The sequence below is a fragment of the Rhodococcoides corynebacterioides genome (assembly GCF_019834675.1).
Taxonomy (GTDB): Bacteria; Actinomycetota; Actinomycetes; order Mycobacteriales; family Mycobacteriaceae; genus Rhodococcoides; species Rhodococcoides corynebacterioides_A.
This window is the reverse complement of the sequence record NZ_JABUBU010000002.1, coordinates 230687-346029: the sequence shown is the minus strand read 5'-3', so window position 1 is coordinate 346029 and position 115343 is coordinate 230687. Positions and strand designations below refer to the sequence as shown.

The 115343-nt window shown below is 71.8% G+C and carries 107 protein-coding genes and 1 pseudogene (2 of these 108 running past the window's edge); 82 read left to right on the top strand and 26 right to left on the bottom strand.

Annotated features, from left to right (window positions below; translation table 11 throughout):
• From thrS to pdxS, 7 genes are all read left to right on the top strand, one after another.
• Positions 1-381, top strand: partial view of a threonine--tRNA ligase gene (gene thrS / locus HQ603_RS05925; RefSeq protein WP_222683610.1) — the final stretch only. 1689 nt of this gene lie to the left of the window's left edge; 381 of the gene's 2070 nt are visible here — the last part of the coding sequence; the start codon falls outside the window, past its left edge; the stop codon is at positions 379-381.
• Positions 378-926: an HIT family protein gene (locus tag HQ603_RS05920; RefSeq protein ID WP_222683609.1), complete on the top strand. Its 549-nt coding sequence runs from the start codon at positions 378-380 to the stop codon at positions 924-926. Before thrS ends, HQ603_RS05920 begins: the two co-directional genes overlap by 4 nt.
• A gap of 4 nt (positions 927-930) precedes the next feature.
• A complete protein-coding gene (pgsA, locus tag HQ603_RS05915) occupies positions 931-1611 on the top strand; it encodes a phosphatidylinositol phosphate synthase (protein ID WP_222683608.1) in 681 nt (226 codons plus the stop codon).
• On the top strand, positions 1608-2519 hold the full coding sequence (locus HQ603_RS05910) for a phosphatidylinositol mannoside acyltransferase (protein WP_222683607.1): 912 nt from the start codon (positions 1608-1610) through the stop codon (positions 2517-2519). Before pgsA ends, HQ603_RS05910 begins: the two co-directional genes overlap by 4 nt.
• Positions 2516-3640, top strand: a complete 1125-nt coding sequence (locus HQ603_RS05905) for a glycosyltransferase family 4 protein (protein ID WP_222683606.1) — start codon at positions 2516-2518, stop codon at positions 3638-3640. The genes HQ603_RS05910 and HQ603_RS05905 overlap by 4 nt, the downstream gene beginning before the upstream one ends.
• Positions 3637-4650 carry an NUDIX hydrolase gene (locus tag HQ603_RS05900; protein ID WP_222683605.1) on the top strand — a complete coding sequence of 338 codons (1014 nt, stop codon included), beginning with the start codon at positions 3637-3639 and terminating at the stop codon, positions 4648-4650. The genes HQ603_RS05905 and HQ603_RS05900 overlap by 4 nt, the downstream gene beginning before the upstream one ends.
• A gap of 115 nt (positions 4651-4765) precedes the next feature.
• Positions 4766-5701: a pyridoxal 5'-phosphate synthase lyase subunit PdxS gene (gene pdxS / locus HQ603_RS05895; RefSeq protein ID WP_222683604.1), complete on the top strand. Its 936-nt coding sequence runs from the start codon at positions 4766-4768 to the stop codon at positions 5699-5701.
• Between the two features lie 28 nt (positions 5702-5729).
• Here pdxS and HQ603_RS05890 read toward each other — a convergent pair whose 3' ends face one another.
• Positions 5730-6341: a hypothetical protein gene (locus tag HQ603_RS05890; protein ID WP_222683603.1), complete on the bottom strand. Its 612-nt coding sequence runs from the start codon at positions 6339-6341 to the stop codon at positions 5730-5732.
• Positions 6342-6435: 94 nt separating this feature from the next.
• Here HQ603_RS05890 and HQ603_RS05885 point away from each other — a divergent pair, with 94 nt between their 5' ends.
• From HQ603_RS05885 to HQ603_RS05830, 12 genes are all read left to right on the top strand, one after another.
• Positions 6436-7287, top strand: coding sequence for an acyl-CoA thioesterase (locus HQ603_RS05885; RefSeq protein WP_222683735.1), 852 nt, complete (start codon positions 6436-6438; stop codon positions 7285-7287).
• Positions 7284-7949 carry a pyridoxal 5'-phosphate synthase glutaminase subunit PdxT gene (pdxT, locus tag HQ603_RS05880; protein WP_222683602.1) on the top strand — a complete coding sequence of 222 codons (666 nt, stop codon included), beginning with the start codon at positions 7284-7286 and terminating at the stop codon, positions 7947-7949. The genes HQ603_RS05885 and pdxT overlap by 4 nt, the downstream gene beginning before the upstream one ends.
• A 41-nt stretch (positions 7950-7990) precedes the next feature.
• Positions 7991-8746, top strand: coding sequence for a YebC/PmpR family DNA-binding transcriptional regulator (locus HQ603_RS05875; RefSeq protein ID WP_222683601.1), 756 nt, complete (start codon positions 7991-7993; stop codon positions 8744-8746).
• Between the two features lie 142 nt (positions 8747-8888).
• Positions 8889-9485, top strand: coding sequence for a crossover junction endodeoxyribonuclease RuvC (gene ruvC / locus HQ603_RS05870; protein WP_222683600.1), 597 nt, complete (start codon positions 8889-8891; stop codon positions 9483-9485).
• The gene (ruvA, locus tag HQ603_RS05865; RefSeq protein ID WP_222683599.1) at positions 9486-10085 is read left to right on the top strand and encodes a Holliday junction branch migration protein RuvA; all 600 of its coding nucleotides are present in this window, start codon (positions 9486-9488) and stop codon (positions 10083-10085) included.
• Positions 10082-11167, top strand: coding sequence for a Holliday junction branch migration DNA helicase RuvB (gene ruvB / locus HQ603_RS05860; protein WP_222683598.1), 1086 nt, complete (start codon positions 10082-10084; stop codon positions 11165-11167). Before ruvA ends, ruvB begins: the two co-directional genes overlap by 4 nt.
• A gap of 107 nt (positions 11168-11274) precedes the next feature.
• Positions 11275-11673 (top strand): preprotein translocase subunit YajC, encoded by a 399-nt coding sequence (gene yajC / locus HQ603_RS05855; RefSeq protein ID WP_222683597.1) that lies wholly within the window; start codon positions 11275-11277, stop codon positions 11671-11673.
• Positions 11674-11844: 171 nt separating this feature from the next.
• Positions 11845-13626 carry a protein translocase subunit SecD gene (gene secD / locus HQ603_RS05850; protein WP_222683596.1) on the top strand — a complete coding sequence of 594 codons (1782 nt, stop codon included), beginning with the start codon at positions 11845-11847 and terminating at the stop codon, positions 13624-13626.
• A gap of 3 nt (positions 13627-13629) precedes the next feature.
• A complete protein-coding gene (secF, locus tag HQ603_RS05845; RefSeq protein WP_222683595.1) occupies positions 13630-14877 on the top strand; it encodes a protein translocase subunit SecF in 1248 nt (415 codons plus the stop codon).
• Position 14878: 1 nt separating this feature from the next.
• Positions 14879-16570 carry an ABC transporter substrate-binding protein gene (locus tag HQ603_RS05840; protein ID WP_222683594.1) on the top strand — a complete coding sequence of 564 codons (1692 nt, stop codon included), beginning with the start codon at positions 14879-14881 and terminating at the stop codon, positions 16568-16570.
• On the top strand, positions 16567-17103 hold the full coding sequence (locus tag HQ603_RS05835) for an adenine phosphoribosyltransferase (protein ID WP_261773396.1): 537 nt from the start codon (positions 16567-16569) through the stop codon (positions 17101-17103). Before HQ603_RS05840 ends, HQ603_RS05835 begins: the two co-directional genes overlap by 4 nt.
• Before the next feature lie 34 nt (positions 17104-17137).
• Positions 17138-19555 carry a RelA/SpoT family protein gene (locus HQ603_RS05830; RefSeq protein ID WP_261773395.1) on the top strand — a complete coding sequence of 806 codons (2418 nt, stop codon included), beginning with the start codon at positions 17138-17140 and terminating at the stop codon, positions 19553-19555.
• Positions 19556-19603: 48 nt separating this feature from the next.
• Here the strand turns inward: HQ603_RS05830 and HQ603_RS05825 are convergent, their stop codons facing one another.
• Positions 19604-19882 (bottom strand): helix-turn-helix domain-containing protein, encoded by a 279-nt coding sequence (locus HQ603_RS05825; RefSeq protein WP_222683592.1) that lies wholly within the window; start codon positions 19880-19882, stop codon positions 19604-19606.
• Positions 19883-19981: 99 nt separating this feature from the next.
• On the opposite strand from HQ603_RS05825, the gene map reads away from it, so the two are divergent.
• A complete protein-coding gene (map, locus tag HQ603_RS05820; RefSeq protein WP_222683591.1) occupies positions 19982-20770 on the top strand; it encodes a type I methionyl aminopeptidase in 789 nt (262 codons plus the stop codon).
• Positions 20771-20846: 76 nt separating this feature from the next.
• Here the strand turns inward: map and HQ603_RS05815 are convergent, their stop codons facing one another.
• A complete protein-coding gene (locus HQ603_RS05815) occupies positions 20847-21713 on the bottom strand; it encodes a peptidylprolyl isomerase (protein ID WP_222683590.1) in 867 nt (288 codons plus the stop codon).
• Between the two features lie 151 nt (positions 21714-21864).
• Between HQ603_RS05815 and HQ603_RS05810 the strand changes: the two genes are divergently transcribed.
• The 3 genes from HQ603_RS05810 to HQ603_RS05800 are packed head-to-tail and all read left to right on the top strand — an operon-like array spanning position 21865 to position 24504.
• Positions 21865-22536 (top strand): MBL fold metallo-hydrolase, encoded by a 672-nt coding sequence (locus tag HQ603_RS05810; RefSeq protein ID WP_222683589.1) that lies wholly within the window; start codon positions 21865-21867, stop codon positions 22534-22536.
• Positions 22537-22591: 55 nt separating this feature from the next.
• Positions 22592-23872, top strand: coding sequence for a histidine--tRNA ligase (gene hisS / locus HQ603_RS05805; RefSeq protein ID WP_222683588.1), 1281 nt, complete (start codon positions 22592-22594; stop codon positions 23870-23872).
• Between the two features lie 5 nt (positions 23873-23877).
• Complete coding sequence (locus HQ603_RS05800) at positions 23878-24504, top strand: hypothetical protein (RefSeq protein ID WP_308126379.1); 627 nt, start codon at positions 23878-23880, stop codon at positions 24502-24504.
• Between the two features lie 50 nt (positions 24505-24554).
• Here HQ603_RS05800 and HQ603_RS05795 read toward each other — a convergent pair whose 3' ends face one another.
• The gene (locus HQ603_RS05795) at positions 24555-25049 is read right to left on the bottom strand and encodes a DUF3237 family protein (protein WP_222683587.1); all 495 of its coding nucleotides are present in this window, start codon (positions 25047-25049) and stop codon (positions 24555-24557) included.
• Positions 25046-26305, bottom strand: a complete 1260-nt coding sequence (locus HQ603_RS05790; protein WP_222683586.1) for an FAD-binding domain-containing protein — start codon at positions 26303-26305, stop codon at positions 25046-25048. Before HQ603_RS05790 ends, HQ603_RS05795 begins: the two co-directional genes overlap by 4 nt.
• 111 nt (positions 26306-26416) lie before the next feature.
• Between HQ603_RS05790 and HQ603_RS05785 the strand changes: the two genes are divergently transcribed.
• On the top strand, positions 26417-27448 hold the full coding sequence (locus HQ603_RS05785; protein ID WP_222683585.1) for an Rv2578c family radical SAM protein: 1032 nt from the start codon (positions 26417-26419) through the stop codon (positions 27446-27448).
• Between the two features lie 33 nt (positions 27449-27481).
• On the opposite strand, the gene HQ603_RS05780 is transcribed toward HQ603_RS05785, so the two are convergent.
• Complete coding sequence (locus HQ603_RS05780) at positions 27482-28366, bottom strand: MBL fold metallo-hydrolase (protein ID WP_222683584.1); 885 nt, start codon at positions 28364-28366, stop codon at positions 27482-27484.
• The gene (gene ypfJ, locus HQ603_RS05775; protein WP_222683583.1) at positions 28315-29229 is read right to left on the bottom strand and encodes a KPN_02809 family neutral zinc metallopeptidase; all 915 of its coding nucleotides are present in this window, start codon (positions 29227-29229) and stop codon (positions 28315-28317) included. The genes HQ603_RS05780 and ypfJ overlap by 52 nt, the downstream gene beginning before the upstream one ends.
• Before the next feature lie 158 nt (positions 29230-29387).
• Between ypfJ and aspS the strand changes: the two genes are divergently transcribed.
• The 14 genes and pseudogenes from aspS to aroB all read left to right on the top strand — a co-directional run bounded on the left by aspS (position 29388) and on the right by aroB (position 47773).
• Positions 29388-31178, top strand: a complete 1791-nt coding sequence (gene aspS / locus HQ603_RS05770) for an aspartate--tRNA ligase (protein ID WP_222683582.1) — start codon at positions 29388-29390, stop codon at positions 31176-31178.
• 8 nt (positions 31179-31186) lie between these two features.
• A complete protein-coding gene (locus tag HQ603_RS05765) occupies positions 31187-32098 on the top strand; it encodes a DUF389 domain-containing protein (protein ID WP_222683581.1) in 912 nt (303 codons plus the stop codon).
• Positions 32099-32125: 27 nt separating this feature from the next.
• On the top strand, positions 32126-34657 hold the full coding sequence (locus tag HQ603_RS05760) for a circularly permuted type 2 ATP-grasp protein (RefSeq protein ID WP_222683580.1): 2532 nt from the start codon (positions 32126-32128) through the stop codon (positions 34655-34657).
• A complete protein-coding gene (locus HQ603_RS05755; protein ID WP_308126378.1) occupies positions 34654-35562 on the top strand; it encodes a transglutaminase family protein in 909 nt (302 codons plus the stop codon). The genes HQ603_RS05760 and HQ603_RS05755 overlap by 4 nt, the downstream gene beginning before the upstream one ends.
• A gap of 252 nt (positions 35563-35814) precedes the next feature.
• The gene (locus HQ603_RS05750; RefSeq protein WP_222683578.1) at positions 35815-36978 is read left to right on the top strand and encodes a phosphotransferase family protein; all 1164 of its coding nucleotides are present in this window, start codon (positions 35815-35817) and stop codon (positions 36976-36978) included.
• Complete coding sequence (locus HQ603_RS05745) at positions 36963-38387, top strand: replication-associated recombination protein A (protein ID WP_371830969.1); 1425 nt, start codon at positions 36963-36965, stop codon at positions 38385-38387. Before HQ603_RS05750 ends, HQ603_RS05745 begins: the two co-directional genes overlap by 16 nt.
• Before the next feature lie 10 nt (positions 38388-38397).
• Positions 38398-41064, top strand: a complete 2667-nt coding sequence (alaS, locus tag HQ603_RS05740; protein WP_222683577.1) for an alanine--tRNA ligase — start codon at positions 38398-38400, stop codon at positions 41062-41064.
• Between the two features lie 2 nt (positions 41065-41066).
• Positions 41067-41546: pseudogene (gene ruvX, locus HQ603_RS05735) on the top strand (Holliday junction resolvase RuvX); the annotation flags it as partial.
• Between the two features lie 155 nt (positions 41547-41701).
• Positions 41702-43075: an endolytic transglycosylase MltG gene (locus HQ603_RS05730; RefSeq protein WP_222683576.1), complete on the top strand. Its 1374-nt coding sequence runs from the start codon at positions 41702-41704 to the stop codon at positions 43073-43075.
• 43 nt (positions 43076-43118) lie between these two features.
• A complete protein-coding gene (locus HQ603_RS05725) occupies positions 43119-43949 on the top strand; it encodes a shikimate dehydrogenase (protein ID WP_222683575.1) in 831 nt (276 codons plus the stop codon).
• Positions 43950-44039: 90 nt separating this feature from the next.
• The gene (locus HQ603_RS05720) at positions 44040-44630 is read left to right on the top strand and encodes a prepilin peptidase (protein WP_222683574.1); all 591 of its coding nucleotides are present in this window, start codon (positions 44040-44042) and stop codon (positions 44628-44630) included.
• 4 nt (positions 44631-44634) lie between these two features.
• Positions 44635-45831 carry a chorismate synthase gene (gene aroC / locus HQ603_RS05715; protein ID WP_222683573.1) on the top strand — a complete coding sequence of 399 codons (1197 nt, stop codon included), beginning with the start codon at positions 44635-44637 and terminating at the stop codon, positions 45829-45831.
• Positions 45832-45941: 110 nt separating this feature from the next.
• Positions 45942-46613, top strand: a complete 672-nt coding sequence (locus tag HQ603_RS05710; protein WP_371830968.1) for a shikimate kinase — start codon at positions 45942-45944, stop codon at positions 46611-46613.
• Positions 46614-46627: 14 nt separating this feature from the next.
• Positions 46628-47773, top strand: coding sequence for a 3-dehydroquinate synthase (gene aroB / locus HQ603_RS05705; RefSeq protein WP_222683571.1), 1146 nt, complete (start codon positions 46628-46630; stop codon positions 47771-47773).
• Positions 47774-47783: 10 nt separating this feature from the next.
• Here the strand turns inward: aroB and HQ603_RS05700 are convergent, their stop codons facing one another.
• Positions 47784-48329, bottom strand: coding sequence for a B-4DMT family transporter (locus HQ603_RS05700; protein WP_222683570.1), 546 nt, complete (start codon positions 48327-48329; stop codon positions 47784-47786).
• 65 nt (positions 48330-48394) lie between these two features.
• Here HQ603_RS05700 and HQ603_RS05695 point away from each other — a divergent pair, with 65 nt between their 5' ends.
• The 25 genes from HQ603_RS05695 (at position 48395) to HQ603_RS05575 (ending at position 73596) form a co-directional block, all read left to right on the top strand.
• A complete protein-coding gene (locus tag HQ603_RS05695) occupies positions 48395-49489 on the top strand; it encodes a M24 family metallopeptidase (protein ID WP_222683730.1) in 1095 nt (364 codons plus the stop codon).
• A 113-nt stretch (positions 49490-49602) separates the two neighbouring features.
• Positions 49603-50166 (top strand): elongation factor P, encoded by a 564-nt coding sequence (gene efp / locus HQ603_RS05690; RefSeq protein ID WP_222683569.1) that lies wholly within the window; start codon positions 49603-49605, stop codon positions 50164-50166.
• Positions 50167-50697, top strand: coding sequence for a transcription antitermination factor NusB (nusB, locus tag HQ603_RS05685; RefSeq protein WP_222683568.1), 531 nt, complete (start codon positions 50167-50169; stop codon positions 50695-50697).
• Between the two features lie 98 nt (positions 50698-50795).
• Positions 50796-51377 carry a bifunctional pyr operon transcriptional regulator/uracil phosphoribosyltransferase PyrR gene (gene pyrR, locus HQ603_RS05680; RefSeq protein WP_222683567.1) on the top strand — a complete coding sequence of 194 codons (582 nt, stop codon included), beginning with the start codon at positions 50796-50798 and terminating at the stop codon, positions 51375-51377.
• Positions 51374-52318: an aspartate carbamoyltransferase catalytic subunit gene (locus tag HQ603_RS05675; protein ID WP_222683566.1), complete on the top strand. Its 945-nt coding sequence runs from the start codon at positions 51374-51376 to the stop codon at positions 52316-52318. The genes pyrR and HQ603_RS05675 overlap by 4 nt, the downstream gene beginning before the upstream one ends.
• Complete coding sequence (locus HQ603_RS05670) at positions 52315-53607, top strand: dihydroorotase (protein WP_222683565.1); 1293 nt, start codon at positions 52315-52317, stop codon at positions 53605-53607. The genes HQ603_RS05675 and HQ603_RS05670 overlap by 4 nt, the downstream gene beginning before the upstream one ends.
• The gene (locus HQ603_RS05665) at positions 53607-54137 is read left to right on the top strand and encodes a PH-like domain-containing protein (RefSeq protein ID WP_222683564.1); all 531 of its coding nucleotides are present in this window, start codon (positions 53607-53609) and stop codon (positions 54135-54137) included. Before HQ603_RS05670 ends, HQ603_RS05665 begins: the two co-directional genes overlap by 1 nt.
• Positions 54134-55291 carry a glutamine-hydrolyzing carbamoyl-phosphate synthase small subunit gene (gene carA, locus HQ603_RS05660; protein WP_222683563.1) on the top strand — a complete coding sequence of 386 codons (1158 nt, stop codon included), beginning with the start codon at positions 54134-54136 and terminating at the stop codon, positions 55289-55291. The genes HQ603_RS05665 and carA overlap by 4 nt, the downstream gene beginning before the upstream one ends.
• Positions 55291-58689, top strand: a complete 3399-nt coding sequence (carB, locus tag HQ603_RS05655; RefSeq protein ID WP_222683562.1) for a carbamoyl-phosphate synthase large subunit — start codon at positions 55291-55293, stop codon at positions 58687-58689. The genes carA and carB overlap by 1 nt, the downstream gene beginning before the upstream one ends.
• An 8-nt stretch (positions 58690-58697) precedes the next feature.
• The gene (pyrF, locus tag HQ603_RS05650; protein ID WP_222683729.1) at positions 58698-59525 is read left to right on the top strand and encodes an orotidine-5'-phosphate decarboxylase; all 828 of its coding nucleotides are present in this window, start codon (positions 58698-58700) and stop codon (positions 59523-59525) included.
• 218 nt (positions 59526-59743) lie between these two features.
• Entirely contained in the window at positions 59744-60064 is a 321-nt protein-coding gene (gene mihF, locus HQ603_RS05645) for an integration host factor, actinobacterial type (RefSeq protein WP_068101046.1), read from the top strand.
• A gap of 74 nt (positions 60065-60138) precedes the next feature.
• Positions 60139-60720: a guanylate kinase gene (gene gmk / locus HQ603_RS05640; protein WP_222683561.1), complete on the top strand. Its 582-nt coding sequence runs from the start codon at positions 60139-60141 to the stop codon at positions 60718-60720.
• Between the two features lie 51 nt (positions 60721-60771).
• Positions 60772-61065 (top strand): DNA-directed RNA polymerase subunit omega, encoded by a 294-nt coding sequence (rpoZ, locus tag HQ603_RS05635; protein ID WP_068101049.1) that lies wholly within the window; start codon positions 60772-60774, stop codon positions 61063-61065.
• Positions 61062-62363, top strand: a complete 1302-nt coding sequence (coaBC, locus tag HQ603_RS05630; protein ID WP_222683560.1) for a bifunctional phosphopantothenoylcysteine decarboxylase/phosphopantothenate--cysteine ligase CoaBC — start codon at positions 61062-61064, stop codon at positions 62361-62363. Before rpoZ ends, coaBC begins: the two co-directional genes overlap by 4 nt.
• A gap of 103 nt (positions 62364-62466) precedes the next feature.
• Positions 62467-63681 (top strand): methionine adenosyltransferase, encoded by a 1215-nt coding sequence (gene metK / locus HQ603_RS05625; protein WP_068101055.1) that lies wholly within the window; start codon positions 62467-62469, stop codon positions 63679-63681.
• On the top strand, positions 63678-65702 hold the full coding sequence (locus HQ603_RS05620; protein WP_222683728.1) for a primosomal protein N': 2025 nt from the start codon (positions 63678-63680) through the stop codon (positions 65700-65702). The genes metK and HQ603_RS05620 overlap by 4 nt, the downstream gene beginning before the upstream one ends.
• A 5-nt stretch (positions 65703-65707) precedes the next feature.
• On the top strand, positions 65708-66631 hold the full coding sequence (gene fmt, locus HQ603_RS05615; RefSeq protein ID WP_222683559.1) for a methionyl-tRNA formyltransferase: 924 nt from the start codon (positions 65708-65710) through the stop codon (positions 66629-66631).
• Entirely contained in the window at positions 66628-68118 is a 1491-nt protein-coding gene (locus HQ603_RS05610; protein WP_222683558.1) for an RsmB/NOP family class I SAM-dependent RNA methyltransferase, read from the top strand. The genes fmt and HQ603_RS05610 overlap by 4 nt, the downstream gene beginning before the upstream one ends.
• Positions 68115-68825, top strand: a complete 711-nt coding sequence (locus HQ603_RS05605; RefSeq protein ID WP_222683557.1) for an SGNH/GDSL hydrolase family protein — start codon at positions 68115-68117, stop codon at positions 68823-68825. The genes HQ603_RS05610 and HQ603_RS05605 overlap by 4 nt, the downstream gene beginning before the upstream one ends.
• Positions 68826-68890: 65 nt before the next feature.
• Positions 68891-69556: a ribulose-phosphate 3-epimerase gene (gene rpe, locus HQ603_RS05600; RefSeq protein ID WP_222683727.1), complete on the top strand. Its 666-nt coding sequence runs from the start codon at positions 68891-68893 to the stop codon at positions 69554-69556.
• Positions 69556-70653, top strand: a complete 1098-nt coding sequence (ribD, locus tag HQ603_RS05595) for a bifunctional diaminohydroxyphosphoribosylaminopyrimidine deaminase/5-amino-6-(5-phosphoribosylamino)uracil reductase RibD (RefSeq protein ID WP_222683556.1) — start codon at positions 69556-69558, stop codon at positions 70651-70653. Before rpe ends, ribD begins: the two co-directional genes overlap by 1 nt.
• The gene (locus tag HQ603_RS05590) at positions 70638-71240 is read left to right on the top strand and encodes a riboflavin synthase (RefSeq protein ID WP_222683555.1); all 603 of its coding nucleotides are present in this window, start codon (positions 70638-70640) and stop codon (positions 71238-71240) included. The genes ribD and HQ603_RS05590 overlap by 16 nt, the downstream gene beginning before the upstream one ends.
• A gap of 112 nt (positions 71241-71352) precedes the next feature.
• On the top strand, positions 71353-72624 hold the full coding sequence (locus HQ603_RS05585; RefSeq protein WP_222683554.1) for a bifunctional 3,4-dihydroxy-2-butanone-4-phosphate synthase/GTP cyclohydrolase II: 1272 nt from the start codon (positions 71353-71355) through the stop codon (positions 72622-72624).
• A 1-nt stretch (position 72625) separates the two neighbouring features.
• Entirely contained in the window at positions 72626-73108 is a 483-nt protein-coding gene (gene ribH / locus HQ603_RS05580) for a 6,7-dimethyl-8-ribityllumazine synthase (protein ID WP_222683553.1), read from the top strand.
• Positions 73105-73596, top strand: coding sequence for a PH domain-containing protein (locus HQ603_RS05575; RefSeq protein ID WP_222683552.1), 492 nt, complete (start codon positions 73105-73107; stop codon positions 73594-73596). The genes ribH and HQ603_RS05575 overlap by 4 nt, the downstream gene beginning before the upstream one ends.
• On the opposite strand, the gene ggt is transcribed toward HQ603_RS05575, so the two are convergent.
• A complete protein-coding gene (ggt, locus tag HQ603_RS05570) occupies positions 73593-75557 on the bottom strand; it encodes a gamma-glutamyltransferase (protein ID WP_222683551.1) in 1965 nt (654 codons plus the stop codon). The genes HQ603_RS05575 and ggt overlap by 4 nt on opposite strands.
• Before the next feature lie 119 nt (positions 75558-75676).
• Here ggt and uvrC point away from each other — a divergent pair, with 119 nt between their 5' ends.
• From uvrC to ppc, 9 genes are all read left to right on the top strand, one after another.
• A complete protein-coding gene (uvrC, locus tag HQ603_RS05565; protein ID WP_308126376.1) occupies positions 75677-77815 on the top strand; it encodes an excinuclease ABC subunit UvrC in 2139 nt (712 codons plus the stop codon).
• A 41-nt stretch (positions 77816-77856) separates the two neighbouring features.
• A complete protein-coding gene (gene rapZ, locus HQ603_RS05560; protein ID WP_371830975.1) occupies positions 77857-78747 on the top strand; it encodes an RNase adapter RapZ in 891 nt (296 codons plus the stop codon).
• Positions 78744-79727, top strand: a complete 984-nt coding sequence (locus HQ603_RS05555) for a gluconeogenesis factor YvcK family protein (RefSeq protein ID WP_222683549.1) — start codon at positions 78744-78746, stop codon at positions 79725-79727. Before rapZ ends, HQ603_RS05555 begins: the two co-directional genes overlap by 4 nt.
• Entirely contained in the window at positions 79724-80701 is a 978-nt protein-coding gene (gene whiA / locus HQ603_RS05550; RefSeq protein WP_201133044.1) for a DNA-binding protein WhiA, read from the top strand. Before HQ603_RS05555 ends, whiA begins: the two co-directional genes overlap by 4 nt.
• Positions 80702-80843: 142 nt before the next feature.
• Complete coding sequence (gap, locus tag HQ603_RS05545) at positions 80844-81863, top strand: type I glyceraldehyde-3-phosphate dehydrogenase (RefSeq protein WP_222683548.1); 1020 nt, start codon at positions 80844-80846, stop codon at positions 81861-81863.
• Positions 81864-81867: 4 nt separating this feature from the next.
• The gene (locus tag HQ603_RS05540) at positions 81868-83085 is read left to right on the top strand and encodes a phosphoglycerate kinase (protein WP_222683547.1); all 1218 of its coding nucleotides are present in this window, start codon (positions 81868-81870) and stop codon (positions 83083-83085) included.
• Positions 83082-83867, top strand: a complete 786-nt coding sequence (gene tpiA / locus HQ603_RS05535; RefSeq protein WP_222683546.1) for a triose-phosphate isomerase — start codon at positions 83082-83084, stop codon at positions 83865-83867. The genes HQ603_RS05540 and tpiA overlap by 4 nt, the downstream gene beginning before the upstream one ends.
• A gap of 96 nt (positions 83868-83963) precedes the next feature.
• Positions 83964-84197 carry a preprotein translocase subunit SecG gene (gene secG / locus HQ603_RS05530; RefSeq protein ID WP_068101111.1) on the top strand — a complete coding sequence of 78 codons (234 nt, stop codon included), beginning with the start codon at positions 83964-83966 and terminating at the stop codon, positions 84195-84197.
• 80 nt (positions 84198-84277) lie between these two features.
• A complete protein-coding gene (gene ppc, locus HQ603_RS05525) occupies positions 84278-87055 on the top strand; it encodes a phosphoenolpyruvate carboxylase (protein ID WP_222683545.1) in 2778 nt (925 codons plus the stop codon).
• Positions 87056-87337: 282 nt separating this feature from the next.
• On the opposite strand, the gene pgl is transcribed toward ppc, so the two are convergent.
• From pgl to tkt, 5 genes are read right to left on the bottom strand one after another with little or no spacing between them, the layout of a single operon-like run.
• Positions 87338-88066, bottom strand: coding sequence for a 6-phosphogluconolactonase (gene pgl, locus HQ603_RS05520; RefSeq protein ID WP_222683544.1), 729 nt, complete (start codon positions 88064-88066; stop codon positions 87338-87340).
• Positions 88059-88967 carry a glucose-6-phosphate dehydrogenase assembly protein OpcA gene (gene opcA / locus HQ603_RS05515; protein WP_222683726.1) on the bottom strand — a complete coding sequence of 303 codons (909 nt, stop codon included), beginning with the start codon at positions 88965-88967 and terminating at the stop codon, positions 88059-88061. The genes pgl and opcA overlap by 8 nt, the downstream gene beginning before the upstream one ends.
• Positions 88964-90484 carry a glucose-6-phosphate dehydrogenase gene (gene zwf, locus HQ603_RS05510; protein ID WP_222683543.1) on the bottom strand — a complete coding sequence of 507 codons (1521 nt, stop codon included), beginning with the start codon at positions 90482-90484 and terminating at the stop codon, positions 88964-88966. Before zwf ends, opcA begins: the two co-directional genes overlap by 4 nt.
• A 3-nt stretch (positions 90485-90487) precedes the next feature.
• Entirely contained in the window at positions 90488-91606 is a 1119-nt protein-coding gene (gene tal / locus HQ603_RS05505; RefSeq protein WP_222683542.1) for a transaldolase, read from the bottom strand.
• 6 nt (positions 91607-91612) lie between these two features.
• Positions 91613-93712, bottom strand: coding sequence for a transketolase (gene tkt / locus HQ603_RS05500; RefSeq protein WP_222683541.1), 2100 nt, complete (start codon positions 93710-93712; stop codon positions 91613-91615).
• Between the two features lie 213 nt (positions 93713-93925).
• Between tkt and HQ603_RS05495 the strand changes: the two genes are divergently transcribed.
• Positions 93926-94912 carry a heme o synthase gene (locus HQ603_RS05495; RefSeq protein ID WP_371830967.1) on the top strand — a complete coding sequence of 329 codons (987 nt, stop codon included), beginning with the start codon at positions 93926-93928 and terminating at the stop codon, positions 94910-94912.
• A 4-nt stretch (positions 94913-94916) separates the two neighbouring features.
• Here HQ603_RS05495 and HQ603_RS05490 read toward each other — a convergent pair whose 3' ends face one another.
• Entirely contained in the window at positions 94917-95885 is a 969-nt protein-coding gene (locus tag HQ603_RS05490) for a quinone oxidoreductase family protein (RefSeq protein ID WP_222683540.1), read from the bottom strand.
• A 107-nt stretch (positions 95886-95992) separates the two neighbouring features.
• On the opposite strand from HQ603_RS05490, the gene HQ603_RS05485 reads away from it, so the two are divergent.
• The gene (locus tag HQ603_RS05485; protein ID WP_222683539.1) at positions 95993-96373 is read left to right on the top strand and encodes a hypothetical protein; all 381 of its coding nucleotides are present in this window, start codon (positions 95993-95995) and stop codon (positions 96371-96373) included.
• Here HQ603_RS05485 and HQ603_RS05480 read toward each other — a convergent pair.
• The 4 genes from HQ603_RS05480 to mptB all read right to left on the bottom strand — a co-directional run bounded on the left by HQ603_RS05480 (position 96337) and on the right by mptB (position 100830).
• A complete protein-coding gene (locus HQ603_RS05480; protein WP_222683538.1) occupies positions 96337-97314 on the bottom strand; it encodes a COX15/CtaA family protein in 978 nt (325 codons plus the stop codon). The genes HQ603_RS05485 and HQ603_RS05480 overlap by 37 nt on opposite strands.
• A gap of 69 nt (positions 97315-97383) precedes the next feature.
• Positions 97384-98184 carry an ABC transporter permease gene (locus HQ603_RS05475; RefSeq protein ID WP_222683724.1) on the bottom strand — a complete coding sequence of 267 codons (801 nt, stop codon included), beginning with the start codon at positions 98182-98184 and terminating at the stop codon, positions 97384-97386.
• Between the two features lie 19 nt (positions 98185-98203).
• A complete protein-coding gene (locus HQ603_RS05470) occupies positions 98204-99151 on the bottom strand; it encodes an ABC transporter ATP-binding protein (protein ID WP_222683537.1) in 948 nt (315 codons plus the stop codon).
• Positions 99148-100830, bottom strand: a complete 1683-nt coding sequence (gene mptB, locus HQ603_RS05465) for a polyprenol phosphomannose-dependent alpha 1,6 mannosyltransferase MptB (RefSeq protein WP_261773443.1) — start codon at positions 100828-100830, stop codon at positions 99148-99150. The genes HQ603_RS05470 and mptB overlap by 4 nt, the downstream gene beginning before the upstream one ends.
• A 146-nt stretch (positions 100831-100976) precedes the next feature.
• Between mptB and HQ603_RS05460 the strand changes: the two genes are divergently transcribed.
• From HQ603_RS05460 to HQ603_RS05430, 7 genes are read left to right on the top strand one after another with little or no spacing between them, the layout of a single operon-like run.
• Positions 100977-101819, top strand: coding sequence for a helix-turn-helix transcriptional regulator (locus HQ603_RS05460; RefSeq protein WP_222683723.1), 843 nt, complete (start codon positions 100977-100979; stop codon positions 101817-101819).
• A complete protein-coding gene (gene sufB / locus HQ603_RS05455) occupies positions 101816-103264 on the top strand; it encodes a Fe-S cluster assembly protein SufB (RefSeq protein ID WP_222683535.1) in 1449 nt (482 codons plus the stop codon). The genes HQ603_RS05460 and sufB overlap by 4 nt, the downstream gene beginning before the upstream one ends.
• Positions 103261-104433, top strand: a complete 1173-nt coding sequence (gene sufD, locus HQ603_RS05450) for a Fe-S cluster assembly protein SufD (protein ID WP_222683534.1) — start codon at positions 103261-103263, stop codon at positions 104431-104433. Before sufB ends, sufD begins: the two co-directional genes overlap by 4 nt.
• A gap of 49 nt (positions 104434-104482) precedes the next feature.
• Complete coding sequence (sufC, locus tag HQ603_RS05445; protein WP_222683533.1) at positions 104483-105256, top strand: Fe-S cluster assembly ATPase SufC; 774 nt, start codon at positions 104483-104485, stop codon at positions 105254-105256.
• On the top strand, positions 105253-106506 hold the full coding sequence (locus tag HQ603_RS05440) for a cysteine desulfurase (RefSeq protein WP_222683532.1): 1254 nt from the start codon (positions 105253-105255) through the stop codon (positions 106504-106506). Before sufC ends, HQ603_RS05440 begins: the two co-directional genes overlap by 4 nt.
• Positions 106503-106988 (top strand): Fe-S cluster assembly sulfur transfer protein SufU, encoded by a 486-nt coding sequence (sufU, locus tag HQ603_RS05435; protein WP_222683531.1) that lies wholly within the window; start codon positions 106503-106505, stop codon positions 106986-106988. Before HQ603_RS05440 ends, sufU begins: the two co-directional genes overlap by 4 nt.
• Positions 106985-107365 carry a metal-sulfur cluster assembly factor gene (locus HQ603_RS05430; RefSeq protein WP_222683530.1) on the top strand — a complete coding sequence of 127 codons (381 nt, stop codon included), beginning with the start codon at positions 106985-106987 and terminating at the stop codon, positions 107363-107365. Before sufU ends, HQ603_RS05430 begins: the two co-directional genes overlap by 4 nt.
• Here HQ603_RS05430 and HQ603_RS05425 read toward each other — a convergent pair.
• From HQ603_RS05425 to HQ603_RS05395, 7 genes are all read right to left on the bottom strand, one after another.
• Positions 107355-108536: a GNAT family N-acetyltransferase gene (locus tag HQ603_RS05425; RefSeq protein WP_222683529.1), complete on the bottom strand. Its 1182-nt coding sequence runs from the start codon at positions 108534-108536 to the stop codon at positions 107355-107357. The genes HQ603_RS05430 and HQ603_RS05425 overlap by 11 nt on opposite strands.
• Positions 108533-109273, bottom strand: coding sequence for a phosphatidylserine decarboxylase (locus HQ603_RS05420; protein ID WP_222683528.1), 741 nt, complete (start codon positions 109271-109273; stop codon positions 108533-108535). Before HQ603_RS05420 ends, HQ603_RS05425 begins: the two co-directional genes overlap by 4 nt.
• A complete protein-coding gene (locus tag HQ603_RS05415; RefSeq protein ID WP_222683527.1) occupies positions 109270-109503 on the bottom strand; it encodes a hypothetical protein in 234 nt (77 codons plus the stop codon). Before HQ603_RS05415 ends, HQ603_RS05420 begins: the two co-directional genes overlap by 4 nt.
• Entirely contained in the window at positions 109500-110747 is a 1248-nt protein-coding gene (locus HQ603_RS05410) for an SDR family oxidoreductase (protein WP_261773392.1), read from the bottom strand. Before HQ603_RS05410 ends, HQ603_RS05415 begins: the two co-directional genes overlap by 4 nt.
• Positions 110748-110909: 162 nt before the next feature.
• On the bottom strand, positions 110910-111920 hold the full coding sequence (gene ku, locus HQ603_RS05405) for a non-homologous end joining protein Ku (protein WP_222683526.1): 1011 nt from the start codon (positions 111918-111920) through the stop codon (positions 110910-110912).
• A gap of 42 nt (positions 111921-111962) precedes the next feature.
• Positions 111963-113096 carry a lycopene cyclase family protein gene (locus HQ603_RS05400; RefSeq protein ID WP_308126374.1) on the bottom strand — a complete coding sequence of 378 codons (1134 nt, stop codon included), beginning with the start codon at positions 113094-113096 and terminating at the stop codon, positions 111963-111965.
• A 2-nt stretch (positions 113097-113098) separates the two neighbouring features.
• A complete protein-coding gene (locus HQ603_RS05395; RefSeq protein ID WP_222683524.1) occupies positions 113099-113869 on the bottom strand; it encodes an SDR family oxidoreductase in 771 nt (256 codons plus the stop codon).
• A 125-nt stretch (positions 113870-113994) separates the two neighbouring features.
• Between HQ603_RS05395 and HQ603_RS05390 the strand changes: the two genes are divergently transcribed.
• Positions 113995-115343, top strand: the 5' portion of a protein-coding gene (locus tag HQ603_RS05390; RefSeq protein WP_222683523.1) for an ABC-F family ATP-binding cassette domain-containing protein. It continues 283 nt past the right edge of the window; the window shows 1349 of its 1632 coding nt (coding positions 1-1349); the start codon lies at positions 113995-113997; the stop codon falls past the right edge of the window.

Genomic DNA, 115343 nt, shown 5'->3' with positions numbered 1-115343 from the left:
GCCGGCGCGTTCCCGGCGTGGCTGGCCCCCGTGCAGGTGGTCGGCATCCCCGTCGCCGAGGCGCACCAGGACCACCTGTTCGCCGTCGTCGGCGCCCTGAAGGCCGCGGGCGTGCGCGCCGAGGTCGACGCGGGCGACGACCGGATGCAGAAGAAGATCCGCACGCACACCACACAGAAGGTGCCGTTCATGCTCCTGGCCGGTGAGCGCGACGTCGAGGCCGGCGCCGTGTCCTTCCGTTTCCGCGACGGCACCCAGATCAACGGGGTCCCGGTGGACACGGCCGTCGCGGCCGTCGGCGCGTGGGTGGCGGAGCGGCGCAACGCCTCGCCCACAGCCGCGTTGCTCGGTGACCTCGTGCCCGCCCCGGAGTCGACGTGAGCGGCCCCGACGGCACGATCGTCGACCACGGAGTCGGCGACGAGGACCGCCTGCAACGGCTGTGGTCACCGCACCGGATGTCGTACATCGCGACGGCGCCGGGCACCGGCGACGACAAGGCCGTGACCGAACCGTTTACCCACATCCCGACGCTCGCCGACGAGGACGGGCTGGTGGTCGCGCGCGGCGAGCAGGTCTACGCGGTGCTGAACCTCTACCCGTACAACCCCGGCCATCTCATGGTGGTGCCGTACCGCAAGGTGGCGGCGCTCGAGGACCTGACCGACGTGGAGAGCATCGAGTTGATGCGCTTCACGCAGCAGGCGATTCGTACCATCAAGAAAGTCTCGCGGCCGCACGGGTTCAACGTCGGACTCAACCTCGGTGCGCCCGCGGGCGGGTCGCTGGCCGAGCATCTGCATCAGCACGTCGTCCCCCGGTGGGGAGGCGACGCCAACTTCATCACCGTGATCGGTGGCGCGAAGGTCATGCCGCAGTTGCTGCGGGACACCCGAGCGCTCCTCGCCGACGCGTGGAAGGACTGACCACGTGCTGAGCATCTTCGGGCGGGCGTCGGCCAGCAAGGTCACCGCGCCGCTCGGCCGGGCCCTGAACAGCACCGGCCTGACGCCCGACTCGGTGACGATCATCGGCACCGTCGTCAGCGTCGTCGCGGCGGTCACGCTGTTCCCGACGGACCACCTGTTCATCGGGACGCTGGTCATCTGGCTCTTCGTGATGTTCGACATGCTCGACGGGGCGATGGCGCGGGCGCGGGGCGGCGGCAGCAAGTACGGCGCGGTGCTGGACGCCACGTGCGACCGGGTGGCCGACGGCGCCATCTTCGCCGGGCTGTCCTGGTGGGCGATCTTCCATCAGAACGACCGGCCGCTGTTGGTCGCGATGCTGGTGTGCCTGGTGACCTCGCAGGTCATCTCCTACGCGAAGGCGCGGGCGGAGGCGAGCGGCCTGTCCGCCGACGGGGGTTGGATCGAACGCCCCGATCGTCTGGTCATCGTGCTGGTCGGCTCGGGCCTGACCGGTATCGGTCAACTGGCGTCGTGGGAGTGGCTGCAGTTCGCCCTCCCCGTGGCGACGTACTTCCTGGCCGCCGCCAGCATCGTCACCGTCTTCCAGCGCGTGCTCGCCGTGCGCAATTCCGCGGGGGCGCGCGACATCATCCCCATCCAGCCGGAACGGAACCGGATCGAACCGGGCCAGTCCTCGTGAGCCTCGGCGAGCAGCTCGGCGCCGCGGGCTACGTCGCCGGCTGGCGGGTGGTCCGGGCGTTGCCGGAAGGCCTGGCGCGTCGGCTGTTCGACGCCGGCGCGGACGTGGCCGCGCGTCGCGGCGGCGGCCCGGAGCAGCTGCGACGCAACCTCGCTCGCGTGCTCGGGACGACGCCGGCGGACGTTCCGGACGAGGTGGTCCGGGCGTCGGTGCGGTCCTACGCCCGGTACTGGCGCGAGGCGTTCCGGCTGCCGTCGATGGACCTCGCCGCGCAGGCCCGCAGCATCGACGCGTCGGTGACCGGCAAGGAGCATCTGGACGCGGCGCTCGCCGCGGGACGCGGCGCCGTCCTGGCCCTCCCGCACAGCGGGAACTGGGACATGGCCGGGGTGTGGCTGACGCAGACCCACGGGCAGTTCACCACCGTCGCCGAACGGCTCCGACCGGAATCGCTGTACCGACGGTTCGTCGCCTATCGGGAGTCGTTGGGGTTCGAGATCTTTCCGCTCAGCGGTGGTGAGCGGCCCCCGTTCGAGCAGTTGCGCGACCGGCTCGAGGCGGGCGGCGTCGTGTGCCTGCTGGGGGAGCGGGACCTCGCGCGGCACGGGGTGCCGGTCACGTTCTTCGGGGAGCCCACGCGCATGCCCGCGGGACCGGCGCGGTTGGCCGTCGACACCGGTGCGGCGCTGCTCCCGGTGCACTGCTGGTTCACCGAGTCCGGGTGGGGTTTCTCGGTCGAGCCGCCCCTCGACGTGTCTGGCGGGGTCGAGGACGCGACGCAGCAGCTGGCCGATCGCTTCGCGGCCAACATCGCGGCGCACCCCGAGGACTGGCACATGCTGCAGCCGCTGTGGTGGGACGACCTGTCCGACGCGCGTCGGGCGCGGATGACGGGGGACGATCGGTGAGGATCGGCATCGTCTGCCCCTACTCGTTCGACGTGCCCGGCGGCGTGCAGGCCCACGTGGCCGAACTGGCGGAGGTGCTGATCCAGCGGGGCCACAAGGTGAGCGTGCTCGCCCCGGCGAGCGACGACACCGTGCTTCCGGACTTCGTCGTCTCCACCGGCAAGGCGCTGAGCTTCCCCTACAACGGGTCCGTGGCGCGGCTCGCGTTCGGCCCGGTCACCTACAGCCGCATCAAGGCGTGGATCGACAAGGGCGAGTTCGACGTCCTCCACATCCACGAGCCCAACGCCCCGAGCCTGTCGATGCTGTCGCTGAAGATCGCGGACGGCCCCATCGTCGCCACGTTCCACGCGTCGACCACGAAGTCGTTGCTGCTCAGCACCTTTCAGGGCGTGCTGCGGCCGTACCACGAGAAGATCGCCGGTCGCGTCGCGGTCAGCGAGCTCGCACGTCGGTGGCAGGTCGAGGCGCTCGGGACCGACGCCGTGGAGATCCCCAACGGGGTGCACGTTCCGGCGTTCCGCGAGGCGCCGCGGTTGCCCGGCTACCCCCGCGCGGGGAAGACCGTGCTGTTCGTCGGCCGGTACGACGAGCCGCGCAAGGGCATGGCGACCCTGCTCGGCGCCCTCGGCCGCATCGTCGCCGCGCATCCCGACCTCGAGGTGCTCGTGGTCGGCCGCGGCGACGAGCAGAAGCTCCGCCAGGAGGCAGGCCCCCTGGCCCACCACTTCCGCTTCCTCGGCCAGACCACCGACGCCGAGAAGGCGTCGGCCCTGCGGTCCGCGGACGTCTACTGCGCGCCCAACACCGGCGGCGAGAGCTTCGGCATCGTGCTGGTCGAGGCGATGGCGGCCGGCGCTCCCGTCGTCGCGTCCGATCTGGACGCGTTCCGGCGGGTCCTGCGGGGCGGGACGGCCGGGGCCCTGTTCCCGGTGGGCGATGCCGACGCGCTCGCCGCGGAGGTCGTCTCGATGCTGGACGACGACGCCCGTCGGGACGCCCTGGTGGCGGAGGCGTCGCGGGTGGTCGTGAACTACGACTGGCCCGTGGTCGCCGAGCAGATCGTGCGGGTCTACGAGACCGTCGCGGTGCCCGGCCGGACCGTCGGGGTGGCGGAATGACCGCGGCGTTCGTGGCGCTCGGCGTCCTGCTCGCGGTGCTCCTGGTGCTCGCCGCGCTGTGGGCGTACTCCACGGCGCACCGACTGGACCGGCTGCACGTGCGGTACGACCGCGCGTGGCAGTCCCTCGAGGCGGCGCTCGCGCGGCGGTCCGTGGTCACGCGCGCCGTGGCGTCAACCCTGGACGGCCCCGACACCCCCGCGCGCACCCTGACGTCGTTGGCCGACCGCGCGGAACGCGCCGACCGGGCGGACCGCGAGAGCGCGGAGAACGCCGTGTCGGTGGCCATCGGCCGAATCGATCTCACCCGGCTGAATCCGCAGCTGGTCTCGGAGCTCGCCGACGCGGAGGCGCGCGTGCAGATCGCGCGGCGTTTCCACAACGACGCGGTGCGCGACACGCTCGCGCTCCGGTCCCGGCGCCCCGTGCGCTGGCTGCGGCTCGGCGGCACCGCGCCGATGCCGACCTACTTCGAGATCACCGAGCGGGACACCACGACCGCGCCCGTCGCCGCGGCCCGCACCCGGACCTCGGCCCGCGTGGTGCTGATGGACGAGCGCGGTCGCGTCCTGCTGCTGCGCGGCCACGACCCCCGCGTTCCCGACGTCCACTTCTGGTTCACCATCGGCGGCGAGGTCGAGGTGGGGGAGACGCTGCGGGACGCCGCCGTCCGCGAGCTCGCCGAGGAGACGGGTCTGCAGGCGTCGGCCGAGGATCTGCGCGGGCCGATGTGGCGACGTACGGCGACGTTCACGTTCGACGGTCGGGTGATCAAGTCCGAGGAGCTGTTCTTCGCGCTGCGTGCGGACGCGTTCGAGCCGGTGTCGACGGGGTTCACCGACCTCGAACGCCGCGTGGTCACCGATCACCGGTGGTGCACGGCGGACGACATCCGACGGTTCGCCGCCTCGGGGGATGCGGTGTATCCGCGCGCGATGGCCGAACTGCTCGACGAGGCCGACACGGTGCTCGCGATGCGCTCGGATCCGGACGTGCGCGCCATCGCATGACCGGCAGGCAGGCCAGCGATACGCGACTGGTTACTGCGAAGGGGTCCAGTCGGAATTACTGTCGACGTCGTTCTCGGCACGTTCGTGCCGCGTCGACGCGACAAGGAGTTCGTTCGTGACCACCGCAGCAGCCCCCCAGCGCAACGGATCCGCCCACCGGTCGGACACATCGGAGACCGGAACCGCCCGCGTCAAGCGCGGCATGGCGGAGATGCTCAAGGGCGGCGTCATCATGGACGTCGTGACCGCCGACCAGGCGAAGATCGCCGAGCAGGCCGGCGCCGTCGCCGTCATGGCCCTCGAGCGGGTCCCCGCCGACATCCGCGCCCAGGGCGGCGTCTCGCGCATGAGTGACCCGGACATGATCGACGGCATCAAGGCCGCCGTGTCGATTCCCGTCATGGCGAAGGCACGCATCGGCCACTTCGTCGAGGCACAGGTCCTGCAGAGCCTGGGCGTCGACTACGTCGACGAGTCCGAGGTGCTGACCCCCGCGGACTACGCCAACCACATCGACAAGTGGCGCTTCACCGTGCCGTTCGTGTGCGGCGCCACCAACCTCGGCGAGGCCCTGCGTCGCATCACCGAGGGCGCGGCGATGATCCGCTCCAAGGGTGAAGCCGGCACCGGCGACGTCTCCAACGCGACCACGCACATGCGCACGCTGCGCGATCAGATCCGGCACCTGACCTCGCTGCCCGAGGACGAGCTCTACGTCGCGGCGAAGGAACTGCAGGCGCCGTACGACCTGGTGGTCGAGGTGGCGCGGACCGGCAAGCTCCCGGTCACGCTCTTCACCGCCGGCGGTATCGCCACCCCCGCCGACGCCGCCATGATGATGCAGCTCGGCGCCGAGGGCGTGTTCGTCGGCTCCGGCATCTTCAAGTCCGGCAATCCCGAGCAGCGGGCGGCGGCGATCGTCAAGGCCACCACCTTCCACGACGATCCCGACGTCATTGCCGACGTCTCCCGCGGGCTGGGCGAGGCGATGGTCGGCATCAACGTCGACGAGATCCCGCAGCCGCACCGGTTGGCCGAACGCGGCTGGTGACCCGCGCGCTTTCGGGACACACGGGCCGTCAGAACACACGCAGCGCCGGACGGTCGGGGTGATCGACCTTCACCTCGACGTCCGGCGTCTCGTCGTGATCCGCGGTCCAGGCGGTGAGCGCGTCGACGGTCCACTGCTCGTCCGCCGGGGTGAGGCGGCGGAGGGCGGAGGACGACAGCGTGAGCGCCACGGTGAGGTCGGCCCCGAGTCCGCGGCCGAGCAGCATGGGGCCGGCGAGAACCAGGACCTGGTCCGCCGCGGCCGGGACCACGCGCAGGCGGGCGGACCGATCGGTGGCCGGATCCCAGATCGCGGGTAGCCAGCGGCCGTGGTCGCGGAGCGCCCCGATCACCTCGCGCGCCAGGCCGTCGTGGTCGAACCAGGCCGTGCGGTAGGACAACTCGTCGGTGCGGCCGTATTCCAGGCGCAGCGACGCCGGTCGGACCCACCCGTGGAGGTCGACGACGTCGGCGGCGCGACCCTCCGTGCGGAGTCGGTCGGTGATGCGGGCGGCCAGGTCGATCGGGCGCGCGGCGTCGGCGCCGTCGACGATCACCACGCGCCGACCGGTCGTCGCCCGCAGTCGGTCCACCACGGCGTCGGCGACGTCGTCGAGGGTGGTGGCGGAGTAGGACGGCATCGGCCTGATTGTTCCCCGGGGTGCGCACTCTGGAACACTCTCCCCGGCGCCGCGGGTCGGCGCGGGGGACGGTCCGATCGTGAGAGAGGCAGCCATGGCCGGCATCGAAGAGATTCTCGAACTGGAGCGCATCGAGAACGACATCTACCGGGGCAGCTCCATCCCCAGCGAGTTGCAGCGCACCTTCGGCGGCCAGGTGGCCGGTCAGGCCCTGGTGTCCGCGGTCAAGACCGTCGACGCGGCGTTCCGGGTGCACTCTCTGCACGGCTACTTCCTGCGTCCCGGCAATCCGAACGAGCCGACGGTCTTCACCGTCGACCGCATCCGTGACGGCCGCTCGTTCGCCACGCGTCGGGTGACCGGCATCCAGGACGGCAAGGCCATCTTCACCATGTCGGCGTCGTTCCACGTCGAGGACGAGGGCATCGAGCACCAGGACCGGATGCCCACCGTGGTGGGACCGGAGGAACTGCCCGATCTCGCGGACGACGAGTCGTCGGCCCGCAAGCTCTTCTTCCGCGAGTGGAGCCGGTGGGACGTCCGGCTCGTGCCGGCGGACAAACTGACCCGGAGCGCGAGTCTGGCTGCGCAGCAACAGGTCTGGATTCGCTACCGTGATCCGCTGCCGGACGATCAGGTCTTCCACGTCTGTGCCCTCGCCTACATGTCGGACATGACGCTGCTCGGCTCGGCGAAGGTTCCGCACGAGGACGTCGCCACGCAGACTGCGTCGCTCGACCACGCCCTGTGGTTCCTGCGTCCGTTCCGCGCCGACGAGTGGCTGCTCTACGACCAGACGTCGCCGTCGGCGGGGCTCGGCCGCGCGCTCACCCAGGGTCGGATCTACGACCGGGAGGGCCGCATGGTCGCCGCCGTCACCCAGGAGGGCCTCATGCGCTTCGACCGGACCGCGGCGCACACGCCGGGTCTGGACACCGGCCGGTGACCGACCCCGTCGTCGGGGTGCTCGCGCTGCAGGGGGACGTGCGCGAGCATCTCGCCGCACTCGAGGCCGCCGGGGTGCGGGCGGTGGGCGTTCGTCGTCCCGCCGAGCTCGCCGCCGTCGACGGTCTGGTGATCCCGGGTGGCGAGTCCACCACGATGGGGCTGCTGCTGCGCACCTTCGGCCTGCTCGATCCGCTGCGCGCGGCCGTCGCGGGCGGACTGCCCACCTACGGATCCTGCGCGGGCATGATCCTGCTGGCGTCGGAGATTCTCGACACCCGACCCGACGCCGTCCACCTCGACGGACTCGACGTGACGGTGCGACGCAACGCCTTCGGCCGCCAGGTCGACTCCTTCGAGGCCGATCTCGACGTCGTCGGGGTGTCCGGGCCGCCCGTCCACGCGGTGTTCATCCGCGCGCCCTGGGTCGAACGCGTGGGCCCCGACGTCGAAGTGCTCGCCACCGTTCCCGCGGGTCCGGCCGCGGGCCGCGTCGTCGCGGTACGCCAGAACTCGGTGCTCGCGACGTCGTTCCACCCCGAGGTCACGGGTGATCGGCGCATCCACGCGATGTTCGTCGACATGGTGCGGGCGGCCGCCGAGCGTGCGGAGCCGGCCGGCGGCACGGCGCGGGCGGACGGTCGGCCCTCGCTGTCCGCGTAAGCTGGATCCGTTCTCCGCCGGTACGAAAGGGGCATTTGCCGATGAGCGGCCACTCCAAATGGGCTACCACCAAGCACAAGAAGGCCGTCATCGACGCCCGTCGTGGCAAGTCCTTCGCCAAGTTGATCAAGAACATCGAGGTCGCAGCCCGCACCGGCGGCGGTGATCCGGCCGGCAACCCGACGCTCTACGACGCGATCCAGAAGGCGAAGAAGACCTCGGTCCCCAACGACAACATCGAGCGTGCGCGCAAGCGCGGCGCCGGTGAGGAGGCGGGCGGCGCCGACTGGCAGACCATCATGTACGAGGGCTACGGGCCCAACGGCGTGGCGGTGCTGATCGAGTGCCTGACCGACAACCGCAACCGCGCCGCCGGCGAGGTCCGCGTGGCCATGACCCGCAACGGCGGCAACATGGCGGACCCCGGATCCGTCGCCTACCTCTTCTCGCGCAAGGGCGTCGTGACGCTCGAGAAGAACGGCCAGAGCGAGGACGACGTCCTCATGGCGGTGCTCGACGCGGGCGCCGAGGAGGTCAAGGACAACGGTGACACCTTCGAGGTGGTCTCCGAGCCGACCGACCTGGTGGCCGTCCGGTCCGCGCTGCAGGAGGCGGGCATCGACTACGACTCCGCCGAGGCCAGCTTCCAACCGTCGGTCAGCGTGCCGGTCGACGCCGAGGGCGCGCGCAAGGTGTTCAAGCTCATCGACGCGCTCGAGGACAGCGACGACGTGCAGAACGTCTACTCCAACGTCGACATCAGCGACGAGGTCATGGCGGAGCTCGACGCCGACTGAGCTCGGGGCGCGCCGTGTCGATGGGCGCGCGGCCGTGCGCCGTGTCGCTCGCCGGTCACTCCCGCCCCGGGCGTTACAGTATCGAACAACAGTTCGTAGGCGCCCGGCTCGTGGTCGTCCCGGCAGAAGGAGTGCGGTCCGGTTGCGTGTGATGGGAGTCGATCCGGGCCTGACCCGGTGCGGCCTGAGCCTCGTCGAGGGCGGCGCCGGGCGTGCCGTGACCGCACTCGACGTCGATGTCGTGCGCACGCCGGCCGACCTCGACCTCGCCGAACGCCTCCTGCTCATCGCGGAGTCGGCCGAGTACTGGCTGGACACCCACCGACCGACCGTCGTCGCCGTCGAGCGGGTGTTCTCGCAGAACAACGTGCGGACGGCGATGGGCACCGCGCAGGCCGGCGGCGTGATCGCCCTCGCCGCCGCGCGTCGGGGAATCCCGGTCGCCTTCCACACCCCCAGCGAGGTCAAGGCCGCGGTGACGGGCAACGGCTCGGCGGACAAGGCCCAGGTGACCGCGATGGTGACCCGCATTCTCGGCATGCAGCGGGCACCGCGCCCAGCGGACGCCGCGGACGCGTTGGCCCTCGCCATCTGCCACTGCTGGCGGGCCCCGATGCTCGCGCGCATGGCCGCGGCCGAGAAGCAGGCCGCCGCGGCGAAGGCGGCGTACGAGAAGAAACTCACCCAGCAGCGCGCCGCTCACCGCGCGCGCACCATCACCCCGGGAGCGACGCGCTAGATGATCTCCTCCGTTCGCGGCACCGTGCTGGACATCGCCCTCGACCACGTCGTCGTGGAGGCGGCCGGTCTCGGCTACCGCGTGAACGTCACGCCGGCCACCCTCGCGTCGCTCACGCGCGGGTCCGAGGCCACGCTGGTGACGTCGATGATCGTCCGCGAGGACTCGATGACCCTGTACGGGTTCACCGACGGGACCTCGCGCGACCTGTTCGGGTTGCTGCAGACCGTGTCGGGGGTCGGCCCCCGGCTCGCCATGGCGGTGCTGGCGGTGCTCGAACCCGACGCGCTGCGCACCGCCCTCGCCGACGGCAACACCGCCGCACTGACGCGGGTACCGGGTATCGGCAAGCGCGGCGCCGAGCGCATGGTCGTCGAGCTCCGGGACAAGATCGACGGCGTGGTGGCGGCGCCGGCCACCGCCGCCGGCCCCGCCGGGGCGGGCGCGGTCCGAGATCAGGTCGTCGAGGCGCTGGTCGGCCTCGGCTTCCCGGTCAAGCAGGCCGAGACCGCCGTCGACGCGGTCCTCGTGGACTCGCCCGACGCGAGCACCTCCGTCGCCCTGCGGTCCGCCCTGTCGACGCTCGGACGTTCCCGATGACGGACGAGGATCGGCCGGAGGACCCCTCGCCCGTCACCGCCGAGGTCCGACCCGACGACGGCGATCTCGACGCGAGCCTGCGCCCGAAATCGCTCGACGACTTCATCGGCCAGCCGCGTGTCCGTGAGCAACTGCACCTGGTGCTGCAGGGCGCGACCCAGCGCGGCGGCACACCCGATCACATCCTGCTGTCCGGCCCGCCCGGTCTGGGCAAGACCTCGATGGCCATGATCATCGCCGCCGAACTCGGCAGCGCCCTGCGCCTGACGTCCGGCCCGGCGCTCGAGCGGGCCGGCGACCTCGCCGCCATGCTCAGCAACCTGGTCGAGGGCGACGTGCTGTTCATCGACGAGATCCACCGCATCGCGCGCCCGGCCGAGGAGATGCTGTACCTGGCCATGGAGGACTTCCGGGTGGACGTCGTGGTCGGGAAAGGACCGGGCGCGACGTCCATTCCCCTCGACGTCGCGCCGTTCACGCTGGTCGGAGCGACCACCCGATCCGGTGCGCTCACCGGCCCGTTGCGCGACCGTTTCGGGTTCACCGCGCACATGGACTTCTACGACCCGCAGGAGCTCGAGCGCATCCTCACGCGGTCGGCCGGGATTCTGGGGGTGCGGATCGAGGCCGACGCGGCCGCGGAGATCGCGGGCCGCTCCCGCGGGACCCCGCGTATCGCCAACCGACTGCTCCGCCGCGTGCGCGACTACGCGGAGGTGCGCGCCGACGGCCGGGTCACCCTGGCCGTGGCGCGCGCGGCGCTCGACGTCTACGACGTGGACGAACTCGGACTGGACCGGCTCGACCGCGCGGTCCTCGGCGCGCTGGTGCGCAGCTTCGGCGGCGGGCCGGTGGGGGTGTCGACGCTCGCCGTGGCGGTGGGGGAGGAACCCGCCACCGTCGAGGAGGTGTGCGAGCCGTACCTGGTGCGCGCGGGCATGATCGCGCGGACACCGCGGGGCCGCGTCGCGACGGCGGCGGCCTGGGAGCGACTGGGGCTGGTTCCCCCGCCCGACCTGGCCGTCGGCGGTATCGCCGTGCGGGTCAACGAGCCGCAGCGGACCCTGTTCGACGAGTCCTGATCGCCCGAAACGGGCATCGGCGTGGCACACTGGACACGCGGTGGGCAGCCGTTCCCCCGGTCGAGCCCGCCACCATTCACCCCCGATCACGAGGATTGACGTTTCCGATGGAACTGCTGTTTCCCCTTCTCATTCTTGCGCTCCTGGTGCCCATGTTCATGGGTATCCGCCGACAGAAGAAGGAGATGGCGAAGGTCTCCGAACTGCAGCAGTCGCTCAGCGTCGGTGACCGCGTGATCACCACCGCCGGACTGCACGGCCTGGTCGACGACCTCACCGACGACACCGTCGACCTCGAGATCGCGCCCGGCATCATCACCACCTGGTCGCGCGTCGTCGTCCGCGAGGTCGTCGCCGATCAGGACGAGGCCGACGAGTTCGAGCAGACCACCGCCACCGCCACCGACTACGACGAGACCGTCGACGCCGGCGCGCGTGTCGATGCGCTGGAGAACGGCCGCACCACGGACACGGACGCCGCGGCGCCCCGCCTGACCAAGGACTGATCGGCCGATCGGGCCCCGCGCCCCGGCCACCCACCGCCCCCGAGGACGTCCTCGGGGGCGGTGTCGTGTCCGCGAGAGGGTACGGTCGATCGGGCTTCGGACCGGAGCCGACTCGTCCCGGCCCGAGAATCCCGAACCCCGACCCCGAACATCCGAGGAGAAGCAGCAATCGTGGCATCGTCCAGCGGATCGTCGTATCCGGTGCGGTATCTCGCCCTGTTCGGGGCGTTGGTCGCACTGATCTACGGCTTGGTGTTCCTCACCGGTGACAAGTCGCCCACCCCCAAACTGGGCATCGACCTGCAGGGCGGTACCCGGGTCACGCTGACCGCGCGGACTCCCGACGGCAGTGCCCCGAGCCAGGACAGCCTGCGCCAGGCCCAGCAGATCATCGAGACGCGCGTCAACGGACTGGGCGTGTCCGGCTCCGAGGTGGTCATCGACGGCCAGAACCTGGTCATCACCGTGCCCGGCGACGACTCGTCGCAGGCGCGCACGCTGGGCCAGACGGCCCGCCTCTACATCCGGCCGGTGATCCAGGCCGCACAGCCCACCGCTCCGGGCACCCCGGCGCCGACCGATCCGGCTGCGCCAGTCGATCCCGCCGCGCCGGTCGATCCCGCCGCGCCGGTCGATCCCGCTGCGCCGGTCGATCCCGCCGTGCCGGCCCCGCAGAACCGGCCGTTCCCGGCGCAGGACCCCACGGAGCCTGCCGCGCCGACCGACACCGCGCCCACCGACACCGCGCCGACCGACACCGCGCCGACCGAGCAGGACGCCGGGTCGGAGCCGGGCGCCGCACCCGCCGAGTCCTCGCCCGACGAGACCGCGGACGCGATCGCCGAGGCCAAGGCGCGGCGCCAGAGCGAGGATCCGGCCGTGCAGCAGCAGGCCGCCGCGACCATCGTCTGCTCGGCACCGGACCCGCTGCAGGGCAACGACGATCCCGCCCTGCCGCTGGTGGCCTGCTCGACCGACGGCACCTCGGTGTACGTGCTCGGGCCGTCGATCATCGACGGTCAGCAGATCGCGGACGCGTCGTCCCAGTTCGACACCCAGCAGTCCCGCAACGTCGTCTCGCTCAGCTTCGACACCACCGGCGGCGACACCTGGGCGCAGTTCACCGCGGCCAACATCGGCCAGCAGGCGGCGTTCACCCTCGACTCCAAGGTGGTCAGCGCACCGGTGATCCAGGGCGCCACCCCGTCGGGCAGCGCCACGCAGATCACCGGCAACTTCACCGCCGACAGCGCGCGTGAACTCGCCAACACCCTGAAGTACGGCTCGCTCCCGCTGTCCTTCGCCGCGTCCGAGGCGGAGACGGTCTCCGCGACCCTCGGCCTGGCGTCCCTGGAGGCCGGTCTGATCGCGGGCGCCGTGGGCCTGGTCCTGGTCCTGCTGTACTGCCTGCTCTACTACCGGATGCTCGGCATCCTGACCGCCCTGTCGCTGGTGCTCTCCCTGGCCGCGATCTACGGCATCCTCGTGCTCCTGGGCCGGTGGATCGACTTCACCCTCGACCTCGCCGGCATCGCCGGTCTGATCATCGGTATCGGTATGACCGCCGACTCGTTCGTCGTGTTCTTCGAACGCATCAAGGACGAGATCCGCGAGGGCCGCAGCTTCCGGTCCGCCGTTCCGCGCGGGTGGGCACGCGCCCGGCGCACGATTCTGTCCGGCAACGCGGTCAGCTTCATCGCCGCCGCCGTGCTGTACGTGCTGGCCGTCGGTCAGGTGCGCGGCTTCGCGTTCACGCTCGGCCTGTCGACGCTGCTCGACATCGTGATCGTGGTGCTCGTGACGTGGCCGCTGGTCAACCTCGCCTCGCGGTCCGAGTTCTGGTCCCGCCCGTCCGTCAACGGTCTCGGCGCGGTGCAGGAGATCGCCCGTGCGCGCAAGCGTGCCGCCGCCGCCAAGACCGCCGCCGTCGCCGGCGCCGACAAGGAGGCCTGATCCATGGCCGGAACCACCACCGACACCCCGATCGCGGACACGGCACCGGAGACCGCCGACCACGGGCGGAGCCTGCTCTCGCGGCTCTACACCGGAACCGGTGCGTTCGACATCATCGGACGCCGCCGACTCTGGTACATCGTCACCGCGGTCATCGTCGCCGCATCGCTGCTGTCCATCCTGGTGCGCGGCTTCACACTGGGCATCGACTTCGAGGGCGGCACCCGCGTGCAGTTCCCCGCCGCCGGGGGCGTCGAGACCGCACAGGTCGAGCAGATCTACACCGACACGCTCGGCACCGAGCCGGTGGCCGTGCAGACGGTCGGCACCGGATCGGGCGCCACCATCCAGATCCGCTCGGAGACCCTCGACCCCGGCCAGGCGTCGTCGTTGCAGACCGCCCTGTTCGACGCGTTCGCGCCGCAGAACGCCGACGGTGAGGCCACCCCGGACGCCGTCACGTTCACCGACGTCAGCGAGACGTGGGGATCGCAGATCACCGACAAGGCGTTGATCGCGCTCGCCGTGTTCCTCGTGCTGGTGAGCATCTACATCGCCATTCGATACGAGCGGGACATGGCGGTCGCCGGTATCGCGGCCCTGTTCTTCGACATCCTCGTCACCGCGGGCTTCTACTCCCTGGTGGGCTTCGAGGTCACCCCGGCCACCGTCATCGGCCTGCTGACCATTCTCGGCTTCTCGCTCTACGACTCCGTCGTGGTGTTCGACAAGGTCGAGGAGAACACCCGCGGCGTCCTGCACCTCAACCGGCGCACCTACGCCGAGCAGGCCAACCTCGCCGTCAACCAGACCCTCATGCGGTCGATCAACACCACCGTCATCAGCGTGCTGCCGGTCATCGCCCTCATGGTCATCGCCGTCTGGCTGCTGGGCGTCGGCACGCTCAAGGATCTCGCGCTGGTGCAGCTGGTGGGCATCGTGGTCGGCGCCTACTCCTCGATCTTCTTCGCCACCCCGCTGCTGGTCACCCTCAAGGAACGGTGGGGGCCCGTGGCCGCCCACACCCGCAAGGTGCACGCCAAGCGGGCCGAGGCCGCTCAGCGGCGCAGCGGCGGCGCCGCACCCGCGACGGCCGGTGGCGCGAGCGACGCCTCCCCGTCGGCGGGTGCGACCGTCTCCGTCCAGAAGCCGCGTCGGAGCAGCACCGACGGGCCGCGCGCGGGCGCGCGGAGCAGCACCGACGGGCCGCGCTCGCGGCCGACCGGCAAGCGGGCCAAGCGGAGGCGCTGACATGAGCCGGGGCAGGACACGAACGGTCGCCTGTGCCGCGGCCGTGCTGGTCGCCGTGTCCGCGGCGGCGTGCAGCACCGAGGAGGACCGCGTCCCCTCGATCGGCTACGCGGTGAACGGGTCGATCACCACCTACAACGCGGGCACCACCGAGGGCGCGTACTCGGCTGCGCCGCAGGCGTTCGCGCGCGTCCTGCCCGGCTTCACCATGATCGGACCGGGCGGCACCTCGGTGGCGGACACCGACATCGGGACGGTCACGGCCGCGCCCGGACAACAGCAGGTGCTGACCTACACGTTCTCCCCGGCCGCCGTCTGGTCCGACGGCGTGCCCATGACCTGCGACGACCTCGTCCTGGCCTGGGTCGCCCGCCGCGGTGACACCGAGACGTCGGGAACGGCGTTCGATCCCGCGGCGACGGCCGGATACTCCGACATCGAGCGCATCGACTGCGTTCCCTCGCAGAAGGTGGCCACGGTCACCTTCCGAGCCGATCGGCCCCTCGTCGACCGACAGTCGCTCTTCGGTGCGGGCAGCATCCTCCCCGCGCACGTCGCGGCCCGCACGGCGGGCGTCCCCGACGTCACGTCGACGCTCGCGGGCGGCGACGCGGACGCTCTCGGCCGCCTCGCCGCGGCGTGGAACACCGGCTGGACGCTGCCGACCGGCACCGTCGACCCCGCGGTGTTCCCCGCGTCGGGTCCGTTCCGCGTCGAGTCGTTTTCCGCGGAGGACGGCCTGGTGCTCGTGCCCAACGAGGCCTGGTGGGGTGTGCCCGCCGCCACGGACCGCGTCGTGGTGTGGCCCGCCGGCGTCGACCTGAGCGAGAAGGCGGCGTCCGGCGACATCGAGGTCGCCGATCTGCCCGGCGGCGCGGCCGTTCCCGACGGGTTCGCCGCCACCGCGCAACCGGGCTTCGGCGTCGAGCAGTTGGTCTTCGCGACGTCGGGCGTGTTCGCCGACCCGGCGGCCCGCCGAGCCCTGGCGGCGTGCGTGCCGCGCACCGCCCTGTTCGACGCCCACGGCCACCCCGGGTACGACGCCGAGGCCGGCCGCGGGTCGGGCGTCGTCGATAGTCGCGTGACGCTGCCGGGCACCCTGCCCTATCGCAGCGTCGCCGCGACGGCCGCCGAGCGGTACCGCACCACCGACGTCGCCACCGTGACCGCCGGTCTCGCGCAGGCCGGTCTCACCGACCCCACCGTCCGCATCGGTTACCGCGGGCCCGACCAGCGTCGTGCCGCGATCGTCGCCGACATCGCCGCCGCGTGCGGGCCGCTCGGCATCGAGGTCGTCGACGCGTCGTCGGACACGTTCTCCCCGCTCGCCCTGCGCGCCGGCGAGGTCGACGTCGTGCTCGGCGGCACCGCCGGCGGCAGCGGGCCCACCGGCAGCGCGTCGGCCACCGCCGCGCGCACCGCTCTGCTCGGCGGGCAGAACGTCAACCTCGGGGGCTATGCGAACGGGCGGGTCGACGAGCTGCTGAACCGGCTCGCCGTCGACGGCTCGGACGCCACCGTGCTGTCGGCCGGAACGGACGTCGAGACCGTCCTCTGGGACGAGATGCCGACCCTGCCGCTGTGGAACGCCCCCGCCCTCACCGCGACCGCGTCGGGTATGCGCGGCGTCGAGGCAAACCCGACCGTCGCCGGAGCAGGATGGAACATGGACAAATGGGTCTTCGTCCGATGAGCGATCAGCTCTCACCCGCCGCGCTCGCCGTGGAGCGGCTCACCCGGTGGGCGGACGACTTCCCGACCCCCGGTGTGCGCTTCGCCGACCTGACGCCGGTGTTCGCCGACGCCGAGGGCCTACGCCTCGTCATCGACGCGTTGGCCGAGGCCGGGCGGGACGCGGACGTCGTGGCCGGGATCGACGCCCGCGGCTTCCTGCTCGGTGCCGGTGTGGCGCTCGCGCTGAACACCGGAGTGATCGCCGTTCGCAAGGCGGGCAAGCTGCCGCCGCCCGTCCACCGGCAGACCTACGACCTCGAATACGGCACCGCCGAACTCGAGATCGCCGCCGACGGCATCGCGCTCGCCGGCCGTCGCGTCCTGGTGGTCGACGACGTCCTGGCCACCGGCGGAACCCTCGAAGCGGCCGCGGACCTCCTGACGCGCTGCGGGTGCGAGGTGGTCGGTGCCGCCGTCGTCCTCGAGGTGGAAGCTCTCGGTGGCCGTGCGCGTTGGAACCATGGACCGCTCACCACTCTGGGTTCCGTCTAGGCTGAGCGGGCCAGGACTGCGGGAGGTGCCCTAGATGACGCGCTACATCGGACAGACGCCGACGGACGCCGAGCCCACCCCTGTCCCGGAGACGGACGCCGCACCGGAGCGGGTGGCCCCCGCGACCCCCGAGGGAACCGACGCCGCGGCCGAGACGCCGCCGAGCGCACCCACCCCGCAGGCACCGACCCCCCAGGCTCCGTCGTCGGCATCGCGGCGGGTGCGCGCCCGCCTCGCCCGGCGCATCACCGCCCAGCGGAGCACCGCCGTCAAGACGGTTCTCGAGCCGCTGGCCGGCACGCATCGGACCCTGTACCCGAAGGCCGACCTCGGCCTGCTGCAGCGCGCCTACGACGTGGCCGAGGAACGCCACGCGTCGCAGATGCGCAAGTCCGGGGACCCCTACATCACCCATCCGCTGGCCGTCGCGAACATTCTCGCCGAGCTCGGCATGGACACGACCACGCTGGTCGCCGCGTTGCTGCACGACACCGTCGAGGACACCGGCTACTCGCTCGACCAGCTGCGCGCCGACTTCGGTGACGAGGTCGCACACCTGGTGGACGGCGTCACCAAGCTGGACAAGGTGGCGCTCGGCACCGCCGCCGAGGGCGAAACCATCCGCAAGATGATCATCGCGATGGCCCGCGATCCGCGGGTGCTGGTCATCAAGGTCGCCGACCGTCTGCACAACATGCGCACCATGCGCTTCCTGCCGCCCGAGAAGCAGGCGCGCAAGGCGAAGGAGACGCTCGAGGTCATTGCCCCGCTCGCGCACCGCCTCGGGATGGCGACGGTGAAGTGGGAGCTCGAGGACCTCGCGTTCGCGATCCTGCACCCCAAGAAGTACGACGAGATCGTGCGGCTCGTCGCCGACCGCGCCCCGTCGCGCGACACCTACCTGGCCAAGGTGCGGGCCGAGATCAACAGCACGCTCGCGGCGTCGCGCATCGGCGCGGTGGTCGAGGGTCGCCCCAAGCACTACTGGTCGATCTACCAGAAGATGATCGTCAAGGGACGCGACTTCGACGACATCCACGACCTGGTCGGCGTCCGCATCCTCTGCGACGAGATCCGCGACTGTTACGCCGCCGTCGGCGTCGTGCACTCGCTGTGGCAGCCGATGGCCGGGCGCTTCAAGGACTACATCGCGCAGCCGCGGTTCGGGGTCTACCAGTCGCTGCACACCACCGTGGTCGGGCCGGAGGGCAAGCCCCTCGAGGTGCAGATCCGGACGCGGGACATGCACCGCACGGCGGAGTTCGGCATCGCCGCGCACTGGCGGTACAAGGAGACCAAGGGCAAGCACTCCGGTGACGCCGCCGAGGTCGACGACATGGCGTGGATGCGTCAGCTCCTCGACTGGCAGCGTGAGGCGGCCGATCCGGGGGAGTTCCTCGAATCGCTCCGGTACGACCTGGCGGTCAAGGAGATCTTCGTCTTCACCCCCAAGGGCGACGTGGTGACGCTGCCGGCCGGTTCGTGTCCGGTGGACTTCGCGTACGCCGTCCACACCGAGGTGGGGCACCGCTGCATCGGAGCGCGGGTCAACGGCCGACTGGTGGCGCTCGAGCGTCGGCTCGAGAACGGCGAGGTGGTGGAGGTCTTCACCTCCAAGGCGCCCACCGCGGGCCCGAGCCGGGACTGGCAGACCTTCGTCGCGTCCCCGCGGGCGAAGACCAAGATCCGCCAGTGGTTCGCCAAGGAACGGCGTGAGGAAGCCCTCGACGCCGGCAAGGACGCCATCGCCAAGGAAGTGCGGCGCGGCGGACTTCCGTTGCAGCGCTTGATGAACGGCGAATCCATGTCGGCCATCGCGCACGAGCTGCGCTACGTCGACGTCTCCGCGCTCTACACCGCGGTGGGGGAGAACCACGTCTCCGCGCAGCACGTGGTGCAGCGGCTGGTGGCGCATCTCGGCGGCGTGGGCGACGTCGAGGAGGAGTTGGCCGAGCGATCGACGCCGTCGACCATCCCCACGCGCCCTCGACGCGTCGGCGACGCCGGCGTTCTCGTCGCGGGGGCCGACGGTGTGGTGGCCAAGCTCGCCAAGTGCTGCACGCCGGTCCCCGGCGACGACATCCTGGGCTTCGTCACCCGCGGCGGTTCCGTCAGCGTCCACCGCACGGACTGCACCAACGCCACGTCGCTGCAGCAGCAGTCCGAGCGGCTCATCGACGTCGAATGGGCGCCGTCGCCGTCCTCGGTGTTCTTGGTCGCCATCCAGATCGAGGCGTTGGACCGCCACCGTCTGCTCTCGGACGTGACCAAGGCCCTCGCCGACGAGAAGGTCAATATTCTCTCGGCGTCGGTGACCACGTCCGGGGATCGGGTGGCGATCTCGAAGTTCACGTTCGAGATGGGCGACCCCAAGCACCTGGGCCACGTGCTCAACGTCGTCCGCAACGTCGAGGGCGTCTACGACGTCTACCGGCTGACGTCGGCGGCGTGACCGACTGACGTCGGCGGCATGATCGGCTGACGTCGGCGGCGTGACCGACTAGCCGGCCAGGTTCTCGGCCGCGCGGTCCGACTCGGGCGCGTCCCACACCGCGGCGGCGTCGGCGACGGGGATGTCGAGCGCCGCGCACAGGCGGACGACGGTGCCGAAGCCCGGGCTCGGGATGCGGCCGGTCTCGATCTTGCGCAGGGTCTCCGCCGAGATCCCTGCTGCGGCCGCGACCGCGTCCGGGTCGGCGCCCGCCCGTGCGGTCCGCAGGAGCCCACCCAGTCGACGACCGGCGGCGAGCTGTTCGGGTGTCAGGGGGAGACGGACCATGCGGGCAGTCTACCGGTATTGGTGTACCGTTCCGCGGATGCGAAGGGATAACAATACCGACGATGCGCTGACGTCCGACGCGACGGAACGGAGCCGGCCGTGATGGAGCTGAAGACCCCCGCCGAGATCGAACGGATGGCCGTCACCGGCCGTTTCGTCGGGGAGACGCTGCGCACGCTCGCTGCCGAGGCCGTGCCCGGGACCAACTTGCTCGACCTCGAGCTGCACGCACGGGATCTGGTGGCCGCGCGCGGCGCGACGTCCTGCTACTGGGACTACGCGCCGTCCTTCGGGCACGGGCCGTTCCGCAACGTCATCTGCCTGTCGGTCAACGACGCCGTGCTCCACGGCAAGCCCCGCGACCTGGTCCTCGCGGACGGTGATGTCCTGACCCTGGACTTCGCCGTGAGCATCGACGGGTGGGTGGCGGACGCCGCGACCACGGTCGTCGTGACCCGCCGCGGTGGTCGCGGGGCGGCGACCGCCGACCCGCAGGACGTCGCGCTGATCGAGTCGACACGCCGCGCACTCGACGCCGGTATCGCGGCTGCCGTCGCGGGCGCCCGGCTCGGTGACGTGTCCGCGGCGATCGGTGCCGTGGCCGCCGAGGGCGGCTATCGCGTCAGCACGGAGTTCGGCGGTCACGGCCTCGGCCGCACGATGCACGAGGATCCGCACGTGCCCAACGTCGGTCGACCCGGCCGCGGCATGGTACTGCGGCCGGGGACGACCCTGGCGCTCGAGCCGTGGTGGGGCCGCGGAACCGAGCGGCTCGTGGTGGACGGCGACGGGTGGACCCTGCGATCCGCCGATGGCTCCCGAACCGCCCACTCGGAGCACACGGTCGCGATCACCGAGGACGGGCCGCGGGTGCTCACGGCCGGGTAGGCCTCGGTGTCACGGCCGGGTAGGCCTCGGTGTCACGGCCGGGTAGGCCTCGAGGTCACGGCCGGGTAGCTCGGCGTCAGACCAGGTCGAGCCGCACGGAGTTCAGCGTCGTCGCGGCCGCGGGCGGGCCGTCCTGGCCGCCGCCCTCGACACCGGCCGCCGCGACCTTGTCGAGCGTCGCGAGTCCGGTCTCGTCGATGGTGCCGAAGACGGTGTAGTTCGGCGGCAACTGCGAATCGCCGTAGACCAGGAAGAACTGGCTGCCGTTGGTGTCGGCGCCGGCGTTGGCCATGGCGATGGTGCCGCGCGGGTAGAGGACCGGCGACTGCAGGCCGGCGGGATCGTCGCCGTACTGATCGGTGGGGAATTCGTTGGCGTACTGGTAGCCCGGTCCGCCGGTGCCGGTGCCGGTGGGGTCACCGCACTGCAGCACCTTCAGGCTGTCGGCGGTGGTGAGGCGGTGGCAGGTGGTGCCGTCGAAGTACTGCTGTCCCGCGAGCGAGGCGAAGCTGTTCACCGTGCACGGAGACTCGGTGGCGTTCAGGGACAGGCCGATGTTGCCCTGCGTGGTCTCCATGCTGACGCTGACGTTGTCGTCCGTGGTCGGGACGTTCTCGGTCTGCGGCGCGGTGTTGGGCTTCGCGGCCTCGCCGGCGGCGGGATACGCGCAGCTCACGGTCTCGGCGAGCGGGGTGGACCGACCGGCGGGCAGCTGACCCTCGGGGATCGGAGCCGACGAGGTGTCGGCGGCCTGCGTCGAGGCGTCGTCACCGCCGCGGGTGACGCCCACCGCCACGGCGACACCGCCGATCAGGACGACCGCGGCGACGGCGACACCGGCGATGGTGGCCTGCTTGCGGCGTCGGGCGCGGGCGGCGCGGTTGGCCAGCTGACGGTCGAGCTTCCGCTTGGCGGCTTCACGACGCTGTTCGTTGGTCGGCACGGGGCGCGGTCCTTCTCTCGTCGAGTGGTCGGTCGGGGCAGCAAGAGTCTGCCAAACCCACCTGAGAGGAGTCCGAGGCGGTGCGCGGCTGCGACGGCGCGGAGCCTAGAGTGGAACGACCTCTTCTCCGCCGACATCAGGAGTCCTGCTCGTGCGCGTCACCGGATTCCCCGCCGGTCTCTTCCAGACCAACTGCTACGTGATCGCCCTCGACGGAGCGCGCGAGTGCCTCGTCGTCGATCCCGGTCAGGACGCCGCGGCGCCCCTCGTCGATTTCCTCACCGAGGCGGAGCTGACCCCCGCCGCGGTGCTGTTGACGCACGGCCACCTCGATCACATGTGGGACGCGACCCCGATCTGCGAGCGCTTCGACGCCCCCTTGTACGTGCATCCGCGGGACCGGCACCTGCTGACCGACCCGGCCGCCGGCATCGGGCCGACCCTGTCGCCGCTGATCGCGGGCGTGACGTTCACCGAGCCCACCGTGGTGCACGAGCTCGATCACGACCGGGACGTCGAGGCGGCCGGTATCCGCGTGCGCGTGACGCACACACCCGGCCACACGCAGGGGTCCGTGGTCTTCGGGGTCGACGCCGGCGCCCGGCGCGTCGTCTTCTCCGGCGACACGCTGTTCGCCGGGTCCATCGGCCGGACCGACCTGCCGGGCGGAGACCACGCCCAGCTGCTCCGGTCCATCGCGGACCGCCTGCTGCCGATGGCCGACGACGTCGCGGTCCTGCCCGGACACGGCGAGGCCACCACCATCGGCGCCGAGCGCGCCGGCAACCCGTTCCTGGTCGGACTGCCGGCCGAGCACGCGTGAGCTCGCGCTCGCCCGCACCCACCGCCGTCGACACGCGAGGACATCGAGGACACCGATGAGCAGGAACGACCGGAGTTTCGCTGCGCCGAAGGGCGTACCGGACTATCTCCCGCCGGACTCGGCCACCTTCGTGGCCGTCCGTGACGGCCTCACCGCCGCGGCCCGCGCCGCGGGGTACGGGCACATCGAGCTGCCGGTGTTCGAGGACACCGCGCTCTTCGCGCGCGGCGTCGGCGAGTCGACCGACGTGGTGAGCAAGGAGATGTACACCTTCGCCGACAAGGGCGACCGCAGTGTCACGCTGCGACCCGAGGGCACGGCCGGGGTGATGCGCGCGGTCATCGAGCACGGCCTCGACCGCGGGGCTCTGCCGGTCAAGGTCGCCTACTCGGGCCCGTTCTTCCGGTACGAGCGCCCGCAGGCCGGTCGGTACCGCCAGCTCCAGCAGGTGGGCGTCGAGGCCATCGGTGTCGACGATCCGGCCCTCGACGCCGAGGTGATCGCCGTGGCGGATGCGGGGTTCCGCAGCCTCGGCCTCACCGGATTCCGGCTCGAGGTGACCTCGCTGGGCGACGACACCTGCCGACCGCAGTACCGAGACTTGTTGCAGCAGTTCCTGTTCGACCTCCCGTTGGACGAGGAGACCCGCCGGCGGGCGGAGATCAATCCGCTGCGGGTGCTCGACGACAAGCGCCCGCACGTGCGGGAGATGACCGCCGACGCGCCGCTCATGGTGGACCACCTCTCGGACTCGGCCCGCACGCACTTCGACACCGTGCTCGCGCACCTCGACGCGATGGGGGTGCCCTACACCCGGAATCCCCGGATGGTCCGCGGCCTCGACTACTACACCAAGACCACGTTCGAGTTCGTCCACGACGGGCTCGGTGCCCAGTCGGGCATCGGCGGCGGCGGTCGCTACGACGGCCTCATGGCCCAACTGGGCGGACAGCCGCTCTCGGGCATCGGGTTCGGCCTCGGGGTCGACCGCACCGTGCTGGCCCTGGCCGCCGAGGGGGTCACGCCCGCGACCACCGCGCGCTGCGAGGTCTACGGCGTCCCGCTGGGCGACGAGGCGAAGGTACGCCTGGCCGTGCTGGCCCACCGCCTCCGTGCCGCCGGGGTGTCCGTCGACCTCGCCTACGGCGACCGCGGGATGAAGGGCGCGATGAAGGGCGCCGACCGGTCCGGAGCCCGCATCGCCCTGGTCCTCGGCGACCGGGACATCGAGGCCGACGAGGTCGGGGTCAAGAACCTCGCCACCGGTGACCAGGACGCGGTACCCACCGCCGACGTCGTCGCTCGGGTGACGGCGCTGCTCGGCCGGAGCGGCTGAGCACCGTGCCGGACCGAAGCACGGTCACCCTCGACCTGGTGCCGCCCGAGTTGATCCTGCCGCGTCTGCGCGTCGCCGCCGGTGTGTTCGCGGCGTTCGGGCTCGTGCTCGGACTGGTGGCGGGCTTCCTGCTGACCCCCGAGGTCGGCGTCGCACTGGCGCTCGCGCTGGTGGCGTCGGCGGTGTGGGCGGTGGTCTCCGCCGGGCGTCGTCGACTGTGGATCGACCACGGCGTCGTCTCGCGCCGGGGCGCGCTGCGCACCCGGCGGGTCAACGTGACCGACGCGGCGCGGGTGGAACTGCTGGTGCGGGTCGCGCGCGTCAGCCAGGTGCTCCTGCGGGTGGGCGACGACGCCACCACGGTGACCGTGCCCCTCGCGCTCTACACGGGCGACAGCGGCCGGGAACTGGGACCGGTGGCCCTGCGTGCGCTCGCGGACTCGCTGGCTCGGTCGTCGACCGCCACGGCCGCGGCGATGGCGTCCGTGCTGATCACGCAGCTGCGCGCGGAGGCGCGCGACGCGGGAGCCGCCGATCGCCCGCTGCACCGAGCGATCGGCGTGGTCGAGCGATCGGGCCGCGCCCCGGTCAGCACCCTCACCGACGCCGAGGTCGCCCGGCTGGTCGACTGATCCGGCTCGGCACCGGGGTGCCGGGTCGTGCCGAGTGGTGCCCGGTGGCGTCAGGTGGCGAGGTACGCGTCGAACACTGTGTCGCTGCCGTGGCGGGCCCCGGAGGTGACCACGAGGGCGCGGTTGAGGTAGCCCAGGGCGCGCGAGGCGGTCGACACGTCGAGAGTGCCGCGGAAGTAGTACGTGGCCGAGTCGACCTCGTCGCCGCGATCGAGAGCCCCGATCACGTCGGCGGTTCCGAACAGGAAGCCGCGCAGCGTCAGCCGCATCACGTCGTCGCCGTCCTCGGTCGCGGCGACCAGGTCGATGGCGTAGGTGCTCGACCCGTCCGCCCGAACCAGACGGGACTCGGTGCCCAGCGGGCGCACCACCGCGTCGATGCCGGGGCCGGTCAGCAGTCCACCGGACACGGCGGCCACCGTGTGCGACCCGGCGGGCGTCTCGCCCACCGACACCGCGTCCGCGGTGCGGATCACGAGGCGGAACAGCGGTTCGAGGGTGGGGGAGACGGGGTCCAGTGGTGAGGACGTGTCGACTGTGGTCACGCGCCCGACGCTAGCGGACCCCGGTGGCTGCGGCGCCACGCGCTGAACGAGCGCACCGACTCGGTGCCCGGTCGCACCAGCCACGGCCACGGATGCACCTCCACGGGAGCGAGCGCTGCGGACCGGCGAGCGAACCCGGGCACCGGAGCGTGGGTGACGGCCAGGGACCGCCCGGCCAACTCGTCGACCACCGTGCCGCGACGCACCTCGACCTCGCGGGTGTCGGCGAGCTCGCCCAGGGTCTCCGCCAGGAAGATCAGGCGCTTGCCGGACAACCGGAGTCGGCGCAGGAGTGGCTCGTCGAAGACGAAGACCGCCGGGCGGGACTCGTCGGCGGCCAGGGCCGGATCCTGCTCGCCCAGTGATTCCGCCGTGAGCCACACCTGCTCCGCGCCGCCGCCGTCCACGTCCGCGGGACCCGCCGGTACCGGACCCGAGCCGAGGTCGGGCCCCTCGACGCGCGGACCGGCGTCGGCGTCGGGCCAGTCCTCGATCGGGCAGGCGGTGTTCAGGGCGCAGTCCCGGCACAGCACCGACGCCCGCTTGCGCACCTGCCACCGGCTGAAGCCGTAGACCTTGCCGCCGCCGGTGCCCACCGTCCACTGCCAGCCCAGACGGTTGGCGGCGCGGGAGCCGTCGAGCAGGTGCGAGAACATGCGGTCCTCGCCGTCCCGCCAGTCCGCCCCGGCCCGGACCGCCCACTGGGAGGCCAACCACATCCGGGTCTGGTTGACCAGCCAGCCGTCGTCGTGCAGTTCGCCCACGGTCGCGTCCATGCATCGCATCTCGGCGGGCCAGGGGTCGTCGGACCACACGTCGCCCGGACGTCGCGGCGGCCGTGGCTGCTCTCGCACCAGGGTGGTCCCCAGCGCGGACCCGACCCGGGCGTAGAGGTGCCGGGCGAACTCCTGCCAAAGCAGCTCGTCCCGGTACTTGCCGCGGTCCCGAGCCGGCGCGTCGGCCACCCCGTCCCATACCTCGCGGAGCGTGAGCAGTCCGTGCCGGATGTAGGGCGACATGCGGCTCGCACCCCGGCGAGTCGTGGGAAGGACGGTGCTGCGGTCGCGGGCGTACCCGGTGACGTCGAGCAGGGCGAGGGCGGAGTCGGCGGCGCCCTGTCCGCCGCGCAGGGCGCCGGGCGCGATGTCGGACGGGTCCTCGAGCGCGAGATCGCCGAGATGTTCGGCCACCCACCGCGCGACGTCCGTGGGGTAGGCGCCGGTGCCGAGGCTCGGTGGGGTGGGAAGGCGGGTCATGTCACGACAGTACGGGTCGGAGCCGGGACGCGAACGAACATCTGTTCGACGAATACCGCCGGATCGCGGTACAGTCCGCATCGTCCATGTGTTCGAACGGGAGGGGTGCGCATGCGGTGGGACGCGCAGACACTCGATGCCCCGGAGGGTGCGCTTCCGGGGTTGGAACGGTCCGGCCTCGTGCGCGCCGGTCTGGTCCGCACCGTGCGCACCCCGCAGTTCGAGGGCATGACCTTCCACGAGGTGCTGTGCAAGAGCGCGCTCAACCGTGTCCCGGAGGAGTCGCGCCTGCCGTATCCCTGGACGATCAACCCGTTCCGCGGGTGCTCCCACGCCTGCGCGTACTGCTTCGCGCGGCCCACCCACGAGTACCTCGACCTCGACGCGGGGCGGGACTTCGACTCCCAGATCGTCGTCAAGACCAACGTGGTCTCGGTGCTGCGCCGGGAACTCGCGCGGGCGTCGTGGAAGCGAGAGCCCGTGGCGTTGGGCACCAACACCGACCCGTACCAGCGCGCCGAGGGCCGGTACGAGTTGATGCCGGGCATCGTGCGCGCGCTCACGGAGTCCGGCACGCCGTTCTCGATTCTCACCAAGGGCACGATGCTCCGGCGCGACCTGCCGCTGCTGGCGCTCGCCGCGCAGCAGGTCGACGTCCGGGTCAGCGTGAGCCTCGCCGTCCGGGATCCGGACCTGCAGAAGTCGCTCGAGCCGGGCACGCCGTCACCGCGAGCGCGTCTGGACCTGGTGCGGGCCATCACCGACGCCGGCCTCGGCTGCCACGTCCTCATCGCCCCCGTCGTTCCGTTCCTCACCGACAGTCCGAGTCAGCTCGACGCACTCATGGCGGACCTGCGCGAGGCGGGAGCGACCGGCGCGACGGTGATGCCGCTGTACCTGCGGTCGAGTACCCGCCAGGTGTTCCTGGAATGGCTGGGGGAGAACCACCCTGCCCTGCTGCGGCGCTACCGGACGCTCTACGGGCGGGGCGCCTACGTCAGCGACGAGTACACGACGTGGCTGCGCGGCAAGGTCGAGCCGTTGCGCCGCAAGCATTCCCTGACCGGGGTCGATCCGCTGGCGGCGCGGCCCAAGCCGGCTCCGCGCCGGGCGGCCGACACACCGCAACCCACGCTGTTCTGACCGGCGTCGGATGTCGGGCGTCTCCGACCGGTGTCAGATGTCGGGCGTCAGCCCCAGGTGCTCGAGGTAGCGGCGGGCCGAGCGCACCACGGCGCCCCGCCCGTCGGACTCGACCACCTTGCCCCACCAGGCGCCGTGGACGGTCTCGAACTCGAGGTCGCGCAGCAGGCGGACGGTGCGGCGGACGGTGTCCGGATGCTCGGGAATCAGGTTCGGGTAGCTGTACATGAAGGACACCCACCGCCGGTCGGCCACCACCTGCACGATGTCCCCGGAGCACAGGTCCCCGCGCCCGTCCGGGCCCGGCCAGTGCAGCACCGTGCCGCCGGCGAAGTGGACGCGCGCGTTGATCAGCGTGCGCCCCGGGAGGACCTCGAGGGTGTCGCCGTCCCAGGTCCGGACGGCTCCGCGGCGCGGAATCCATTGCCGGTCCCCGGCGTGCACGTAGATCGGGGCCCCGCCGAACGCCTCGCTCCACTCGACCATGGCGCTGTAGTAGTGCGGATGGGACAGGGCGATCGCGGCGACGCCGCCCAGCTCGGTCACCCGGGCCACCGCGGCGTCGTCGATGCTGGACACGCAGTCCCACAACACGTTTCCGCCCTCGCCCGGCACCAGGAGTGCACGCTGGCCGATGGCGAAGCTCGGCTCGGTGCCCACCCCGGTCAGACCGGTGATCTCCGGTCGCACCACCGTGCGGTGCTCGGCGGCGATCTCGGCCACGGTGGTCCAGCGCTGACCGCCCGCACCCACGTACTGCCGCTCGTCGGTGCAGATCGGGCAGACCTCGGGATCGACCGCGTCGTACTGGACCCCGCACGTCGCGCAGACGGGCAGGCGCGCACGGGTGGACCGGCCCGGCCCCGTCACCGGATCGACGACGGGTCGTCGAGGTTGCGCGCCGAGTAGGTGTCGCACGCGGCGACCTGCCCGGTGCGGTAGCCGGCGGTGAACCACGCCTGCCGCTGCGCGGACGACCCGTGCGTCCACCCCTCGGGATTCACCCGGCCCGACGACGCCTGCTGGATGCGGTCGTCGCCCACCGACGAGGCGGCCGAGAGCGCATCCGCGACGTCGCCGTCGGTCAGCGGCTCGAGCAGCGGTTCCGAGCCGCCGGGCGCGGGCTCGTCGTCCGCGCGATTGGCCCACACCCCCGCGTAGCAGTCCGCCTGCAGCTCCGTGCGGACCGCGCCGGACTCGGCACCGGCCGGATCGGCCTGCGCGCGACCGATGTCGCCGAGCTGGTTCTGGAGATGGTGGCCGAACTCGTGCGCGACCACGTACTCCTGCGCCAGGGGACCGCCGCTCGAGCCGAAGCGGTCGACGAGCACCTGGAAGAAGTCGGTGTCGAAGTACGCGGTGGAATCGGCCGGACAGTAGAAGGGACCCACGTCGGAGGTCGCGTTCCCGCATCCGGTGGACACCGATCCGCGGAACAGCTCCACCTCCGGCTGCACGTACGCGACCCCGGTCTGCGCGGCGAGCTGGGTGTCCCAGACCTGATCGAGGCTCTGCACCGTGGCCGTGACGCGGCAGTCGACGTTCGCGTTCGCGTCGGCGCCGGTCTCGCAGGTCGGGTCGCCGGCACCGTTGTCCTGTGTCGTGGCGGTGTCGCCGCCGAGGCTGCCGAGCACCTGCGAGGGATCGCCGCCGAGCAGCAGCGCGATCACCACGACGACGATGCCGCCGAGTCCGCCGCCGACGGCGATGCCCTTGCCCCGATTACCCGAGGACCGCTGCACGCGGGAGGAATCGATGCGCGCATCGGGATCGAACGTCATGGGTCACCGCTTTCTCGAGGCCTGTGCGCACAGCTTCGCACGTGACCACTGCCGACACGGTGCTGATTCTCCCGGTGCCGTTTCTCCCGGCGTCGAGGCCGCCACGCGTGGTCCGTAGGATCGACAGCTGCTCCCCATTCATCCCCGGAAGGACTCCAGTGCTGCGCACGCACCTCGCCGGCTCGCTTCGAGCCGAGCACGCGGACCGACAGGTCACTCTCACCGGATGGGTCGCGCGTCGCCGCGATCACGGTGGGGTCATCTTCATCGATCTGCGCGACGCCTCCGGTGTGGTGCAGGCCGTGTTCCGCGACGGCCCGGCGGCCGAGCAGTCCCACCGGTTGCGCGCCGAGTTCTGCGTGCGCGTCACCGGCACCGTCGAGATCCGTCCCGAGGGCAACCAGAACTTCGAGATCCCGACCGGCGCCGTCGAGGTGAACGTCACCGAGCTCGAGGTGCTGGGCGAGAGCGCGCCGCTGCCGTTCCAGCTCGACGAGAACCCGGGCGAGGAGGCGCGTCTGAAGTACCGCTACCTCGATCTGCGCCGCGAAGGGCCGGGCAAGGCGATCCGGCTGCGGTCCAAGGTCAACGCCGCGGCACGCGAGGTGCTGGCGCACCACAGCTTCGTCGAGGTCGAGACCCCGACGCTGACGCGTTCGACCCCCGAGGGCGCCCGCGACTTCCTGGTCCCCGCGCGCCTGCAGCCGGGCAGCTTCTACGCTCTGCCGCAGAGCCCGCAGCTGTTCAAGCAGCTGCTGATGGTCGGCGGCATCGAGCGGTACTACCAGATCGCGCGCTGCTACCGGGACGAGGACTTCCGCGCCGACCGGCAGCCCGAGTTCACCCAGCTCGACGTCGAGATGGCCTTCGTCACCCAGGACGACGTCATCCTTTTGGCCGAGGAGATCCTCACCGCGCTCTGGAACCTGGTGGGTCACGAGGTCGCCACGCCCATCCCGCGCATGACCTACCACGAGGCGATGCGCCGCTTCGGGTCCGACAAGCCCGACCTGCGTTTCGGCGTCGAGCTCGTCGAGTGCACGGAGTACTTCGCCGACACCCCCTTCCGGGTGTTCCAGGCGCCGTACGTCGGCGCGGTCGTCATGCCCGGCGGCGCCTCGCAGCCCCGTCGGCAGCTCGACGCCTGGCAGGAGTGGGCCAAGCAGCGCGGCGCGAAGGGACTGGCCTACGTGCTGGTCCAGGAGGACGGCACCCTCGGCGGGCCCGTCGCGAAGAACCTGTCGGACGCCGAACGCGACGGGCTCGCCGCGCATGTCGGCGCACAGCCCGGTGACTGCGTCTTCTTCGCCGCCGGCCCGGCCAAGGCGCAGCGGGCGCTTCTCGGTGCCGCGCGCGGTGAGATCGCCCGCAAGCAGGGCCTGATCGACGAGAACGAGTGGGCGTTCGTCTGGATCGTGGACGCCCCGCTCTTCGAGCCGGCGTCCGAGGCGACCGCGAGCGGCGACGTCGCCGTCGGTTCCGGGTCCTGGACCGCGGTGCACCACGCGTTCACCTCGCCCAAGCCGGAATCGATGGACACCTTCGACACCGACCCGGGCTCCGCCCTCGCGTACGCCTACGACATCGTCTGCAACGGCAACGAGATCGGCGGCGGCTCCATCCGTATCCATCGCAAGGACGTGCAGGAACGCGTGTTCGCGATGATGGGCATCGACGCCGAGCAGGCACAGGAGAAGTTCGGCTTCCTCCTCGACGCGTTCGCGTTCGGCGCCCCGCCCCACGGCGGCATCGCGTTCGGCTGGGACCGCATCACCGCGTTGCTCGCCGGCGTCGACTCCATCCGCGAGGTCATCGCGTTCCCCAAGTCGGGCGGCGGCGTCGACCCCCTCACCGACGCTCCCGCGCCCATCACGGCGCAGCAGCGCAAGGAATCCGGGATCGACGCGAAGCCCGTCGTTCGCGGCGAGAAGGCCGGCCCCGCCACGTAGGGTGCGGCATGCAGAACGTACGGGTGATCTGTCCCAGCGGCCGGACCCCGGACGTGCTGCGCATGCTCGACGACACCGCCGGGGTGGCGACGGTGTCGGTGATGCGGGACGCGTCGGTCACCCCCGCGGGTGACGTCGTGGACGTCCTGCTGGCCCGCGAATGCACCGACCGCGTCATCGCCGAGCTGCGTCGGCTCGGGCTCACGCACGAGGGAGCGATCGCGCTCACCTCGGTCGAGACGGTGCTCGCCGACGCCGCGCGCGACGCCGAGAAGCGGGCGCCGGGGGAGCCCGACGACGCCATCGTGTGGGACGAGTTGATCGCCCGCACCCGCGAGGAGTCGAGCCTCAACGCGACGTTCCTGGCGTTCCTCACCATCGCGTGCCTGTTGTCGGCGATCGGCGTGGTCCTCGACTCCCCGGTGACCATCGTCGGGGCCGTCGTCGTCGGTCCCGAATTCGGCCCGTTGGCCGCGCTCGCCGTCGGACTGGTGCGCCGACGGTGGTCGCTGATCCGCCGGTCGGTCCTGGCCCTGGTGGTGGGCTTCCCCCTGGCCATGGTGGTGACCGCGGCAGGGGCACTGGCCGCCGAGGCCGTGGGATGGGTGCAGCCCGAGTCCATCGACGATCTGCAACAGGTCGACTTCATCTACCAGGTGGGTCCGTTCTCCCTCGTGGTCGCGCTGCTCGCGGGCGCCGCAGGGATGCTCGCCTTGATCTCGTCGAAATCCGCCGCGCTGGTGGGCGTCTTCATCTCGGTGACGACCGTCCCCGCGGCGGGTTTCGCGGTGGTGGCGGCGACGGTGGGGTCGTGGCGGATCGCGCTGCTCTCCGCCGGCCAGCTCGGCATCAACCTGGTGGGGATCGTGACGGCGGCGTCGGTGGTCCTGCTGCTCCACCGGCGGTCCCGACGAGCGTGACGCGTCGGCCCGGTAGGTTCACCGGTCGTGGACCGAGGAGCGGGGAGCGGCGACGAGCATCCGTTCGCGGCGCACGACACGGCGCGCCTGCGCGCCGCCCAGGCGCGCGTCACCCGGGCCGTCGACGAACTCGGCGTCACCTTCGGGGTCGGTGAGCCGCCCACCGACGACGGGACCCTCACCGACGCGGCGCCCGCTGCGCGCTGGGAACTCGACACGGTGCCGCTGGTGCTCGGCAGCGAGCAGTGGGCACGCCTCGACGCGGGGGTCACCCAGCGCTCCCGCCTGCTCGACGCCCTGCTCACGGACCTCTACGGCGATCGCACCGTGCTGCGGCGCGGGCTCGTTCCTCCCGAGGTGATCGTCCGACACCGCGGCTACCGCCGAGCGGCCCACGGCCTGGCCATTCCCGGTCCCCACCGGCTGTTCTTCCATGCCGTCGACCTGATCCACGACCGATCGGGCGAGGCCCACGTGCTGTCGGACCGCACCCAGGCGCCGTCGGGCGCCGGGTACGCCCTGGCCGACCGGTCGATCCTCGCGCGCGCCGTCCCCGGTGAGTTCCGTGCCGTCGGCCCGCGTCCGGTGAGCACGTTCGTCGGGGCCGTGCGGGTCGCCCTCGTCGAGGCCGCGCCCCCCGCGGCGGAGGATCCGACCGTGGTGGTGCTCAGTCCCGGCGCCGGATCCGAGACGGCGTTCGACCAGGCGCACCTGGCGTCCGTGCTGGGATTCCCCCTGGTCGAGTCCCCGGATCTCGTGGTGCAGGACGGCGCCGTGTGGATGCGCTCGCTCGGCCGACTGCGCCGCGTGCACGTGGTGGTGCGCCGCGTCGACGACGACGACGTCGACCCGTTGGATCTGCGACCCGACTCCCGGTTGGGTGTGGTCGGGCTGCTCGACGTGGCCCGCCGCGGGGCCGTGACGGTGGTCAACACCGTCGGCAGCGGCGTGCTCGAGAATCCCGCTCTGACCGTGGACCTGCCGGGCCTGACCCGCGCCTTGCTGGGGGAGGAGCCGATCCTGCCCGGCGTGCCCACCTTCTGGGCGGGTGACGACGCGATGCGCTCGCACCTGCACGCGCACGCCGCCTCCCTCGTCTTCCACGAGTCGACCAGCGGCGCGAGCGTCGTCGGAGCCGAGCTCACCGCGGCCGAGACCGCGGACCTGCTCGCGCGCGTGGACGCCGACCCGACCGCTTGGGCGGCGCGGGAGATTCCCGAGCTCGGTACGTCCCCGGTCGGGCCCGCCGGACACCGCCGTCCCGACGTGGGACTGGACTCGCGTCCGGTGGGTTTGCGTGTGTTCGACGTGGCGACGCGCGCCGGGTACGTGACCATGACCGGCGGGCTGGGCCAGGTCCTGGTCACGGACCCCCTCACCGAGCCGATGACGAGCACCGCCGCCCTCGACGTGTGGGTCTTGCGCGACCGCCGCGCGCCGGGTACCGCGACGACCATGCGGCGCGACGACGACGCCCGGACCGTCCGCCGTCGGGAGACCGCCGACCCGGTGTCGAGCCCGCGCGTGCTGAACGACCTGTTCTGGATGGGCCGCTACGCCGAACGTGCCGAGAGCACGGCCCGGATGCTCGTCGCCGGGAACGCGTGCCTGCGCGAGCACGGCGTCGCCGAGCGACCGACCGAGAGCATGTCGACCGACCCCGGCGAGATCACCGACCCCGGCCACCGCGCCACCGCCGTCGTGCTGGCCGCCATCACGCGGGTCTCCGGCACGGCGCCGGGGTTCGCGGCCGCGCGGACCAGGGCGGAGGTGGTCGCGGAGTTCCGGTCGCTCACCGTCGACGCCCGCCGGCCGGGGTCGGCGGCGCAGTCGGTGGCCGCTCTCGCGCGCTGCGCGCGGGCCGTGCGCGACCAACTCGGCCAGGACACGTGGGCGGTGCTGTTCCGCGTCGATCAGGTCCTGGCGGAGGCGGCCGCGGCCCCCGTGACCGACGAGGCCACCCTGTGGGCGACGCAGAGCCGCGTGGTCGGTTCCATGCTGGCCGTGGCCGGTCTGACCGCGGAGTCGATGGTCCGCGACCCGGGCTGGCATCTGATGGACCTCGGGCGCCGGCTCGAGCGTGCCGCGGGCATCACCGCCCTCGCGGCGGCCGCCGTGGAGGCCGATCACCCGCCGGCCATCGCGGAGATCGTGCTGTCCGCGGTGCTGGCCGCCGCGGACTCCTCGGTGACGCACCGTCGGCGCTACCGCGGCGCCCCAACGCTCGGGGCGGTCATCGACCTGGTGCTCGCCGACCCGGGGAACCCCCGCTCGATCGTGTTCCAGATCGAGCGGCTCGCCGTGGATCTGTCGGCCCTTCCCGGCGCGGAGGTGACGTCGCGCCCGCTGCGGGCGCTGGACGCGCTCCGGGCGACCGTGCGCCGGCTCGAGCCGGGTGACGTCGACACCGACAGCGGCCGGGCGGACCTGCGCGTGGTCCTCGACACCGTGATCGGGGACCTCGACCGGCTGACCACCGCCGTCGTCGAGACCCACCTGTCCGGACCCGGCGGAACGCAGCCGCTGTGGGGTCGCGGGGCGGGCAGGGTGCTGTCGTGACCGCCCATCGGGACGTGCGGTGGTACGCCGTCACGCACATCACCGACTACCACTACTCGGCGCCCGTGACGTCGTCGTACGGGCGCGGGCATCTGTTCCCGCGGACGACGGCCGCGCAGCGCTGCCTCGACGCCACCGTCACGGTGTCACCGGCGCCCACCGACGCGTCGTCGGGCACCGATGTCCACGGCAACGAGACGGTGTTCTTCCACGTCACCACACCCCACGAGCACCTGCGCGTCACCGCGCGCTCGTTGGTGGCGGTCCGCGCGCCGGACCCGACGCAGCTGACGACGGGGTCCGCCGTGGAGCCGTGGGAGGACGCGCGGCCGGCCGGCCGGGCGGACGCGGCGGTGGACGTCGAATTCGCGCTGGACCTCGAGCCGCCCGAGATCACCGACGACGTCCGGGAGTACGCGGCGGAGTCCCTGCGTCCCCGCCGCCCGCTGGCCGAGGCGGTGTTCGACCTCCAGCGCCGCATCCACCGCGACTTCACCTACCGGTCCGGGTCGACCACGACGACCACCACCGTCGCGCACGTGATGGCCACCCGCACCGGGGTGTGCCAGGACTTCGCGCGCGTCGCGGCGGCCTGCCTGCGGTCGCACGGGCTCGCGGCCCGGTACGTGTCCGGCTACCTCTCCACGACCCCGCCGCCCGGCAAGGAGCGCATGGTGGGGGTCGACGCGAGCCACGCCTGGGTGTCGGTGCGCACGTCGGACGGACGGTGGCTCGACGTCGACCCCACCAACGACCAGTGGTGCGACGAGCGCTACGTCACCGTGGCCGTGGGCCGCGACTACGACGACGTGCCGCCGTTACGCGGCATCATCTACACGGACTCCGCTCGGAGCCGCATCCAGGTCTCCGTCGACGTCGCACCGGTGCTTCCGACCGTGCGATAGGGTCGACGAAACAGCACGAACGGGTTGTTTCCGCACCGGGGTTTCGGGGAACCGGCAAGTGTTCGGGCGACGTGACACCCGGCTTCGGCCTCGTGCGCGACCCCCCGAGCGAAATGCCGCGGCCGCGACAGCACGGACGCGACAGCACGGACGCCACAACACGGACGCCACAGCGCACGACAGCACGGACACGACGACGGAAACGAGGGATGACCCGGCCGCTCCCCGAGGGAGCTGCTGGTCGACACACCGATGACGGCAATGCTCGCAGACCCGATCACCGAGGCCGTGGCCGCGGCCACGGAGCTCCTCACCCGCCGCACCGGCGCGGCGGTCACGCTGGTCGATCCCGTGGATCTCGGCGGCAGCGGACGCACGGTCGTCCTGCGGGTGCGGGTGGCCGAGAATCCGTTCCTGCTGCCGCGCACGCTGGTGATCAAGCAGGTCCGCGAGAGTGCGCACGAGTCCGTCGCCCGCACCGGTCTGGGCGCGGGGGACGACTCGGCGTTCGTCCGCGAGGCCGCGTCGTACCAGTTCGCCACCGCGCTGGCCACCGATTCCCGGCCGGGCCCGTCGCTCATCGCGTACGACCTCACCGAGCGCCTGCTGGTGCTCAGCGATCTGGGCGACAGCGCCCCGTTCACCACGTTGCTGGCCCAGCCCGACCCGGCCGCGGTCACCAACTCGCTCATGGCGTTGGCGCAGGCCTTGGGCCGGATGCACGCGGCCACCGTCGGCCGGGAGGAGGACTTCGGCGCCCTGCTGGCACGGGCGGGGGTCACGCAGACCGGCGACGGTCTCGGTGACCAGGTCGCGGGCGCGGAGGCCGCGATGCCGGGGCTGCTCGCCGACCTCGGGGTCGACGTTCCCGCCGCGGTGACGGACGCCGTGGCGCGCTCCGCTCGCCTGTTCGGCTCGGGTGGTCTGCGGGCGTTCTCCCCGTCGGACCTGTGCCCGGACAACATCATCGTCAACGACGAGGGGGTGCGCTTCCTCGACTACGAGTGGGGCGGCTTCCGCGACGCCACGCTCGACATCGCCTACACCCTGCTGTCCTACCCGGGATGCCTGTGCCGCCTCGAGCTGACGCCGGAGCGGGCCGAGGCCATGGTGGAGGCGTGGCGCGCCGAGGTGGTCGGGATCTGGCCGCACCTCGCCGACGACGCCGTTCTGCACGCGAAACTGCTCGACGCGCAGTTGATGTGGGCGTGGCTGACCACGTACTGGTTCGTCCCCGACGACGACGCCCGGAACGCGTCGTTGCGGCGACACCAGCTGTCCGTGCCGAGGTCGGTGGCCCTGACGACGCGCTGGGGCATCCTCGCCGGATACGCCCGCTCGGTGGGCGACTCGGACCTGGCCGGGTTCGCCGACGACGTGCGCGCGGCCCTGGATGCGCGGTGGACGACTCCCTGAACCCCGCCCTGGATCCCGACGGCCCGCCGGACGACGGGGGGCTGTTCGACCCCGTGGGCGAGGCGGAGGACGAGGGCGCCCGCGACGCGGTCGTCTCCCGCGCCGCGGCTCCGACCCCCGGGGGTCCGCTGGCGGTGCGGATGCGTCCGGCCTCCCTGGACGAGGTGGTGGGTCAGCAGCATCTGCTGACTCCGGGGGCGCCGCTGCGACGGCTGGTCGAGGGTTCGGGTGCGGCGTCGGTGCTGCTCTACGGCCCGCCCGGAACGGGCAAGACCACGCTGGCCTCGCTCATCTCGGGTGCCACCGGCCGCCGCTTCGAGTCGCTGTCGGCGTTGTCGGCGGGGGTCAAGGACGTCCGCGCCGTCATCGATCTCGCCCGGCGTCGGGCGGCGCACGGAGAGCAGACCGTGCTCTTCATCGACGAGGTGCACCGCTTCTCCAAGACGCAGCAGGACGCGCTGCTCGCCGCCGTGGAGAACCGCATCGTCCTGCTGGTCGCGGCGACGACGGAGAACCCGTCGTTCTCCGTCGTCTCGCCGTTGCTGTCCCGCTCGCTCGTGCTGCACCTGCGGTCCCTCACCGACGACGACATCCGCGCCGTGCTGACCCGTGCCGTCACCGATCCGCGGGGACTGAACGGGTCGGTCACGGTCGAGGACGACGCGATGGATCACCTGGTGCGCCTCGCCGGGGGCGACGCGCGTCGGGCGCTGACGGCACTCGAAGCGGCGTCGGACACCGCTGTCGGGCTCGCGGCGCAGGACCCTCCCGTCGTCGATCTGACGGCCGTCGAGACCAGCGTCGACCGGGCCGCGGTGCGCTACGACCGGGACGGCGATCAGCACTACGACGTGATCAGCGCGTTCATCAAGTCCATCCGTGGGTCCGACGTGGACGCCGCCCTGCACTACCTCGCGCGCATGATCACCGCCGGCGAGGACCCCCGATTCATCGCGCGACGCCTCGTGGTCCACGCCAGCGAGGACGTCGGGATGGCGGATCCGACCGCCTTGCTCTCGGCGACCGCCGCCGCGCAGGCCGTGGCGCTCATCGGCATGCCGGAGGCGCGGCTCGCGCTCGCCCAGGCCACGGTGCACCTGGCGACCGCACCGAAATCCGGGGCCGTCACCGCGGCGCTGGGTGCCGCGATGGCCGACGTCGCGGCGGGCAAGGCCGGTCCGGTTCCCCCGCACCTGCGCGACGGCCACTACGCCGGGGCGGCCGCGCTGGGCAACGCCACCGGCTACGCGTTTCCGCACGACGATCCCGACGGCGTGCTGGCTCAGCAGTACCCGCCCGACGAGTTGGTCGGGGTCGATTACTACCGGCCGACCACCCACGGCGCCGAGCGCGACCTGGCGACACGGGTGGGCAAACTCCGCCGAATCGTCCGGCGGTCGTCGCGATAGGGTGACCGTCGTGCAGACCCACGAGATCCGTCGCCGCTTCCTGGACCATTTCGAGAAGGTGGGCCACACCCCGGTGCCCAGCGCCTCGTTGGTTCTCGACGATCCCAATCTGCTGTTCATCAACGCCGGCATGGTGCAGTTCGTGCCGTACTTCCTCGGCCAGCGCACCCCGCCGTTCGACCGCGCCGTGAGCGTGCAGAAGTGCGTGCGCACCGGCGACATCGAGAACGTCGGCGTCACCACCCGGCACAACACGTTCTTCCAGATGGCCGGCAACTTCTCCTTCGGCGACTACTTCAAGCGGGAGGTCGTCGGCTTCGCGTGGACGCTGCTGACCTCGCCCGTCGAGGAGGGCGGCTACGGCTTCGATCCCGACCGCATCTGGGCGACGGCTTATCTCGACGACGACGAGGCCATCCAGATCTGGAAGGACGTCGCCGGTCTGCCGGACGAGCGCATCCAGCGGCGCGGCATGGCCGACAACTACTGGTCGATGGGGATTCCCGGTCCGTGCGGTCCCTGCTCGGAGATCTACTACGACCGCGGTCCGGAGTACGGACGCGAGGGCGGGCCCGAGGCGGACGAGGACCGCTACATCGAGATCTGGAACCTCGTGTTCATGCAGAACGAGCGCGGCCGGGGGACCGGCAAGGACGACTTCGAGATCCTCGGGCCGCTGCCGCGCAAGAACATCGACACCGGCATGGGCGTCGAGCGCGTCGCCTTCCTGCTGCAGGGCGTCGACAACGTCTACGAGACCGACCTCGTCCGCCCGGTGATCACCGAGGCCGAGCGCCTCTCCGGTCGGACCTACGGCGAGAACCACGAGGCCGACGTGCGGTTCCGCGTCATCGCCGACCACGCACGCACGGCCGTCATGCTCATCGCCGACGGCGTCACCCCCGGCAACGACGGGCGTGGCTACGTGCTGCGACGCCTGCTGCGCCGCATCGTGCGCAGCGCCCGGCTGCTCGGGGCGACCGACCCGTCGATGCTCCGCTTCGTCACCGTCGTGCGGGACACGATGGCCGAGTCGTACCCGGAACTGGTCGAGGACTTCGAGCGCATCTCCTCCGTCGCCGTGGCGGAGGAGCGGGCGTTCCTCACCACGCTGAGCTCCGGATCCAAGCTGTTCGAGAGCGCGGCCCAGTCGGTCACCGCGGCCGGCGGCACGCGCATCGGCGGGTCCGAGGCGTTCGTGCTGCACGACACCTACGGCTTCCCCATCGACCTCACCCTCGAGATGGCGGCCGAGGCCGGTCTCGAGGTCGACGAGGACGGCTTCCGGACCCTCATGGCGGAGCAGCGCAGCCGCGCCAAGGCGGACGCGCAGGCACGCAAGCACGCCCACACCGATCTGTCGGTCTACAAGGAGTTCGTCGACCGCGGACCCACCGAGTTCACCGGTTTCGACGAGCTCGACACCGAGGCGATCGTTCTCGCCCTCATCTCCGGCGGCGTGCGTGTGCCCACCGCCACCGCCGGCGAGGACGTCGACGTGGTGCTCGACCGCACGCCGCTCTACGCGGAGTCCGGCGGGCAGCTCGCCGACATCGGCACCATGACCGGTCCGGGCCTGCGCGTCACCGTCCGCGACGTGCAGAAGATCGCCAAGACCGTGTGGGTGCACAAGGTCACGGTCGACGAGGGGCAGCTGACGGAGGGCGACGCCGTCGTCGCGCACACCGACCCGCAGTGGCGGCACGGTGCGACCCAGGGTCACTCGGGCACCCACCTCGTGGGCGGGGCGCTGCGGCAGATCCTCGGCCCCAACGCGGTCCAGGCGGGTTCGCTGAACAAGCCCGGCTACCTGCGCTTCGACTTCACCTACCAGGGCGCGCTGAGCGATGCCCAGCGCGAGGACATCGAGGCGGTGACCAACGACGCGGTCGGCTCCGACTACGCCGTCAACACCTTCACGACGGGACTCGACGAGGCGAAGGCGATGGGTGCCCAGGCGCTCTTCGGCGAGAACTACGGCGACGAGGTCCGCGTCGTGGAGATCGGCGGACCGTTCTCCCTGGAACTGTGCGGCGGCACCCACGTGCAGCACTCGTCGCAGATCGGCCCGGTCACGATCCTCGGGGAGTCCTCCGTGGGGTCGGGCGTGCGGCGCGTCGAGGCGTTCGTCGGGCTGGATTCCTACAAGTACCTCGCCAAGGAGCGGGCGCTCCTCGCCGGACTGGCGACCTCGCTGAAGGTGCCCACCGACGAGGTGCCCGCACGGGTGGAGAACCTCGTCGAGCGCCTGCGCGTCGCCGAGAAGGAACTCGAGGCCACCCGCGCCGCCGCGGTTCTGTCCTCCGCCGGGTCGTTCGTCGACGCCGCGCGCACGGTCGGTGCGGTGCGGGTGGTCGCCGCGCCGGCGCCGTCGGGTGTCGCCGCGGGTGACCTGCGCACGCTTGCGCTGGACATCCGCGGCCGCTTCGGCACCGAGCCCGCCGTGGTCGCGTTGTTCGGCGACGTCGACGGCAAGGTGCCCTTCGTCGTCGCGACGACGTCCGGTGCCCGCGACCTCGGCCTCGCCGCCGGGGACCTGGTCTCCTCGTTCGGACCGGCGATCGGCGGCCGCGGTGGGGGCAAGGCCGACGCCGCGCAGGGCGCCGGCACCGACGCCGCCGGAATCCCCGCGGCCATCGAGGCCGTGACCGCGCGGATCGCCGAGATCGCGTCCTGACCGTGCCGCTCCGCGACGTCGTGCCGGACCGGCCGGGGGCCGACGATCCGGGACGGGGTCGGCGCCTCGGTGTCGACGTGGGCAGCGTGCGCATCGGCGTCGCCTCGTCCGATCCCGACGGCGTGCTCGCCACGCCCGTCGAGACCGTCGACCGCGCGCCGAAGACCCATCCCGAGGCGTCCGACGTGCGGCGCATCGTCGCGTTGGCCGAGGAATACGAGGCGGTGGAGATCGTCGTCGGGCTTCCGCGCACCCTGCGCGGAGAGCGGGGCAAGGCCGCCGACCTCGCTGTCCGGTTCGCCCGAGTTCTCGGCCGCGCGCTCCCCGACACGCCGGTTCGCCTCGCCGACGAGCGCTTGACTACGGTGAGTGCGGCGCGGGGACTTCGCGACAGCGGAATCCGAGCCCGGAACCAACGGTCGGTCATCGACCAGGCCGCCGCCGTGGCGATTCTGCAGGGGTGGCTCGACGAACGTCGGCGGCCCGGGCACGACACGGCCGAGCTGCACGACACGACCGGGCCACACGACACGGCCGGGCCACACGACACGACCGAGCCGCGCGAGGCAACCGCGCCGGCCGACACGGAGGGGGCAACGGTGCCCGACAACGGTGACGACAGCGCGGGGGCGGCGCGGTGAACGACGAGTGGGACACCGATCGCATCCCCACCGTGCGGAACGCACGCGAGGACACCGTGCGGAACGCACGCGAGGACACCGTGCGGAACGCACGCGAGGACACCGTGCGGAACGCACGCGAGGACACCGTGCGGAACGCACGCGAGGACACCGTGCGGAACGCACGCGGCGCACGCGGCGCTGACGGCGGAGGCAGGGCGGGTGAGCGTCGCCGCCGTGCCGCGGAGGGGCGGAAGCGGCGCGCCCGTGTCGTGGGCGGCCTCGCCGTGCTGGCCCTCGTGATCCTCGTCGGGGCGGCGGGCGTGTGGGCGTTCTCGGCCTTCCGTGGCGGACCGGATCCGGCGGCGGACTTCGCCGGCCCCGGCGGCGCGACCGTCGTGGTGCAGGTGCAGCCGGGGGACACGGCCGAACAGATCTCGGGCGAGATGGCCGACAAGCGCGTCACCGCGTCGTCGGCCGCGTTCTACGAGGCCGCGCTGCAGAATTCCGCGATCACCGGAGTGCAGCCCGGCTTCTACCGCCTGCAGGAAGGGCTGCCGGCGGCCGAGGCCGTGGCGACGCTCGTGGACCCGGCCTCGCGCGTGGGGCAGATCCAGATCGCCGAGGGTCGGCAGTTGCACGACACCACCGACGTCAACACCGGTGCGGTGCGCAAGGGCATCTACACCCTGATCGCCGAGGCCAGTTGCGCTGTGGGCGAGGGCATTCCGTGTGTCTCCTACCAGCAGTTGGACGAGGCGGGCGCCGGTGATCCCGCCGAGCTCGGCGTCGCCGACTGGGCCCGCGCCGCCGTGGCCGAGGTGCCCGACCGTGACCGTCAGCTCGAGGGTCTGATCGCCGCGGGAACGTGGAACATCGATCCCAGCGCCAACCCCGCGGAGATGATCCGCCAACTCGTCAGCGAGAGTGCCGAGGTCTACGAGAGCACCGGCCTGCTCGAGGCGGGCGCCACGTCCGGCCTCGATCCGTACCAGGTGTTGGTGGCGTCGTCGCTCATCGAGCGGGAGTCGCTGCCGCAGGACTTCGCCAAGGTCGCGCGCGTCATCCTCAACCGCCTCGCGATCGGGCAGAAGCTGGAGTTCGACTCCACCGTGAACTACGCCCTCGACACCACCGAGGTGGCGACGACGGACGTCGACCGCGGCACGGTCACACCGTGGAACACCTACGCCAAGGAGGGGCTGCCGGCGACGCCGATCTGCTCCCCGGGCGTGGCCGCCGTCCAGGCCGCGGAGAACCCGGAGCCGGGCAACTGGCTGTACTTCGTGACGATCAACGCGCAGGGCGAGACGCTGTTCACCGACAACTATCAGACGCATCTGGACAACATCCAGAAGGTCGAGGGTGGATTCCTCGACAGTGGACGTTAGCCCGGGGCCCCGGGCGGTGGACGCCAGCCACGGGGTCGGGGCGGTGAACGCCGGCCCGGGGGCCCGGCGCGCCGCCGTTCTCGGCTCGCCGGTCACGCATTCGAAGTCCCCGGTGCTGCACCGGGCGGCCTTCGCCGCGCTGGGGCTGACCGACTGGACGTACGACCGCATCGAGTGCACGGCCGACGGCCTCGCGCCGCTGCTGGACTCCTTCGGCCCCGAGTGGGTGGGGGTGTCGGTGACGATGCCCGGCAAGTTCGCGGCCCTCGCGTACGCCACGGAGCGCACGGCGCGGGCCGACGCGGTCGGGTCCGCGAACACCCTGGTCCGCACGGCCGACGGGTGGCGCGCGGACTGCACGGACGTCGACGGCGTCACGGGCGCACTCGGCACCGTCGGTGTCACGGACCTCACCGGCGCATCCGTCGTCGTGATCGGTGCGGGAGGCACCTCGCGGCCCGCGCTGGCGGCCGCCGCCGATCTGGGCGCCGCGTCCGTCACCGTGATCTCCCGCGATCGCGGTCGTGCGGCCGGGGCACTCGACTGCGCCGACCGGTGCGGTCTCGACGCCCGCTGGTCCGCGATCGACGACGCCGCGCTGGCGACCGTCCTGGCCGACGCGGCCGCGGTGATCTCCACGGTGCCCGCCGCCGGGGCGGCCGCGGTGGCCCCCGCGGCCGGAGGTGTGCGCGTCCTGCTCGACGCCATCTACGACCCGTGGCCGACGCCGCTCGGCGCGGCGGTCACGGACGCCGGGGGAGTCGTGGTCGGTGGACTGCAGATGCTGCTGCACCAGGCGTTCGGTCAGACCGAACAGTTCACGGGGCGACCCGCGCCGCGCGAGGTCATGACCCGAGCCCTGCTCGGCGCCTGATCCGGGGCCCCGGCATCCCCGGGGGCGGCGGTGTCCCCGGGTGCGTTCGCGGAGACCGCGCTCGATCGACTCCGGTGCGAGCCTCGGGACGTGACCTCGATCCTGCTCACCGCCTCCACCACCGCAGCCGTCGTCGTCGGGATGCTCGCCGTCGGCACGGTCCGTCGGTGGACGCGCCCGACCGCCGTGGACCACGCCGCGATCGGCGTCGCGTGCGGGTGCGCCGCGGCGATCGCGGGCGGCCTCGATCACGCGACGGTCGGGACGGTGTCGGCGGCGGTGGCGGTCACCGCGTGGGCCGGCGCGCTGTGCGTGGTGGACGGGCACCGGGCGCGGTTGCCGGACGATCTCACCCTGCCCGGCGCTGCGGCCGTCCTGGTCGCGGCGGACGATCCGATCGCCGCGACGGTGGGCGCGCTTGCCTACGCGAGCCTCCACGCCGCCGTCGCGGCGGCGGTGCGGGGATCCGTCGGCGGCGGTGACGTCAAGCTCTGTCTCGCACTCGGCGCGGTGGGGGCCGGGGCGGGACTCGACGCGTGGGTGACGGCGGCCGCGCTCGCCCCGGTGCTCGGACTGGCCGTGGCCGGCGCGGCGGCCGCGACCGGTGTGCGCGGCCCACACCCCTACGGTCCCGCCCTGTGCGCGGCGACCCTGGTGGCGTGGCTCGGCCCCGGCACGTGAAAAGATGGGATGCGTGTTGCGATGGATCACGGCCGGCGAGTCGCACGGCCCTGCACTGGTGTCGATTCTCGAGGGCATGGTCGCCGGGGTCGAGGTGACCAGCGAGGACATCTCCGCCCAGCTCGCCCGACGGCGACTGGGGTACGGCCGCGGTGCGCGCATGAAGTTCGAGGCCGACCAGGTGACCGTCGTCGGCGGTGTCCGGCACGGGCGCACGCTCGGCGGCCCCGTCGCCATCGAGGTCGCGAACACCGAGTGGCCCAAGTGGGAGCAGGTCATGTCGGCCGATCCGGTCGACCCCGAGGTCCTCGCCGACCTCGCCCGCAACGCCCCCCTCACCCGGCCGCGTCCGGGCCACGCCGACTACTCCGGGATGCTGAAGTACGGCTTCGACGACGCCCGCCCGATCCTCGAGCGGGCCAGCGCGCGCGAGACCGCCGCCCGGGTGGCCGTGGGCACCGTCGCCCGTGCGTTCCTGAAGCAGGTCCTCGGAGTCGAGGTGCTCTCGCACGTCGTCTCGATCGGCGCATCCGACCCCTACGTGGGCCCGGAACCGCTGCCCGGTGACCTCGACGCGATCGACGCCAGCCCCGTCCGGGCGCTGAACTCCGTCGCCGAGCAGTCGATGATCGCCGAGATCGAGGCCGCGAAGCGCGACGGCGACACCCTCGGCGGCGTCGTCGAGGTCGTGGTGCACGGTCTGCCCGTCGGCCTGGGCACCTTCGTCACCGGCGACGGCAAGCTCGACGCGCAACTGGCCGCCGCCCTCATGGGTATCCAGGCGATCAAGGGTGTCGAGGTCGGCGACGGTTTCGAGACGGCCCGTCGCCGCGGCAGCGCCGCCCACGACGAGATCACGCCCGGCGACGACGGCATCGTGCGATCCACCAACCGCGCGGGCGGCATCGAGGGCGGCATGACCAACGGCGCCCCGCTGCGGGTGCGTGCCGCGATGAAGCCGATCTCGACCGTGCCCCGCGCGCTGTCGACGGTCGACATGTCGACCGGTGAGCAGGCCGTCGCCATCCACCAGCGCAGCGACGTCTGCGCCGTGCCGGCCGCCGGTGTGGTCGCGGAGACGATGGTGGCGCTGGTGCTGGCCAAGGCGACCCTGGAGAAGTTCGGCGGCGATTCCGTGGCCGAGACCGCGGACAACGTGCGTCGCTACGTCGAGAACGTGTCCCTGCGCCCCCCGCGATGACCGGGCAGGCCGGAGGCCGGTCGAATGGTCCCGGGCAGGCCGGGGAGAATGACCCCGGGCGGGCCGGAGGCGAGTCGACGGACGGCTCGTCGGCCGAAGTACGACCGCGGGTGGTGCTGATCGGCCCACCGGGGGCGGGGAAGTCGACGATCGGTCGCCGGGTCGCGAAGGCGCTGGGTGTGGAGTTGTACGACACCGACGCGGCGATCGAGGCGCGGACGGGCCGCTCGATTCCGGAGATCTTCGCCGAGGACGGTGAACCGGTGTTCCGGGAGATCGAGGAGCAGGTGGTCGTCGAGTCGCTGCGATCGCAGTCCGGCGTGGTGTCGCTGGGTGGGGGTGCGGTGCTGTCGTCGCGGACGCGGGCGGCGCTGCGCGGGCACACGGTGGTCTACCTGGAACTCGGGATCGGGGAGGGGCTGCGCCGGACGGGGGCGTTGAACGCGAACACCTCGCGTCCGCTGCTGACCGGCGTGGATCCGAAGGCGAAGTACCGCGAACTGATGCGCACGCGCCGTCCGTTGTATCGGGAGGCGGCGACCATCCGCGTCCGCACCGACGGACGCAGTCCGTCTCGCGTGGTGGCCGCGGTGCTCGACCGGCTGGGCGCCCCCCGTGAGGTCGCACCACCGAGGCCGGAGCGGCCGCGGCGAGGACGCACCCGGCGGCGCGCCCGCCGGCAGAACCGCCGCACGCCGGCCGGCGACGCACCGCCACCCGCGGTGTCCGACCGCACGTCACCACCGGGGCCCCGCGCCCCCCGACCCCAGGAGCCGACATGAGCGCAGGAGCCGACATGAGCCCAGCAGCCGACGGACGGACCGATGCCGGGTCCGAGCCGGTCACCATCACCGTGGACAGCGCCGATCCGTACCCCGTGATCATCGGTCGCGGGCTGCTCACGGACCTGGTGGATCACCTGCGTGGCACGCGGACCGTCGCGATCTTCCACCAGCCTCCGCTCGCCGAGACGGCCGAGGTGGTGCGCGCCGCGCTGGCCGAGACGGGCGTCGACGCGCATCGCATCGAGATCCCGGACGCCGAGGACGGCAAGGAACTCCCCGTCGCCGGTTTCTGCTGGGAGGTGCTGGGCCGGATCGGTCTCACGCGCAGCGACGCGGTGGTCGGACTGGGCGGCGGTGCGGCGACGGACCTCGCCGGCTTCGTCGCGGCCACGTGGATGCGCGGCGTACGCGTGGTGCACGTGCCGACGACGCTGCTGGCCATGGTCGACGCCGCGGTCGGCGGCAAGACGGGCATCAACACCGATGCGGGCAAGAACCTCGTGGGCGCGTTCCACGAGCCGTCCGCGGTGCTGGTGGACCTGGCGACCCTCGAGACGGTGCCGCGACACGAGATCGTGGCCGGCATGGCCGAGGTCATCAAGACCGGATTCATCGCCGACCCGGTCATCCTGGATCTCATCGAGGCGGACCCCGCGGCGGCTCTCGATCCCACCGGCGACGTGCTGCCGGAGCTGATCCGGCGGTCCATCGAGGTGAAGGCGCGCGTGGTCGCGGCGGACCTCAAGGAGTCCGATCTGCGGGAGATCCTCAACTACGGTCACACGCTCGGGCACGCCATCGAGCGGCGCGAGAAGTACCGGTGGCGGCACGGGGCCGCGGTGTCGGTGGGCCTGGTCTTCGCGGCGGAACTCGCCCGCGTGGCCGGTCGACTCTCCGACGAGGTGGCCGATCGGCACCGTCGCGTGCTGGAGCTGGTGGGTCTGCCCGTGGGGTACGACGCCGACGCGTTCTCCCAGCTGCTCGAGGGCATGCAGACCGACAAGAAGAACCGCAAGGGTCTCCTGCGCTTCGTGGTGCTCGACGACCTGGCCAAGCCGGGCCGACTCGAGGGGCCGGACCCGTCCCTGCTGGCGGCGGCCTACTCGGCGATCGCCCGCGACGCCGATACGCGGGGTTCGACGACCGTCCTGCTCTAGGTCGGTCGAGTCACTGTCGGTCGCGTGCGGGGGCGAAGACCTCGGTGTCGGCGGTGTCGGTTCCCCGGCCGTCGTCGTCGGTGCTCTCGGTGGCGCGACGCTCGTCGGGGTCGGCGGACCGACGGCGGGGGCCGTCGTCGGTGCCGCGTCGGGCCCACCACCGGCCGATCGTCACGGCGATCACGGCGGGCACGAAAACCAGGAGCACGGTGAACGCGGCGCCGGCGGTGACCTCGAAGACGAGGGTGTTGGCGCTGACGGCGATGTTCGCGATCGCCGTGAACAGCCAGGACAGGAACCCGGCGCCGACGCCCGCGATCAGCGACGCCTTCAGCCAGACCATCGTGTGATCGGTGTCGTCGTGCTCGCCGCGGCGGCCCGAGGCGATGCCGTCCAGGGCGCCCCAGACGAGCGCGACCAGGATCACGGCGATCAGGGTGAGTATCTGCAACATCGAGCCGCTGGTGGGCGCGGCCGCGACGGCCAGTGCCAGCACCACCCGCGCCACCACGTGAACGAGCGCCATCCCCACACCGCGTACCACCCAGCCAGTCATGGAGCACACAGTAGCCATGGGGCCGGTCCGGCGGTACCACCGCGCCGTGACGGTACGTTCGGATGATGCTCTCCGCCGATCATGCCGCCCGCCGCGACGCTCTCCGATCCCTGATCCGTGCGCAGGGGTGGGACGCGATGCTGGTCACCGATCTGCTGAACGTGCGCTACCTGACCGGCTTCTCGGGGTCGAACGCGTCGCTCCTGGTGTCGGCGTCGGACTCCGCCGCGGCGGAGGACCGCACGCTGATCTGCACCGACGGCCGCTACGTCACCCAGGTGGCCGCGCAGGTCCCCGATCTGCTCGCGGTGATCGACCGCGCGGGTCCGCCGCGCCTGCTGGCCGACACCGACGCACGTCGAGTGGGCTTCGAGTCGCACGTGGTGTCGGTGGACGATCATGCGCGCTGGTCCGACGGCGGCGACGTGGAGCTGGTGCGCGCTCGGCGGCCCGTCGAGCAGTTGCGCACGGTCAAGGACGAGACCGAGGTGGCGTTGTTGCGCGAGGCGTGCGGAGTGGCCGACCGCGCCCTGGGCCTGATGATGGAGCGGGGGTCCCTCCGTCCCGGCCGCACGGAGAAGGAGGTGGGGCTCGAGCTCGACCACCTCATGCTGGAGCTGGGAGCCGACGGCATCTCGTTCGAGACCATCGTGGCGGCCGGCGCGAACTCGGCCGTGCCGCACCACCGACCGGACGCCACGGTGCTCGAGCGCGGCGACTTGCTGAAACTCGACTTCGGAGCCGAGGTGGGGGGCTACCACTCCGACATGACCCGCACCGTGGTGCTGGGCGCGGCGCAGGACTGGCAGCGGGAGCTGTACGACCTGGTGGCGCGGTCGCAGGCGGCGGGCCGCGCGGCCCTGCGCCCGGGGGCGGAGGTCCGGGCCGTCGACGGCGCCGCGCGCGCGGTGATCGACGAGGCCGGGTACGGCGAGCTGTTCCTCCACGGCCTCGGGCACGGTGTCGGCCTCGAGATCCACGAAGCGCCGGGAATCGGTGCCACCGGCACCGGTACACTGCTTGCCGGTGCAGCGGTGACGGTGGAGCCCGGCGTGTACTTCTCCGGTCGCGGAGGCGTACGGATCGAGGACACGCTCATCGTCCGTGAGGACGAGCCGGAACTGCTCACGCTGACCAGCAAGGAGTTCACCGTCCTCTGACGGCCCCATCCCGTGCCTGCTTGCGGCGCACGGTGCGGTGCGCCGGACGGTGTGCCCGACCCGAGAGCGCTCACCCGAGGGTGCTCACCGCGACACGAGGAGATGCGAAGCACGTGGCTTCCACCAGTGATTTCAAGAACGGGCTCGTCCTGAACATCGACGGCCTGCTCTGGTCGATCATCGAGTTCCAGCACGTCAAGCCGGGCAAGGGACCCGCCTTCGTGCGGACGAAGCTCAAGAACGTCACGTCCGGCAAGGTGGTCGACAAGACCTTCAACGCGGGCGTGAAGGTGGAGACCGCCACGGTCGACCGCCGCGACATGACGTACCTGTACCACGACGGCAGCGACTACGTCTTCATGGACGGCGACACCTACGACCAGATCTCCATCGGCGAGGCCACCATCGGCGACGGGGCCCGTTTCCTGCTCGAGAACATGACCGTGCAGGTCGCGATGCACGAGGGTCTGCCGCTGTACGTCGAGTTGCCCGTCACCGTCGAGCTGGTCGTCCAGCACACCGATCCGGGCCTGCAGGGCGACCGCTCCACCGGCGGCACCAAGCCGGCCACCCTCGAGACCGGCGCCGAGATCAGCGTCCCGCTGTTCATCAACACCGGCGACAAGCTCAAGGTCGACTCGCGTGACGGCAACTACCTCGGGCGTGTGAATTCCTGAGTGAGCGAGTCCCACAAGACCGGACGGCCGGCCCCGAAGAAGCTCGGCGCGCGACACAAGGCGCGCCGACGCGCCGTCGACTTCCTGTTCGAGGCCGAGGCCCGCGATCTCGACCCGGTGGCACTCGCCGCTGATCGTCGCGCGCTCTCGGCCGAGGACGACGCCGTCGCTCCGGTCAACGCGTACACCGACACCCTGGTCACGGGTGTGGCCGAGAGTCTGGACCGCATCGACTCGGTCATCGCCGATCACCTCCACCAGTGGACGCTGACGCGCCTGCCGGCGGTCGACCGCGCGATTCTGCGCGTCGCCGTCTGGGAGTTGCTCAACGCGGCCGACGTGCCGCCGGTGGTGGCCGTCGACGAGGCCGTGGAGTTGGCCAAGCAGCTCTCGACCGACGACTCGCCGTCGTTCGTCAACGGCGTTCTGGGTCAGATCGTGTCGGTGGCTCCGCAGGTGCGGGCGGCTGCCGCCGCGCGGCCGGTGGCCGAGCGCGAGACGGCGACCGACCCGGGGGAGAGCGCCGACTAGGCACCCCCGGTGCCTCGCCGGGCGCGTTGGTAGACTGCGTCCGCACGACATCCTTTAACGATCCGTCCCGTGAGGCGGAGAAGGAGGTCCCGTTTCTCGTGTCCGGAGACGAGAGCGCTACCCACCACAGCCGCGAGCTGCTGTCCACCGCCGACGTCGGCCGGACCATCGCTCGGATGGCTCATCAGATCATCGAGAAGACCGCGTACGGGTCGGCCGATGCGCCGCCGCTGGTGCTGCTCGGTATCCCGACCCGCGGGTCGACGCTCGCGCAGCGTCTCGCGGTTCGCATCGAGGAGTTCGCCGGCGCTCGGCCGCCCGTCGGGTCGCTCGACATCACCCTGTACCGGGACGACCTGCGCACCAAGCCGCACCGGGCGCTGGAACGGACGTCGGTGCCTGACGCCGGAGTGGACGGGGCCCTCGTGGTCCTGGTCGACGACGTCCTGTTCTCCGGTCGCTCGGTGCGCGCCGCTCTCGACGCGCTCCGCGACCTCGGCCGGCCCCGGGCGGTGCAGTTGGCGGTGCTGGTCGACCGCGGCCACCGCGAGCTGCCGCTGCGCGCCGACTACGTCGGCAAGAACGTGCCGACGGCGCGGTCGGAGGACGTGTCGGTTCTCCTCGCCGAGCACGACGATCGCGACGGGGTGGAGATCCGGTCCGGGGAGGACGCCCGATGACCCGCCATCTGCTGACCACCGCCGCCCTCGGCCGGGACGAGGCCACGGAGATCCTCGACGAGGCCGAGCGCTTCGAGCAGGCCCTGCTCGGCCGCGACGTGAAGAAGCTGCCCACGCTGCGCGGCAAGACCGTGATGACGGTGTTCTACGAGAACTCCACCCGCACCCGGGTGTCCTTCGAGGTCGCCGGCAAGTGGATGAGCGCCGACGTCATCAACGTCAGCGCCTCGAGCTCGTCGGCGTCCAAGGGCGAGTCGCTGCGGGACACCGCGCTCACGCTGCGGGCGGCGGGGGCGGACGCGCTGGTGGTGCGCCATCCCGCGTCGGGTGCGGCGCACCGGATCGCCGAGTGGACCGCCGAGGCCGACGGCTCTGGTCCCGCCGTGGTCAACGCCGGGGACGGCACCCACGAGCATCCGACGCAGGCGCTGCTCGACGCCCTGACGTTGCGTCAGCGGCTCGGGAGTATCGAGGGACGACGCATCGCGATCGTCGGCGACGTCCTGCACAGCCGGGTCGCCCGGTCCAACGCGACGTTGCTCGCTACCCTCGGCGCCGAGGTCGTCGTGATCGCCCCGCGCACGCTGCTGCCCGTGGGCATCGAGACCTGGCCTGTCACGGTGGCGTCGTCGCTCGACGCGGAGCTGCCCGCGCTGGACGCGGTGATGATGCTGCGTGTGCAGGCGGAGCGCATGAACGGCGGGTTCTTCCCGTCCGCGCGGGAGTACTCGATCGGGTACGGGCTGAGTCAGCGCCGGTTCGAGATGCTCCCCGAGCACGCCGTGGTGCTGCACCCCGGCCCGATGCTGCGGGGCATGGAGATCGGCTTCTCCGTCGCCGACGCCCCCGACACCGCTGTCCTGCAACAGGTTCGAAACGGAGTTCACGTGCGCATGGCGGTGCTGTTCCGCCTTCTCATCGGATCGGAGGAGACGCGATGACGCTGCTGCTGCGCCGGGTCCGGCCCTACGGGGAAGGCGACCCGGTGGACGTCCTGATCGAGGACGGGGTCGTCGCCGAGATCGGCACCGATCTGAGCGCCCCGTCGGCGGAGATCGTCGACGGCGGGGGAGCGATCCTGCTGCCCGGGTTCGTCGACCTGCACACCCACGTCCGCGAGCCGGGACGCGAGGACACCGAGACCATCGAGTCCGGGTCCGCCGCGGCGGCGCGCGGGGGATACACCGCGATCTTCGCCATGGCGAACACCTCGCCGGTGGCCGACTCGGTGGTGGTCACCGATCACGTGTGGCGTCGCGGCCGCGAGGTCGGCCTGGTCGACATCCACCCCGTCGGCGCGGTGACGGTGGGGCAGAAGGGCGAGGCCCTGGCCGAGATGGGGACGATGCACGCCGGTGAGGCCGGGGTGCGCATGTTCTCCGACGACGGTCACTGCGTCGCCGACCCGCTGCTCATGCGGCGCGCGCTCGAGTACGCGGCGGGACTCGGCGTGCTCGTCGCACAGCACGCCGAGGAGCCGCGCCTGACCGAGAACGCCGTGGCGCACGAAGGGGCGACGGCGTCCCGGCTCGGGCTGGCCGGCTGGCCGCGTTCCGCCGAGGAGGCCATCGTGGCGCGCGACGCGATCCTGGCCCGCGACGCCGGCGCCCGCGTGCACATCTGCCACGCCTCGACCGCGGGGACGGTGCTGCTGCTGGACTGGGCGAAGAAGCAGGGCATCGCCATCACCGCCGAGGTCACCCCGCACCACCTCTTCCTCGACGACTCCCGGCTCGAGACCTACGACGCCGTCAACCGGGTGAACCCGCCGCTGCGCGAGGCCTCCGACGTCGCCGCACTGCGTGAGGCCTTGGCGTCCGGCGTCGTGGACTGCGTGGCCACCGACCACGCACCGCACGCCGAGCAGGACAAGTGCTGCGAGTTCTCGCAGGCCCGCCCGGGCATGCTCGGACTCGAGACCGCGCTGTCGGTGGTGGTGGCCTCGATGGTCGAGACGGGCCTGCTGGACTGGCGCGGCGTCGCCCGCGTGATGAGCGAGCGGCCGGCGGAGATCGTCGGGCTCACCGATCAGGGGCGGCCGATCGCCGTCGGCGAGCCGGGCACGGTGACGCTGGTCGACCCGGACGCGCGCTGGACCGTCGCCGCGCAGGAGCTCGCGTCGCTGTCTGCCAACACGCCCTTCGACGCGCTGGAGTTGCCGGCGGTGGTGACGGCCACGGTGCTCCGCGGCCGGGTCACGCACCGCCGGACGGAAAGGACGGTGTCCTGATGGATCGAGTGCTCCTGGTTCTGGGGTTCCTGTTGTTCTGGTTGGCGATGATCGCGCTGATCCTGTGGGGCTGGCGAAACCGTCAGAAGCGTCAGCAGGACGTGATCGGTGAGCTGCCGGCCGTGCCGGACGACCTCGGCGCCGTCGTCGTCCCGCCCTGCACGGGCCTCTACGTCGGGTCGACCATCGCACCGAGCTGGCAGAACCGCATCGCGGTCGGTGATCTCGGACACCGCGCCACCGGCACCCTCACGCGCTACGAGGCGGGCATCCTCCTCGAGCGCACGGGCGAGTCCGACGTCTTCGCGCCGACCGACTCGCTCCGTGCGATCCGCACCGAACGAGGACTGGCCGGCAAGGTCATGACCCGCGACGGACTGCTGGTGATCCGGTGGCAGCTGCCCACCGGCACCGAGATCGACACCGGCTTCCGAGCCGACGACAAATCGGTCTACCCCGCCTGGGTGGACCGCCACGACACCCCCACGGACGACGGTCCGGGGGATACCGACGAGAAGGAGACGGCGTGAGCAAGCCCGACGCCGCGGCACTGGTCCTCGAGGACGGGCGGGTCTTCCGCGGAGCCGCGTACGGTGCCGTGGGACAGACCCTCGGCGAGGCTGTGTTCTGCACCGGCATGACCGGCTACCAGGAGACGTTGACCGACCCCAGCTACCACCGTCAGATCGTGGTCGCCACCGCACCGCAGGTGGGCAACACCGGCTGGAACGGCGAGGACAACGAGTCCGTCGGACCCGACGGATCCGCGGACGATTCCCGGATGTGGGTCGCCGGATTCGCCATTCGCGACGCGAGCCGCCGCGCCTCGAGCTGGCGCTCCAACGGCACGCTCGACGACGAGATGCGTCGCCAGGACGTCGTCGGGATCGCCGAGATCGACACCCGCGCCGTGGTGCGTCACCTGCGTACCCGCGGGTCGATGAAGGCGGGCATCTTCTCCGGCGACGCGCTCGCCGACCTCGACACCCTCGTCGACCGGGTGCAGTCCCAGCCGTCGATGGCCGGCGCCGACCTCGCGGGCGAGGTCAGCACCACGTCGGGCTACGTCGTCGAACCGGAGGGCGGTGAGGCGCGGTACTCCGTGGTGGCGGTGGACCTCGGCATCAAGTCCAACACCCCGCGCATGTTCGCGCGGCGCGGCATCCGCGTCCACGTGGTCCCGGCGAACGCCACCATCGACCAGGTGCGCGACATCGGCGCCGACGGCTTCTTCCTCTCCAACGGCCCCGGCGATCCGGCGACCGCCGATGCGACGGTCCGTCTGACCGAGCAGGTCCTCGGCGACGGGACGCCGATGTTCGGCATCTGCTTCGGCAACCAGATCCTCGGGCGCGCGCTCGGCCGCGCGACCTACAAGATGAAGTTCGGCCACCGCGGACTGAACATCCCGGTGATCGAGCACGACACCGGACGGATCGCGATCACGTCGCAGAACCACGGCTTCGCGCTCGAGGGCGAGGCGGGGGAGGAGTTCGACACCCCCTTCGGCCGCGCCGTCGTCAGCCACACCTGCGCGAACGACGGTGTGGTGGAAGGTGTTCGCCTGCTGGACGATTCGGCCTTCTCGGTGCAGTACCACCCGGAGGCGGCCGCGGGTCCGCACGACGCCGAGTACCTCTTCGACCGGTTCCTGACCCTCCTCGACAAGAAAGTCGGCAAGTAATGCCACGGCGTACCGACCTGAAGCACATCCTGGTCATCGGCTCCGGGCCGATCGTCATCGGACAGGCCTGCGAGTTCGACTACTCCGGCACCCAGGCCTGCCGCGTCCTGCGCGAGGAAGGCCTGCGCGTCAGCCTGGTCAACTCCAACCCCGCCACGATCATGACCGACCCCGAGTTCGCGGACTCGACCTACGTCGAGCCGATCACGGCGTCGTTCGTGGAGAAGGTCATCGAGAAGGAGGCCGCGGCCGGCCATCCCATCGACGCCGTGCTGGCGACTCTCGGTGGTCAGACCGCACTGAACTGCGCGGTGGCGCTGCACGAGCAGGGCATCCTGGCCAAGCACGACGTCGAGCTCATCGGCGCGGACTTCGACGCCATCCAGCGCGGCGAGGACCGGCAGAAGTTCAAGGACATCGTGGCGAAGGTCGGCGGCGAGAGCGCCCGTTCGCGCGTCTGCTACACGATGGACGAGGTCCACGACACCGTGGCCGAGCTCGGTCTGCCGGTGGTCATCCGCCCGAGCTTCACCATGGGTGGACTCGGCTCCGGCATGGCCTACACGCACGAGGATCTCGACCGGCTCGCCGGCGGCGGCCTCGCCGCGTCGCCCTCGGCCAACGTGCTCATCGAGGAATCCATCTACGGATGGAAGGAGTACGAGCTCGAGCTGATGCGCGACAACCGCGACAACGTGGTGATCGTCTGCTCGATCGAGAACGTCGACCCCATGGGCGTGCACACCGGCGACTCGATGACGGTGGCGCCGGCCATGACGCTGACCGACCGCGAGTACCAGACCATGCGCGATCTCGGCATCGCGATCCTGCGCGAGGTCGGCGTCGACACCGGCGGCTGCAACATCCAGTTCGCGATCAACCCCGCGGACGGCCGTCTCATCGTCATCGAGATGAACCCGCGTGTGTCCCGGTCGAGTGCGCTGGCCTCGAAGGCGACGGGCTTCCCGATCGCCAAGATCGCCGCGAAGCTCGCGGTGGGCTACTCGCTGGACGAGATCGTCAACGACATCACCCGCGAGACCCCCGCCTGTTTCGAGCCCACGCTCGACTACGTGGTGGTCAAGGCTCCGCGCTTCGCGTTCGAGAAGTTCCCCGGCGCCGACGGCACGCTCACCACGACCATGAAGTCGGTCGGCGAGGCGATGGCCCTCGGCCGCAACTTCACGGAGGCGCTGGGCAAGGTGCTCCGGTCGCTCGAGACCAAGGCCACCGGCTTCTGGACGGTGTCCGACGACGTCCTGGCCGGCGAGCGGGCCCGCGACCTCGACGCCGTGCTCGCGGACCTGAAGGTCGCCACCGAGGGCCGCATCTACGACGTCGAGCTCGCGCTCCGACTCGGCGGCACGGTCGAGCAGGTCGCGGCGGCGTCCGGAGTCGATCCGTGGTTCGTCGACGAGATCGCCGGACTGGTCGAGCTGCGCACCCGCCTCCTCGACGCCCCGGTGGTCGACGAGGATCTGCTGCGCCGGGCGAAGCACGCCGGTCTGTCGGATCGTCAGATCGCCGCGCTGCGTCCGGAGCTCGCCGGCGAGGACGGGGTGCGCTCGCTGCGCCACCGGCTCGGCGTGCGGCCGGTGTTCAAGACGGTCGACACCTGCGCCGCGGAGTTCGAGGCCAAGACGCCGTATCACTACTCGTCCTACGAGCTCGACCCCGGCGCGGAGACCGAGGTCGCTCCGCAGACCGAGCGCGGCAAGGTCCTGATCCTCGGATCGGGTCCCAACCGCATCGGCCAAGGCATCGAGTTCGACTACTCGTGCGTCCATGCGGCCACCACGCTGTCCGCGGCGGGCTACGAGACCGTCATGGTCAACTGCAACCCCGAGACCGTCTCGACGGACTACGACACCGCCGACCGCCTCTACTTCGAGCCGCTGACGTTCGAGGACGTGCTCGAGGTGTATCTGGCGGAGAAGGAATCCGGGTCCGGTGGCCCGGGCGTGGTGGGGGTGCTCTGCCAGCTCGGCGGTCAGACCCCGCTGGGTCTGGCGCAGCGGCTGCAGGACGCCGGTGTGCCGATCGTGGGCACCTCGCCCGAGGCCATCGACCTCGCCGAGGACCGCAAGGAGTTCGGCGAGGTCCTCGTGGCCGCCGGACTCCCGGCGCCCAAGTTCGGCACCGCCACCACCTTCGACGGGGCCAAGCGCATCGCGGGCGAGATCGGCTACCCGGTCCTGGTCCGGCCGTCGTACGTCCTCGGCGGGCGCGGCATGGAGATCGTCTACGACGAGGCGTCACTGGACGACTACATCTCTCGCTCCACCGAACTGACGCCCGAGCATCCGGTGCTGGTGGACCGGTTCCTCGAGGACGCGATCGAGATCGACGTCGACGCGCTGTGCGACGGCACCGAGGTCTACCTCGGCGGCGTCATGGAGCACATCGAGGAGGCCGGCATCCACTCCGGCGACTCCGCGTGCGCCCTGCCGCCGATCACCCTCGGCCGCACCGACATCGACGCGGTGCGTCGGTCCACCGAGGCGCTCGCTCGGGGCATCGGCGTGCGCGGCCTGCTGAACGTGCAGTACGCCCTCAAGGACGACGTGCTGTACGTGCTCGAGGCCAATCCCCGCGCGTCGCGCACGGTGCCGTTCGTCTCCAAGGCGACGGCGGTGCCGCTGGCCAAGGCGGCCGCCCGGATCGCGCTCGGCGCCACCATCGCCGAACTGCGGGCCGACGGTGTGCTGCCGGCCGAGGGCGACGGCGGGCACGCCGCGTTCGACGCGCCGGTGGCGGTGAAGGAGGCCGTGCTGCCCTTCAACCGCTTCCGCAAGGCCGACGGCAGCAGCGTCGAATCGCTGCTCAGCCCGGAGATGAAGTCCACCGGCGAGGTCATGGGCATCGACGCCGACTTCGGCACCGCTTTCGCCAAGTCGCAGACGGCCGCCTACGGGTCGCTGCCGCTGTCCGGCTCGATCTTCGTGTCCATCGCCAACCGCGACAAGCGCTCGATGGTGTTCCCGGTCAAGCGGCTCGCGGACCTCGGGTTCCGCATCCTCGCCACCGAGGGCACCGCGGAGATGTTGCGCCGCAACGGCATCGCGAGCGACGTCGTCCGCAAGCACTCCGACGTGGTCGCCGAGGGGGAGCGCACCGTGGTCGACCTCATCAAGGACGGCGAGGTGCACATGGTGTTCAACACCCCGTTCGGCAACAACGGGCCGCGCGTCGACGGTTACGAGATCCGCAGCGCCGCCGTCGCCCGCAACATCCCGTGCATCACCACGGTGCAGGGCGCGGCCGCGGCCGTGCAGGGCATCGAGGCGAGCATCCGCGGCGACATCGGGGTGCAGTCACTGCAGGATCTGCACAGCACGCTCGAGGCCTACTCCACCGCCGGGGAGGGCCCGGCCACCGGAGTGGCAGTCTCCTCGTGACGGGTCCGGTGACGGGACGGTGGCGGACCCGCCTCGAGGCGGCCGTCACCGCCCGGGGGCGGCTGTGCGTGGGCATCGACCCCCACGCCGGGCTGCTCGCGTCGTGGGGCCTCGAGGACACCGCCGACGGGCTCGCCGCGTTCGCCGACGCCTGCGTGGCGGCGTTCGCGGACGAGGTCGCCGTGGTCAAGCCGCAGGTAGCCTTCTTCGAACGCTTCGGGTCGGCGGGCTACGCGGTGCTCGAACGCACCATCGCGTCCCTGCGGTCGGCGCGCGTCCTCGTGGTCGCCGACGCCAAGCGCGGGGACATCGGGAGCACCTCGGACGCCTACGCGGCCGCCTGGCTGGACCCGTCGTCGCCGCTGGCCTCCGACGCCGTGACGGTGTCGCCGTACCTCGGTCCGGGTGCCCTCGAGCCGTTCGTGCGCCACGCGAGCGCGCACGGGGCCGGCCTGTTCGTCCTCGCGCGGACCTCCAACCCCGAGGGGGAGACGGTACAGACCGCGCGGACGGGATCCGGCGAGACCGTCGCCCAGCACGTCGTGGCGTCCGCGGAGGCGGTGAACCGGGACACCGGGGACGCCGTTGCCGGTCTGGTGGTCGGCGCGACACGCGGACACGGGCTCGATCTGCGGGATTTCTCGGGCCCGATCCTGGCGCCGGGGCTCGGCGCCCAGGGGGCGTCGGCGGACGATCTCCCGGCCCTGTTCGACGGCGTCTCGAAGCTGTTGCTGCCCAACTCATCTCGCGACGTCGCCCGGCACGGGCCGGACGTGGCCGCGCTCCGCGACGCCGCGCGGCGGGTCCGTGACGAGGTCGAACGCGCCCTCGCATAGCCGACGCACCGTCCGCGACACGGGCGGGGGGCCGGTTCGCAATCGCGGGCAGGCCCGACTACGGTCGCTATCGCCGCTGGTCGACACCGGTGGCACACCGGTCGACCGACCTCTCCGCCGTGCCGAACCCCGAACGGGACACACCGTCTCGGACGCGCCGTTCGGCACCGACGGATCGCGGACGCCGACCGATACACAAACGACGAGACGGAGGAACCGTGGCCCTTCCCCAGTTGACCGACGAGCAGCGGGCTGCTGCTCTGGAGAAGGCGGCAGCTGCACGTCGTGCCAGGGCAGAGCTCAAGGAGCGCCTCAAGCGCGGCGGCACCGACCTGAAGCAGGTGCTCAAGGATGCCGAAGAGGACGAGATCCTCGGCAAGATGAAGGTCTCGGCGCTGCTCGAGGCCCTGCCCAAGGTGGGCAAGGTCAAGGCGCAGGAGATCATGACCGAACTGGAGATCGCACCCACGCGTCGTCTCCGCGGTCTCGGCGATCGTCAGCGCAAGGCGCTGCTCGCTCGGTTCGATTTCGAAGCCTGACCGGGAGCGTGTCCGGTAGTGACACCCGGACGTCCGCGTCCGGCAGTGACACGACCACGCGGAGGGGCCGGCTGGTGGTACTGGCCGGCCCCTCCGCCGTCGGGAAGTCGACCGTGGTGGCGCGGGTTCGAGCCGCGCTCCCGGACCTGTTCTTCAGCGTGTCCGCCACCACGCGCGCACCCCGGCCCGGCGAGGTCGACGGGCGGGACTATCGCTTCGTCGCGCCCGAGGAGTTCGATCGCATGATCGCGGCCGGTGACCTGCTCGAGTGGGCGGAGATCCACCGCGGCCTGCACCGCAGCGGCACCCCGGCGGAACCCGTGCGCCGCGCTCTCGCGGCCGGTGCGCCCGTGCTGCTCGAGGTCGACCTGCAGGGCGCCCGCGCCGTGCGGGCCGCCGCGCCCGAGGCGCAGCTCGTCTTCCTCGCCCCGCCGTCCTGGGACGACCTGGTGACCCGGTTGACCGGTCGCGGCACCGAACCACCGGACGTCGTCGCCCGGCGGTTGGAGACCGCGCGGGAGGAACTGGACGCGCAGGGCGAGTTCGACACGGTCGTGGTGAACGACGATGTCGAGCGAGCGAGTGCCCAGTTGGTATCCTTGTTGGTCGACGGCGACCCGGTGGGCCACGGTGCCCCCGGTGACGGCCGTCCCTAGTCGGAGCATCCGCTCCGGCCACAGCGTTCGAAAAGCATTCAGGAGCACTTCGTGAGTAGTCCCGTAGCAGGCGTGTCGCGTTCCGAGATCGCCGCGTACGACACCCCCTTGGGCATCACCAACCCGCCCATCGACGAGTTGCTCGACCGCACGTCGTCGAAGTACGCGCTGGTCATCTACGCCGCCAAGCGCGCCCGGCAGATCAACGACTACTACAACCAGCTCGGCGACGGCATCCTCGAGTACGTCGGCCCGCTGGTGGAGCCGGGTCTGCAGGAGAAGCCGCTGTCCATCGCGCTGCGCGAGATCCACGCCGACCTGCTCGAGCACGTCGAAGGCGAGTGAGTCCGCTGTCCTCGCAGCGCCGACGCATCGTCGTCGGTGTCGGCGGCGGAATCGCCGCCTACAAGGCCTGCGGAGTGATCCGTCACTTCACCGAGGCCGGGGACGACGTCCGCGTCGTCCCCACCGAGTCCGCCTTGCAGTTCGTGGGGCGTGCCACGTTCGAGGCCCTGTCCGGCAACCCGGTGCACACGGGCGTCTTCGCCGACGTGCCGGAGGTGCCGCACGTGCGCCTCGGCCAGGAGGCCGACCTGGTGGTGGTCGCCCCGGCGACGGCCGACCTGCTGGCCCGCGTCGCCGCGGGCCGGGCGGACGACCTGCTGACCGCCACGCTGCTCACCGCCCGGTGCCCGGTGGTGTTCGCCCCCGCGATGCACACGGAGATGTGGGAGCACCCCGCGACGGTCGAGAACGTCGCCACCCTCCGGCGTCGCGGCGTCACGGTGATCGAGCCCGCGTCGGGCCGCCTGACCGGCAAGGACACCGGCCCGGGCCGGCTGCCCGAGCCCGACGAGATCGCCGCGATCGCCGAACTCCTCGCCGAGCGCGGTGACGCCCTGCCCCGCTCCCTCGACGGTCGCCGGCTGGTGATCTCGGCGGGCGGAACCCGGGAGCCTCTCGACCCGGTGCGGTTCCTCGGCAACCGCAGTTCCGGCAAGCAGGGATACGCGCTGGCGCGGGTGGCCGCGCAGCGCGGCGCCGAGGTCACGCTGATCTCCGGCTACACGGCCGACCTCGCGCCGCCGTCGGCGGTGTCCGTGGTGTCGGTCCGGACGGCGCAGGAGATGCAGAGCGCCGTGCGCGAGGCCGCGGCGCGGGCCGACGCCGTCGTGATGGCCGCGGCCGTCGCCGACTTCCGTCCCGCGACCGTCGCGACCAGCAAGATCAAGAAGGGCGCGGACGAGCCGGACACCGTTCCGCTGACCCGCAACGACGACATCCTGGCCGGCCTCGTCGCCGCCCGCGCCGAGGGCGACCTGCCCGCCGACCTGGTGATCGTCGGCTTCGCCGCCGAGACGGGCGACGAGAACGGCGACGTCCTCACGCACGCACGCGCCAAACTCGAGCGCAAGAAGTGCGACCTGCTGGTGGTCAACGCGGTCGGCGAGGGCAAGGCCTTCGAGATGGACGTCAACGACGGGTGGATCCTGTCGGCCGACGGGTCCGAGACCGCCCTCGAACACGGGTCGAAGGCGCTGATGGCCTCGCGCGTCCTCGACGCGGTGACCCCGCTGCTCACCCCGACGATCGGTCGGCCCGCCGCCGACGGGGAGTGTACGAACACCGGCTCCTCGCACTGAGTTCGTCGCGAGCGGTCGGTGGCACCGACGCAGTTGCGCTGTCCCCATCGATCCGGGGTACCCGGACGGTGATTGCCCTGTCCGTGTACGAGAGGAAACATCTGTGAGCACGTCCGCCCGTCGGCTCTTCACCAGCGAATCGGTCACCGAGGGTCACCCCGACAAGATCTGCGACGCCATCAGCGACTCGATTCTCGACGCACTGCTCACCGAGGACCCCCGGGCGCGGGTCGCGGTGGAGACGCTGGTGACCACCGGTCAGGTGCACGTCGCCGGTGAGGTCAACACCACCGCCTACGCCGACATCCCGCACATCGTGCGCGAGAAGGTGCTCGAGATCGGCTACGACTCGTCGGCCAAGGGCTTCGACGGCAACTCCTGCGGCGTGAACGTCGCCATCGGCGCACAGTCGCCGGAGATCGCACAGGGCGTCGACAACGCCTACGAGTCGCGCGTCGAGGGCCTCACGGACGACGAGATCGACCGTCAGGGAGCCGGGGACCAGGGCCTGATGTTCGGCTACGCCATCAAGGACACGCCCGAGATGATGCCGCTGCCGATCGCGTTGGCGCACCGGCTCTCGCGTCGCCTCACCGAGGTGCGCAAGACCGAGGTGCTGCCGTACCTGCGCCCGGACGGCAAGACGCAGGTCACCATCGAGTACGACGGCGCGCGACCCGTCCGGCTCGACACCGTCGTGGTCTCGACGCAGCACGCGGCGGACATCGACCTCGAGAACATGCTCACCCCCGACATCCGGACCCACGTGCTCGACGCCGTGGTCGCCGATCTCGGTCACGACACGCTCGACACGTCGTCGGTGCGCCTGCTGGTCAACCCCACCGGCAAGTTCGTCCTCGGCGGTCCGATGGGCGACGCCGGACTGACCGGCCGCAAGATCATCGTCGACACCTACGGCGGCTGGGCCCGGCACGGCGGCGGCGCCTTCTCCGGCAAGGACCCGTCGAAGGTGGACCGCAGCGCCGCGTACGCCATGCGGTGGGTGGCCAAGAACGTCGTCGCCGCCGATCTGGCCGAGCGGGTCGAGGTGCAGGTCGCCTACGCCATCGGCAAGGCGGCGCCGGTCGGACTGTTCGTCGAGACGTTCGGCTCGGAGAACGTCGACCCCGCGAAGATCCAGTCGGCCATCACCGAGGTGTTCGATCTGCGCCCCGGCGCGATCATCCGGGATCTCGACCTGCTGCGCCCGATCTACGCGCCCACGGCGGCCTACGGCCACTTCGGTCGCACCGACATCGACCTGCCCTGGGAGAACACCGACCGCGCCGAGAAGCTGCGGTCGGCCGCGGGGCTCTGACCGGCACCCCGCGACCGGCGGAGCGCGCACCGATCGCGCGCGTGGTCCCGCTGCTCGCCCTCGCTCACCTCGACCGGGACTTCGACTATCTGGTCCCGGTCGAGTGGGACGAGGCCGCGCAACCGGGCGTGCGCGTACGCGTGCGCTTCGCCGGTCGTCTGGTCGACGGGTTCCTGATCGAGCGTCGTGCCACGACCGACCACCCCGGCAAGCTGGGCTTCCTGGACAAGGTGGTCTCACCCGAGGTGGTGCTGACCCCGGAGGTCGCCGACCTGGTCACCGCGGTGGCGGCGCGGTACGCCGGCACGCGTTCCGACGTGCTGCGGTTGGCCGTGCCGCCGCGGCACGCCCGCGTGGAAGCGCAGGCCCGGACGTCGGGGGCCCCGCCCGCACCGACGGTGACGAGCGACGGCTGGGCTCGCTACCGCTTCGGGAGCGAGTTCCTCGTCGCCCTGACCGAGGGGCGCGCGCCCCGCGCGGTGTGGCAGGCGCTGCCGGGGGAGGACTGGCCCGCGCGACTCGCCGACCTCGCCGCCGCGACGGTCGCTGCCGGTCGCGGCGTGATGATCGTCGTTCCGGACCAACGCGATCTCGACCGCGTCGAGGCCGCCTGTCACGACGTTCTCGATCCGGCCGTGGTGTCGGTGCTGTCCGCCGGCCTCGGTCCCGCCGAGCGGTACCGGCGGTGGCTCGCCGTCGCCCGCGGCGCCGCTCGGGTGGTGGTGGGCACCCGCAGCGCGGCGTTCGCGCCGGTGCACGACCTCGCGCTGACCGTGGTGTGGGACGACGGCGACGAGTCGTTGACCGAACCCCGCGCGCCCTACCCGCACGCCCGTGACGTCGCGCTCCTGCGCGCCCATCGCACCGGGACCGCCGCGGTGGTCGGCGGGTTCGCGCGCACGGCCGAGGCGCAGGCCCTGGTCGAATCCGGGTGGGCGCGGGACCTGCTCGCCGCGCGCGACACCGTGCGCGCGGCGGCGCCGCGCATCACCGCCCTCGCCGACAGCGAGCACGCTCTGGTGCGCGACCCGGCCGCCCGCGCCGCCCGCATCCCGGCCGTCGCGTTCGCCGCCGCTCGTACCGCCCTCGCGGCCGGCCGACCCGTCCTGGTGCAGGTCCCGCGTCGCGGGTACGTCCCGTCGCTGGCCTGCGGCAAGTGCCGGACCCCGGCGCGGTGTCGGCGGTGCCACGGCCCGTTGGCGCTGCCGTCCGCACCCGGCGCCGACGGCGTCGGCAGTCCCACCTGTCGGTGGTGCGGCACCGCGGACGCGGCGTACTCGTGCCCGACGTGCGGGTCGCGGGCGTTGCGCGCCACGGTGATCGGGGCGGGCCGTACCGCCGAGGAACTCGGACGTGCGTTCAGCGGCGTCACCGTCCGGCAGTCCGGGGGCAGCTCCGTGTTGGCGTCGGTGCCCGCCGGTCCGTCCCTGGTGGTCGCGACCGTCGGTGCCGAACCCGTCGTGCCCGGAGGCTACGGCGCCGCCCTGCTGCTCGACGGCTGGGCGATGCTCGGCCGCGCCGACCTGCGCGCCGCGGAACAGACGCTGCGGCGGTGGATGGCCGTGGCGGCGAGCGTGATTCCCGCCTCCGACGGCGGCGAGGTGGTGGTGGTCGCCGAGGCCGATCTCCCCGTGGTGCAGGCGCTGATCCGGTGGGACCCGGCCGGTCACGCCGCCGCCGAACTGGCCGAACGCGCCGAGGTCGGCTTCCCGCCGGCCGTGCACATGGCGGCGGTGGACGGTGCCCCCGACGCCGTCCGGGCGCTGCTCGACGCCGCGCGGCTGCCCGCGGAGACCGTCACGCTCGGCCCCGTCGACCTTCCGGCGGGGGAGCGTCCGCCCGTCGGGTCCGACGCGGCCGACGAGGCCACCGGGCCGATCGAACGCGTTCTGCTGCGCGTACCGCGACGGTCGGGATCGGCCCTCGCGCGCGCTCTCGCCGACGCCCGTGCCGTCGTCGGGGCGAAGAAGTCGGCGACGTCGGCGCTGCGCGTGCAGGTCGACCCGCTCCGCATAGGCTGACCCGCGTGCGTCTCGTCTTCGCCGGTACTCCCGAACCCGCTCTTCCGTCCCTGCGACGTCTGATCGCCTCGTCGCGGCACGAGGTCGTGGGCGTCCTCACTCGCCCCGACACGGTCGCCGGTCGAGGCCGCCGCGCGGTCCGGTCGCCCGTCGCGCAGCTCGCCGACGAGCACGGCATCCCGGTACTCCAACCGGCCCGGCCCGGCGATCCGGACGCCGTGCGCACCCTGACCGAGTGGGCGCCGGACTGCTGTCCGGTCGTCGCGTACGGAGCGCTCCTGCGCCCGCCGCTCCTGGACCTTCCCCGGCACGGCTGGGTCAACCTGCACTTCTCGCTGCTGCCCGCGTGGCGGGGCGCCGCTCCCGTGCAGGCCGCGCTCGCCGCCGGCGACGAGGTCACCGGAGCCAGCACCTTCCGCATCGAGGAGGGACTCGACACCGGCCCGTTGTTCGGGGTGGTCACCGAGACCGTCCGCTCCGACGACACCGCGGGCGACCTGCTCGCCCGGCTCGCCGAGAGCGGCGCGGGGCTGCTGGAGGCGACCATGGACGGGCTCGAGGAGGGTGCGCTCACCGCGGTGCCGCAGTCGACCGACGGCGTCTCCGTCGCCCCCAAGGTCACCGTGGACGCCGCCCGCGTGGACTTCACACTCCCGGCCGTGGCCGTCGATCGGCACGTGCGCAGTGTCACACCGGCTCCGGGAGCATGGACCGAAGTGAACGGCCTGCGCGTCAAACTCGGGCCGGTGACGGTCACCGACGAGACGCTGCCCGCAGGGGTCGTCGAGGTGCGCAAGCGCGCCGTGCTGGTGGGAACAGCCACCACCGCGGTGGAGTTGAGCCGAGTGCAACCGCCGGGGAAGAAACCGATGGCGGCGACCGACTGGGCACGAGGGGCCCGCGACATCGACGGAACGGTGATCCGATGAGCGAGGAACGGCCGGGCAAGCGCCGCGGCGCCCGCACTCCCCGCGCCGGCGGCCCCGCTCGCGGCACCACGCGGCCCCGGCAGGCGACTCGCCCGAATCCCGCGGAGGCCGGGCTCGACCCGGCGCGTGTCGCGGCGCGGGACGTCCTGCGTGCGGTGCGTGAGCGCGATGCCTACGCCAACTTGGTGCTGCCCGCGATGCTGCGGGATCGGCGGTTGGGTGAGCGCGACGCGGCGCTGGCCACCGAACTCGCCTACGGCGCGTCCCGCGCGCGCGGACTGCTCGACGCGGTGATCGCCCACGCGGCGTCGCGGCCCGTCGAGGAGATCGACGGCCCGTTGCTCGACGTCCTCCGGCTCGGCGCCTACCAGTTGCTGCGCACCCGCATCGCCCCGCACGCGGCCGTCGCGACGTCCGTGGACATGGTGCGGGCCGAAGCAGGCCCCGGGAAGTCCGGCTTCGTCAACGCCGTGCTGCGGCGGGTGTCCGAACGGACCGAGAACGACTGGGTGGCCGCACTGGCGCCGTCCGTCGAGCGGGATCCCGTGGGCCACGCGGCCTTCCGCCACGCCCATCCCCGGTGGATCGCGCAGGCCTTCCACGACGCGCTCGGCGCGGACGCAGGCGAACTCGACGACCTGCTCGCCGCCGACGACGCCCGTCCGGCCGTGCACCTGGTCGCGCGGCCGGGGGAGATCTCCGCCGAGGAACTGGCGCTGGTCACCGGGGGAGAGGTCGGCCCGTGGTCGCCGTACGCCGTGCACCTCGACGGCGGCGATCCCGGTCGACTGGACGCCGTGCGCGACGGCCTCGCCGGCGTCCAGGACGAAGGCAGCCAGCTCGTCGCCCGCGCTCTGGTCGAGGCCCCCCTCGAGGGCCCCGACGGTGGCCGGTGGCTCGACCTGTGCGCCGGCCCGGGCGGCAAGGCCGCGTTGCTCGGTGCGTTGGCCGCGGTGGACGGAGCGACCGTCGACGCGGTGGAGCCCTCCGAGCACCGCGCCGACCTCGTACGGTCGTCCACCCGCGACCTTCCCGTCACGGTGCACACCGTGGACGGCCGCAGCAGCGGACTCGCACCGGGGTACGACCGCGTCCTGGTCGACGCGCCGTGCACCGGACTGGGTGCGCTGCGTCGGCGCCCCGAAGCGCGATGGCGCCGGCAGCCGGACGACGTGGCCGCCCTGGTCTCCCTCCAGCGTGAACTGCTCGCCGCGGCCGTCCGGCTCGTCCGGCCGGGCGGCGTCGTCGTCTACGCCACGTGTTCCCCGCACCTGTCCGAGACCGTCGGGGTGGTCGGTGACGCCGTTCGTCGGCACGGACTGATCGGCCTCGACACCGGTGACGCCGTGCCCGGCGTTCCGCGCTCGGCGCGGCCGACTCCGGGCCGCGACGGGAACGCCGGGACGCACGTGCAGCTCTGGCCGCATCGCCACGGCACCGACGCGATGTTCCTCGCCGCCCTGCGACGACCCGGCGGGGCCGGATGAGCACGCGCGGGGCGGTGGCCGTGCTCGCCGGTCTGGCGCTGGTGGGGGCCGGCTGCGCCGCCGGGACGACGCCGAGCGAACACCGGATCGCGGCGGACGCGACCACCCCGGTCGTCGCCCACGCCGCGACCGCACCCCGGGCCGCACCCGAGCGGGTGGCGGTCATCGGCGACTCCTTCTCCGCGGGCTCGGCCAACGACGTGGTGTGGCCGGACGTGCTCGCCGACGAGCACGGTTTCGAGCTGGTCAACGTCAGCCTCGGCGGCGCCGGGTACGTCGCGGGCGCGGACGCGCTGGGCACCTTCGGCGATCAGGTCGACGACGCGATCGCCGCGGACCCGGACGTGATCCTCGTGGTGGGCAGCGAGAACGACGTCGACGCGGATCCGACCGAGGTGGTCGACGCGGCGACCGAGGTGTTCACGCGCCTGCACGTCGGCGCACCCGGGGCGATCGTGGTGGCGGTCGGCCCGATCTGGAGCGGCGACGTCGTCGTCCCCGCGGAACTGCGTGACGTCGACGCCGCGGTGGAGGCCGCCGCGCTCGCCGCGGACGTGGACTACGTCGACACCCTCGACGCCGCATGGCTGGCCGACCCGGCGATCATCCAGGACGACGGCGATCACCCCACCGACGCGGGTCAGCTCCTGCTCGCCGAGGCGATCGACGACGCCGTGTCCACCGTGGAACCGGGACTGCTGGGGTGACGGGGGCCCGGTTAGGCTCCTCACCCGTGGCTCCTACCGATACCTCCCCGACTCCGCGGCACCCGATGATCGCCCCGTCGATCCTCTCGGCCGACTTCGCGCGACTGGCCGACGAGGCCGCGGCCGTCGCGGGCAGCGACTGGCTGCACGTCGACGTCATGGATGCCCACTTCGTGCCCAACCTGACGCTCGGCCTGCCGGTGGTGTCCAGCCTGCTGAAGGCCACGGACATCCCGCTCGACTGCCACCTGATGATCGAGGATCCGGCGCGCTGGGCGCCGCCGTACGCCGAGGCGGGCGCGTACAACGTCACCTTCCACGCCGAGGCGACCGACGATCCGTCCGCGGTGGCCCGCGACATCCGCGCGGCCGGCGCGAAGGCCGGGCTGTCGATCAAGCCGAACACCCCGATCGAGCCGTACCTCGAGATCCTCCGGGACTTCGACACCCTGCTGGTGATGAGTGTCGAGCCGGGATTCGGCGGCCAGAGCTTCATGCCCGAGGTCCTGGACAAGGCCCGCACCGTGCGCCGACTGGTCGACGCCGGTGAGTTGCGTCTGGTCGTGGAGATCGACGGCGGCATCAACGAGGACACGATCGCGCAGGCCGCCGAGGCCGGCATCGACTGCTTCGTCGCCGGCTCGGCCGTCTACAACACCGACGATCCGGGGCGCGCCGTGAGCGCTCTGCGCGCCGCCGCGGCGTCGGCGTCACCGCACCTGACCGCCTGATGGTCCCGCTGCCGTCGGCGGTCGTCGACGAGGCGATGCGGACCGCCGTCGCCGTCAGCGAGTCGGCGCGCGGGATCAGCACCCCGAATCCGCCCGTGGGCGCGGTGATCCTGGACGCCGAGCACCGCGTCGTGGGCACCGGCGCCACCGCGGCCCCGGGCGGTCCGCACGCGGAGGTCGTCGCCCTGCGCGAGGCAGGCGCGGCCGCGGCCGGGGGCACGGCCGTGGTGACCCTCGAGCCGTGCGACCACACCGGACGGACCGGCCCGTGCACGCAGGCGCTGCTCGCGGCCGGTGTGGCGCGCGTCGTCCACGCCCTCGCCGACCCGACGCCCACCGCGGCCGGCGGCGCCGAGACGCTGACCCGCGCGGGCGTCGTCGTCGAGTCCGGGCGTCTCGCCGACGAGGTCGCCCGCGGCCCGCTGCGGTTCTGGCTGCACCGGCAGCGCACCGGCCGACCGCACGTCACGCTGAAGCTCGCGTCGACGCTCGACGGACGGATCGCCGCACCGGACGGCACCAGCCGCTGGATCACCGGACCCGCCGCGCGCGCCGCGGTGCACGCCGAGCGCGCCCGCCTCGACGCGATCGTGGTGGGGACCGGAACCGTCCTCGCCGACGATCCCGCGCTGACCGCGCGCGCCGACGACGGCACGCTCGCCGTGCGTCAGCCGTTGCGGGTGGTGGTCGGCCGCCGGAAGCTGCCCGCCGGCCTGCGCGTCCTCGACGACACGGCGCCCACCCGCGTCGTGCGCGAACACGATCCGCAGGCGGTGCTCGCGGCCCTGGACGACCTGAACGACGTGCTGGTGGAGGGCGGCGCCACGCTGGCGGGGGCCTTCCTGGGCGCCGACCTGGTGGATCGGCTCGTCCTGTACCTCGCCCCGACCGTGCTCGGCGCGGGGCGGTCCGCCGTGGAGTCGACGTCGGTGGGAACACTGGCCGACGCCCGCGGGTTCCGCCGAGAGAGCGTCACCGCGTTGGGCGACGACCTTCGCCTCGACTTCGTCCCCGTCGCAGTCCCCTCCCACCCGGCCGCAGCCCCCTCCCACCCGGCCGCCCGAACCCAGCAGGAGCAGACATGTTCACCGGAATAGTCGAAGAACTCGGCACCGTCACCGGCAAGGAGGACCTCGCGGACGCCGCGCGGTTCACCGTCGAGGGCGCCGTGGTCACCTCGGACGCCTCGCACGGGGACTCCATCGCGGTCAACGGGGTGTGCCTGACCGTCGTCGAGGTCCGGGAGGGGGCGTTCACCGCCGACGTGATGCAGGAGACGCTGTCGCGATCCTCCCTCGGGTCGCTCCGCGTCGGCAGTCGGGTCAACCTCGAGCGGGCCGCGTCGCTGGGCTCCCGCCTCGGCGGGCACCTCGTCCAGGGGCACGTCGACGGCATCGGCACCGTGATCTCGCGCACCCCGTCGGAGAACTGGACGGTGGTCCGCGTCGCCCTGCCGCGCGAGGTCGCCCGGTACGTGGTCCACAAGGGGTCCATCACCGTCGACGGTGTCTCGCTGACCGTGTCCGCCCTCGGCGGCACCGGCGACGACCAGTGGTTCGAGATCTCCCTGATCCCGACGACGCTCGGTCTGACGACGCTCGGCACCGCCGAGCCGGGGACCACCGTCAACCTCGAGGTGGACGTGATCGCCAAGTACGTCGAGCGGCTGCACAGCGCCGACTGAACACCGACAGACCACCGACCGAGCGCCGGGCCGACCGGGCCCGGACCGTAGGCTGGTAGGAACCGACCCCGCCCGCACCGCCGCGGGCGGCCTGACGTGGGGAGCGCGACGCGTGACCAGGTTCGACACCATCGAGCGAGCAATCGCGGACATCGCGGCCGGCAAGGCCGTCGTCGTCGTCGACGACGAGGACCGCGAGAACGAGGGCGATCTCATCTTCGCCGCCGAGAAGGCCACCCCGGAGCTGGTGGCGTTCATGGTCCGCTACACCTCGGGTTACCTCTGTGTTCCGCTGTCGGGTGAGGACTGCGACCGCCTCGGTCTGCCGCCGATGTACGCGACCAACCAGGACAAGCACGGCACCGCCTACACCGTCACGGTCGACGCCCGCGAGGGCATCGGTACCGGCATCTCGGCGTCGGACCGCGCCGCGACCATGCGCCTGCTGGCCGACCCGACCACCGGCGCGCACGACTTCACCCGTCCCGGTCACGTCGTGCCGCTGCGCGCGAAGGAGGGCGGCGTCCTGCGCCGCCCCGGACACACCGAGGCCGCGGTGGACCTCGCGCGCATGGCCGATCTGCGTCCCGCCGGCGTCATCTGCGAGATCGTCAGCCAGAAGGACGAGGGCGCGATGGCCCAGACCGACGAGCTGAGGGTCTTCGCCGACGACCACGATCTCGCGCTCATCTCGATCGCCGACCTCATCGCGTGGCGACGCAAGCACGAGAAGCACGTGGTCCGCGTCGCGGAGGCGCGCATCCCGACCACCCACGGCGAGTTCCGCGCCGTCGGCTACCAGAGCGTCTACGAGGACGTCGAGCACGTCGCCCTCGTCCGCGGGGACATCGCGGGACCCGACGGCGACGGCAGCGACGTGCTCGTCCGCGTGCACTCCGAGTGCCTGACCGGTGACGTGTTCGGCTCGCTGCGCTGCGACTGCGGTCCCCAGCTGGACGCGGCACTCGACATGGTCGCGCGCGAGGGCCGAGGTGTGGTGCTGTACATGCGCGGACACGAGGGCCGCGGCATCGGTCTGCTGCACAAGCTGCAGGCGTACCAGTTGCAGGACGCCGGATCGGACACCGTCGACGCCAACCTCGCGCTGGGGCTGCCGGCCGACGCGCGGGACTACGGCATCGGCGCGCAGATCCTGGTGGACCTCGGCATCTCGTCCATGCGGCTGCTGACCAACAACCCGGCCAAGCGCGTCGGGCTCGACGGCTACGGGCTGCAGATCACCGAGCGGGTGCCGATGCCGCTGCGCGCGAACAAGGAGAACCTGACCTACCTGCGGACCAAGCGGGATCGCATGGGCCACGACCTGGTCGGTCTCGACGCCTTCGACACCCCCACCATCACCCCCGACGCAGGAGGCCTGTGACATGAGCGGCGCCGGTGAGCCCGTACTGCAGCTGTCCGGAGCGGAACGACTGCGGGTCGCGGTCGTCGCGGGGCAGTGGCACGAGAAGGTCAGCACCGCGCTGATCGAGGGGGCGATGCGCAAGGCGGAGGAGGTCGGCCTGACCGACGTCACCCTGGTGCGCGTCGCCGGCGCGATCGAGATTCCCGTGGTGGCGCAGCAGCTGGCGCGCACGCACGACGCCGTCGTCGCCCTCGGCGTGGTGATCCGCGGCGGCACACCGCATTTCGAGTACGTCTGCGACGCCGTGACCGCCGGTCTCACCCGCGTGTCCCTCGACGAGTCGACGCCCGTCACCAACGGCGTGCTCACCGTGAACGACGAGCAGCAGGCCCTCGACCGCGCCGGGCTGCCCGGGTCCAAGGAGGACAAGGGGGCCCAGGCCGTCGCCGCGGCGGTGGACACCGCGCTGACCCTGGCCGCCCTGCGAGGGGAACCCACATGAGCGAGAACACGGACACGAACCGGACGACGCGGACGACGAGCGACGAGGGCTGGGAGCTCGAGGCACGCCCCCGCAAGAGCGCCCGCTACGCCATCGCCGTCGCGGCCCTGCTGGTCGCCGTCCACACGGTGCTCGGCATCCTGCTGCGCACCGGCAACACCGGCGTCTACTTCCAGCGCGTCGACCAGTTCGCCATGATCGCCATCGGGTGCGCCATGGGCGCGGGCGTCCTGCTGCTCACCCGGCCCCGCATCCGGGTGGGTGCGCAGGGGGTTCTGGTCCGCAACCTGCTGACCGAGAAGCTCGTGCCGTGGGACCTGGTCCAGGGACTGTCCTTCTCGCCGGGCGCGTCCTGGGCACGCATCGAACTGCCCGACGACGAGTACGTCCCCGTCATGGCCATCCAGGCCAACGACCGCGAGTACGCCGTCCACGCCGCCCGCACCTTCCGGGCGCTCGAGGCGAAGTACGCCGACCCGGCGCGCTAACCGCCGGCGACGCTGCCCTCCCGCCGGGGATCCGCCCCGCCCGACCAGGTGGAATCGACGCGCACCAGCGCACTCGACCCGCTGGTCTGATCGGCCACCGACACCTGGTGCCCGCGCTCGCGCAGCCCCTGCACCAGCGGATCGTTCGCCCCGTCGTCGGCCGTGTCGATCGCCGGGTGCTCGCCGCCGACGTTCGTGGTGGGGGAGTTGGACGCACCCACGTTCACCATCGCGACGGCCTGCTGCGGGTCGAGACCCCAGTCGAGCATCGCCACGAGGTTCTTCACCACGTACTGGATGATCGCCGATCCGCCCGGCGAGCCGGTGACCAGACGGACGTCGCCGCGCCCGCCGGACTCGTCCCGATCGAACACGACGGTCGGCGCCATCGAACTGCGCGGCCGTTTGCCCGGCTCGACCCGGTTGGCGACGGGCCCGTCCGGCCCGTCGGGAGCGGCCGAGAAGTCGGTCAGCTGGTTGTTGAGCAGGAACCCCTCCGTCATGTGGAACGACCCGAACGCCGACTCCACGGTCGTCGTCATCGACGCCACGTCTCCGTCCCGATCCGCGACGACGATGTGCGACGTACCCGACTCGGTCCCGCGGTAGCTGCTCATCGACACCGGCCCGAAGTCGCCCGCACGCGCGGTGCCCATGCTCCGATCGGGGTCGATGGTGTCGGCGCGCGAGCGCAGGTAGTCCGGATCGAGCAGGGCGTCCGGCGACCCGCCGGGCAGCGGGATGTAGTCGGGGTCGGCCACGTACTTGTCCCGGTCCGCGTAGGCGAGCCGCTCGGCCTCGGCGATCAGGTGGGCGGCCCGCGGATCGGGAACGCCGCCGTCGACGTCGGTGCGCTGGGGCGGGTACTGCGCCAGGTCGAACGCCGACAGGATGCCGAGGGTCTGCGCGACGGCGATGCCGCCGGACGACGGTCCCGGCATGCCGCAGACCTCGACGTCGCGGTAGGGGCCGCAGACCGGATCGCGGTCGATCACGCGGTAGCCCGCGAGATCGTCGGTGGTCAGCCGGCCCGGGGTGCGTCCCCCGGTGGTGTCGGCGACGGCGTCGACGATCGACTGCGCGATGGGCCCGGTGTAGAACGCGTCGGCGCCCTCGGTGGCGATCGCGCCGAGCGTCTTCGCCATCGCCGGGTTGGTGAGCACCGTTCCGGCGGCCTTCGGTGATCCGTCCGGCTCGAGGAAGTACGCGGCCGAGGCCGGGTCGAGCGCGAGTTGCGGCGCGGAGCCCGCGATCGACGACGCCATGCGCGGACCGATGGGGAACCCGTCGTCGGCCAGGCGCACCGCGGGATCGAACAGGGTGCGCCACTCGGTGCGTCCGTGGTCGGCGTGGACCCGGTCGAGCAGCCGCACCGCACCCGGCACGCCGACGGCGCGCCCGCTGGACCGCGCGTCGGGCAGGGGACCGGTGAGATCGGCCGGGCGGTCGGTCGGGGGGATGTCGTCGACGTACCGGAGGTAGTCGCCGGTCGCCGAGGCCGGCGCCGTCTCCCGCCCGTCGTAGGCCTGCAGGTCGCCGGTCTCGCCGTCGAGATACATCAGGAACGCGCCCCCGCCGATCCCGGAACTCTGCGGCTCGACCAGACCGAGCACCGTCTGCGCGGTCACCAGGGCGTCGGCCGCGGTGCCGCCGTCGCGCAGCACCGCGCAGGCCGCCTCGGTGGCGAGCGGGTTGGCGGTGGCGACCGAGTACTCGGGCGTCGTGACCGCGGTCATGCCGGTCCGGTACCCGGTGCCGATCTCGGGGGCGCCGTCCGCTCCCGTCCCCGGCGCACCGGAGACGGGTGTGCCCCCGCCCGCCGCGGCGCACGCCTCGGTGCCGTCGGACGGCGCGTCCGACGACGAGCCGGTGCTGCATCCCGTCATCGCGAGTGCCGCGACGGCGGTCACCACCAGAACGCGTCGAACGGGGTGGCGGTCTGCACGGTCGGCGGGCGTCATGGGTCCCATCACACCCTGCGCGGCCGTTCTCCGGTGCGATTCGGACAACTCGTCGGGTCGACGATCGGGTCACCCGACGTCGCGGGGACGTGTCGCACCCGGCGACTACCGTGGAGGCCGTGCCCGACCCCGCTACATACCGTCCGGCCACCGGGACCATCCCGGTCGAGCCCGGCGTCTACAAGTTCCGCGACCCGCACGGACGAGTGATCTACGTCGGCAAGGCCAAGAGCCTGCGCAGCCGACTCAACTCCTACTTCGCCGACATCGCGGGGCTGCATCCGCGCACCCGTCAGATGGTCACCACGGCCGCCTCCGTGGAGTGGACGGTGGTCACCACCGAGGTCGAGGCCCTGCAGCTCGAGTACAACTGGATCAAGGAGTTCGACCCCCGCTTCAACGTCCGCTACCGGGACGACAAGAGCTACCCGATGCTCGCGGTCACCATGAACGAGGAGTATCCGCGTCTCTTCGTCTACCGCGGTCCGCGGCGCAAGGGGGTGCGGTACTTCGGCCCGTACGCCCACGCCTGGGCCATTCGCGAGACCCTCGACCTGCTGCTGCGCGTGTTCCCCGCCCGGACGTGCTCGGCCGGGGTGTTCAAGCGGCACGGCCAGATCGGGCGTCCGTGCCTGCTGGGGTACATCGACAAGTGCTCCGCGCCGTGCGTCGACCGCGTGTCCGCCGCGCAGCACCGGCGTACGGTGGAGGACTTCTGCGACTTCCTGTCGGGCAAGACCGACAGGCTCGTGCGCGAGCTCGAGAACCGCATGCAGACCGCGTCCGAGGATCTCGATTTCGAGACCGCCGCCCGCCTGCGGGACGACATCGGGGCGCTCAGGCGCGCGCTGGAGAAACAGGCCGTGGTGCTCGGCGACGGCACGGACGCCGACCTCGTGGCGTTCGCCGGCGACGACCTCGAAGCGGCCGTGCAGGTGTTCCACGTCCGCGGCGGCCGCGTGCGGGGGCAGCGCGGCTGGGTGGTGGAGAAGGCCGGCGAGGTGGTCGAGAGCGGCCTCGGCGCGGACGCCGGGCCCGGGTCCGCCACGGAACCCGGCGGCGACGCGGCGCTGGTCTCGCAGTTCCTGACCCAGTTCTACGGCGAGCAGGCCGCGCTGTCCGCCACCACCGACGAGGGCGCGGCCACCGCCGTGCCCCGCGAGGTCCTGGTGCCCGTGCTGCCGCCGGACGCCGAGGAGATCACCGCCTGGCTGTCGGAGCTGCGCGGATCGTCGGTCAAACTGCGGGTGCCGCAGCGCGGCGACAAGAAGGCCCTCGCCGAGACCGTGGCGCGCAACGCGAAGGAGGCCCTGCAGCAGCACAAGCTCAAGCGCGCGGGGGACTTCACCTCGCGCTCCGCCGCGCTGCAAGGCATCCAGGAGGCCCTCGATCTCGACACCGCCCCGCTGCGGATCGAGTGCATCGACATCTCGCACGTCCAGGGCACCGACGTGGTCGCCTCGCTGGTCGTCTTCGAGGACGGGTTGCCCCGCAAGAGCGACTACCGGCACTACGCCATCAAGGAAGCAGCGGGCGACGGTCGCTCCGACGACGTCGCCAGCATCGCCGAGGTCACCCGGCGGCGGTTCCTGCGGCACGGCAAGGACTCCGGGGGAGACCTGGCCCCCGAGGCCGCGTTGGATCCGCAGACGGGTCGCCCGCGGCGGTTCGCGTACCCGCCCAACCTGTTCGTCGTCGACGGCGGTGCGCCGCAGGTGGCCGCGGCCGCCGCGGTGCTGGACGATCTGGGCGTCACCGACGTCGCCGTGGTCGGGCTGGCCAAGCGCCTCGAGGAGGTGTGGGTGCCGGGCGAGATCGATCCGGTGATCCTCCCGCGCACCAGCGAGTCGCTGTTCCTCCTGCAGCGCGTCCGGGACGAGGCCCACCGCTTCGCCATCACCTTCCACCGCAGCAAGCGCAGCAAGCGCATGACGGCGTCCGCGCTCGACTCGGTCCGCGGGCTGGGTGAGGCGCGTCGGAACGCCCTGGTCTCGCACTTCGGTTCGGTGGCCAAACTCAAACAGGCGACGGTGTCCGAGATCGTCGAGGTCCCCGGTATCGGCGAGACCACGGCGCGTGCCGTGCTCGACGCGCTGGGGGTCGAGGCGCCCGACTCGTCCGATCCGACGGCCTCCGACGTCGCGGTCGCACCGGACGAGCCGGTGCGCGATGATGGGGCCGACGACGAGGCCGGCGTCGACCGTTCCGCTCCGGAGCCGGCGAGCGCGGTCTCGGGAACAGGATCAGCGGGCGAGTGAACGCACCAAGAACTGCTATGGGGGCCGACCCGGCCGGCAACATCGGGGCCGACCCGGCCGGTGACATCGAGGTCGCCCTGGTCACCGGTCTCTCCGGGGCCGGGCTGGGCACGGCGGCCAAGGTTCTCGAGGACCTCGGGTGGTACGTGGCGGACAACATGCCGCCCGAGCTCATCACCCGCATGATCGAGATCGGCCGGTCCGCGCAGCCGCGGATCGATCGCCTCGCACTCGTGGTCGACGTCCGCAGCCGCCTGTTCAACGGCGACGTCCCGAGTCTGCTCGGCGAGCTCGCCGCCGCGGACGTCCGCCCGCGGGTCCTGTTCCTCGACGCGTCGGACGACGTCCTGATCCGCCGCTTCGAGTCGGTGCGGCGGAGCCATCCGCTCCAGAACTACGGCGCCGACGGCACGCTCAGCGAGGGCATCACGCGCGAGCGGGCGCGGTTGGCCCCGGTGAAGGAACGGGCGCACCTGGTCATCGACACCAGCGTGTTGTCGGTGCACGGCCTGCGGGAGCGGATCGCCGCAGCGTTCGGGGACGAGACCGCCGGGACGGTGGCCGTCACGGTCGAGTCGTTCGGGTTCAAGTACGGGCTTCCGCTGGACGCGGACGTGCTGTGCGACATGCGGTTCCTGCCCAACCCGCACTGGGTGCCGGACCTGCGGGCACGCACCGGGCAGGACCCGGAGGTGGCCGAGTACGTGCTGACCCAGCCGGGTGCGGACGAGTACCTCGACCTCTACCACCGACTGCTGGTGCTGACGCTGGCCGGCTACCGCCGCGAGGGCAAGCGGTACATGACGGTGGGGGTCGGGTGCACGGGCGGCAAGCATCGCAGCGTCGCGGTGACCGAGGCCCTCGCGCAGCGTCTGCAGAGCGACGCACACACGACGGTGCGTGTGGTGCACCGCGATCTGGGTCGCGAGTGAGCTCGGCGAACGTCGTCGCGCTGGGCGGCGGCCACGGGTTGTACGCGACGCTCTCGGCCGTTCGGCGGTTCTCCACCGACGTCACGGCCGTGGTCACCGTCGCCGACGACGGCGGATCGTCGGGCCGGTTGCGGGCCGAGCTCGGCATGATCCCGCCGGGCGATCTGCGGATGGCCCTGGCGGCCCTGGCGGGCGAGGACCCGCGGAGTCGGCTCTGGGCCGACGTCCTGCAGCACCGGTTCGGCGGCAACGGCGCCCTCGCGGGCCACAGCGTCGGCAACCTGGTGCTGGCCGGCCTGACCGAGGTGATGGGCGATCCGGTCCTGGCCCTGGACGAGCTCGGGCGCGTGCTGGACGTCGCGGGGCGGGTGCTGCCGATGTCCCCGGTGGCCCTCGAGATCGAGGCGGACGTGTCCGGCCTGGAGGACGACCCTCGGGTCAGTCGGGTCATCCGCGGTCAGGTCGCCGTGGCCACGACGCCGGGCAAGGTGCGCCGAGTGCGCCTGCGGCCGACGGATCCACCGGCGACGGAGGCCTCGGTGCGGGCGATCGAGCGCGCGGATCTGGTCATCCTCGGCCCCGGGTCCTGGTTCTCGAGCGTGCTGCCGCACGTGCTGGTGCCGGACCTCGCGGCCGCGCTCGCGGCGACGTCCGCCCGGAAGGTGCTGGTGCTCAACCTGGGGCCGGAGCCGGGGGAGACGGCAGGATTCTCGGCGGAACGCCATCTGCACGTACTGTCCCAACACGCGCCCGGTTTACGGGTGCACCACGTGGTGGTCGACTCCGCGTCGGTCCCGCCGGGGTCCGAACGCGAGCACCTCGCCCGCGCGGCCGCCCTGTTCGGCGCGGACGTCGTCTACGCGGACGTGGCGTCGGATGCGGTCCGCACCCACGATCCCGCCGCACTCGCGCGCGTTCTCGCCGCGCTGGCCGGCGGTACCGACAGCAGTGACAGGAAGGACACCTCGTCGTGGCCATGACAGCCGACGTCAAGGACGAACTGAGCAGACTGACCGAGTCGAAGGCGTCGTCTCGCAAGGCCGAGGTCTCCGCTCTGCTCCGCTTCGCGGGCGGGTTGCACATCGTGGCCGGTCGCGTCGTGGTGGAGGCCGAGGTGGACCAGCTCTCCATCGCTCGCCGGCTGCGCCGGGAGATCTTCGACCTCTTCGGCTACGGCGCGGACGTGCACGTGGTGGGGGCGGGGGGTCTGCGCAAGAGCACGCGCTGGGTGGTCCGCGTGGCCAAGGACGGCGAGGCGCTCGCCCGCCAGACGGGCCTGCTGGACCTGCGGGGTCGCCCCGTGCGCGGTCTGCCCGCGCAGGTGGTGGGCGGCACCGTCGCCGACGCCGGCGCGGCCTGGCGCGGCGCGTTCCTCGCCCACGGGTCGCTCACCGAGCCCGGCCGATCGTCCGCCCTCGAGGTCAGCTGCCCCGGGCCGGAGGCCGCGCTCGCGCTGGTCGGCGCCGCCCGTCGGCTCGGGGTCGCCGCGAAGGCGCGCGAGGTCCGCGGGGCCGACCGGGTGGTGGTGCGCGACGGCGAGGCCATCGGCGCGCTGCTGACCCACATGGGCGCGCAGGACACCCGCCTGACGTGGGAGGAGCGGCGGATGCGCCGCGAGGTGCGGGCCACGGCGAACCGCCTCGCCAACTTCGACGACGCGAACCTCCGCCGGTCCGCCCGCGCCGCGGTGGCGGCCGCCGCCCGCGTCGAGCGGGCGCTCGCCATCCTCGGCGACGACGTCCCGGATCACCTCGCGGCCGCCGGTCATCTCCGGGTCCAGCACCGCCAGGCCTCGCTCGAGGAGTTGGGGCAGCTCGCGGACCCGCCCATGACCAAGGACGCGGTGGCGGGCCGCATCCGCCGCCTGCTGTCCATGGCGGACCGCAAGGCCAAGGACACCGGGGTCCCGGACACCGAGTCCGCGGTCACGGCGGAACTGCTCGACGAGGCCTGAGGGCACCCGTCGAGAGCACGGCCCCCGGGCACTAGGCTGACCGGTACCGACGCGGTCGGATCGACGTGTCCGTAACAGCACCCTCGGGTGCAGACGCAGCTGCGGCAACACGGTCCGCAGCCAGAAGCAAAAGGAGCGAACAGTGACGGTTCGGGTAGGCGTGAACGGCTTCGGTCGTATCGGACGCAACTTCTTCCGGGCGGTCGATGCGCAGAAGGCGCTCGGCACCACCGACATCGAGATCGTTGCCGTCAACGACCTCACCGACAACGCGACGCTCGCTCACCTGCTCAAGTACGACTCCATCCTGGGCCGCCTGCCCTACGACGTCTCGCTCGAGGGCGACGACACCATCGTCGTCGGCGACCGGAAGATCAAGGCCCTCTCGCTGCGCGAGGGACCCTCCGCGCTGCCGTGGGGCGACCTCGGCGTCGACGTGGTCGTCGAGTCCACCGGCATCTTCACCGACGCCGCCAAGGCCAAGGGCCACCTGGACGCCGGTGCCAAGAAGGTCATCATCTCCGCGCCCGCCAAGGGCGAGGACATCACCATCGTCATGGGCGTCAACGACGACAAGTACGACGGCAGCCAGAACATCATCTCCAACGCCTCGTGCACCACCAACTGCCTCGGCCCCATCGCGAAGGTGCTCGACGACGAGTTCGGCATCGTCAAGGGCCTGATGACCACCGTGCACGCCTACACCCAGGACCAGAACCTCCAGGACGGCCCGCACTCCGACCTGCGCCGCGCCCGCGCCGCCGCGCTCAACGTGGTGCCCACCGGCACCGGCGCCGCCAAGGCCATCGGCCTGGTGCTCCCGCAGCTGCTCGGCAAGCTCGACGGCTACGCCCTGCGCGTGCCGATCCCCACGGGTTCGGTCACCGACCTCACCGCCAACGTGCGCAAGAGCGCCTCGGTCGACGAGATCAACGCCGCCATGAAGGCCGCCGCCGAGGGCCCGCTGAAGGGCATCCTCAAGTACACCGACGCACCGATCGTCTCCTCGGACATCGTCACCGACCCGGCGTCGTCGATCTTCGACTCGGGCCTGACCAAGGTCATCGAGGACCAGGTCAAGATCGTCTCCTGGTACGACAACGAGTGGGGCTACTCCAACCGCCTCGTGGACCTGCTCGGCCTCGTCGGCAAGTCCCTCTGACGCGATGGCGGTCCAGACACTGCAGGACCTGATCGACGCGGGCGTCTCCGGACGCGGCGTGCTGGTGCGCGCGGACTTCAACGTCCCGCTCGACGGCGGCGAGATCACCGACGCCGGCCGGATCGAGGCGTCCCTGCCCACCCTGAACACCTTGCTCGAGGCGGGCGCGAAGCTCGTCGTGGTGGCCCACCTGGGTCGCCCGGAGGGTGCGCCGGACGCGAAGTACTCCCTCGCTCCGGTGGCCGCGAAGCTCGGTGAGCTGCTCGGTCGGCACGTCCAGCTGGCCGGCGACGTCGTCGGGCAGGACGCCGAGGCTCGCGCCGAGGGTCTCACCGACGGCGACGTGCTGCTGCTCGAGAACGTGCGGTTCGACCCGCGCGAGACCAGCAAGAACGACGACGAGCGCCTGGCGCTGGCGAAGGAGTTGGCCACGCTGGCCGGCGACGACGCGGCCTTCGTGTCCGACGGGTTCGGCGTGGTCCACCGCAAGCAGGCGTCGGTGTACGACGTCGCGACGCTGCTCCCGCACTACGCGGGCACGCTCGTCGCCACCGAGGTGGACGTGCTGACCCGGCTGACCGAGACCCCCGAGCGGCCGTACGCGGTGGTGCTCGGCGGATCCAAGGTCTCCGACAAGATCGGGGTCATCGAGGCGCTCGCACCCAAGGTGGACACCCTGGTCATCGGCGGCGGCATGGCGTTCACGTTCCTCGCCGCCCAGGGATACTCGGTCGGCTCGTCGCTGCTGCAGGAGGATCGGATCGACACCTGCAAGGACCTGCTCGAGCGGTTCGGCGACGTGATCCACCTGCCCACCGACGTCGTGGTCGCGGATTCGTTCTCCGCCGACGCGGAGTCCGAGGTCGTGAAGGCCTCGGAGATCCCGGACGGGTGGATGGGTCTGGACGTGGGTCCGGATTCGGTGGATCGCTTCGACGCGGTGCTCGGTAACGCGAAGACGATCTTCTGGAACGGTCCCGCCGGCGTCTTCGAGTTCGAGAAGTTCTCGTCGGGCACCGCGGGAATCGCGAAGTCGATCATCGCGGCCACCGCCAAGGGCGCGTTCAGCGTCGTCGGCGGCGGCGATTCCGCGGCGGCCGTGCGCACGCTGGGCCTGCCCGAGGACGGGTTCTCGCACATCTCCACCGGCGGCGGCGCGTCGCTGGAATACCTGGAGGGCAAGACTCTGCCGGGGCTGAACGTTCTGGAGGGTGACGCATGAGCAGGACTCCGTTCATCGCGGGCAACTGGAAGATGAACCTCAACCACCTCGAGGCCATCGCTCTGGTGCAGAAGATCGCCTTCTCGCTGCCCGCGAAGTACTTCGAGAAGGTCGACGTCGCGGTCATCCCGCCGTTCACCGACATCCGCAGCGTGCAGACGCTGGTCGAGGGCGACAAGCTCCTGCTCACCTACGGTGCGCAGGACCTCTCGCCGCACGATCAGGGCGCGTACACCGGCGACATCAGCGGTGCGTTCCTGGCCAAGCTGGGCTGCACGTACGTCGTGGTGGGCCACTCCGAGCGTCGCGCCGGCCACGGCGAGGACGACGCGACGGTGCTGGCCAAGACCACGGCCGCGCTGAAGCACGGGCTCACGCCGATCGTCTGCATCGGCGAGGGCCTCGACGTGCGCGAGGCGGGCGAGCACGTCGCCCACAACCTCGAGCAGCTGCGCGGATCGCTCGCGGGGTTGTCGGCCGAACAGATCGCGAAGGTCGTCGTGGCGTACGAGCCGGTCTGGGCCATCGGGACCGGCAAGGTCGCGAGTGCCGCCGACGCCCAGGAGGTCTGCGCCGCGGTGCGGACCGAACTGGCGTCGTTGGCCTCCGTGGACACGGCCGCCGCGGTGCGCATTCTCTACGGCGGCTCCGTCAGCTCGAAGAACGTCGGGGAGATCGTCGGGCAGACCGACGTCGACGGCGCCCTCGTCGGCGGCGCGTCGTTGAAGGCCGACGAGTTCGCGACACTGTGTGCGATCGCCGCGGGTGGACCGCTGCCCTGACCGCACGACCTCTGATCGGACGCTGATCGGGAAAGGGCACGTCGGACGACGTGCCCTTTCTCGTCGGCGGGCGACCGGCCTGTAGAATCGTCGATCATGCGCACGTTCCTGGACATCCTGCTGGTGGTCACCAGCATCGCTCTGCTCGTCTTCGTCCTGCTGCACCGCGGCAAGGGCGGCGGCCTGTCGAGCCTGTTCGGCGGCGGCGTGCAGTCCTCCCTGTCGGGATCGTCGGTCGTCGAGAAGAACCTCGACCGCGTCACGGTCTTCACCGGCATCGTCTGGCTCATCTGCATCCTCGGCATCGGCCTGGAGATCAAGTTCGCCTGATTCCGGCGCCGGTCGGACTGTGATCGGCAGCACTACCCCGCGTCCGATGGATGCCGGGCGCGGCGACGATACTGTCACCCATGACCACCGTCGATCCGGGACTGCCGGCCACCGAACCGCTACGCGAGGACATCCGCCTGCTGGGCGGCATCCTCGGCGACATCGTGCGCGACCACGAGGGTCCGGAGATGTTCGACCTCGTCGAGCGCGCGCGGGTGGAATCGTTTCGCGTCCGTCGCTCCGAGATCGACCGCGGCGAACTCTCCGAGCTGTTCGACGGCATCGACGTCGCGCGTGCCATCCCGGTCATCCGCGCCTTCAGCCACTTCTCGCTGCTGGCCAACCTCGCCGAGGACATCCATCGCGAACGCCGACGCATGGTGCACGTCCGGGCCGGTGAGCCGCCGCAGGACAGCAGTCTCGCCGCGACCTACGCCAAGCTCGACGCCGCCGACCTCGATGCCGACACCGTGGCGGATCTGCTGCGCGACGCCCTGGTCTCCCCGGTCATCACCGCGCACCCCACCGAGACGCGCCGCCGCAGCATCTTCGAGACCCAGTCCCGCATCACGGAGTTGATGCGGTTCCGCGAGCGGACCGAGCTCGATCCGGCCGAGGCGCGGGAGACCGAGACCGGGATCCACCGGCAGATCCTCACGCTGTGGCAGACAGCGTTGATCCGGTTGTCCCGCTTGCGGATCCAGGACGAGATCGAGGTGGGACTGCGGTACTACGACATGTCGCTCTTCGACGTCGTTCCCGCCATCGACGCCCGGGTGCGCGAGGAGCTGCGACGGCGCTGGCCCGAGGCGAACCTGGTGCCGCGGCCGGTGCTGCGACCCGGGTCCTGGATCGGCGGTGACCGCGACGGCAACCCGAACGTCACCGCCGACGTCGTGCGGACCGCGACGGGACGCGCGGCGGCCGTCGCGTTCGACAAGTACCTCTGCCACCTCGCCGACCTGGAACGGGAGCTGTCCATGTCGGCCCGCCTCGTCCAGGTCGACGACGCGCTGGCGCGTCTCGCCGACGCCTCGGGCGACGAGTCGGCCTACCGCGCGGACGAGCCGTTCCGCCGCGCGATCCGCGGACTGCGTCGTCGGCTGACGGCCACCGCCGCGCGAGCACTGGACACCCTGCCGAGTGGCGCGCTGACCGTCGAGCAGGTCGGGGACGCGGAGCCGTACGCCCGGCCGGCGGAGTTCCTCGCCGACCTCGACGTGCTCGATCACGCGCTGCGCGCCATCGGCGACGACAGCATCGCCGACGATCGCCTCGCCACCCTGCGGCGAGCGGTCGACACGTTCGGGTTCCACCTCTCGGGCCTGGACCTGCGGCAGAACTCCGAGGTCCACGAGTCGGTGATCGCCGAACTTCTCGCGTGGGCGGGTGTCCACGCCGACTACGCGTCGCTGAACGAGGACGAGCGGGTGGCCGTCCTGTCGGCCGAACTCGAGACGCGGCGTCCACTGGCCGGGCCGCGCGCGGAGTTCGGCGAGCAGACCGCGAAGGAACTGGCCATCGTCACCGCGGCGGCGGAGGCCGTGCGACGGCACGGCGACGAGGCGGTGCCGAACTACATCATCAGCATGTGCACGTCGGTCAGCGACATGCTCGAGGCCGCCGTCCTGCTCAAGGAGGCGGGCATCCTCGACCCCGGCGCACCGGGGGAGGGTCCGACCTCCCCGGTGGGCGTCGTGCCGCTGTTCGAGACCATCGACGATCTGCGGCAGGGCGCCGCGACGCTCACCGCCACGCTGGCGGTGCCGGTCTACCGGGCGCTGGTCGAGGGTCGCGGGATGCACCAGGAGGTCATGCTGGGCTACTCGGACTCCAACAAGGACGGCGGCTACCTCACCGCGAACTGGGCCCTCTACCGCGCCGAACTCGACCTGATCGACGCCGCCCGCGACACCGGCATCCGGTTGCGCCTCTTCCACGGCCGCGGCGGCACCGTCGGCCGCGGCGGCGGTCCCAGCTACGACGCGATCCTCGCGCAACCGCACGGCGCCGTGACCGGCTCGCTCCGGCTCACCGAGCAAGGCGAGGTCATCGCGGCGAAGTACGCCGAGCCGAAGTCCGCGCAGCGCAACCTCGAGACGCTGCTCGCGGCGACGCTCGAGAGCACGTTGCTCGACGTCGAGGGCCTCGGGGACGACGCGGAGGCCGCCTACGCCGTCCTGGACGACCTCGCGGACCGGGCGCGCGCGGCGTACGGCGCTCTGGTGCACGAGACGCCGGGCTTCGTCGACTACTTCCGCCTGTCGACACCGGTGGCCGAGATCGGCGAGCTCAACATCGGCTCCCGGCCGGCGTCGCGCAAGCCCACCAACTCGGTGTACGACCTCCGCGCGATTCCGTGGGTGATGTCCTGGAGTCAGTCGCGGGTCATGCTGCCGGGCTGGTACGGCGTGGGGTCGGCGTTCGAGGAGTGGGTCGGCGACGACGAGGACCGCTTGCGGACCCTCACCGATCTCTACCGCCGCTGGCCGTTCTTCCGCACGGTCCTGTCGAACATGGCGCAGGTGATGGCCAAGTCCGACCTCGGCCTCGCCGCGCGCTACAGCGAACTGGTGCCGGACGAGGAGCTGCGCCGCACGGTCTTCGGCATGATCTCCGACGAGCACGCGCGGACCGTGTCCTGGTACCTGAAGATCACCGGCCACGACGGCCTGCTCGACGACAATCCGGCGCTCGCGCGCTCGGTGTTCAACCGCTTCCCGTACCTCGAGCCGCTCAACCACCTCCAGGTGGAGCTGCTGCGCCAGTTGCGAGCGGGCGACGACCGGGAGCAGGTGAAGCGGGGCATCCTGCTGACCATGAACGGATTGGCCACCGCGTTGCGCAACAGCGGCTAGGGGGAGTGCGGGGACGGGGGAACCGGACGGTGCCCGGCGACGTCGAATCGGGTAGGTCGCCGGCCCGGCGACTCCGTCCACCGAGCATTTCGTCCACAGAGCGAGGCCCGCATGTCCGGATCGATCGAGAACCGTTGCGCCGCAGCATGGTCCGCCTGGCGACGCGGCGTTCCACGACGGGCCGGCGGCGGACCCGCGGGGCTCACGTGCCGTCGGGATCACCCCGGTGGAGCCGACGACGCGCGTCGCCGCGGAGATCCGAACACCGCCGGTCGGTGACCGTCAGAGCCGGGACGCGGACCCGTCGTCGAGGAACCACACGGTGGACTCGAGGCCCGCGGCTCCGGCGGCGGGATGCTCGGTCGGGTCGGCTCCGCCGACACAGGCGGCGACCGCCTCCGCCTTGCCCTCGCCGGACACCAGCAGGAACACGTGCCGGGCGCGACGCACCGCGGGGAGCGTGAGGGTGATGCGCTCCGGCGGCGGCTTGGGCGAGTCGGTGACGGCGAGGACCAGTCGCTCGGTCTCCCGCACGGCGTCGGAACGAGCGAACAGCGAGTTGATGTGCGAGTCGGGACCCATCCCCAGCAGATGGACGTCGAAGGTCGGCTCACCGGACGGGCCGGCGAACGCGGCGATCGCCTGGTGGTACGCCACGGCGGCGGCCTGGATGTCGCCGGGGGGAACGTCGGAGGACGCCATCACGTGGACGCGCGCGGGGTCGAGGTCGACGTGGTCGAGCAGGGCCTCGCGCGCCTGCACGTGGTTGCGCTCCGGGTCGCCCTCCGGGAGGAACCGCTCGTCGCCGTAGAAGACGTCGACGGCGGACCAGTCGACGTCGCCGCCGAGATCGCGCACCGCCGCGAGGGTGGCGACGCCCGTGCCCCCGCCGGTGAGGATCAGCGAGGCGGATCCGCGAGCGCGCTGCGCCTCCACGGTTCGGGCCACGATGCGCTCGGCGGCCGCGCGGGCCAACGCCTGCTGGTCGGCGGAGCGGACGATCTCACTCATACGTCACCTTCCCGAGGGCGGCGAGCGCCTCCTCGTAGATCTCGTCGCGGTCGAGTCGGCGCAGTTCCTCGGCCAGGCAGTCGCGGGTCTCTCGCCGCGCGAGCGAGACGAGGGTGTCCGGCTGCCCCGTGCGGGTGAGCGTCGCGGTGGTACCCGTCTGAGGTCGGGAGAGGGAGACCACTCCGCCGCCGACCAGCCGCATCTCGACGGTCAACGGTCCGACGCGTCGCGTGACCGGCACGGACAATCGGCCCGCCAGCCATCCGGCGAGGATGTCGAGTGCGGGCTCCTCCCACAGCCCCGACACCAGGACGGACTCGACCGGCTCGTCGACCTGGTCGAGCGCGGTGGTGAGCAGCGCGCGCCAGTAGGTGATGCGCGACCACGCCAGGTCGGTGTCCCCCTTGGTGTACGACGCGAGGCGGCCGGCGATGGCGGACCGCGGATCGGGCGCGTTGGTCGCGTCCGTGATCCGGCGGATCGCGAGCTTGCCCACCTTGTCCTTGCCCGGGACCGGGGGCGCCTCGTCGGGCCACCAGGCCACCACGGGGGTGTCGGGCAGCAGGAACGGTACGACGACGCTGTCCTCGTGGTCCGCGAGATCACCGTGCAGACGCAACACGACCACCTCGGACGCTCCGGCGTCGCCGCCGACGCGGATCTGGGCGTCGAGCCCGGGCGGCGCGTCACGGTCGTCGGGGGCGAGGACGATGACACGGCAGGGGTGCTCGCGACTGGCCTCGTTGGCGGCGGCGATCGCGTCCTCGGCGCCGGACACGCTCTTGGTGAGCACCACGAGGGTGAGTACCCGGCCGAGCGTGACGGCGCCGCCGGACTCCCGGAGCGCGACGAGCTTCTTGGACACGTCGGCCGTCGTGGTGGCGGGGAGGTCGACGATCACGGTCTTCTCCATTCACGTCCGGTGCGTTCCATCATCTCGTTGGCCGACTCCGGACCCCACGTTCCGGCCTCGTACGGGTCGGCGGTGCCGCCCGACGCCCAGAACTCCAGGATGGGATCGAGGATCTTCCAGGAGAGTTCGACTTCCTCGTTGACCGGGAACAGCGAGGGTTCCCCGAGCAACACGTCGAGGATGAGCCGCTCGTACGCCTCGGGGGAGGACTCGGTGAAGGCCTGCCCGTAGCTGAAGTCCATGCTTACGTCGCGCACCTGCATGGACGATCCCGGCACCTTGGAGCCGAACCGCATGGTCACGCCCTCGTCCGGCTGCACCCGGATGACCAGGGCGTTCTGACCGAGTTCCTCGGTCATGGTCGCGTCGAAGGGCAGGTGCGGGGCACGCTTGAACACCACGGCGATCTCGGTGACACGGCGTCCGAGGGACTTGCCGGTGCGCAGGTAGAACGGCACGCCGCTCCACCGGCGGGTGTCCACCTCGAGGGTGATCGCGGCGTAGGTCTCGGTGTTCGACTCGGCGTCGAACCCCTCCTCCTCCTTGAGGCCCTTCACCCGCTGACTGCCCTGCCAGCCCGCCGTGTACTGACCGCGCGCGGCGGTCTCGGCGAACGGCTCGGCCAGTTTGGTCGCCGAGAGCACCTTGATCTTCTCGGTCTGCAGCTCCGACGGGCGGAAGCTGACCGGCTCCTCCATGGCCGTGATGGCCAGCAGTTGGAGGAGGTGGTTCTGGATGACGTCGCGCGCCGCGCCGATGCCGTCGTAGTACCCCGCTCGACCGCCGAGGCCGATGTCCTCGGCCATCGTGATCTGCACGTGGTCGACGTAGTGCGCGTTCCAGATCGGGTCGAAGAGCTGGTTGGCGAAGCGCAGCGCCAGGATGTTCTGGACCGTCTCCTTGCCCAGGTAGTGGTCGATACGGAACACCGTGTCCTCCGGGAACACCCGGTTGACCACGGCGTTGAGATCCTTCGCGCTCTGCAGGTCGTGGCCGAACGGCTTCTCGATCACCACCCGGCGCCAGCTCTCGCCGTCACCGGTGGCCAGACCGGACGACGAGAGCTGCTCGCACACCGTCGGGAACGCACCCGGCGGAATGGACAGGTAGAACGCGTGATTGCCGCCGGTGCCGCGTTCGACGTCGAGCTGGGCGAGCGTGTCCTTCAATCGCTCGAACGCCCCGGCGTCGTCGAACGTGCCCTCGACGAAGCGCAGGCCTTCCGCCAAGCGCTCCCACACGTCCTCACGGAACGGCGTGCGGGAGTGTTCCCGGACGGCGTCGTGGACGATCGTGCCGAAGTCCTGGTCCGACCAGTCGCGTCGGGCGAAGCCGACCAGCGCGAACCCCGGGGGCAGCAGACCGCGGTTGGCCAGGTCGTAGACCGCCGGCATCAGCTTCTTGCGCGCGAGATCGCCGGTGACGCCGAAGATCACCAGGCTGCAGGGCCCGGCGATCCTCGGCAGACGCTTGTCGCGACCGTCCCGTAAGGGATTGCCCGACATCGGTCAGCTCGTGGCGGCGTCGAGTTGGCCGCGGGTGGCGTCCAGGAGCTCGCCCCACGCGGACTCGAACTTCTCGACGCCCTCGTTCTCGAGCACGAGGAAGACGTCGGTCAGGTCGATGCCGAGCGCCGCGAGTCGATCGAAGACGGCCTGCGAGTCCGGGCCGGTGCCGGTGACGGTGTCCCCGGTGATCTCGCCGTGATCGGCGACGGCGTCCATGGTCTTCTCCGGCATGGTGTTGACCGTGTTGGGCGCGACGAGCTCGGTGACGTACAGGGTGTCGGGCAACGACGGGTCCTTGACCCCCGTGGAGGCCCACAGCGGCCGCTGGGGCCGCGCGCCCTGGTCGAGCATGCTCTGGAAGCGCGCGCCGACCTCGAACACCTGCTGGTAGGCGCTGTAGGCGAGGCGCGCGTTGGCCAGCGCGGCCTTGCCCTTGAGCTCCGTCGCCTCCGGGGTGCCGATGGCGTCGAGGCGCTTGTCCACCTCGGTGTCGACGCGGGAGACGAAGAACGATGCCACCGAGTGGATCGAGTCGAGGTCGTGCCCGGCCGCCGCGGCGGCCTCGAGGCCCTCGAGGTAAGCGTTCATGACCGCCTCGTAACGCTCGACGGAGAAGATCAGCGTGACGTTGACGCTGATGCCCTCGCCGATCACCTTGGCGATGGCCGGGATTCCGGCCTCCGTGGCGGGGATCTTGATGAGCAGGTTCGGCCGGTCGACGATCTTCCACAGCTCGATCGCCTGCGCGACGGTCTTGTCGGTGTCGTGCGCGATGCGCGGGTCGACCTCGATGGAGACGCGGCCGTCCACACCCGCCGTCGCCTGGTACACCGGGGCGAAGACGTCGCACGCGTTGCGCACGTCGTCGGTGGTGACGGTGCGGATGACGGTGTCGACGTCGGCACCCTGCGCGGCGAGCTGGTTCACCTGCTCGTCGTAGGCGGTCCCGGCGCTCAGGGCGGCCTGGAAGATCGACGGGTTGGTGGTGACGCCCACCACCGACTTGGTGTCGATCAGCTCCTTCAGGTTGCCGGACTCGATGCGGGTGCGGGAGAGGTCGTCGAGCCAGACGGACACCCCGGCGGCCGAGAGCTGCTCGAGGTTCGTGTTCTGTGTCATGAGTTCTTATCCCTTCGTGGTGGCGATGGAACGCTGCGCGGCGGCCACCACGGCGTCGGCGGTGAAGCCGTACTCGCGGAACAGCGTGGCGGCGTCGGCGGATTCCCCGTAGTGCTCGAGGGAGATGATCTCGCCGTGCCCGCCGACGATGCGGTACCACGGCATGGCGATTCCGGCCTCGATCGAGACACGCGCCGTGACGGTGGGCGGCAGCACCTGGTCGCGGTAGTTCTGGTCCTGGCTGAAGAACCACTCGACACAGGGCATCGAGACGACCCGGGCCGCGATGCCCTGGGCCTCGAGGGTCTTCTGCGCCTCGACGGCGTACTGGACCTCGGATCCGGTGCCGATCAGCACGACGTCGGGAACGGCCTTCGAGGACTCGACGAGGACGTAACCGCCCTTGGAGACACCCTCGTAGTCGGTGCCCTCGAGCACCGGCACGCCCTGACGGGTGAGGGCGAGTCCGACCGGACCGCTGCTGGACGACCGTGCGAGCACGGCGCGCCAGGCGTGGGCGGTCTCGTTGGCGTCGGCGGGACGCACGACGGAGAGGTTGGGGATCGCCCGCAGCGCGGCCAGGTGCTCGACCGGCTGGTGCGTCGGTCCGTCCTCGCCGAGGCCCACCGAATCGTGGGTCCAGACGTAGATGGGATCGATGTCCATCAGCGAGGCGAGCCGCACCGCGGGGCGCATGTAGTCACTGAACTGCATGAACGTGCCGCCGTACGCCCGGGTCGGTCCGTGCATGACGATGCCGGACAGGATCGCGCCCATCGCGTGCTCACGGATGCCGAAGTGCAGGGTGCGGCCGTAGGGCTCGGCCTCCCAGTCGTCGGTGGAGATCGACGTGGGACCGAAGGACTTCGCGCCCTCGATGGTGGTGTTGTTGCTGCCCGCGAGGTCGGCCGAACCGCCCCACAGCTCGGGCAGGACGGGGCCGACGGCGCCGAGCACCTTGCCCGACGCCGCGCGGGTCGCGACGGCCTTGCTGCCGGGCTCCCAGGTGGGCAGGACGTCCGTCCAGCCCTCCGGGAGGGTGCCCTTGGTGAGCCGGTCGAGCAGGACGCGACGCTCGGGCTCGCGCTCGCTCCAGGCGTCGAAGTCCTTGCTCCACGCCTCGTGCGCCGCGCGGCCGCGCTGCAGCAGTCCGCGGGTGTGTGCGATGACCTCGTCGGAGACCTCGAAGGTCTTGTCGGGGTCGAAGTCGAGTGCCTTCTTCACCGCGGCGACCTCCTCGTCGCCGAGGGCGGCGCCGTGCACGGCACCGGTGTTCATCATGGTGGGTGCCGGGAAGCCGATGATGGTGCGCAGCACGATGATCGACGGCTTGTCGGTGACGGCCTTGGCGGTTTCGATCGCCTCTTCGATGGCGGTGACGTTCTCGCCGCCCTCGACCACCTGCACGTGCCAGCCGTAGGCCTCGTAGCGCGCGGCGGTGTCCTCGGACAGGGCGATGTCGGTGGAGTGCTCGATGGAGATCTTGTTGTCGTCGTAGAACAGGATCAGGTTGCCGAGCTGCTGGGTGCCGGCGAGCGACGACGCCTCGCTGGTGACGCCCTCCTCGATGTCACCGTCGGAGGCGATCACGTAGATGTAGTGATCGAACGGGCTCTCGCCCCACGCGGGCTCCGGGTCGAACAGGCCGCGCTCGCGACGGGACGCCATGGCCATGCCGACCGCCGAGGCGAGTCCCTGGCCGAGCGGCCCCGTGGTGATCTCGACACCCTTCGTGTGGCGGAACTCCGGGTGACCGGGGGTCTTCGACTTGAACGTTCGCAGGGCCTTCAGGTCCTCGAGTTCGAGACCGAAGCCGCCGAGGTAGAGCTGGATGTACAGCGTCAGGCTCGAGTGGCCGCAGGAGAGCACGAAGCGGTCGCGGCCGATCCAGGTGGTGTCGTCCGGATCGTGGCGCATGGTGCGCTGGAAGAGCGTGTAGGCCAGGGGAGCGAGGCTCATGGCGGTACCGGGGTGGCCGTTGCCCACCTTCTGGACGGCGTCGGCCGCGAGGACGCGCACGGTGTCCACGGCGCGAGTGTCCAGGTCGGTCCAGTCGCTGGGGTGATGCGCGCTGGTGAGAGCGGCGACGTCGTCTGTGATCGACACGAGCGAGGGTCTCCTGACACTGTCGGGGTGGGTGGCCGGTACAGCGGTGCGAGCGGTGATCGCTCACACGACGAGCCTAGTTCTTCGGGGTGGGCGGTGTCGTCGTGGTACCCGCCGATTGGGGCGATGACACCGGCGGCGTCTACCATCGCGTGTAGTAGTGCCACCGGATCCGGTGGTGACGCGCGCGTGGATGTGGTTGGGAGAATTCGAGTGGCGATGCGGCAGAGCCCGAGTGGACACGGGTTCGCCGACAGTCCGCAGGTGAGCTCCCGGCCGGCGCCGACGTCGCTGCCCGGTCGACTGCTCGCGCGGGCCGCGGCGTACCTCGCACTCACCAAGCCTCGGGTCATCGAACTTCTTCTGGTCGCGACCATTCCGACGATGCTGCTCGCGGACCGCGGCTCGGTGGATCTGCCCCTCCTCTTCGCCACGCTGTTCGGCGGCTGGATGGGCGCGGCCAGCGCCAACACGCTCAACTGCGTGGTCGACGCCGACATCGACAAGGTCATGAAGCGCACCGCCCGGCGTCCCCTCGCCCGTGCGGCGGTGCCCACCCGGCACGCGTTGATCTTCGGTGTCGTCCTCGGCGCGGCGTCGTTCCTCTGGCTCTGGTGGGCGGCCAACCTGCTGGCCGCTGCGCTGGTCGTCGCGACCATCCTGTTCTACGTCTTCGTCTACACCAAGGGCCTCAAGCGGCGGACCTCGCAGAACGTCGTCTGGGGCGGCGCGGCCGGGTGCATGCCGGCGCTGGTCGGCTGGGCCGCCGTCACCGGGACCGTCGGGTGGCAGGCCGTGGTGCTGTTCCTCGTGATCTTCTTCTGGACGCCGCCGCACACCTGGGCGCTCGCCATGCGCTACAAGGACGACTACGAGGCCGCGGGTGTGCCGATGCTGCCGGTGGTGGCGACCGAGCAGGTGGTCACCCGCCAGATCGTGATCTACACCTGGCTCACCGTCGTGGCCACCCTGGCCCTGGTGCCGGCCGCGGGCGTGATCTACGCGGCGATCGCCCTGGTGGCCGGGACGTGGTTCCTGGTCATGGCACACCAGCTGTACTCCGGGGTCCGCAAGGGTCGACCGGTCAAGCCGCTGCGCCTGTTCCTGCAGTCGAACAACTACCTCGCCGTCGTCTTCCTCGGACTCGCGGTGGACGCCGTCATCGGCGGCGCCACCGTGAGCGAGATGCTCGGCTTCTGACCCGTCACGGCTCGAGCACGATCGAGCCCGTGGTCCGACGTCCCTCCAGGTCCTCGTGGGCCCGACGTGCGTCCGCCAGGGGGTACCGACGCCCGACGGTCACCGTCAGCGTCCCGTCGGCCACGGCCGCCATCACCGCACCCGCTCGCCACTCGAGCTCGGCCCGGTCCCGGACGTGGTGCACCAGGGTGGGGCGGGTCAGGAACAACGATCCACTGCGGTTGAGCAGCTGCGGGTCCACCGGTGGGACCGGGCCGCTCGCCGCACCGAACAGAGCCACCGTGCCGCGGATCCGCGTGCTCGCGACGCTGGCGTCGAACGTGGTGCGGCCGACGCCGTCGTAGGTGGCCGCCACCCCCTCGCCGTCGGTGATCTCGCGCACCCGCGCCGCGATGTCGTCCTCGTAGCGCAGCACGTGCGCCGCACCCGCTCCGCGGCTGAGGTCGGCCTTCTCGTCGGTCGAGACCGTCGTGATCGCCGTGGCCCCCTTCGCGACGACGAGTTGGGTGAGGATCAGCCCGACGCCGCCCGCGCCGGCGTGGATCAGGACCGTGTCACCCGATTGGACGGGGTAGGTGGATTCGACGAGGTAGTGGGCGGTCATGCCCTGCAGCAGCACCGATGCGGCCACCGGTGCGTCGACGCCGTCCGGGACGCGAACGGCGACGGCCGCGGGCACGACGGCGAGCTCGGCGTAGCTGCCGGGTGCCGACGCCCAGGCCACCCGATCGCCGACCGAGAAGTCCCCGCCGACCTGCTCGCCCACCGCCTCGACGACGCCGGTGCCCTCGTCGCCCGGCACGTAGGGCAGCTCACGGGGGTACGTCCCGGTGCGGAAGTAGGTGTCGATGTAGTTGATGCCGGCGGCCTCGACGCGGACGAGGAGGTCCTGCGCGCCGGGACGGGGGTCGGGGACGTCGGTGAGGTCGAGGACGTCGGGTTCACCGGTTCGGGTCACGAGGATGGCGCGCATGTCCGCAGTCTGTCATCGGCGCGGGCGATCGCGCCGGATCCGGCGGAGGTTACCCGCCGGTAGCGTCGGTCCGCGTCGCGCGCTCGCCATCGGCTATCGTCGCTGTCATGACCACCGAGAGCCTCGAGAACGCACCGAAGGGCCAGTCGCCGCAGGGCACCGAGACCGCCGCTCCGCCGTCTCGTCTGCGCTCGTCGATCTCGTCCTTCGTCGACGCCCACGGTGGGTCGGCCACCGCGGTTCTGCAGCCCCTCGGCCGGGCGGGTGTGCGCGTCACCCTCGTCGGCGCGGACGGCATCCTCGGTGACCGCGTCGCGCCGGACCTCCGGACGGCGCACGCGGTGGTGGACAGCCTGGACTCGGTGACGGTGGGCGAGTGGGACCGCGACCTCAGTTCGGTCGTGACACCGCGCAAGGGCCACTTCGCGCAGATGGCCGGGTGGGTGGCCCGTCAGACGCGGTTCCCGAAGGCACGCAACGGGCTCTGAGCCTCGGCGCCGGGTGCCTCCTCGCGCTCCCGGCAGGCGGCCCACACGGCGGCGGTGGCCGCGGTGCACAGCGCCGCACCGGCGACGTGCACGGCCACCAGGGCCGCGGGCACGTCGGTGAAGTACTGGACGATGCCCACCGTCGACTGGGCGAGAACCAGCGCCAACAGGACGTGCAGCCGTCGTTTGAGGGTGGTGGCGCCCGCGCGGCCGACGGCGTAGACCCCGAACGTCAGTCCGACCAGCAGGGCCAGATAGCCGACCAGCAGCTCAGCATGCAGGTGGACCAGGGTGACGATCTCCACCTCGAGCCGGGCGACGTCCGCATCACCGGCGTGCGGGCCGGCGCCGGTGACCATGGTGCCGGCGACCAGCACGCCCGCGAGAACGACGGCGGACAGTGCCGTGAGCCACCGCAGCGGTGCGGGGACGGCGGCGATGGACATCGCGTCGTCCCGCTCCCCGATCTTGTGGAACAGCAGGGTCGCGAGCCACACCATCAGCATCGAGATCACCAGGTGGATCGCCACGGTCCACCACAGCAGACCGGTGAGCACGGTGATGCCGCCGACGCCCGCCTGCAGCACCGTGCCGGCCGGCATGAGCCACGCGTAGACGACGACTTCGCGACGTCGGCGTGCGCGGGTCACGGCCAGGACGATCGCGGCGGCGGTGAGGACCACGAGGAACGTGAGCATGCGGTTGCCGAACTCGACCGCCTGGTGGATCACCGGCACCTCGGAGATCCCGACGGGCGTGAAACTGCCGGGGAAGCACTGCGGCCAGGTGGGGCACCCGAGGCCGGAGCCCGTCACGCGCACGACGGCGCCGGTGACGGAGATGCCGCCCTGCGTCAGGATCACCAGGAAGGCGATGATGCGCTGCACACGCACCGACGGGAGGGGCAGCCGGTCGACGAGGGAGAGATAGGCGCGGCGCACGGCATCGATGGTAGTCGCCCGACTCCTACGCCCTGTAGTGGAGGAGCCGCCGGACGGGCGGCGCGGACGTCAGGTGAACGAGAACTTCCGCGTGGCCAAGACGCCGCAGACCGCGGCCCAGACCAGCAGGACGACGATGCCCACCGTGTCGACCCGGCCGACGACGGCCTGCTCGAGGGTCTCGGCCATCGCACCGCTGGGGATGCAGCGGGCCAGCGTACGCACGATGCCGGGCAGAGCGTCGTCGGCGAAGACGATGCTCCCGACGCCGAGCATGACGAACCACGCGATGTTGGCCAGGGCGAGCACGATCTCCGCGCGTAGGGTGCCGCCGAGCAGGAGACCCATCGTGGCGAACGTCACCGTGCCCAGGGCGATCACCAGCGCCCCCACGCCGAGTCCGAGCAGCGTCGGGCGCCATCCCAGCGCCGCACCGATGACGCCGAGCACGGCCGACTGCAGAACCACGACCACACCGACCGCCAGCGACTTGCCGGCGATGATGCCCCAGGACGGCAGGGCGGTGGCCCCCAGGCGTTTCAGCGCGCCGTACCGGCGGTCGAACCCGACGGCGATGGCCTGGCCGGTGAACGCCGTCGACATCACGGCCACCGTCATGACCGCCGGCACCACGGTGTCCACCCGCACTCCGCCGAGGTCGCCGAACGGCAGCAGCGTCAGCCCCACCAGCAGGGTGACGGGGATGAACATCGTCAGCAGCAACTGCTCGCCGTTGCGCAGCAGGAGGACGAGCTCGAGCCGGGTCTGCGCGAGCAGCATCGCCGCACGCGGCGCCGGGCGCGGATCGGGCGTGAAGGTGCCGGGGGCGAAGCGCTCGGGCCGGTCGGAGGACCCCGTGGGGCCCGACATCGTGGTCACGTGTCCGCCTTCAACTTCGCAATTCCCGTCCGGTGAGGTCGAGGAACACGTCCTCGAGGCTCCGTTGCTCCACCCGCAGGTCCGTCGCCAGGACGTTGATGCGGGCGCACCAGGACGTCACGGTGGCGATCACCTGCGGGTCGATGGTCCCTTCCAGGAGGTAGGAACCGGGTGCGGTCTCCTGCGGGTCGAAGCCCTCGGGAAGGACCGTCTGCAGCAGCGTCAGATCGAGCCCGGGCGGCGCCGTGAACCGGAGTTGGCCCTCCGCGCCGCGCCGCGTCAGCTCGGCCGGGGTGCCCGACGCCACGACTCGGCCGTGATCGACGATCACCAGGTCGTCCGCGAGGGTCTCGGCCTCGTCCATGAGGTGCGTCGTGAGCAGGACCGACACCCCGTCCCGTCGCAACGCGCGCACCAGGTCCCAGACGAGCAACCGGGCCTGCGCGTCGAGGCCGGCGGTCGGCTCGTCCAGGAAGACCAGTTCCGGTCGCCCCACCAGGGCGCAGGCGAGGGACAGACGTTGCTGCTGTCCGCCCGAGAGCCGGCGGTACGGCGTGCGTACCTGGTCGGACAGCCCGAGCTGCCCCAGCAGCCAGGCGGGGTCGAGCGGGTCCGCGGCGTACGCCGCGACCAGGTCGAGCATCTCGCCGGCACGGGACCCCGGGTAGGCACCGCCGCCCTGCAGCATGACGCCGATGCGCCCGCGGACCTCGTCCGACGCCCGAGCGGGGTCGAGTCCGAGCACGCGGACCGTTCCGGCGTCCGGGGCGAGAAAGCCCTCGCACATCTCGACGGTGGTGGTCTTGCCGGCGCCGTTGGGGCCGAGGAGCGCGAGAACGCGGCCGCGCTCCAGCGTGAAGTCGAGACCGTCGACGGCGGTGGTGGTACCGAACCGCTTGACGACGCCGGACACCTGCACCGCGGGCGTCGCGGCGGACGAGGTCGGTCGATCGGTCACGAGGGTCCAGCGTAGGCGTCGTGCGGAGGTGCATCGCCCGCCGCCCCGGCAGCACCCCGTGGGGCCGTTCCCGTCTCGCTGCGCGCCCGCCAGGGCAGCGACGTCCGCGTCGCCGCGTACACCACCCCCAGGGTGACCACCGTGGCCAGCGCGGCCTGCACGATCACGAACGGCTGCACCTCGCCGCCGGTGGGCATGACGATGAGCGAGACGAACGCGGAGAACGCGATCACCGGGATGCGGAACGACGGGCGGGTCGCCCACGCGGCGAGCGGCGTCACCGCCCACAGCAGATACCACGGCTGGACCACCGGGAACAGCAGGACCAGCGCCCCGATGGAGACACCGAGACCGCCGATGGGATGCAGTCGCCCGAGCAGCGTGGCGACGAGCATGCGGACGATCACGGCCGCGGCGACGAGCGAGGCGATGGGGCGGGTGAGGGACAACACCGCCGTGGTGTGGTCACCGATGCCGAGCAGCACGCCGGCCCCGCCCGTGGCGAGTCCGAGCAGGGTGGGCAGCGACATCCAGCTGCGCACGGCATTGGCGGTGCCCAGGGTGCCCAGCCACCCGAACCCCAGTCCGCTGACCAGGCTGACGCCGACGACGACCACGACGGTGACGGCGCCGAGCACGGCGGCGGCGATCGCGACGTCGCGCAGCCGGCCACCCCGGCGTCGGGCGAGCGCCATGCCGACGAACCCGAGCGCGATGACGGACGGGATCTTCACCGTGGCGGACAGCGCGATCACCGCGGCCCCCGCCAGCAGCAGCGTGCGGCCGGCCCGCCGTCGGGTCGGGGTGTCGAGCGCGTCGATCCCGCGGAAGCACAGTTCGAGACCGGCGAGCATCAGACCGAGCATGAGCGCCTCGTTGTGGATGCCCGCGACCAGGTGGAAGAGCAGCAACGGGTTGGCGGCGCCGAGCCAGAGCGCCGCGACCGACGACACCCCGCACCGGGCGGCGAGCCGGGGGAGAGCCCACACGATCAGCGCGACGCCCACCAGCGCCACGGCGCGGTGCAGGAAGATGCCGGCGAGGATGTCGTCGCCGGTCAGCGCGGTGATGCCGCGTCCGATCCAGAGGAAGAAGGGACCGTAGGGCGCCGGGGTGTCCCGCCAGATGTTGGGGACGGTGCGCGTGAGCACGTGGTCGACACCCAGCGCGGCCTGCGGGCCGATGGCGTAGGGATCGAGCCCGCGGGCGGTGATCTCGCTCTGCGCGAGGTAGGAGTAGACGTCCTTGCTGAACATCGGGGGAGCGACGCACAGCGGCAGGATCCACAGCGCGAGCGTGCGGTCCAGCTGGGACCGGGACAGCCGCCGCGGCGAGGTGCCGCGGCCGAACGATCCGATGGCCAGACGCCCCAGGAGCAGCCAGGCGACGACCACGACGACCGTGCCGATCATGGTGACGGTCAGCGCGGCCGGCAGGGCACGAGCGAACAGGCCGAGCACACGCACGCCCTGCACCGGGTTCTGCAGCACCGGTTGCGCGCCCGCCCCGAGTGCGCCGAGCGCCATCATCCCGGCCCCGACGGCCCCGAACCGGCGGATGCGGGTGAGGTCCTTCACCTCGGACTCGGTCAGGCCGGGGCGCTCGGGTTCGTGGTCGTGCAGATAGGCGACGCGACCCGTGCGAGGAGTGGCGTCGATGCCGAGCGCCCGCCGCGTCAGGAGCCGGGCACGATCGACGGCACGGCGCGAGCGGGAGTCGGCGTCCTGTGCAACCACAGGATCGGAGCGTAGGCGACCGCACCCGCCGCCGGGCCGACCGCGTCGATCCACCCTCGCGCGTCGGCCGTTCACCCAGGGTGCCCTTGCTGGAACCGCGTCCCCAATTCCGTCACACTGGTGTTGTGAAAACGACCGAAGACCGACCCGGAGGCGCCGACCCGGCCCTCGACGGCGGCGTGTCGGCGGACGGCAGCACCCGGTCCGCGGTGGTCGAACTGCTCCTCGAGGAGGGGCCGATCAGCGCCTCCGACGTGGCATCGCGGCTGGGTATCAGCGCCGCGGGCGTCCGTCGTCACCTCGATGCCCTGCTGGAATCCGGGGCCGCGCAGGTGTCCTCGGCCGTCGGCCCCCGCAGTCGCGGACGCGGTCGCCCGGCCAAGATGTTCGCGCTCACCTCGCACGGCCGGTCCCGCCTGGGGCACGCCTACGACGACCTGGCCGGCGCCGCGATGCGGGAACTGCGCGCCATCGGCGGCGACGACGCCGTGCGGACCTTCGCGACACGCCGCATCCGAACCATCGTGCGCGACGTCACACCGGCCGACGGCACGGACGTCTCGACCGCCGAGACCGCCGAGGAGATCGCCCGCGCCCTGAGCGCGGCCGGCTTCGCGGCCTCGACCCGGCCCGTCGGGACCGGCGTGCAGATCTGCCAGCATCACTGCCCGGTCTCGCACGTCGCGGAGGAGTTCCCCGAACTCTGCGCGGCCGAGCGCGAGGCGTTCGCCGAGCTGCTGGGCACGCACGTCCAGCGCCTCGCGACCATCGCCAACGGCGACTGTGCCTGCACCACGCACGTGCCGCTCGGCACACCGACTCTCGGCGACCACGGCAATAAGTCCGAGCCCGAGCGCGTTGCACCCGATACCGACCTCGCACCAGCCCAGCCCAGCACCACCCGTGATCGTCTCCGGAAGGAGCCCGCATGACCGTCACACCCGACCAGGTGACCCCCACTCCCGCCCCGCTCACACAGGACGAGACCATCGCGTCCCTGGGCAACTACGGGTACGGCTGGGCCGACTCCGACGTCGCCGGAGCCGCCGCGAAGCGTGGGCTCAGCGAGGCCGTGGTGCGCGACATCTCCGCCAAGAAGAGCGAGTCCGAGTGGATGCTCGAGGCGCGCCTCAAGGCGCTGCGCATCTTCGACCGCAAGCCCATGCCGAACTGGGGCTCCGACCTCGACGGCATCGACTTCGACAACATCAAGTACTTCGTGCGCTCGTCCGAGAAGCAGGCGGCCACGTGGGACGACCTGCCCGAGGACATCAAGAACACCTACGACAAGCTCGGCATCCCCGAGGCGGAGAAGCAGCGTCTGGTCTCCGGTGTCGCAGCGCAGTACGAGTCCGAGGTCGTCTACCACTCGATCCGCGCGGACCTCGAGGAGCAGGGCGTCATCTTCCTCGACACCGACACCGGCCTGCGCGAGCACCCGGAACTGTTCCAGGAGTACTTCGGCTCGGTCATCCCCGCCGGCGACAACAAGTTCTCCGCGCTGAACACCGCGGTGTGGTCGGGCGGCTCGTTCATCTACGTCCCGCCGGGCGTCCACGTCGACATCCCGCTGCAGGCGTACTTCCGCATCAACACCGAGAACATGGGCCAGTTCGAGCGGACGCTCATCATCGTCGACGAGGGCGCCTACGTGCACTACGTCGAGGGTTGCACCGCGCCGATCTACAAGTCCGACTCGCTGCACTCGGCCGTCGTCGAGATCATCGTGAAGAAGGGTGGTCGCTGCCGCTACACGACCATCCAGAACTGGTCGAACAACGTCTACAACCTGGTCACCAAGCGCGCCAAGGCCGAGGCCGGCGCCACCATGGAATGGATCGACGGCAACATCGGCTCCAAGGTCACCATGAAGTACCCGGCCGTGTGGATGACCGGTGAGCACGCCAAGGGCGAGGTGCTCTCGGTCGCGTTCGCCGGCGAGGGCCAGCACCAGGACACCGGCTCGAAGATGCTCCACCTGGCGCCGAACACGTCGTCGAACATCGTGAGCAAGTCCGTCGCCCGCGGCGGTGGCCGCGCGTCGTACCGCGGACTGATCCAGATCAACAAGGGCGCCCACGGGTCGAAGTCGACCGTCAAGTGCGACGCGCTGCTCGTCGACCAGATCAGCCGCAGCGACACCTACCCCTACGTCGACATCCGCGAGGACGACGTGACCATGGGCCACGAGGCCACGGTGTCGAAGGTGAGCGACGACCAGCTCTTCTACCTCATGAGCCGCGGTCTGACCGAGGACGAGGCCATGGCGATGGTGGTGCGCGGCTTCGTCGAGCCCATCGCCAAGGAACTCCCCATGGAGTACGCCCTCGAGCTCAACCGCCTGATCGAACTGCAGATGGAGGGATCGGTCGGATGACCGTGCCGAACACCGAGAACAAGCGCGCCATCGTCGCCACCAAGGGCGCGCAGTTCTCGTCGTACGACGTCGACGCGTTCGAGGTGCCGTCGGGTCGCGACGAGATCTGGCGCTTCACCCCGCTTCGGCGCCTGCGCGGCCTGCACGACGGCTCCGCTGTGGCGACCGGCTCGGCCACGGTCGGCGTGTCCGACGCTCCCGAATCCGTGCGCGTCGAGACCGTCGGTCGCGACGACGCCCGCCTCGGGACGGCCGGCGTGCCCACCGATCGGGTCGCGGCCCAGGCCTACACCTCGTTCACCGAGGCCACCGTCGTCACCGTGGCGTCCGAGGCCGAACTCGACCATCCGCTGACGGTCACCGTCGAGGGGCCGGGAGTCGACGCGGTCGCGTTCGGCCACGTCCAGATCCGGGTCGAGGCCTTCGCCAAGGCCACCGTCGTGCTCGAGCAGCGCGGCAGCGGAACGTACGCGGAGAACGTCGAGTTCGTGGTCGCGGACGGTGCGCAGCTCACCGTCGTCGCTCTGCAGGAGTGGAACGACGACGCCGTCCACGTCGCGTCGCACCACGTGAAGGTCGGCCGCGACGCCACCCTGCGCTACTTCTCGGTCAGCCTGGGCGGGGACCTCGTGCGGCTCACGCCGGTGGTCGAGTTCGACGGCCCCGGCGGCGACGCCGAGCTGCTCGGCCTGTACTTCGCCGACGACGGCCAGCACCTCGAGCAGCGGCTCCTCGTGCACCACAGCGCGCCGCACTGCCGCTCCAACGTGGTCTACAAGGGTGCGTTGCAGGGCGATCCGACGTCGGCCAAGCCGGACACGCACACCGTGTGGATCGGTGACGTCGTCATCGGCGCGGCCGCCGAGGGCACCGACACCTTCGAACTCAACCGCAACCTGATCCTCACCGACGGGGCGCGGGCGGATTCCGTCCCCAACCTCGAGATCGAGACCGGCGAGATCGCCGGCGCCGGCCACGCCAGTGCCACCGGCCGGTTCGACGACGAGCAGCTGTTCTACCTCCGCGCTCGCGGCATCCCCGAGGACCAGGCGCGCAAGCTCGTGGTCCGCGGGTTCTTCCACGAGATCATCGCCCGCATCCCGGTGGAGTCCGTGCGCACCCGGTTGTCCGACGCCGTCGAGGCCGAGCTCGCCGTCACCGGCGTCTGACCCCGGCCGCTCGCCCCCGCATTCACCCATTCGTAGACGAAGGAACCACATGTCCACCCTCGAAATCCGCGACCTGCACGTCGACGTCGCCACCACCGACGACGCGGCTGCGCCGATCGAGATCCTCAAGGGCGTGAACCTCACGGTCTCGTCCGGCGAGACGCACGCCATCATGGGCCCCAACGGCTCCGGCAAGTCGACGCTGTCCTACGCGATCGCCGGGCACCCCAAATACAAGGTGACCTCCGGGTCCATCACGCTCGACGGCGAGGACGTCCTCGAGATGTCGGTCGACGAGCGCGCTCGCGCGGGCCTGTTCCTGGCGATGCAGTACCCCGTCGAGGTGCCGGGTGTGTCGATGTCGAACTTCCTGCGCACCGCCGCCACCGCGGTGCGCGGCGAGACACCGAAGCTGCGCCACTGGGTCAAGGAGGCCAAGGAGGCGATGACCGAGCTGGACATCGATCCGGCCTTCGCCGAGCGCAGCGTCAACGAGGGTTTCTCCGGCGGTGAGAAGAAGCGCCACGAGATCCTCCAGCTCGGCCTGCTCGCCCCGAAGATCGCCATCCTCGACGAGACCGACTCGGGTCTCGACGTCGACGCGCTGCGCGTGGTGTCCGAGGGCGTGAACCGGTACAAGGAGCGTCAGAACGGCGGCATCCTGCTCATCACGCACTACACGCGCATCCTGCGCTACATCACCCCGGAGTTCGTGCACGTCTTCGCGGGCGGCCGCATCGTCGAGTCGGGTGGGGCGGAACTCGCCGACGAGCTCGAGACCAACGGGTACGAGCGCTTCACGAAGTCCGCCGCGGGCGCATGACCGCATCGGTCGCCCTCGACGTCGCTCGCGTGCGGGCGGACTTCCCGATCCTCGCGCGGACGGTCCGGGACGGCAAACCCCTGGTCTACCTCGACTCCGGAGCGACGTCCCAGCGGCCGACCCAGGTGCTCGACGCCGAACGGCACTTCCTGACCACGTGCAACGCCGCCGTCCACCGCGGCGCGCACCAGCTGGCGGAGGAGGCCACGGACGCCTACGAGGGCGCCCGCGCGGCCATCGCCGCCTTCGTCGGGGCGGACGCGGACGAGGTGGTGTTCACCAAGAACGCCACCGAGGCGCTGAACCTGGTCACCCACGTGCTGGGCGACGACCGGTTCGACCGTGCGCTCCGGCCGGGCGACGAGATCGTGATCACCGAGCTCGAGCATCACGCCAACCTCGTCCCGTGGCAGGAACTCGCCCGTCGAACCGGGGCCGTTCTGCGGTGGTACGGCGTGACCGACGACGGTCGCATCGACCTCGACTCGCTCGAGCTGACCGACCGCACGCGCGTCGTCGCGTTCACCCACCAGTCCAACGTCACGGGTGCCGTTGCCCCCGTCGCGGAGCTGGTGCGCCGCGCGCGCGCCGTCGACGCGCTGGTGGTCCTCGACGCGTGCCAGTCGGTGCCGCACATGCCGTTCGACTTCCGGGCCCTGGACGTCGACTACGCCGCGTTCTCCGGTCACAAGATGCTGGGCCCGTCGGGCGTCGGTGTTCTGGTGGCTCGCCGCGCTCTGCTGGCGGCCATGCCGCCGTTCGTCACCGGCGGCTCGATGATCGAGACCGTGACCATGGAGGCGACCACGTACGCGGCGCCCCCGCAACGGTTCGAGGCCGGGGTGCCGATGACCTCGCAGGTGGTCGGACTCGGTGCCGCGGTCGACTATCTGACGGCGCTCGGAATGGACGCCGTCGCCGCGCACGAGCACGACCTGACCGCCGCCACGCTGTCGATGCTGGCGGGGATCGACGGGGTCCGCGTGATCGGGCCCACCGACACGACCGACCGCGGCGGCGCCGTGTCGTTCGTCGTGGACGGTGTGCACGCGCACGACCTCGGTCAGATCCTCGACGACGAGGGCGTCGCCGTGCGGGTCGGGCATCACTGCGCGTGGCCGTTGCACCGCCGGTTCGGCGTGGCCGCCACGGCGCGCGCGTCGTTCGCGGTCTACAACACCCTCGCCGAGGTCGACGCCCTCGGCGCGGCGATCGTGCGCGCGCAGCAGTTCTTCGGGGTGCGGCCGTGAGAATGGACGCGATGTACCAGGAGGTCATCCTGGACCACTACAAGCACCCCCACGGTCGTGGACTGCGCGACCCGTTCGACGCCGAGGTCCACCACGTCAACCCCACCTGCGGCGACGAGGTCACCCTGCGCGTGCACGTGGTCGACGGCACGGTGACCGACGTGTCCTACGACGGTCAGGGCTGTTCGATCAGCCAGGCCGCGACCTCGGTGCTCACCGACCAGGTCACCGGCTCGTCGGTGACCGACGCCCTGCGGACGGTCGACGCGTTCGCCGAGATGATCGGCAGCCGCGGGAACGTCGAGGGCGACGAGGACGTCATCGGTGACGGTGTCGCCTTCGCCGGCGTCGCGCAGTACCCCGCCCGCGTCAAGTGCGCGCTGCTCGGCTGGATGGCGTTCAAGGACGCCGTGGCCCGGTCCGTCACCAGCGCGTCCGATCCCGTTTCCACCCTGCCGCACCCCACCGGAGGACAGTCATGACCGACACCAACGAAGCCCCCGCCGGCCCCGACAGCGCAGCGACGCCCGAGACCCCCGAGAACGCCGCGCTGATCGCCGACCTCGAGGAGGCCATGCGCGACGTGGTCGATCCCGAGCTCGGCATCAACGTCGTCGACCTCGGCCTGGTCTACGGCATCGCGATCGACGACGACGCCGTGGTCACCCTCGACATGACCCTGACGTCGGCGGCGTGCCCGCTGACCGACGTCATCGAGGACCAGAGCCGCAACGCCCTGGTGCGCAGCGGTCTGGCCGACGATCTCAAGATCAACTGGGTCTGGATGCCGCCGTGGGGTCCGGACAAGATCACCGACGACGGCCGCGAGCAGCTCCGCGCTCTCGGCTTCACGGTGTGAGAACGCGCTCGTAGATGCGATAGGTACGGGTCGGGTCCACCGGGTAGGACGCCAGCACGGACCGGAACCACCCGCCGTCCGTCTGGACCGGCGCGGCCTCGATCGAGTGGTAGCCGCGGTCGTGGATGCGTGCGAAGAGCTCGAAGATCAGCAGGGCGGACACCCCGCGGTCCGGGCACGCCGGGTCGACGAACATCATGTCCAGGCGCACGTGGGTGCGGCGGCGGGCACCGCCCGGGCCACGCCACCGCAGCAGGGTGTGGAGGTCGCGCACCAGGCCGAACCGGGAGCGGACGGCGCCGAGCGCGGCGCGGTTGACGTCCGGGATGCCCATCACGAAGCCGACCAGCTGCCCGTCGAGTTCCGCGAAGAGCACGATCTCCGGGTCCAGGACGGGGCGCATCGTGTCGGCCAGGGCGCGCATCTCGTCGGCGTCCACGGGGGTGAACCCCCAGAAGCCGGCGAACGCGGTGTTGTAGAGCACCCGGACGCGCTCGATGTCCTCGTCGAATCGAGCCGGATCCATCGGCCGGACGATCACCGAGGACCGCGCCTTCCACCGCTTGCCCATCTCGTACTTGCGCGCGAAGCGCGGCGTCTGCACCAGGGTGTGCGGATCCTCGCTGAAGAAGCTGTGGAAGTCCTTCACCCCGACCAGCCCCCACGACTCGAGGTGCTCGGCGTAGTACGCGGGGTTGTGCGGCATGCCGACCAGCGGCGGGATGTCGTTGCCGTGCACCAGCGTTCCCGCACTCCACAACAGTGACGGGCTCATCGGACCGGCCACCGTGGTGAGGCCTCGCGCGCGCCCCCAGTCGGCGACCGCGTCCAGCAGCGCGTGCGTGACGGCCGCGTCGTCCACCGCCTCGAGGTAGCCGAAGAACACCGTTGACGCCGCGTAGCGCCGGTCGAACACGTGGTCGTGGATCGCCGCCACGCGGCCGACGGGCCGACCGTCCCGGTAGGCCAGGAACGCCCGGGTGGTGATGCGGCTCCGGGTGCCCGCGGACGGGGAGACCAGAACGTCGCCGACGTCGGCGGCGTCACCGGGAATCCAGTTCGGGTCGTCGCGGTAGACGAGGAACGGGACCCGCCGGAAGCGGGCCCAGTCGCGGCGCGTCCGCACCGGACGGACCTCGACGTCGGAGCGTCGTGCGGTGGCGATCGTCATGTCGGTCTCCTCGACGGGATGGGGGTGGATGCGGCGACCGTCCGTGCGAGAACCGACTCCCCGGCCCAGACGTACTGCCCCGGTCGGACGTCCACGGACGCCACGAGGGCGTCCGGGAGGAACACGTCGCACTGGGATCCGAAGCGGATGAGCCCGTACTGCTCCCCGCGTGCCAGTTGGTCGCCGGGGCAGGTGTGCGCGACGATCCGGTCCACCCACAGATCGGCGATCTGGGTGACGTAGACGGTCGCGCCCCCGGCGTGGCGCAGACCGATGGTCAGGCGCTCGTTGGTCAGCAGGTACTCGCACTCCCGGTCGTACGGGCGTTGTCGCAGAACGAGATTGGCGGTCATGCGGGCCATGGACCGGTTGAACGGGGCCGCGCCGCGGTGTTCGCGCAGCGTGACGGTCCCGGCGATCGGCGCCCGGTTCCGGTGCACCGAGTGCTCGGTCATGTAGGTGCCCACCAGCCATCCCGACACCCCCGCGCCCGCCGGTCCGACGCCCGCGTACTCGGTCAGCGTGATCGACCGCCGCTTCTTGATCGCGACGGGCACCTGCCCGGCCTCGACCCGTTTGACGTAGGTGACGTACCCGTCGGCGGCGGCCACGACGGTGTCCTCCTCGTCCGGCGGGACGCGCGGCGGATCGCGCAGGAACGCCGCGCTGCGCCAGTAGGAGTACCCGCCGACGACGGTGGCGGCCACCGCCGCGACCGCGGCGCGCCGCCGCGTCACGACGACGCGCCGTGGTCGAGCCGTTCCGCCAGGCGGACGAGGTGGTCGTAGCACCGGGTGCCGAGCACGCGGTCGACCAGGACCGCGGGACCGCCGAGGGCGAGCACCGCCACGTAGTACACGAGCCCGAGGACGAACTGCAGCAGGTCACCGGTCCAGGTGCGGACGGCGTACCCGAGCCCGGGTTCGAGGAACACCGGTTGCGGCGGCACCCGCGGCGGGGGCGTCACGCCGAGACGAGACCGGTCCGTCGCCCGGTGACGTCGCGGAACTCGATGTGCGCGAGGTAGCGGTCGAACAGGGCGGTGTGGTCCCACCACGAGGTGTCCGTCCCGGCCGGCAGCACCGACGGCGCGTTGGACCGGCGGATGAGGTCGTTGACGTCCGAGCCGAGCAGGGTCGCGGTGCGGGCGGGCGGGATGTACCGGTTCACCCGACGCACGAACTCGTCGAACGGCACCAGCTCGAGCCCGAGGGCGTCGGCGAGCACGCTGTTGGTGTACGGCTCGGGGTTCGACGGCACCAGGTAGGGGAGCGGGGCGTCGGCGAGGGCGTTGCCGGCGAGCACCTGCGTCAGGACGTCCACCGGGGCGTAGTTCATGCCGGGTCCGTCCCACAGCGCCCCGACGCTGTTGCCGAGTTCGATGGCGCGCCAGAAGCTGTACACCCGGCCGGGGTCCTTGCCGACGGTCGTGGAGCCGAGCACGTAGGGGGATTCGCACAGCGTCACCGACGCGAGACCGTCCGCGTGCAGCCACCGCAGCAGCCGCCCGTTGATCCACTTCATCTGGCAGTAGCCGGAGTACCACCAGGAATCGGGCCGCCGGAAGTCCTCGGGGTTGCAGTACAGGAACGCGCCGATCGAGCCCATGTAGCTCAGATGCTTGCGCCGCGACTCGAGCGTGAACTGGACGACGCGGAGCAGGGACTCGAACCAGTCGCGGCGCAGATCGAGGTAGCTCGCGTCGTAGTCCGTGCTGCTCGCGGAGTTGAAGACCTGGTCGACGGTGTCGCGAAGGTGGGTGTAGGTGGCCTCGTCGAGTCCGAACCGGGTGCGGGTGGGCACGGCCTCGACGACGACGATCTTGGACCGGTCGATGTCGGTGATCTCGTACCGCGCGACGGTTTCCTCGAAGCGATCGGCCGCCGGCACGTCGGTGGTTCCGCGGACGCCCGCGTAGACGGTGGTGATCTCGGGGCGCACGGACAACTGCGCCACCAGATGGGCGCCGACGAATCCGTTGGCGCCGAACACCAGGGCCACCTCGTGGCCGGGCGCGGGCAGTGCGGACACCGCCTCGGCCGTCGCGGGGTCGAGCACGGGCCGCAGCAACGACGCGTCTCCCGCGCTGAGGGCGGCGATGTCCGCGTACTTACGCGGGAACAGCAACGACGGCGCGTCCGCCGTCAGGGCCACGACCGGACGCACGAGATGGGCGTCGTCTGCGACGGTGGTGAACTCGTGCTCGAACATGTGTGTCTCTCCCCGACTGGTTCCCCCGACAGCCGGCACGGCCGACGTCGACCACGTGTGGACCCCGTGGCACGTGAGGAACTCTAGGGACGGGTTCTTGGTGAGATAACACGTTCGGCGTTGTGAGGCTTACGGATACGGCACCGGCGGGTTGTGTCCGTGTCACGCGCCCTTGCGCTCGCTGTGGTCGTCCGCACCACCGGACGTGCTCTTCTTCGCGGCAGTCTTCTTGGCCGGTCCCTTCTTCGCCGCGGTCTTCTTGGCCGGTGCTTTCTTCTCCGGTGCCTTCTTGGCCGCGGTCTTCTTCGCCGGTGCCTTCTTCGCGTCCTTCTCACCGTCGCCGTCGCCGTCGTCGTCGGTCGACCCCGACGCCCGGCCGCGGCCGGATCGACCGGCCGCCTCGACGCTGCGCTGCAGGGCCGCGACCAGATCGACCACCTCGGCGTCCTCGCCGGTGTCGTCGTCCTCCCGCTCGGCGTGGACGACCTTCTCGCCGCCGTTCTCGATGGCCTCCTCGAGCACCTTCCGCAGTTCGACCTGGTACTCGTCGGTGTACTCGGACGGGTCGAAGTCGCCGGACATGCTCTCGACCAGAGCGCCGGCCATCTTCAGCTCCTGGGGCCGCGGCGCACTCACGCCGTCGAGCGAGCCGAACTCCGCGGCACGAACCTCGTCCGGCCAGAGCAGGGTCTGGATCATGAGGACGTCGTCGTGGACCCGCAGGGCGGCCAGTCGAGTCTTCTGGCGAAGGGTGAAGTGCACCAACGCCGTTCGGTCGGTCTCGGTGAGGGTGTCCCGCAGCAGGACGTAGGCCTTGGGGGACGTCGAGTCGGGCTCGAGGTAGTAGCTCTTGTCGTAGAGGATCGGGTCGATCTGCTCCGTCGGTACGAACTCGAGCACCGGAATCTCGTGCTTCTCGGCCGCCGGCAGCGACGAGAAGTCCTCGTCGGTGAGGATCACGCGGTCGCCGTCGGGCGACTCGTACGCCTTGTCGATGTCGGCGTACTGCACGGACTCACCGCAGACGGAGCACTTGCGGTCGTACTTGATGCGACCGCCGTCCTTGCCGTGGACCTGGTGGAACTTGATGTCGTGGTCCTCGGTGGCGGTGTACACCTTGACCGGCACGTTCACCAGCCCGAAGGCGATGGCACCTTTCCAGATCGATCGCATGGGTCAATCTTGGGCCACCGGCCGTCACGGCGCCACCACCCGTCACGGCAACCACGGAACCGACACCCGCGCGCGCCGGCCGACGGTCCGCACGATGGCGCGGCGGTGACGCGCCCCGGCGCCCCGGAACAGCTCGCCCATGGCCCGCGCGGTGCCGGGGAGATCGTCGTCGCCGGAGAGGTAGGCACGCTGCGCGGCGACGGGCAGCGAGAAGAAGCGGTCGAAGAAGTCCGCGAGATCCTCGTGCGGGAGACCGAGGAGGACCTGCCCGCCGAGCCGTCGCAACGACGCCACGGCGGCGCCGGCGCGCGAGGTCACCGGCGTGCCGGCGACGACGTGACCGGCGATGGCGTCGGCCCGACGCAGCGACGACGCCACGCTGTATCCGGTGGCGGGGTGCAGCGCGGCGCTGCGGGCGCCCGTCACCTCCACCCCGGCGGGCAGTCCCGACGGTGGTGCCATGGCGAACCGCACGCGTTCGACGTCCTCGTCGCCGGTGAGCGTCACGCCGCGGTTCCGCAGGCGACGCTGCAATCGCGCGGCCAGGTCGGCCTGGTCGGGTCCGGGCTCCCCGACCAGCGACGTCTCCTCGAGCAGCACCCGATCGTCGTCCAGGTGCACTCCGTAGAGGAACGTGGGGTGATCGCGGGGGTCGGTGCCGTTGTCGCGCCGCCAGTCCATGACGAGGGTGTCGGCGCCGTCGAGCGCGGCACTCGCGACCTCCGGCCGCACGATCACCCCGTGCGCCCGCTGTTCGGGCACGCCCGGCCCGACGGCCGAGCCGCGGGCGTCGACGATCACCGGCGCCCCGACGCGACCGCCGCTGCGCAGTGTCACCCCGTGGGCGTCGACGGCGACGGCGACGTCCCGCACCACCGAGACGTCGTCGAGGGTCAGCGCCCGCTGCACGGCCTCGGTGTCGAGCACGGTGTAGGCGCGGGCCACGTGGTGGCGCCGGGCCCCGACGACGGTGGCGGACGCCGTCGTCGTCGCGCGGACGTCGGCCGGGAGCCAGCCGGGCAGCTCGTCGTCCCACATCGCGTACGTCTGCGTCCACCGTCGGTCGGGCCGGGGATCGACCAGCACGACGGCGGCGCCCGCCACCGCGATGCGGTGCGCGGCGGCCCGTCCGGCCGGTCCCGCACCGATCACCACGGCGTCGGGTGAGGGGAACACGGTCAGAGCGACCCGGTGGCCAGCAGTCCGCCGTCGACGCGCACGGTCTCGCCGGTGATCCACGACGCGGCGTCGGAGGCGAGGAATCCGACGAGAGCCGCGACGTCCTCGGGCGTGCCCAGCCGCTTCATCGGGTAGCCCTGCGACGCCGCGTCCTCGCCGCCGGCGACCAGGGCCTCCGCGAACTTGGTCTTGACCACGCCGGGGGCGACGGCGTTGACGCGGATGCGCGGTCCGAGCTGCCAGGCGAGTTCTTCGGTCAGGCGGATCAGGGCGGCCTTCGAAGCGCCGTAGGCGGCGATGACGCCGGTCGACCGGAGCCCGGCGACGCTGGCGAGGTTGACGATCGCGCCGCCGTGCTCGCCCATCCAGGCGTGGTAGGCGCGCTGCGTGTAGCCGAGGGTGGCGACGACGTTGACGTCGAAGATCTTCTTCACTCCGCCGAGGTCGGCGTCCATGAGCGAGCCGTAGACGGGATTGATACCGGTGTTGTTGATCAGGATGTCGAGCGATCCGAGTTCCGCGACGGTCCGCTCGACGGTGGCCTGCCGGGACTCCTCGTCGCCGGCGTTGCCGGCGACGGGCAGCACGACGGCGCCGGGCACCGCGGCACGCAACTCGTCGGCGGCGGCGTCCAGCTGGTCCTCCTTGCGCGCGGTGATGGTCACCGCGGCGCCGCGGGCGAGCAGATCGGCCGCGACGGCCTTGCCGATGCCGCGACTCGCTCCGGTGACCAGGGCGACGCGGCCCTGCAGATCCGTGTGGGTGCTCATGCGCCCGACGTTAGCGGAGTCACTCTCGGGCGGAGAATTCACTGGCGCACGGCGGATAGAATGAGGGTTTGCCGACGGCCGCCGTGCCTCGGCACCCGCATCGCCGACCGTGAGGAGTCAGTACCGTGATCACCGCCACCGACCTGGAGGTTCGTGCCGGTGTGCGTACCCTTCTCTCTTCTCCCGGACCCGCTCTGCGCATTCAGGCGGGGGACCGCATCGGTCTGGTGGGCCGCAACGGCGCCGGCAAGACGACGACGCTGCGCATCCTGGCGGGGGAGGGCGAGCCGTACGCCGGATCCGTCACCCGCACCGGCGAGCTGGGCTACCTGCCGCAGGACCCGAAGGAGGGTGACCTCGACGTCCTGGCCAAGGACCGGGTGCTCTCCGCGCGGGGCCTGGACTCCCTGCTGCGCAAGATGGAGAAGCAGCAGGCGCTGATGGCCGAGGTCGCCGACGACGACCGCCTGGACAAGGCCGTGCGCAAGTACGGCGAGCTCGAGGAGCGATTCGCCTCGCTCGGCGGTTACGAGGCCGAGAGCGAGGCCGCCCGCATCTCCAACAGCCTGGGCCTGCCGGATCGCATTCTCGCCCAGCCGCTGCGCACGCTCTCCGGTGGTCAGCGTCGTCGCGTCGAGCTCGCGCGCATCCTCTTCGCCGCGTCCGACGGCAGTGGCGGGCGGTCCGGCACGACTCTGCTGCTCGACGAGCCGACCAACCACCTCGACGCCGACTCCATCACCTGGCTCCGCGGCTTCCTCCAGAACCACGAAGGCGGCCTGGTCGTCATCAGTCACGACGTGGAGTTGCTCGCCGACGTGGTGAACCGCGTGTGGTTCCTCGACGCCGTCCGGGGCGAGGCCGACGTCTACAACATGGGGTGGAAGAAGTACCTCGACGCCCGCGCCACCGACGAGCAACGGCGACGCCGCGAGCGCGCCAACGCCGAGAAGAAGGCATCGGCGCTGCGGGCGCAGGCGGCCAAGATGGGCGCGAAGGCCACCAAGGCCGTCGCCGCGCAGAACATGGTCAAGCGCGCCGACAAGCTCATCGCGAACCTCGACGAGGAACGTGTGTCGGATCGCGTGGCGCACATCCGCTTCCCCGAGCCGGCGCCCTGCGGCAAGACGCCGCTGATGGCGTCGAACCTCACCAAGGTCTACGGCTCGCTCGAGATCTTCACCGGGGTGGACCTGGCCATCGACCGGGGATCGCGCGTGGTGGTGCTCGGCCTCAACGGTGCGGGCAAGACCACGCTGCTGCGGATCCTGGCGGGGACGGAGAAGTCCGATTCCGGCGGTCTCGAGCCGGGACACGGTCTGCGCATCGGGTACTTCGCGCAGGAGCACGACACGCTCGACGACATGGCCTCGGTGTGGGAGAACGTGCGCCACGCCGCGCCGGACACCCCCGAGCAGGAACTCCGGTCGCTGCTCGGTGCGTTCATGTTCACCGGGCCGCAGCTCGAGCAGCC

Coding starts and splice junctions, on each gene's coding strand:
- HQ603_RS05590 (WP_222683555.1), top strand. CDS start 70,638: ATGTTCACCGGAATAGTCGAAGAACTCGGCACCGTCACCGGCAAGGAG.
- HQ603_RS05540 (WP_222683547.1), top strand. CDS start 81,868: ATGGCGGTCCAGACACTGCAGGACCTGATCGACGCGGGCGTCTCCGGA.
- HQ603_RS05840 (WP_222683594.1), top strand. CDS start 14,879: ATGAGCCGGGGCAGGACACGAACGGTCGCCTGTGCCGCGGCCGTGCTG.
- HQ603_RS05675 (WP_222683566.1), top strand. CDS start 51,374: ATGACCCGCCATCTGCTGACCACCGCCGCCCTCGGCCGGGACGAGGCC.
- HQ603_RS05410 (WP_261773392.1), bottom strand. CDS start 110,747: ATGTTCGAGCACGAGTTCACCACCGTCGCAGACGACGCCCATCTCGTG.
- HQ603_RS05830 (WP_261773395.1), top strand. CDS start 17,138: ATGACGCGCTACATCGGACAGACGCCGACGGACGCCGAGCCCACCCCT.
- HQ603_RS05670 (WP_222683565.1), top strand. CDS start 52,315: ATGACGCTGCTGCTGCGCCGGGTCCGGCCCTACGGGGAAGGCGACCCG.
- HQ603_RS05700 (WP_222683570.1), bottom strand. CDS start 48,329: ATGACTGGCTGGGTGGTACGCGGTGTGGGGATGGCGCTCGTTCACGTG.
- ypfJ (WP_222683583.1), bottom strand. CDS start 29,229: ATGACGTTCGATCCCGATGCGCGCATCGATTCCTCCCGCGTGCAGCGG.
- tal (WP_222683542.1), bottom strand. CDS start 91,606: ATGACACAGAACACGAACCTCGAGCAGCTCTCGGCCGCCGGGGTGTCC.
- HQ603_RS05765 (WP_222683581.1), top strand. CDS start 31,187: ATGCAGAACGTACGGGTGATCTGTCCCAGCGGCCGGACCCCGGACGTG.
- HQ603_RS05475 (WP_222683724.1), bottom strand. CDS start 98,184: ATGTCGGGCCCCACGGGGTCCTCCGACCGGCCCGAGCGCTTCGCCCCC.
- HQ603_RS05750 (WP_222683578.1), top strand. CDS start 35,815: ATGACGGCAATGCTCGCAGACCCGATCACCGAGGCCGTGGCCGCGGCC.
- HQ603_RS05425 (WP_222683529.1), bottom strand. CDS start 108,536: ATGACGATCGCCACCGCACGACGCTCCGACGTCGAGGTCCGTCCGGTG.
- tpiA (WP_222683546.1), top strand. CDS start 83,082: ATGAGCAGGACTCCGTTCATCGCGGGCAACTGGAAGATGAACCTCAAC.
- HQ603_RS05890 (WP_222683603.1), bottom strand. CDS start 6,341: ATGCCGTCCTACTCCGCCACCACCCTCGACGACGTCGCCGACGCCGTG.
- sufD (WP_222683534.1), top strand. CDS start 103,261: ATGACCGTGCCGAACACCGAGAACAAGCGCGCCATCGTCGCCACCAAG.
- aroB (WP_222683571.1), top strand. CDS start 46,628: ATGAGCCCAGCAGCCGACGGACGGACCGATGCCGGGTCCGAGCCGGTC.
- ribD (WP_222683556.1), top strand. CDS start 69,556: ATGGTCCCGCTGCCGTCGGCGGTCGTCGACGAGGCGATGCGGACCGCC.
- ribH (WP_222683553.1), top strand. CDS start 72,626: ATGAGCGGCGCCGGTGAGCCCGTACTGCAGCTGTCCGGAGCGGAACGA.
- HQ603_RS05835 (WP_261773396.1), top strand. CDS start 16,567: ATGAGCGATCAGCTCTCACCCGCCGCGCTCGCCGTGGAGCGGCTCACC.
- HQ603_RS05485 (WP_222683539.1), top strand. CDS start 95,993: ATGACCACCGAGAGCCTCGAGAACGCACCGAAGGGCCAGTCGCCGCAG.
- HQ603_RS05885 (WP_222683735.1), top strand. CDS start 6,436: ATGGCCGGCATCGAAGAGATTCTCGAACTGGAGCGCATCGAGAACGAC.
- ppc (WP_222683545.1), top strand. CDS start 84,278: ATGACCACCGTCGATCCGGGACTGCCGGCCACCGAACCGCTACGCGAG.
- ggt (WP_222683551.1), bottom strand. CDS start 75,557: ATGACGCCCGCCGACCGTGCAGACCGCCACCCCGTTCGACGCGTTCTG.
- pgl (WP_222683544.1), bottom strand. CDS start 88,066: ATGAGTGAGATCGTCCGCTCCGCCGACCAGCAGGCGTTGGCCCGCGCG.
- sufB (WP_222683535.1), top strand. CDS start 101,816: ATGACCGTCACACCCGACCAGGTGACCCCCACTCCCGCCCCGCTCACA.
- carB (WP_222683562.1), top strand. CDS start 55,291: ATGCCACGGCGTACCGACCTGAAGCACATCCTGGTCATCGGCTCCGGG.
- whiA (WP_201133044.1), top strand. CDS start 79,724: ATGACAGCCGACGTCAAGGACGAACTGAGCAGACTGACCGAGTCGAAG.
- aroC (WP_222683573.1), top strand. CDS start 44,635: ATGGGATGCGTGTTGCGATGGATCACGGCCGGCGAGTCGCACGGCCCT.
- sufC (WP_222683533.1), top strand. CDS start 104,483: ATGTCCACCCTCGAAATCCGCGACCTGCACGTCGACGTCGCCACCACC.
- HQ603_RS05440 (WP_222683532.1), top strand. CDS start 105,253: ATGACCGCATCGGTCGCCCTCGACGTCGCTCGCGTGCGGGCGGACTTC.
- HQ603_RS05875 (WP_222683601.1), top strand. CDS start 7,991: ATGAGCGGCCACTCCAAATGGGCTACCACCAAGCACAAGAAGGCCGTC.
- HQ603_RS05490 (WP_222683540.1), bottom strand. CDS start 95,885: ATGCGCGCCATCCTCGTGACCCGAACCGGTGAACCCGACGTCCTCGAC.
- HQ603_RS05900 (WP_222683605.1), top strand. CDS start 3,637: ATGACCGCGGCGTTCGTGGCGCTCGGCGTCCTGCTCGCGGTGCTCCTG.
- HQ603_RS05785 (WP_222683585.1), top strand. CDS start 26,417: ATGCGGTGGGACGCGCAGACACTCGATGCCCCGGAGGGTGCGCTTCCG.
- ruvB (WP_222683598.1), top strand. CDS start 10,082: ATGACGGACGAGGATCGGCCGGAGGACCCCTCGCCCGTCACCGCCGAG.
- HQ603_RS05695 (WP_222683730.1), top strand. CDS start 48,395: ATGCTCTCCGCCGATCATGCCGCCCGCCGCGACGCTCTCCGATCCCTG.
- yajC (WP_222683597.1), top strand. CDS start 11,275: ATGGAACTGCTGTTTCCCCTTCTCATTCTTGCGCTCCTGGTGCCCATG.
- rpe (WP_222683727.1), top strand. CDS start 68,891: ATGATCGCCCCGTCGATCCTCTCGGCCGACTTCGCGCGACTGGCCGAC.
- HQ603_RS05430 (WP_222683530.1), top strand. CDS start 106,985: ATGACCGACACCAACGAAGCCCCCGCCGGCCCCGACAGCGCAGCGACG.
- zwf (WP_222683543.1), bottom strand. CDS start 90,484: ATGTCGGGCAATCCCTTACGGGACGGTCGCGACAAGCGTCTGCCGAGG.
- HQ603_RS05790 (WP_222683586.1), bottom strand. CDS start 26,305: ATGACCCGCCTTCCCACCCCACCGAGCCTCGGCACCGGCGCCTACCCC.
- HQ603_RS05825 (WP_222683592.1), bottom strand. CDS start 19,882: ATGGTCCGTCTCCCCCTGACACCCGAACAGCTCGCCGCCGGTCGTCGA.
- secF (WP_222683595.1), top strand. CDS start 13,630: ATGGCCGGAACCACCACCGACACCCCGATCGCGGACACGGCACCGGAG.
- HQ603_RS05575 (WP_222683552.1), top strand. CDS start 73,105: ATGAGCGAGAACACGGACACGAACCGGACGACGCGGACGACGAGCGAC.
- HQ603_RS05395 (WP_222683524.1), bottom strand. CDS start 113,869: ATGAGCACCCACACGGATCTGCAGGGCCGCGTCGCCCTGGTCACCGGA.
- hisS (WP_222683588.1), top strand. CDS start 22,592: ATGAGCAGGAACGACCGGAGTTTCGCTGCGCCGAAGGGCGTACCGGAC.
- secG (WP_068101111.1), top strand. CDS start 83,964: ATGCGCACGTTCCTGGACATCCTGCTGGTGGTCACCAGCATCGCTCTG.
- ruvA (WP_222683599.1), top strand. CDS start 9,486: ATGATCTCCTCCGTTCGCGGCACCGTGCTGGACATCGCCCTCGACCAC.
- HQ603_RS05605 (WP_222683557.1), top strand. CDS start 68,115: ATGAGCACGCGCGGGGCGGTGGCCGTGCTCGCCGGTCTGGCGCTGGTG.
- HQ603_RS05610 (WP_222683558.1), top strand. CDS start 66,628: ATGAGCGAGGAACGGCCGGGCAAGCGCCGCGGCGCCCGCACTCCCCGC.
- HQ603_RS05665 (WP_222683564.1), top strand. CDS start 53,607: ATGGATCGAGTGCTCCTGGTTCTGGGGTTCCTGTTGTTCTGGTTGGCG.
- ku (WP_222683526.1), bottom strand. CDS start 111,920: ATGCGATCGATCTGGAAAGGTGCCATCGCCTTCGGGCTGGTGAACGTG.